The sequence below is a fragment of the Vibrio sp. 10N.286.52.F8 genome (genome assembly GCF_041468745.1).
Lineage (GTDB): Bacteria > Pseudomonadota > Gammaproteobacteria > Enterobacterales > Vibrionaceae > Vibrio > Vibrio crassostreae_C.
Genome location: NZ_JBFRJF010000007.1, coordinates 57,672 through 173,014 on the forward strand (window position 1 = coordinate 57,672; position 115,343 = coordinate 173,014).

The 115,343-nt window shown below is 44.7% G+C and carries 107 protein-coding genes, 2 pseudogenes, 1 riboswitch and 1 other annotated feature (2 of these 111 cut by a window edge); of the genes and pseudogenes, 39 read left to right on the forward strand and 70 right to left on the reverse strand.

The features are described 5' to 3' along the window. From AB4133_RS02515 to pspA, 6 genes are all read right to left on the reverse strand, one after another. Positions 1–1,844 carry the 5' portion of an efflux RND transporter permease subunit gene (locus AB4133_RS02515; protein WP_017065336.1) on the reverse strand. The gene continues 1,267 nt to the left of window position 1, outside the view, so only the first 1,844 of its 3,111 coding nucleotides appear in the window; its start codon is at positions 1,842–1,844; its stop codon lies off the left edge, out of view. Further along, complete coding sequence (locus AB4133_RS02520; RefSeq protein ID WP_372223902.1) at positions 1,837–2,922, reverse strand: efflux RND transporter periplasmic adaptor subunit; 1,086 nt, start codon at positions 2,920–2,922, stop codon at positions 1,837–1,839. The genes AB4133_RS02515 and AB4133_RS02520 overlap by 8 nt, the downstream gene beginning before the upstream one ends. Before the next feature lies 1 nt (position 2,923). Continuing rightward, positions 2,924–3,958, reverse strand: a complete 1,035-nt coding sequence (locus tag AB4133_RS02525) for an efflux RND transporter periplasmic adaptor subunit (protein WP_372148244.1) — start codon at positions 3,956–3,958, stop codon at positions 2,924–2,926. A gap of 157 nt (positions 3,959–4,115) precedes the next feature. Next, on the reverse strand, positions 4,116–4,502 hold the full coding sequence (gene pspC / locus AB4133_RS02530; protein ID WP_107898765.1) for an envelope stress response membrane protein PspC: 387 nt from the start codon (positions 4,500–4,502) through the stop codon (positions 4,116–4,118). After that, positions 4,495–4,728 (reverse strand): envelope stress response membrane protein PspB, encoded by a 234-nt coding sequence (gene pspB, locus AB4133_RS02535; protein WP_004734605.1) that lies wholly within the window; start codon positions 4,726–4,728, stop codon positions 4,495–4,497. Before pspB ends, pspC begins: the two co-directional genes overlap by 8 nt. Positions 4,729–4,742: 14 nt before the next feature. Then, positions 4,743–5,414: a phage shock protein PspA gene (pspA, locus tag AB4133_RS02540; protein ID WP_010440091.1), complete on the reverse strand. Its 672-nt coding sequence runs from the start codon at positions 5,412–5,414 to the stop codon at positions 4,743–4,745. Positions 5,415–5,687: 273 nt separating this feature from the next. On the opposite strand from pspA, the gene pspF reads away from it, so the two are divergent. The 7 genes from pspF to AB4133_RS02575 all read left to right on the forward strand — a co-directional run bounded on the left by pspF (position 5,688) and on the right by AB4133_RS02575 (position 12,867). Beyond that, positions 5,688–6,710, forward strand: a complete 1,023-nt coding sequence (gene pspF / locus AB4133_RS02545) for a phage shock protein operon transcriptional activator (RefSeq protein ID WP_017060309.1) — start codon at positions 5,688–5,690, stop codon at positions 6,708–6,710. A gap of 102 nt (positions 6,711–6,812) precedes the next feature. After that, a complete protein-coding gene (gene sapA, locus AB4133_RS02550; protein ID WP_136974652.1) occupies positions 6,813–8,435 on the forward strand; it encodes an ABC transporter substrate-binding protein SapA in 1,623 nt (540 codons plus the stop codon). Beyond that, positions 8,435–9,397, forward strand: coding sequence for an ABC transporter permease subunit (locus AB4133_RS02555; RefSeq protein WP_017060307.1), 963 nt, complete (start codon positions 8,435–8,437; stop codon positions 9,395–9,397). The genes sapA and AB4133_RS02555 overlap by 1 nt, the downstream gene beginning before the upstream one ends. Then, entirely contained in the window at positions 9,384–10,271 is an 888-nt protein-coding gene (gene sapC / locus AB4133_RS02560; protein WP_017065331.1) for a putrescine export ABC transporter permease SapC, read from the forward strand. The genes AB4133_RS02555 and sapC overlap by 14 nt, the downstream gene beginning before the upstream one ends. Continuing rightward, positions 10,271–11,272: an oligopeptide/dipeptide ABC transporter ATP-binding protein gene (locus AB4133_RS02565; protein ID WP_017060305.1), complete on the forward strand. Its 1,002-nt coding sequence runs from the start codon at positions 10,271–10,273 to the stop codon at positions 11,270–11,272. Before sapC ends, AB4133_RS02565 begins: the two co-directional genes overlap by 1 nt. Beyond that, the gene (locus AB4133_RS02570; RefSeq protein ID WP_017060304.1) at positions 11,269–12,051 is read left to right on the forward strand and encodes an ATP-binding cassette domain-containing protein; all 783 of its coding nucleotides are present in this window, start codon (positions 11,269–11,271) and stop codon (positions 12,049–12,051) included. The genes AB4133_RS02565 and AB4133_RS02570 overlap by 4 nt, the downstream gene beginning before the upstream one ends. Before the next feature lie 36 nt (positions 12,052–12,087). After that, on the forward strand, positions 12,088–12,867 hold the full coding sequence (locus tag AB4133_RS02575) for a DUF2927 domain-containing protein (RefSeq protein WP_029235328.1): 780 nt from the start codon (positions 12,088–12,090) through the stop codon (positions 12,865–12,867). Positions 12,868–12,965: 98 nt separating this feature from the next. Here the strand turns inward: AB4133_RS02575 and AB4133_RS02580 are convergent, their stop codons facing one another. Then, positions 12,966–13,355: a DUF2750 domain-containing protein gene (locus tag AB4133_RS02580; RefSeq protein ID WP_004734596.1), complete on the reverse strand. Its 390-nt coding sequence runs from the start codon at positions 13,353–13,355 to the stop codon at positions 12,966–12,968. A gap of 149 nt (positions 13,356–13,504) precedes the next feature. After that, entirely contained in the window at positions 13,505–14,410 is a 906-nt protein-coding gene (locus tag AB4133_RS02585; protein ID WP_017065328.1) for a manganese-dependent inorganic pyrophosphatase, read from the reverse strand. A 201-nt stretch (positions 14,411–14,611) separates the two neighbouring features. Between AB4133_RS02585 and AB4133_RS02590 the strand changes: the two genes are divergently transcribed. Continuing rightward, the gene (locus AB4133_RS02590; protein ID WP_372223904.1) at positions 14,612–15,826 is read left to right on the forward strand and encodes a putative manganese transporter; all 1,215 of its coding nucleotides are present in this window, start codon (positions 14,612–14,614) and stop codon (positions 15,824–15,826) included. Between the two features lie 294 nt (positions 15,827–16,120). Here the strand turns inward: AB4133_RS02590 and torA are convergent, their stop codons facing one another. The 3 genes from torA to torE are packed head-to-tail and all read right to left on the reverse strand — an operon-like array spanning position 16,121 to position 20,022. Then, a complete protein-coding gene (torA, locus tag AB4133_RS02595) occupies positions 16,121–18,583 on the reverse strand; it encodes a trimethylamine-N-oxide reductase TorA (protein WP_017067667.1) in 2,463 nt (820 codons plus the stop codon). Positions 18,584–18,607: 24 nt separating this feature from the next. Continuing rightward, on the reverse strand, positions 18,608–19,789 hold the full coding sequence (gene torC / locus AB4133_RS02600; RefSeq protein WP_372223905.1) for a pentaheme c-type cytochrome TorC: 1,182 nt from the start codon (positions 19,787–19,789) through the stop codon (positions 18,608–18,610). 50 nt (positions 19,790–19,839) lie between these two features. Beyond that, the gene (torE, locus tag AB4133_RS02605; protein ID WP_017060298.1) at positions 19,840–20,022 is read right to left on the reverse strand and encodes a trimethylamine N-oxide reductase system protein TorE; all 183 of its coding nucleotides are present in this window, start codon (positions 20,020–20,022) and stop codon (positions 19,840–19,842) included. Between the two features lie 437 nt (positions 20,023–20,459). Here torE and AB4133_RS02610 point away from each other — a divergent pair, with 437 nt between their 5' ends. Next, positions 20,460–21,254 (forward strand): ABC transporter permease, encoded by a 795-nt coding sequence (locus tag AB4133_RS02610; RefSeq protein ID WP_048609403.1) that lies wholly within the window; start codon positions 20,460–20,462, stop codon positions 21,252–21,254. Between the two features lie 354 nt (positions 21,255–21,608). Here AB4133_RS02610 and focA read toward each other — a convergent pair whose 3' ends face one another. Both focA and AB4133_RS02620 read right to left on the reverse strand, forming a co-directional pair. Further along, entirely contained in the window at positions 21,609–22,451 is an 843-nt protein-coding gene (focA, locus tag AB4133_RS02615; protein ID WP_017060282.1) for a formate transporter FocA, read from the reverse strand. A gap of 362 nt (positions 22,452–22,813) precedes the next feature. Next, positions 22,814–24,121, reverse strand: a complete 1,308-nt coding sequence (locus tag AB4133_RS02620) for an ATPase (RefSeq protein ID WP_372223906.1) — start codon at positions 24,119–24,121, stop codon at positions 22,814–22,816. 257 nt (positions 24,122–24,378) lie between these two features. Between AB4133_RS02620 and AB4133_RS02625 the strand changes: the two genes are divergently transcribed. The 3 genes from AB4133_RS02625 to AB4133_RS02635 all read left to right on the forward strand — a co-directional run bounded on the left by AB4133_RS02625 (position 24,379) and on the right by AB4133_RS02635 (position 26,236). Beyond that, a complete protein-coding gene (locus tag AB4133_RS02625; RefSeq protein WP_017060280.1) occupies positions 24,379–24,609 on the forward strand; it encodes a TIGR02647 family protein in 231 nt (76 codons plus the stop codon). A 114-nt stretch (positions 24,610–24,723) separates the two neighbouring features. Beyond that, complete coding sequence (locus tag AB4133_RS02630; protein ID WP_017060279.1) at positions 24,724–25,578, forward strand: NAD(P)H-binding protein; 855 nt, start codon at positions 24,724–24,726, stop codon at positions 25,576–25,578. After that, positions 25,571–26,236, forward strand: coding sequence for a YdcF family protein (locus tag AB4133_RS02635; RefSeq protein WP_032545711.1), 666 nt, complete (start codon positions 25,571–25,573; stop codon positions 26,234–26,236). Before AB4133_RS02630 ends, AB4133_RS02635 begins: the two co-directional genes overlap by 8 nt. Positions 26,237–26,385: 149 nt before the next feature. Here AB4133_RS02635 and AB4133_RS02640 read toward each other — a convergent pair whose 3' ends face one another. Together AB4133_RS02640 and cysS are read right to left on the reverse strand one after the other, a co-directional pair. After that, positions 26,386–26,964, reverse strand: coding sequence for a thymidine kinase (locus tag AB4133_RS02640; protein WP_017060277.1), 579 nt, complete (start codon positions 26,962–26,964; stop codon positions 26,386–26,388). Between the two features lie 98 nt (positions 26,965–27,062). Beyond that, complete coding sequence (gene cysS, locus AB4133_RS02645) at positions 27,063–28,448, reverse strand: cysteine--tRNA ligase (RefSeq protein WP_017060276.1); 1,386 nt, start codon at positions 28,446–28,448, stop codon at positions 27,063–27,065. 189 nt (positions 28,449–28,637) lie between these two features. On the opposite strand from cysS, the gene AB4133_RS02650 reads away from it, so the two are divergent. From AB4133_RS02650 to AB4133_RS02665, 4 genes are all read left to right on the forward strand, one after another. Beyond that, positions 28,638–29,132 (forward strand): peptidylprolyl isomerase, encoded by a 495-nt coding sequence (locus AB4133_RS02650; protein WP_017060275.1) that lies wholly within the window; start codon positions 28,638–28,640, stop codon positions 29,130–29,132. A gap of 77 nt (positions 29,133–29,209) precedes the next feature. Continuing rightward, positions 29,210–29,944 (forward strand): UDP-2,3-diacylglucosamine diphosphatase, encoded by a 735-nt coding sequence (gene lpxH, locus AB4133_RS02655; protein ID WP_017060274.1) that lies wholly within the window; start codon positions 29,210–29,212, stop codon positions 29,942–29,944. Between the two features lie 123 nt (positions 29,945–30,067). Then, on the forward strand, positions 30,068–31,285 hold the full coding sequence (locus tag AB4133_RS02660; RefSeq protein WP_029235542.1) for an EAL and HDOD domain-containing protein: 1,218 nt from the start codon (positions 30,068–30,070) through the stop codon (positions 31,283–31,285). A 136-nt stretch (positions 31,286–31,421) separates the two neighbouring features. Beyond that, positions 31,422–31,934, forward strand: a complete 513-nt coding sequence (locus tag AB4133_RS02665) for a YchJ family protein (protein ID WP_017060272.1) — start codon at positions 31,422–31,424, stop codon at positions 31,932–31,934. Between the two features lie 201 nt (positions 31,935–32,135). Here the strand turns inward: AB4133_RS02665 and hisIE are convergent, their stop codons facing one another. From hisIE to AB4133_RS02710, 9 genes are all read right to left on the reverse strand, one after another. Then, complete coding sequence (gene hisIE, locus AB4133_RS02670; protein WP_017060271.1) at positions 32,136–32,786, reverse strand: bifunctional phosphoribosyl-AMP cyclohydrolase/phosphoribosyl-ATP diphosphatase HisIE; 651 nt, start codon at positions 32,784–32,786, stop codon at positions 32,136–32,138. Beyond that, on the reverse strand, positions 32,783–33,556 hold the full coding sequence (hisF, locus tag AB4133_RS02675) for an imidazole glycerol phosphate synthase subunit HisF (protein ID WP_017060270.1): 774 nt from the start codon (positions 33,554–33,556) through the stop codon (positions 32,783–32,785). Before hisF ends, hisIE begins: the two co-directional genes overlap by 4 nt. Further along, positions 33,538–34,275, reverse strand: coding sequence for a 1-(5-phosphoribosyl)-5-[(5-phosphoribosylamino)methylideneamino]imidazole-4-carboxamide isomerase (gene hisA / locus AB4133_RS02680; protein ID WP_012604374.1), 738 nt, complete (start codon positions 34,273–34,275; stop codon positions 33,538–33,540). Before hisA ends, hisF begins: the two co-directional genes overlap by 19 nt. Before the next feature lie 43 nt (positions 34,276–34,318). Next, positions 34,319–34,933, reverse strand: coding sequence for an imidazole glycerol phosphate synthase subunit HisH (hisH, locus tag AB4133_RS02685; protein ID WP_017060268.1), 615 nt, complete (start codon positions 34,931–34,933; stop codon positions 34,319–34,321). 9 nt (positions 34,934–34,942) lie between these two features. Beyond that, positions 34,943–36,031 (reverse strand): bifunctional histidinol-phosphatase/imidazoleglycerol-phosphate dehydratase HisB, encoded by a 1,089-nt coding sequence (gene hisB / locus AB4133_RS02690; protein ID WP_017067390.1) that lies wholly within the window; start codon positions 36,029–36,031, stop codon positions 34,943–34,945. Between the two features lie 129 nt (positions 36,032–36,160). Next, positions 36,161–37,201, reverse strand: coding sequence for a histidinol-phosphate transaminase (gene hisC, locus AB4133_RS02695; RefSeq protein ID WP_017060266.1), 1,041 nt, complete (start codon positions 37,199–37,201; stop codon positions 36,161–36,163). Positions 37,202–37,210: 9 nt separating this feature from the next. Continuing rightward, on the reverse strand, positions 37,211–38,512 hold the full coding sequence (gene hisD / locus AB4133_RS02700) for a histidinol dehydrogenase (RefSeq protein WP_372223907.1): 1,302 nt from the start codon (positions 38,510–38,512) through the stop codon (positions 37,211–37,213). Beyond that, complete coding sequence (gene hisG / locus AB4133_RS02705) at positions 38,512–39,408, reverse strand: ATP phosphoribosyltransferase (protein ID WP_017060264.1); 897 nt, start codon at positions 39,406–39,408, stop codon at positions 38,512–38,514. The genes hisD and hisG overlap by 1 nt, the downstream gene beginning before the upstream one ends. A gap of 53 nt (positions 39,409–39,461) precedes the next feature. Beyond that, positions 39,462–39,597, reverse strand: a sequence feature (His leader region). 190 nt (positions 39,598–39,787) lie between these two features. Then, positions 39,788–41,380, reverse strand: a complete 1,593-nt coding sequence (locus AB4133_RS02710; protein WP_017060263.1) for a Na+/H+ antiporter NhaC family protein — start codon at positions 41,378–41,380, stop codon at positions 39,788–39,790. Positions 41,381–41,492: 112 nt separating this feature from the next. Next, positions 41,493–41,670: riboswitch (Lysine riboswitch) on the reverse strand. Between the two features lie 364 nt (positions 41,671–42,034). Here AB4133_RS02710 and AB4133_RS02715 point away from each other — a divergent pair. Continuing rightward, positions 42,035–42,445 (forward strand): H-NS family nucleoid-associated regulatory protein, encoded by a 411-nt coding sequence (locus AB4133_RS02715; protein WP_017060262.1) that lies wholly within the window; start codon positions 42,035–42,037, stop codon positions 42,443–42,445. Positions 42,446–42,639: 194 nt separating this feature from the next. On the opposite strand, the gene AB4133_RS02720 is transcribed toward AB4133_RS02715, so the two are convergent. Together AB4133_RS02720 and AB4133_RS02725 are read right to left on the reverse strand one after the other, a co-directional pair. Continuing rightward, positions 42,640–43,944: an inosine/guanosine kinase gene (locus tag AB4133_RS02720; RefSeq protein ID WP_017060261.1), complete on the reverse strand. Its 1,305-nt coding sequence runs from the start codon at positions 43,942–43,944 to the stop codon at positions 42,640–42,642. A gap of 102 nt (positions 43,945–44,046) precedes the next feature. Then, a complete protein-coding gene (locus tag AB4133_RS02725) occupies positions 44,047–44,316 on the reverse strand; it encodes a hypothetical protein (RefSeq protein ID WP_010439986.1) in 270 nt (89 codons plus the stop codon). A 204-nt stretch (positions 44,317–44,520) separates the two neighbouring features. On the opposite strand from AB4133_RS02725, the gene mnmA reads away from it, so the two are divergent. The 3 genes from mnmA to purB all read left to right on the forward strand — a co-directional run bounded on the left by mnmA (position 44,521) and on the right by purB (position 47,832). Continuing rightward, entirely contained in the window at positions 44,521–45,657 is a 1,137-nt protein-coding gene (gene mnmA, locus AB4133_RS02730; RefSeq protein ID WP_017060260.1) for a tRNA 2-thiouridine(34) synthase MnmA, read from the forward strand. Positions 45,658–45,700: 43 nt separating this feature from the next. Then, positions 45,701–46,318, forward strand: coding sequence for a high frequency lysogenization protein HflD (hflD, locus tag AB4133_RS02735; protein WP_017060259.1), 618 nt, complete (start codon positions 45,701–45,703; stop codon positions 46,316–46,318). A 143-nt stretch (positions 46,319–46,461) separates the two neighbouring features. Next, a complete protein-coding gene (gene purB, locus AB4133_RS02740) occupies positions 46,462–47,832 on the forward strand; it encodes an adenylosuccinate lyase (RefSeq protein ID WP_372223908.1) in 1,371 nt (456 codons plus the stop codon). Between the two features lie 293 nt (positions 47,833–48,125). Here purB and htpX read toward each other — a convergent pair whose 3' ends face one another. Continuing rightward, positions 48,126–48,989 (reverse strand): protease HtpX, encoded by an 864-nt coding sequence (htpX, locus tag AB4133_RS02745; protein ID WP_029235495.1) that lies wholly within the window; start codon positions 48,987–48,989, stop codon positions 48,126–48,128. A gap of 276 nt (positions 48,990–49,265) precedes the next feature. On the opposite strand from htpX, the gene AB4133_RS02750 reads away from it, so the two are divergent. Then, the gene (locus tag AB4133_RS02750) at positions 49,266–49,433 is read left to right on the forward strand and encodes a hypothetical protein (protein ID WP_017060256.1); all 168 of its coding nucleotides are present in this window, start codon (positions 49,266–49,268) and stop codon (positions 49,431–49,433) included. Positions 49,434–49,547: 114 nt separating this feature from the next. Here AB4133_RS02750 and bioD read toward each other — a convergent pair whose 3' ends face one another. From bioD to bioB, 4 genes are read right to left on the reverse strand one after another with little or no spacing between them, the layout of a single operon-like run. Beyond that, positions 49,548–50,231 carry a dethiobiotin synthase gene (bioD, locus tag AB4133_RS02755; protein ID WP_017060255.1) on the reverse strand — a complete coding sequence of 228 codons (684 nt, stop codon included), beginning with the start codon at positions 50,229–50,231 and terminating at the stop codon, positions 49,548–49,550. Continuing rightward, a complete protein-coding gene (gene bioC, locus AB4133_RS02760) occupies positions 50,228–51,031 on the reverse strand; it encodes a malonyl-ACP O-methyltransferase BioC (RefSeq protein WP_017060254.1) in 804 nt (267 codons plus the stop codon). Before bioC ends, bioD begins: the two co-directional genes overlap by 4 nt. Then, on the reverse strand, positions 51,032–52,243 hold the full coding sequence (gene bioF / locus AB4133_RS02765; protein WP_372223975.1) for an 8-amino-7-oxononanoate synthase: 1,212 nt from the start codon (positions 52,241–52,243) through the stop codon (positions 51,032–51,034). Further along, entirely contained in the window at positions 52,230–53,282 is a 1,053-nt protein-coding gene (bioB, locus tag AB4133_RS02770) for a biotin synthase BioB (protein ID WP_372223909.1), read from the reverse strand. Before bioB ends, bioF begins: the two co-directional genes overlap by 14 nt. Before the next feature lie 159 nt (positions 53,283–53,441). On the opposite strand from bioB, the gene bioA reads away from it, so the two are divergent. Further along, on the forward strand, positions 53,442–54,719 hold the full coding sequence (gene bioA / locus AB4133_RS02775) for an adenosylmethionine--8-amino-7-oxononanoate transaminase (protein WP_372058558.1): 1,278 nt from the start codon (positions 53,442–53,444) through the stop codon (positions 54,717–54,719). Positions 54,720–54,843: 124 nt separating this feature from the next. Here the strand turns inward: bioA and AB4133_RS02780 are convergent, their stop codons facing one another. The 6 genes from AB4133_RS02780 to lrp form a co-directional block, all read right to left on the reverse strand. Continuing rightward, positions 54,844–55,110: a DksA/TraR family C4-type zinc finger protein gene (locus AB4133_RS02780; protein ID WP_171732193.1), complete on the reverse strand. Its 267-nt coding sequence runs from the start codon at positions 55,108–55,110 to the stop codon at positions 54,844–54,846. 221 nt (positions 55,111–55,331) lie between these two features. Continuing rightward, positions 55,332–56,639 (reverse strand): serine--tRNA ligase, encoded by a 1,308-nt coding sequence (gene serS / locus AB4133_RS02785; RefSeq protein WP_017060250.1) that lies wholly within the window; start codon positions 56,637–56,639, stop codon positions 55,332–55,334. A 142-nt stretch (positions 56,640–56,781) separates the two neighbouring features. Continuing rightward, a complete protein-coding gene (locus AB4133_RS02790) occupies positions 56,782–58,137 on the reverse strand; it encodes a replication-associated recombination protein A (RefSeq protein ID WP_372083369.1) in 1,356 nt (451 codons plus the stop codon). A gap of 64 nt (positions 58,138–58,201) precedes the next feature. Beyond that, complete coding sequence (gene lolA, locus AB4133_RS02795) at positions 58,202–58,798, reverse strand: outer membrane lipoprotein chaperone LolA (protein ID WP_017060248.1); 597 nt, start codon at positions 58,796–58,798, stop codon at positions 58,202–58,204. Between the two features lie 75 nt (positions 58,799–58,873). Then, entirely contained in the window at positions 58,874–62,056 is a 3,183-nt protein-coding gene (locus tag AB4133_RS02800) for a DNA translocase FtsK 4TM domain-containing protein (protein WP_372106192.1), read from the reverse strand. Positions 62,057–62,219: 163 nt separating this feature from the next. Then, on the reverse strand, positions 62,220–62,714 hold the full coding sequence (gene lrp, locus AB4133_RS02805) for a leucine-responsive transcriptional regulator Lrp (RefSeq protein ID WP_004734558.1): 495 nt from the start codon (positions 62,712–62,714) through the stop codon (positions 62,220–62,222). A 156-nt stretch (positions 62,715–62,870) separates the two neighbouring features. On the opposite strand from lrp, the gene ald reads away from it, so the two are divergent. After that, positions 62,871–63,995: an alanine dehydrogenase gene (gene ald, locus AB4133_RS02810; protein ID WP_372223912.1), complete on the forward strand. Its 1,125-nt coding sequence runs from the start codon at positions 62,871–62,873 to the stop codon at positions 63,993–63,995. A gap of 149 nt (positions 63,996–64,144) precedes the next feature. On the opposite strand, the gene AB4133_RS02815 is transcribed toward ald, so the two are convergent. Continuing rightward, complete coding sequence (locus AB4133_RS02815) at positions 64,145–65,353, reverse strand: methyltransferase (protein WP_372223913.1); 1,209 nt, start codon at positions 65,351–65,353, stop codon at positions 64,145–64,147. Between the two features lie 140 nt (positions 65,354–65,493). Beyond that, a complete protein-coding gene (gene cysB / locus AB4133_RS02820) occupies positions 65,494–66,468 on the reverse strand; it encodes an HTH-type transcriptional regulator CysB (RefSeq protein WP_017060244.1) in 975 nt (324 codons plus the stop codon). A gap of 322 nt (positions 66,469–66,790) precedes the next feature. On the opposite strand from cysB, the gene AB4133_RS02825 reads away from it, so the two are divergent. Then, entirely contained in the window at positions 66,791–67,555 is a 765-nt protein-coding gene (locus tag AB4133_RS02825) for a hypothetical protein (RefSeq protein WP_017060243.1), read from the forward strand. A 143-nt stretch (positions 67,556–67,698) separates the two neighbouring features. Beyond that, a complete protein-coding gene (gene miaE, locus AB4133_RS02830; protein ID WP_017060242.1) occupies positions 67,699–68,454 on the forward strand; it encodes a tRNA isopentenyl-2-thiomethyl-A-37 hydroxylase MiaE in 756 nt (251 codons plus the stop codon). A 104-nt stretch (positions 68,455–68,558) separates the two neighbouring features. On the opposite strand, the gene pyrF is transcribed toward miaE, so the two are convergent. From pyrF to AB4133_RS02885, 11 genes are all read right to left on the reverse strand, one after another. Next, complete coding sequence (gene pyrF / locus AB4133_RS02835) at positions 68,559–69,254, reverse strand: orotidine-5'-phosphate decarboxylase (protein ID WP_017060241.1); 696 nt, start codon at positions 69,252–69,254, stop codon at positions 68,559–68,561. A 124-nt stretch (positions 69,255–69,378) separates the two neighbouring features. Then, positions 69,379–70,554: a lipopolysaccharide assembly protein LapB gene (gene lapB / locus AB4133_RS02840; RefSeq protein WP_017060240.1), complete on the reverse strand. Its 1,176-nt coding sequence runs from the start codon at positions 70,552–70,554 to the stop codon at positions 69,379–69,381. A gap of 12 nt (positions 70,555–70,566) precedes the next feature. Then, on the reverse strand, positions 70,567–70,839 hold the full coding sequence (locus AB4133_RS02845; RefSeq protein WP_017060239.1) for a LapA family protein: 273 nt from the start codon (positions 70,837–70,839) through the stop codon (positions 70,567–70,569). A gap of 129 nt (positions 70,840–70,968) precedes the next feature. Then, on the reverse strand, positions 70,969–71,253 hold the full coding sequence (gene ihfB / locus AB4133_RS02850; protein WP_017060238.1) for an integration host factor subunit beta: 285 nt from the start codon (positions 71,251–71,253) through the stop codon (positions 70,969–70,971). A gap of 121 nt (positions 71,254–71,374) precedes the next feature. Then, positions 71,375–73,045, reverse strand: coding sequence for a 30S ribosomal protein S1 (rpsA, locus tag AB4133_RS02855; RefSeq protein WP_010439921.1), 1,671 nt, complete (start codon positions 73,043–73,045; stop codon positions 71,375–71,377). 106 nt (positions 73,046–73,151) lie between these two features. Beyond that, the gene (gene cmk / locus AB4133_RS02860; RefSeq protein WP_017060237.1) at positions 73,152–73,832 is read right to left on the reverse strand and encodes a (d)CMP kinase; all 681 of its coding nucleotides are present in this window, start codon (positions 73,830–73,832) and stop codon (positions 73,152–73,154) included. A gap of 292 nt (positions 73,833–74,124) precedes the next feature. Further along, complete coding sequence (kdsB, locus tag AB4133_RS02865) at positions 74,125–74,871, reverse strand: 3-deoxy-manno-octulosonate cytidylyltransferase (protein ID WP_372223915.1); 747 nt, start codon at positions 74,869–74,871, stop codon at positions 74,125–74,127. Continuing rightward, entirely contained in the window at positions 74,871–75,050 is a 180-nt protein-coding gene (locus AB4133_RS02870; protein ID WP_004736429.1) for a Trm112 family protein, read from the reverse strand. Before AB4133_RS02870 ends, kdsB begins: the two co-directional genes overlap by 1 nt. Further along, positions 75,031–76,038: a tetraacyldisaccharide 4'-kinase gene (gene lpxK / locus AB4133_RS02875; protein WP_136974234.1), complete on the reverse strand. Its 1,008-nt coding sequence runs from the start codon at positions 76,036–76,038 to the stop codon at positions 75,031–75,033. The genes AB4133_RS02870 and lpxK overlap by 20 nt, the downstream gene beginning before the upstream one ends. 13 nt (positions 76,039–76,051) lie before the next feature. Continuing rightward, complete coding sequence (gene msbA, locus AB4133_RS02880) at positions 76,052–77,800, reverse strand: lipid A ABC transporter ATP-binding protein/permease MsbA (RefSeq protein ID WP_102321278.1); 1,749 nt, start codon at positions 77,798–77,800, stop codon at positions 76,052–76,054. Between the two features lie 31 nt (positions 77,801–77,831). Beyond that, positions 77,832–80,162 (reverse strand): DNA internalization-related competence protein ComEC/Rec2, encoded by a 2,331-nt coding sequence (locus AB4133_RS02885; protein ID WP_372223917.1) that lies wholly within the window; start codon positions 80,160–80,162, stop codon positions 77,832–77,834. A gap of 17 nt (positions 80,163–80,179) precedes the next feature. Between AB4133_RS02885 and AB4133_RS02890 the strand changes: the two genes are divergently transcribed. Then, positions 80,180–80,692, forward strand: coding sequence for a DUF2062 domain-containing protein (locus AB4133_RS02890; protein ID WP_017060232.1), 513 nt, complete (start codon positions 80,180–80,182; stop codon positions 80,690–80,692). A gap of 205 nt (positions 80,693–80,897) precedes the next feature. Here AB4133_RS02890 and lolE read toward each other — a convergent pair whose 3' ends face one another. From lolE to lolC, 3 genes are read right to left on the reverse strand one after another with little or no spacing between them, the layout of a single operon-like run. Continuing rightward, positions 80,898–82,142, reverse strand: coding sequence for a lipoprotein-releasing ABC transporter permease subunit LolE (lolE, locus tag AB4133_RS02895; RefSeq protein ID WP_017072111.1), 1,245 nt, complete (start codon positions 82,140–82,142; stop codon positions 80,898–80,900). Further along, the gene (lolD, locus tag AB4133_RS02900) at positions 82,143–82,835 is read right to left on the reverse strand and encodes a lipoprotein-releasing ABC transporter ATP-binding protein LolD (RefSeq protein WP_017060230.1); all 693 of its coding nucleotides are present in this window, start codon (positions 82,833–82,835) and stop codon (positions 82,143–82,145) included. It abuts the gene before it with no gap. Continuing rightward, a complete protein-coding gene (lolC, locus tag AB4133_RS02905) occupies positions 82,828–84,036 on the reverse strand; it encodes a lipoprotein-releasing ABC transporter permease subunit LolC (protein ID WP_372223919.1) in 1,209 nt (402 codons plus the stop codon). Before lolC ends, lolD begins: the two co-directional genes overlap by 8 nt. Positions 84,037–84,263: 227 nt before the next feature. Between lolC and AB4133_RS02910 the strand changes: the two genes are divergently transcribed. The 4 genes from AB4133_RS02910 (at position 84,264) to AB4133_RS02925 (ending at position 89,815) form a co-directional block, all read left to right on the forward strand. Next, positions 84,264–84,833 carry a PilZ domain-containing protein gene (locus AB4133_RS02910; protein WP_372223921.1) on the forward strand — a complete coding sequence of 190 codons (570 nt, stop codon included), beginning with the start codon at positions 84,264–84,266 and terminating at the stop codon, positions 84,831–84,833. Positions 84,834–84,839: 6 nt separating this feature from the next. Then, entirely contained in the window at positions 84,840–88,301 is a 3,462-nt protein-coding gene (gene mfd / locus AB4133_RS02915; protein WP_372223923.1) for a transcription-repair coupling factor, read from the forward strand. A 63-nt stretch (positions 88,302–88,364) separates the two neighbouring features. Further along, complete coding sequence (locus tag AB4133_RS02920) at positions 88,365–89,132, forward strand: peptidoglycan binding protein CsiV (RefSeq protein ID WP_065584352.1); 768 nt, start codon at positions 88,365–88,367, stop codon at positions 89,130–89,132. Between the two features lie 137 nt (positions 89,133–89,269). Next, complete coding sequence (locus AB4133_RS02925; RefSeq protein ID WP_372223925.1) at positions 89,270–89,815, forward strand: GNAT family N-acetyltransferase; 546 nt, start codon at positions 89,270–89,272, stop codon at positions 89,813–89,815. A gap of 111 nt (positions 89,816–89,926) precedes the next feature. On the opposite strand, the gene AB4133_RS02930 is transcribed toward AB4133_RS02925, so the two are convergent. The 7 genes from AB4133_RS02930 to hinT form a co-directional block, all read right to left on the reverse strand. Beyond that, positions 89,927–91,216 (reverse strand): NAD(P)/FAD-dependent oxidoreductase, encoded by a 1,290-nt coding sequence (locus AB4133_RS02930; protein ID WP_009847154.1) that lies wholly within the window; start codon positions 91,214–91,216, stop codon positions 89,927–89,929. Positions 91,217–91,728: 512 nt separating this feature from the next. Continuing rightward, positions 91,729–92,268, reverse strand: coding sequence for an alpha/beta hydrolase YcfP (gene ycfP / locus AB4133_RS02935; protein ID WP_009847155.1), 540 nt, complete (start codon positions 92,266–92,268; stop codon positions 91,729–91,731). 108 nt (positions 92,269–92,376) lie between these two features. Continuing rightward, complete coding sequence (locus AB4133_RS02940; protein ID WP_017060224.1) at positions 92,377–93,231, reverse strand: phosphotransferase; 855 nt, start codon at positions 93,229–93,231, stop codon at positions 92,377–92,379. A gap of 205 nt (positions 93,232–93,436) precedes the next feature. Next, positions 93,437–94,027, reverse strand: a complete 591-nt coding sequence (gene lpoB / locus AB4133_RS02945) for a penicillin-binding protein activator LpoB (protein ID WP_017060223.1) — start codon at positions 94,025–94,027, stop codon at positions 93,437–93,439. 86 nt (positions 94,028–94,113) lie between these two features. Further along, entirely contained in the window at positions 94,114–94,497 is a 384-nt protein-coding gene (locus AB4133_RS02950) for a YcfL family protein (RefSeq protein ID WP_017060222.1), read from the reverse strand. Next, positions 94,497–95,888: a COG3014 family protein gene (locus AB4133_RS02955; RefSeq protein ID WP_372223927.1), complete on the reverse strand. Its 1,392-nt coding sequence runs from the start codon at positions 95,886–95,888 to the stop codon at positions 94,497–94,499. Before AB4133_RS02955 ends, AB4133_RS02950 begins: the two co-directional genes overlap by 1 nt. 296 nt (positions 95,889–96,184) lie before the next feature. Beyond that, positions 96,185–96,535: a purine nucleoside phosphoramidase gene (hinT, locus tag AB4133_RS02960; protein ID WP_017060220.1), complete on the reverse strand. Its 351-nt coding sequence runs from the start codon at positions 96,533–96,535 to the stop codon at positions 96,185–96,187. 277 nt (positions 96,536–96,812) lie between these two features. Between hinT and AB4133_RS02965 the strand changes: the two genes are divergently transcribed. Next, entirely contained in the window at positions 96,813–98,804 is a 1,992-nt protein-coding gene (locus AB4133_RS02965) for a methyl-accepting chemotaxis protein (RefSeq protein WP_372223929.1), read from the forward strand. Positions 98,805–99,001: 197 nt separating this feature from the next. Beyond that, positions 99,002–100,168, forward strand: a complete 1,167-nt coding sequence (locus tag AB4133_RS02970) for a DUF1887 family protein (RefSeq protein WP_017065293.1) — start codon at positions 99,002–99,004, stop codon at positions 100,166–100,168. Positions 100,169–100,381: 213 nt separating this feature from the next. Here the strand turns inward: AB4133_RS02970 and udp are convergent, their stop codons facing one another. The 4 genes from udp to AB4133_RS02990 all read right to left on the reverse strand — a co-directional run bounded on the left by udp (position 100,382) and on the right by AB4133_RS02990 (position 105,993). Next, the gene (gene udp, locus AB4133_RS02975) at positions 100,382–101,140 is read right to left on the reverse strand and encodes a uridine phosphorylase (RefSeq protein ID WP_017065292.1); all 759 of its coding nucleotides are present in this window, start codon (positions 101,138–101,140) and stop codon (positions 100,382–100,384) included. A 282-nt stretch (positions 101,141–101,422) separates the two neighbouring features. Next, positions 101,423–103,780: a zinc/cadmium/mercury/lead-transporting ATPase gene (locus AB4133_RS02980; protein ID WP_372223931.1), complete on the reverse strand. Its 2,358-nt coding sequence runs from the start codon at positions 103,778–103,780 to the stop codon at positions 101,423–101,425. A 153-nt stretch (positions 103,781–103,933) separates the two neighbouring features. Beyond that, on the reverse strand, positions 103,934–105,397 hold the full coding sequence (locus tag AB4133_RS02985; RefSeq protein WP_371724662.1) for an MATE family efflux transporter: 1,464 nt from the start codon (positions 105,395–105,397) through the stop codon (positions 103,934–103,936). A 179-nt stretch (positions 105,398–105,576) separates the two neighbouring features. Beyond that, positions 105,577–105,993 carry a CBS domain-containing protein gene (locus tag AB4133_RS02990; RefSeq protein WP_017060213.1) on the reverse strand — a complete coding sequence of 139 codons (417 nt, stop codon included), beginning with the start codon at positions 105,991–105,993 and terminating at the stop codon, positions 105,577–105,579. A 302-nt stretch (positions 105,994–106,295) separates the two neighbouring features. Here AB4133_RS02990 and AB4133_RS02995 point away from each other — a divergent pair, with 302 nt between their 5' ends. Beyond that, positions 106,296–106,529: a hypothetical protein gene (locus tag AB4133_RS02995; RefSeq protein ID WP_372223933.1), complete on the forward strand. Its 234-nt coding sequence runs from the start codon at positions 106,296–106,298 to the stop codon at positions 106,527–106,529. A 167-nt stretch (positions 106,530–106,696) separates the two neighbouring features. Continuing rightward, positions 106,697–106,993 carry a hypothetical protein gene (locus tag AB4133_RS03000; RefSeq protein ID WP_029235295.1) on the forward strand — a complete coding sequence of 99 codons (297 nt, stop codon included), beginning with the start codon at positions 106,697–106,699 and terminating at the stop codon, positions 106,991–106,993. Positions 106,994–107,090: 97 nt separating this feature from the next. Here AB4133_RS03000 and AB4133_RS03005 read toward each other — a convergent pair whose 3' ends face one another. Continuing rightward, positions 107,091–108,077: a glycosyl transferase family protein gene (locus tag AB4133_RS03005; protein ID WP_081324522.1), complete on the reverse strand. Its 987-nt coding sequence runs from the start codon at positions 108,075–108,077 to the stop codon at positions 107,091–107,093. A 167-nt stretch (positions 108,078–108,244) separates the two neighbouring features. Here AB4133_RS03005 and AB4133_RS03010 point away from each other — a divergent pair, with 167 nt between their 5' ends. Together AB4133_RS03010 and AB4133_RS03015 are read left to right on the forward strand one after the other, a co-directional pair. Beyond that, on the forward strand, positions 108,245–108,853 hold the full coding sequence (locus tag AB4133_RS03010; RefSeq protein WP_017066785.1) for a TetR/AcrR family transcriptional regulator: 609 nt from the start codon (positions 108,245–108,247) through the stop codon (positions 108,851–108,853). A gap of 123 nt (positions 108,854–108,976) precedes the next feature. Next, on the forward strand, positions 108,977–109,471 hold the full coding sequence (locus AB4133_RS03015) for a peptidylprolyl isomerase (RefSeq protein ID WP_017060208.1): 495 nt from the start codon (positions 108,977–108,979) through the stop codon (positions 109,469–109,471). A gap of 130 nt (positions 109,472–109,601) precedes the next feature. Here AB4133_RS03015 and AB4133_RS03020 read toward each other — a convergent pair. Then, a pseudogene (locus AB4133_RS03020) lies at positions 109,602–109,718 on the reverse strand (cytochrome c); the annotation flags it as partial. Between AB4133_RS03020 and AB4133_RS03025 the strand changes: the two are divergent. Then, a pseudogene (locus AB4133_RS03025) lies at positions 109,716–109,841 on the forward strand (MarR family transcriptional regulator); the annotation flags it as partial. The pseudogenes AB4133_RS03020 and AB4133_RS03025 sit on opposite strands and share 3 nt — an antisense overlap. A 100-nt stretch (positions 109,842–109,941) precedes the next feature. Here the strand turns inward: AB4133_RS03025 and AB4133_RS03030 are convergent. The 4 genes from AB4133_RS03030 to AB4133_RS03045 all read right to left on the reverse strand — a co-directional run bounded on the left by AB4133_RS03030 (position 109,942) and on the right by AB4133_RS03045 (position 113,580). After that, the gene (locus tag AB4133_RS03030) at positions 109,942–110,808 is read right to left on the reverse strand and encodes a DMT family transporter (protein WP_017060207.1); all 867 of its coding nucleotides are present in this window, start codon (positions 110,806–110,808) and stop codon (positions 109,942–109,944) included. Between the two features lie 110 nt (positions 110,809–110,918). Next, on the reverse strand, positions 110,919–112,016 hold the full coding sequence (locus AB4133_RS03035) for an alkene reductase (protein WP_017060206.1): 1,098 nt from the start codon (positions 112,014–112,016) through the stop codon (positions 110,919–110,921). A 14-nt stretch (positions 112,017–112,030) separates the two neighbouring features. Beyond that, positions 112,031–112,408, reverse strand: coding sequence for a lactoylglutathione lyase (gene gloA, locus AB4133_RS03040; protein ID WP_017066787.1), 378 nt, complete (start codon positions 112,406–112,408; stop codon positions 112,031–112,033). Positions 112,409–112,644: 236 nt separating this feature from the next. Then, the gene (locus AB4133_RS03045; protein WP_372223934.1) at positions 112,645–113,580 is read right to left on the reverse strand and encodes a LysR family transcriptional regulator; all 936 of its coding nucleotides are present in this window, start codon (positions 113,578–113,580) and stop codon (positions 112,645–112,647) included. 773 nt (positions 113,581–114,353) lie between these two features. Between AB4133_RS03045 and AB4133_RS03050 the strand changes: the two genes are divergently transcribed. Next, positions 114,354–114,965 carry a hypothetical protein gene (locus tag AB4133_RS03050; RefSeq protein ID WP_017065282.1) on the forward strand — a complete coding sequence of 204 codons (612 nt, stop codon included), beginning with the start codon at positions 114,354–114,356 and terminating at the stop codon, positions 114,963–114,965. Continuing rightward, a protein-coding gene (locus AB4133_RS03055) for an HlyD family secretion protein (RefSeq protein WP_372223936.1) crosses the window boundary here: on the forward strand, positions 114,965–115,343 show its 5' portion. It continues 611 nt past the right edge of the window; only the first 379 of its 990 coding nucleotides appear in the window; the start codon lies at positions 114,965–114,967; its stop codon lies beyond the right edge, outside the window. Before AB4133_RS03050 ends, AB4133_RS03055 begins: the two co-directional genes overlap by 1 nt.

Consider the following 115,343-nt stretch of genomic DNA (forward strand, 5'->3'; position numbering starts at 1 on the left):
GTCGTGATATGTTCAACTTCGTCCTGCTCAGCTAGCCAACTCTCAAGCACTTTAAGCTTGGTATTGGTCGCTCGAATATCGGTACCTTCTGGCATCCACACATCCACTTGGAACATAGGTGTGGTTGAAGACGGGAAGAAGGCTTGCTTAACGAAACCAAAACCGTACACACTCGCGCCTAAACCAATAATCAGAACAAACATGGTTAACCAAGCACGCTTCATACAGAACTCAAGGAAGTTTTTGTAGATAACAAAAACCATCCCGTTGTATGGGTCCTTACCTTCGTTATCTGGATCGACCTTCTGACCTTTAAAGAACATGTCGGCAAAGAACGGCGTGAGCGAGATGGCAGTAAACCAACTCAGCATCAAGGAGATCAGTAGCACCGTGAACAAGGTGCCACAGTATTCGCCTGTTGAGTCTTCAGATAAACCAATTGGAGCAAACGCAGTCACCGCAATAACCGTCGCACCAAGCAGCGGCCATTTGGTTTGGGTTACGATATCGGTGGCGGCCTGCATCCGGGTTCGCCCCTTCTGCGTGCCGATCAATATCCCTTCCACCACCACAATGGCATTATCCACCAGCATCCCCAAGGCGATAACCAACGCGCCCAGTGAAATACGTTGTAGGTCGATCTTGAAGTACTGCATGAAAATGAATGTACCGAATACGGTCAATAGCAGTATCAAACCAATCAATAGGCCCGATCTTAGTCCCATGAAGAACAGTAACACCACGATTACGATCGCAACCGCCTGCCCTAAACTCACCACAAATCCGCTTACCGACTTGTCTACCTCTTTAGGTTGGTTATAAACCTCGGAGATGTCGATGCCGACGGGTTGTTGATACTTTAGCTCGGCCAATCTTCGATCAAACGCTTCACCAACCGCTACTACGTTCACGCCTTGCGCAAAAGAGACACCAAGGTTAAGTGCGAGCTTGCCGTTATAGCCAATGATGTTACTTGGCACTTCAACATAACCACGAGTTACATTCGCCACATCTTTTAAATAGATGAGACCTTGAGCACCACCTTCTGTCAGAATTAAATCGCCAAGCTGCTCAACATTCTGGAACTCACCCGTTGGATGAATTCGAATGTATTCGTCGCCAATTCTTACCGCACCCGCACTTGATACAATATTTTGAGTCGATAAAAGATTAAATACCGTGCTTGGAGACAGACCTAAGGAGCTTATCCGCTTCATCGATATCTCAATGAATACTTGCTCTTGTTGTTGACCAGAAACAGAGACCTTACTAACCCCATCAACCAACTCCAGCTCTCGCCTTAGATAATCAATGTAATCCAGCAGCTCTTTGTAGCTATAACCATCACCCGTCACCGCAAGCAAGATCCCGTAAACGTCACCGAAGTCATCAATGACTTGAGGATCATTGACCCCAGGTGGCAGTTCAACCTTAAGATCATTCACTTTTCGGCGAAGTTCATCCCAAATTTGCGGAAGATCGTCCGGACCATAGTTATTCTTCATCGTTACCGTTACCTGAGACAGGCCACGGCTTGAAATAGAGTTCACTTCGTCGACATAGGTAAGCTGTTGAATCGCTTTCTCTAGTGGGTAGGTAACTTCTTCTTCCACCTGCTGAGGCGTTGCCCCCGGGTATGAAGTCACGACCATTGCATCTTTGATGGTAAAGGCAGGATCTTCTAAACGCCCCAAACCGAAGAATGCTGAAACACCACCAATAAGAAAGATCAGAGATAGCATCCAGCTAATGACTTTGTTACGTATAAAGTAAGAAGCAACACCTGTGATCTGATCATCACCCTGTTGATCGTCATTTTGGGGCTTATTATTTACTTCACTCATTGTTCGTCTCCTGAGACAATACTTCCACTGTCATCCCATCTCGCAATCGCGATACGCCTGCAACAACGACATGCTGCCCCATTTCCAATCCTTTCACTACCTGCAATGTTTCCTGGTTTGCTTTTCCTAACACGACTTGTTGTTTCGAGACTGTCTTGTCGTCGTCAAGAACCCACACATAAGAGTTTTTACGATCCAGTTCATCACCGTCTGCATTGAATACCGCTTCGATCGGAATAAGTACACCAGCTTTTAGCTCCAAACCGATATCCCGCCCGTTTGAAGTCACATCAACGGCCATACCATCAAGAATCAAATCGTCTTCTGGCATCGGCAAAGCTAATGTAACCGTGAAGGTACCCGTACTTGGATCGGGTTCAGTGGTGAACTCTTTAATACCTGCGGTGTATTCATTACCGCTTGGCACTCTCACCACAGCTTCCACGTTCGAGAGGAGCGTTTCATTGGGTTGATTCACATAAATTTGGTCAGGGAGCTGAATCACAACTTCGACATCCTCAACACTGTGAATGTTCACAATCTGTTGGCCTACCTGAATATTTTCATATTGGTCGACACTGACTCGAGAAATAATCCCATCAACAGGCGCACGAAGCATAGTGAACGATAAGCGCAGTTTCGCCAGTTCCAACTCGGCATAAGCAATCTGGCGTTGAGCGGCAATTTCATCGAATTGCGACTTAGCCAATAAGCCTTTCTTCACTAGCGGACTCGAACGTCGGTATTGACTATTGATTACCGTGTAACGAGCTTGAGCATTGTCCACATCCAATTGATAATCGGTTGGGTCAAGCTCGGCAATGATGTCCCCTTTGGCAACTCGTTCACCTTCCTTCACATCTAGCTTGAAGATTTCACCCGCAACTCGGAAACTGAGGTGAGCCTTCTCAGCAGCGTTTGCTACCGCAGGGAAATAGAGTTTGTCGCTAAAATCGATGACTGAAATCTCGATAGCTTTAACCAAGGGCGTGTTATTCACTTCTACAGCTTGCTTATCTTCACAAGCCGTCAGTAAGGCTAAACACGACAGGCCAGCAGCCACTTTAAGTGTTTTCATGTTATAGCCCCCTTTCCTTGATCCACTCTCGAACTTTAATGCCCGACTCAAGACCATTGACGCCAGAAGTCACAATGCGATCGCCATCGTTCAATCCAGAGACGATATGGCGTTTTTCATCGATGACAATGGCAACATTTTCAACAATGCCGTCGCTATTCACACGCCATACAGAGACATCATCCCCATCGGTCATCATTGCTGACGTTGGTATTTTGGTGGCCGCCGCTAACGATGAAACGAGATTTACCGAGCCAGACATACCGGGCAAAATACCCACATCGGTTGGTCTTTCCATTACCATGGTGACTTTGTACGAACCTGTTTTCGGGTCAGCTTCGGTATCCACTTCTTGGAAGGTTAAAACGTAAGAGTTTTCAGGAAACGCATCAAAAACCATGGTTGCATCCATCTCGAACCCTGATGAAAAGCGCGTAATAAGTTGGTCGGGTAATAAGAAGACGACTTTAAGAATTTGATTGGTTTGAATATTCATCACGCCTTGTTTAGCCGCAATGTATTCATGGTTTTCAGCAGGAATGATGGAAATGGTTCCGTCATACGGCGCAACCAAAGTGGTGTAGCGAAGATTCGCGTTAGCTTGATTAAGCACCGCGCGAGCTGAATTGTGGTTCGCTTTCGCTTGGTCGAAATCTTGCTCTGATACCACACGATCTTTACGAAGTTTGATCGCACGTTGATATTGAACATCGGCTAGCTGAAAATTCGCTTTTGCTTGCTTCTCGAGTAGTTGATATTCATCGGGATTTAACTTAGCAAGCTCGTCGCCTTTAGACACGTGCTGCCCAGCGGTCACATCGATGCTCTGCAATAACCCAGGAACACGGAATGCGAGTACCGCTCTGTCACCAGCTTCTGTGGTAGCAGGGAAATTACGCTCAAAGGCATTATTACCGACGGAGACAGTGAAGAGTTTGGCGGGTCTGGACTCAGGTTCAGGCACGGGAGGAAGCTCCTTACCACACCCAGACAACCCAGCTAAGGCCGTCAATAGGACAACGGAGGCTCTATACATTGGTGTTCATCCATATCTATAAATATTTTTATAACATAGATTAATCACATGTAACTTGCCAGTTATCGTAAGATTTATTTAGAGAAAATTATTAAAAAAAATAACGGCTTGGGATAAATTTTCCTAAACCGTTATCTAATTTTTGGAGGTTTTAACACTAGATGTTCTTAAATGCGCGATCAACTTTGAAAGTGTCGGAGGTGACATAAGCTTCCATGTTGCGGACACTGGTCTCTAACTTCTGGAAATCCCCCTCTAAAGTGCCCAGCAAAGACTCTGCAGTCTGCCCTTTTTCCCAAGGCTTCTGCTTCAGCGTGTGCTCTTGCTTAGCTTTCATCTGATCGACATACTGAGGTGGTTGTTTTTCAAGCATAAATGTCAAAGCTAAATACGCTAACAAGACCAGAAAACTCCCCCCAAGCAGTGCTGCAGAGATAACTAAGATGCGAACCAGCCAAACTTCAAGGCCAAAGTAGTTCGCTAACCCCGCACACACACCAGACAATTTGCCGTTAATCGTGTCTCGATACAGTTCTCTACTCATAGTTGCGTCTCCAGTTAGGCGACTCCGCATCCAGTATTTTTTCTAGTGTCTTCACACGATCTTGCATAGATTCCGCTTGCGCTGAAAGCTTGTGCAGACGCTGAAGATCCGTTTCTGAAAGACCGTTACTGGATTTCTTCTTGCTGCGGTAATGTAAGAATAACCATAGCGGAGCCACGAAGATCAAGAAGACAATCAGTGGGCCTGCAATTAGAAATGTTGACATAGAAAACTCCTAAATTATTTATCGCGGTTTTCAACTTGTTGCTTCAGTTTCGCTAGCTCTTTTTCAATTTCGTCTTGAGCTTGTAGCTCGGCAAACTCTTGGTCTAAAGATTTTGCGTTGCCAGTCTTAGCGTAAACGTCCGCTTCAGCTTCTAATTCATCCACTTTACGCGAGAATTGCTCAAACTTCGCCATTGCTTCGTTGGTTTTGCTTGAGTGCAGGTGTTTTTGAACATCACGACGGTTGCTTGCCGCATTGTTACGAATCATTAATGCTTGTTGCTTTGCACGAGTTTCTGCGATCTTTGTTTCAAGTTTACCAATTTCACTCGTCAATTTTTCGATGGTTTCATGAACCAAGGTTTGTTCGGTGTGAAGGCTCTTGATGATGTCTTCCAGTTTTTGCTTTTCGATTAGCGCCGCTCTCGCCAAATCTTCGCGTTGTTTGGTCAGGGCAAGTGTCGCTTTATTTTGCCAATCTAGAATCTGTGTTTCGATAGCTTCTACTTTACGCGCTAGCTCTTTCTTGTCAGCAATTGCTTTTGCTGAGTTGGTACGAACTTCAACTAAGGTGTCTTCCATTTCTTGGATAATAAGACGAATCATCTTTTCTGGATCTTCAGCCTTATCTAATAGTGCACTGATGTTTGAATTTACAATGTCTGCAAAGCGAGAAAAAATACCCATGAGGAACTCCTTAATTACAATGATGGCAAATGCGTTTCAAATCGTTGTGCGACTTTATCAATCCACTTGCTCAAAAATTTACGTTTGTTGTTAAACCTACCATAAATAATCCAAGTAGCGTGCCAACTTTTAAGCCATTTATTATCAGTTACTTACAATAAAATGGTGATTAACTCGAACCATGCTATGATGAATTTAGCCAAGTATTGGTATTTTTCACCACTATGGCTCTTACATGACCTCTCCAGCGATTAATTCATACAAGGACCCGCTATGCAGCAGAACCTCATTGGTGAATCACCTAGCTTTCTCTCTGTGTTAGATAAAGTTTCCCAACTCGCACCAATAGAAAGACCCATTCTGATCATTGGCGAACGTGGCACAGGTAAAGAGTTGATCGCACAAAGACTGCATTACCTTTCAAGACGTTGGGATCAACCTTTGATCTCATTGAACTGCTCAACCTTAAGTGAAGGTTTGATTGATTCAGAACTGTTTGGTCATGAATCGGGATCCTTTACGGGTTCGAAAGGGCGTCATCAAGGTCGTTTTGAAAGAGCAGAAGGCGGAACGCTGTTTCTGGATGAGCTGGCGACCACTCCCCTTGCGGTTCAAGAGAAACTACTGCGCGTTATTGAATACGGGCAATATGAACGTGTCGGTGGGCAAAAGGCGCTAAGTGCCAATGTCAGACTGGTGTGTGCAACCAATGCCGACTTACCAGACATGGCATTAAAGGGCGAATTCCGAGCAGACCTATTAGATAGACTGGCGTTTGACGTCATTACTATCCCTCCTTTGCGTGAGCGAAAAGAAGACATCATGCTACTGGCAGAATATTACGCCATTAAGATGTGTCGTGAATTGGAATTGGAGTTGTTTGTTGGCTTTGCCCCCTCTGCCGTTGAATCGCTTTTGGATTATTCTTGGCCAGGGAATGTACGAGAACTCAAAAACGTCATTGAGCGAGCTATCTATCAGCACGGAAAAGATCCATATCCTATTGAATATTTGGTGTTTAACCCATTTAAACCCGCATGGAAAACAGAGCAAGATTCCTCTCCGGAAACTGGCAATGAGCCGTCTAACAGCCATACTTCATCAGAGAGCTTGTTTTCTTTGCCGCTTGATTACAAAGCATGGCAAGAACAACAAGACATCAAGCTACTCAACCAAGCCCTCAAACAGAGCAAATATAACCAGAAACAAGCCGCAGAATTACTTGGGTTAACCTACAACCAATTACGTGGAATGGTGAGGAAGTACGCGATTGTCGGACAAGCTAACGATAAATAGCTGTCCACGCTTGATTATTATTTGGAGCCGAATAAATAAAATGTTAAATTGTCCGGATCTTGAGGCTCCTCTAACGCCTCGTTTCGAAAAGTATTTCTTTTTATGAAAGCACTAATAAGACTATCACTGAGCATCTGCACGTTGAGCTTTCTCGCTGGATGTGGTGAGAGTGTGAATCACGAGCAAATCCGTGAAAAAGGCTTCATTTATTGCGGCCAAGGTAATCCTAGTACCTTCAATCCACAGCTGGTTGATAGTGGCATTACCGCAGAATCGCTGAGTCCTCAAATCTTCGATACACTGCTCACTCTTGATCCGATGACGTACCGACCAAAACAGAACTTAGCGACAAGTTGGTCTGTTGATAAATCAGGTACAGAATACACGTTCAAACTGCGCCCAAATGTTGCGTTCCAAACCACAAACTGGTTCACCCCAACTCGTAGCATGAATGCACAAGATGTGGTGTTTAGCTTTGAACGTGTCATTGATAGTTCAAACCCATTTCATTATGTGGGTGGCGGCCTATACCCATGGTTTGCCGGAATCGACTTCAAAAACCTGATTGTCGATATCACCGCAGTTGATGACCTAACGGTGAAATTCCAATTAAGTCGCCCAGACAATTCGTTTCTCAATAACATCGCCACCAGCTATGCAGTCATTCACTCTAAGGAGTATGCCAATCAGCTCATTGCAGCGGATGAGAAAAATCGAATCGATTCCAATCCAGTCGGCACTGGCCCTTTCTACTTGGATGAATACCAAATCAACGACCTAGTGCGCTTGAAAAAGAACAAGCACTACTGGAAGGGTGAAGTACAAATGGACCAAGTTGTGTTCGATACTTCGCAACGTGGAACAGGCACACTTGCCAAGCTTCTGCGTAGTGAGTGTGACGTGCTCAACTCACCAATTTCTAGCCAAATCCCTATTATTCAGGCTCATGAAGAGTTGAAGATTTCTGCTACTCCGGCGGTTAATGTCTCTTTCATCGCGCTGAATACTGAGCACCCTGCACTGCGTGACTCTCGAGTTCGTAAAGCGCTCAACTTAGCCATCAATCGTCAGAACATTCTTGATTCTGTGTATTACGGTACAGGAACCAAAGCCTACACCTTGCTTCCTCCGACTTCTTGGGCTCACCAAAAAGACAGCGTTCAAGTTCGCTACGACCGAAACTATGCGGTTGCGCTTCTCAAAGAAGCTGGCGTTGAACCTGGGTTAGAGCTTTCAATGTGGGTACCACTAGAGCCACGCGCATACAATCCAAGTCCAAGAAAAACGGCAGAACTTATCCAAGCAAACTTAGCCGATATTGGTATTGAATTGAAACTCTATACCGACGACCGATTTGACCGCACACAGTTGTCCTCTATTTCCTCAACAGACTTGTTGCTTACAGGCTGGATAGGCAATACCGGTGACCCGGACAACTTCTTACGTCCGCTGCTCTCATGCAGCTCTGAGCGTGCAGGGTTAAACGTCTCGATGTGGTGTAATTCAGACTTTGATTTCCTTCTCGACTTAGCATTAGAGATCAATCAACAAAGGCACCGTGTGAACTTGTACCGACAAGCCCAAAACATTCTCAATGAAGAAGTTCCTGTGATTCCTTTAGCTCATGGCGTGCAATTTCGCGTGCACGATCGTTCGCTAACAGGCTTTAAAGCAAGTCCTTTCAATGCCCAACCTTTTGATCAAGTCAGAAGAGAGGTGCAGTAATGTTTTGGTATACATTAAGACGTGTAAACTTATTCGTTATTACGCTAGGAATTCTGACCTTGGTAGGTTTTTCCCTGCTTCGATTAGACCAAACCTCACCTTGGGCAATTCAAGATTTTTGGCCCGGTTGGATTAGCTATATCACTGAATTATCGACGCTAAACTTTGGCCTAAGCAAACACGGTGTGCCTATCATCGATGAGTTGGTCCTGGTGTTCCCTGCAACGCTAGAGCTGTGCTTCTTTGCCTTTGTGTTGGCACTCATCATCGGTATCCCTTTCGGCACCATTGCTGGTATGAGACAAGGTAAATTTGTTGATACCACCATATCGTTCACCTCAATGGCCGGTTACTCTGCGCCTATATTTTGGGTCGCGTTGCTGATGATCATGGTGTTTTCACTGCACTTTGAAATGTTCCCAGTTGGTGGCCGATACGACCTACTTTACGAGATTGAACACGTGACTGGATTCGCGATGATTGACGCCTTTTTTGCCGAGGGTCGCTACCGTGCGCACGCACTACAAAGTGTTATCGAGCACATGGCGTTGCCTTGTCTTGTTTTAGCACTGGCGCCAACGACTCAGGTCATCCGATTGATGAGAGCGTCAGTGGCTGAAGTAATGACGCAAAACTACATCCGCGCTGCGCGAATTAAAGGTCTTTCCACTAGAGAGATCATCACGCAGCACGTGCTAAGAAACGCGATACCTCCGATTATTCCTAAGGTCGGTGTTCAGCTATCGAGTATGTTAACGCTTGCTATTGTTACCGAGTCTATCTTTAACTGGCCGGGCATTGGCCGCTGGTTATTGGATGCCTTATCGAATCAAGATTACGTTTCAATTCAAGCTGGTGTAATTGTGGTGGCTACCTTAGTTTTGACCGCTAATATTCTGTCCGATCTACTGGGCGCGATGATCAATCCACTGGTAAGGAAGGAATGGTATGCTAACAAATAACGTCTACCAAGAAGAACAGATTCCAACCCAGTTCGAACGTTTCTGGCGCAGCTTCCGCAGCAATAATCTAGCTATGTTTGGCTTGTGGTGTTTGGTGCTTATCATTCTGGTCACCGTCACTTCACCGTGGCTAGCCCCGCATGATGCACAAGAACAAACCGGTCACCTATTAACGCCGCCCTCTTGGGATCCTGCGGGAACGGTAGAATACTTTTTGGGTACGGATGACTTAGGCAGAGATATTCTCTCTCGCCTAATAATTGGCTCTCAGTTAACCTTCGGCGCCGCGGTGGTGATTACCTTTATCGCAGCCGTCATTGGTTGTCTGATTGGCGTACTTGCTGGTATGACGCGCGGTTTACTATCAAGCACGCTAAACCACCTGCTTGATACTGTTATGTCGATTCCATCTCTTCTGCTGGCGATTATCTTCGTGGCATTCCTTGGCTTTGGGGAGTTTAATATCTTGCTCGCCTTGTGCTTGGCACTGATCCCGCGCTTTATACGCTCGGTGTACATTGCCGTGCATGCTGAAGTAGAAAAAGACTATATTCTGGCTTCTCGCCTTGATGGTGCGAACGATTTTTACCTGCTATGGAACTCAATCCTTCCGAACATCCTTACCGTGATCGCTCTTGAAGTTACGCTGGCACTGTCAGTCGCAATTCTTGATATCACGGCTTTAGGTTTCCTAGGGCTTGGCGCTCAAGCACCGAGTACCGAATGGGGCTCCATCTTGGGTGATTCGGTCGAGTTGATTTACCTTGCGCCATGGACAGTTACCCTACCCGGCTTAGCTATTATGTTTACAGTTATCGTGATTAACCTCGTCGGTGAAGGTGTTCGCCAAGCGCTAAATGCAGGAATCGAATAATGCCGTTACTTGATATTCGACATCTAACCATCGAGATTGAGACCCCTCAAGGGATGGTTAAAGCCGTAGATCGAATGAGTATTACCCTCAATGAAGGGGAAATTCGTGGCTTAGTAGGTGAATCAGGCTCAGGTAAGAGTTTGGTTGCAAAAGCGATCGTCGGAGTATGTAAAGAAAACTGGAAGGTTTCTGCAGACCGAATGCGCTTAGGTAATATCGACCTACTGCAACTGACGCCGAAAGAAAGACGCCGAGTGATCGCCCGCGATATCGCAATGATCTTCCAAGAGCCATCAACGTGTCTTGACCCTTCTGAAAAAGTAGGTAACCAGCTCGTTGAAGCGATCCCTTCCCATTCGTTTGAAGGTCGTTGGTGGCAACGATTTAAGTGGCGTAAGAAGCAAGCGATCGCATTACTACACAAAGTCGGCATCAAAGACCACTCTCGCCTAATGGACAGTTACTCTTATGAGCTGACAGATGGTGAGTGTCAAAAAGTCATGATCGCAATGGCGATCGCTGCCAAGCCAAAAGTCTTGATTGCTGACGAGCCAACCAACGATTTAGACCCAATTACACAGTCTCAAATATTGCGTCTTTTGAGTCGTATGAACCAGATCAATAACACCACCATCGTGTTGATCGGCCATGACTTAACCACCATTACCCAATGGGCGACTCGCATTACCGTGATGTACTGTGGTCAATCGGTAGAATCCGCTGATACACCGAAGCTGTTGGATGCACCAAAGCACCCGTACACCGTTGCTTTGTTAAAAGCGATGCCAGACTTTAACGACTGGATTCCCCACAAGGAGAAGCTCCAGTCTTTGCCGGGGTCAATTCCACCGCTGCAACATCTTCCTATTGGTTGTCGATTAGGGCCTCGCTGCCCATACGCACAAAGGCAGTGTGTCGAGATCCCACATACGAAACGTATCAAGAACCATAAGTTCAACTGTCACTTCCCTCTGAATATGGAGAAGAAAAAGAAATCATGAGTGCATTATTAGAAGTCAGTGATTTGTCTAAAGACTTTACGACTCGCTCTGGTCTTTTCCGTAAAAAGATTCATCAGGCGGTGAAGCCAGTTAGCTTTTCTCTTGAAGCAGGCCAGACAATTGGTTTTATCGGCCAGAATGGTTCTGGCAAATCAACATTAGCCAGAATGCTCGCAGGCATGGTGGAGCCAACCGCAGGCGAGATCCGCGTGAATGGCGAAAAGCTAGAGCACAAAGACTACTCGACTCGTTGTAAGCTGATTCGAATGATCTTCCAAGATCCGAATACGTCACTTAACCCGCGCATTCAGATCGGTCGAATTCTTGAAGGTCCATTAAAGCGAAACACCAACATGCCTCCAGAAGCTCGTATGCGTCGTGTGAAAGACACACTACTGCGCGTAGGCCTTCTACCGGAACATGCGTATTTCTACCCTCAGATGCTTGCTGCAGGCCAGAAACAAAGGGTTTGTTTGGCTCGTGCCTTAATACTTCAGCCATCCATCATTGTTGCTGATGAAGCTTTAAATGGTTTGGACATGGCAATGCGCTCGCAAATCATCAATCTGTTCTTAGAGTTACAAGAAGAGATGGGCGTATCGTTCGTTTATGTATCTCAACACCTCGGTATTGTTAAGCACATTACCGACAAGATTATTGTCATGCATGAAGGCAATGTGGTTGAGAGTGGGGAAACAGATCAAGTGCTAACCAATCCAACTCACCAAATCACCCAAAGATTGGTTGAGAGCCATTTCTCCAAAGCGCCGAACCACTAACCTGGAATCACGCTACATTTAGCAGAGGGGAAAAGTATGTATCGAACAGCTTCAATGCTTCCCCTCTTGTTGGTGCTGTTGTCCTTTAACGCGACAAGCACACCGCTCACATGGCTAGATAGAAGCTTCGTCGAAACTGCCTTTTATAACGTCGCGCTTCAACACGAATACTCCCAAGGCAACAAACCGCTCGCCAAGTGGAAACAACCGATCAAGATTTGGATCGATCATCGAGTGGGCGATGAGGAACTGCATCAAGAGATCACAGAGCTTCATATCAAACACTTATCTGAAGTCACCCAACATCCAATAACAATCGTCAGTAAAGAGTCCGAAGCGAACGTTAAATGGATATACACAAGGCAGAGCCAGTGGGTATCTGAGGCGAAATCGGTGCTCAAGCTCAAATCAACTCAACATTTAAATAGCGCCATCTGCACGGCGGGCTATAGAACCAATTCTAAAGGCGAGATTGTATACGCTGGGATTGTAATCCCGGTTGATCAGGCAAGATCGCGAGGTAAGCTGGTCGCCTGTATCGTGGAAGAGATCACACAAGTTCTAGGCCTGCCGAATGATTCAGATAAAGCCTACCCTTCTATTTTCAACGACCACACGCCAGAAGACTTATTATCGCCATTAGACGTAGTGCTACTGCAATTGCTGTATGAACCAGAATTGAAAGCTGGAATGACAAAATCTGAAGTAAAACCTATCGTTCGAAAGATACTCAAGAGATACAGCAAAACAGGTGTGCTTCAGCAAGCTTCTAAAGCCGCACAGCAAGCGCCTTTGTATCAGTTGATTGGGTATTGACGAATATACGTTGGAAGTAACTTAGATGGGATAATTGAATGATAGCGCTGCCTAAGAAAGGCAACGCTGACTTACGATGTTACTGTATTACGAAAGAACTAGCGCTTAGCTGCCTGCTTTTTCAATTCGAAGTCGAACTCATCCGGGAACAAGATAACGCCTTCTTCTTGCTCGTTCGGGAATACTACAACAGCAAGTTCGTCGTCTTCTAGACCGTTCGTCCAGCGACTGTGCCATTTGTTCAACGAAATAGACTCAGCTTTACACTCAGACCAATCACCCGTTGCCCATGATTCTGCGAACTCTTGGTTTGGCCATACTGGAACACAATCTTCATCTTCTGTGTTCAGCATTACACAACCGTGTTCATCGGTTAAGATCCATACTTCACGGTTTGCTACGATTTCTTTCACACAGTATTTCAGGCGTTGCTCGCCCGTATACTTGTTGATTTCAGCGATTTTTTTATCGTCTAGCTGTGTAGTCATCTTAATTTCCTACTTTAGTCAGTAACTTTGCTCTTAAAGCTATTTTATGCCGAGTGTTGTTAACTTCAAACATTATCGATGAAGAAGAAAGTCTACTTCAAAGAAAAACGCCTGCTAAATAAGCAGGCGTTTAATATTAAGCGACTTGATTAAACAAGCTCACCTTGTAGCCAAGGCCAGCCTTGCTTCTTACGGCTTAGTGTATTTTCCATCATTAATACGCCGCCTTTCTCGTGCTTAACCAATTTCTCAGCCCACTCACCTTTGTATAGAAGACGAGTTTGAGCAGTAGTGATATCTGTTAGCATTACCGCAGCGAACGCTAGACCGTCTTTCTCACAACGCTCTTCAAGATCAGCTTCTAGCGCTTCGATCATGCCGTCTACTTGCTCAAGAGTCGCAAGTTCAACTTGACCAACAACAACATCACGACCGTTGAATGGGTAGCCTTTAAGGTCTTTTTCTACTAGCTGTGCAGCAGATAGGCCTTCGATGTTTGTTTTTGCGATTAGAAGCGCTTTGATGAATGCATCAACGTCAGTTACGCCAGCAATTTCAGCAAGCTCAGCAACCGCGTCTTTGTCTTTTTGAGTACATGTTGGAGAAGCGAAACCCACTGTGTCTGAAAGAATTGCAGACATCATTAGTTTAGCGATTTGTTGAGAGATTGCGTGACCTTCAATCTTGAACATGTTGAAAAGTACAGTGTTTGTACAACCAACAGGCCAGATCCAAGCTTCCATTGGGTTTACTGTCATCACGTCGCCTAGACGGTGGTGATCAACAATACCTACGATCTCTGCATCAGCAACATCATCTGGTGCTTGTGCTAGATCTGAGTAGTCTACTAGCCAGATTTTCTCACCAGCAACAGAAGTACGAAGCTCTGGCTTTTCAGCACCAGCGACTTCTAGAATGTGTTGAGTTTCGCGGTTGATCTCGCCTTGGCGAATTGGTGTCGCTTCCTCGCCACGAGCCTTAAGAAGCTCAGTTGCAACTAACGCACTACAAATACTGTCACTATCAGGGTTTTTGTGACCAACAACTAAAATCATGTTTCTTCCTATTACACTAACAATTATGACTCTACCTTTAGAGCCTCTCTTTATTAGCCATACTTTACCTCATTTTTTTAGATTGGTCATGTTTCGTGGGTTTAGCCAATAGTAACAATAGATAAAAAAACAACAAATGCAATTGATAATTATTATCATTCGTATATATTTATCTTAAGCCACTAATTTTGAGTAACACCTATGGATCGACTAATCTCTTTTTTGCCAAGCAGTAGTGCTGCGAAAACAACTCAGTTTTCACTGTCATTTAAGCGCCTGCTTTTGCCTGTCTCACTTGCAGCTTTGGTTGCAGCCCCAGCTACACGAGAGCTGACGGTGACTACTTTGTCAGACGCGTTTTGGGCAGTGTCTTGTTATGTTGCTTTAACCTTGGCTATTTACCACTGGTTAAGTCTGTACATAAACAAAGATAACGTCTTCAATAAGCTCGTCCATCAATCTCGTTCAAACCAAGTGGTATTCGCGGCTCTCATGGGCGCGTTGCCCGGCTGTGGCGGTGCGATAGTGGTAACCACACAATTTATCTCGGGAAAACTCGGATTTGGTGCGGTAGTTGCGGTGCTCGTCTCAACCATGGGTGACGCGGCGTTCCTGCTCATAGCGAGCGAGCCTAAGACAGGTTTAGCCATGATGGCGATGGGCGTGATCGTGGGTACTGCGTCAGGCCGAATCATTAACTTGTTTCACGCAGACGACTTCTTACGCCCAAAAAAAGCACAGAAAAATGAAGTGGTGAGCAGCTGTGCTTCTCAATCTCAAGACAAAGAATCGGTCTCTAAAAAAGCGATAAACCTGCAAGGTTACCTGTGGTCTGTACTGATTATTCCGGGTGCTGCCGTTGCCCTACTTGGCTCTTTTCAAGTCGATGTGAACGAGCTGCTCGCTTTGCCTGAAATGTCGATGGAATGGACGGGAACAATTTTACTGATTAGCTCAATGTTTCTATGGGGTCTCACTCGCGAAATTGAAGATTACAAATCAGCAGTAAGTGAAGATGAGAAATGTTTAGGCTTTCATCCACTGCAAAAAACCGCTCAAGACACCAACTTTGTCACAGCGTGGGTTGTGGTTGCCTTTCTCTTCTTCGAATTTGGCTCTGTGCTAGCAAATGTGGATTTTGCGACGCTATTCTCAAGCTGGGGCATTATGCTCCCCCTGGCAGGGGTCCTGATGGGCTTGCTACCGGGCTGTGGACCACAATTATTGGTGACTAGCCTTTACCTTTCAGGTGCGCTTCCACTTTCTGCTCAGGTAGGTAATGCAATTTCAAATGATGGAGATGCGCTATTCCCTGCGATTGCGATGGCACCGAAAGCAGCACTGGTCGCAACCTTGTATTCAAGTGTGCCCGCTTTAATCTGTGCTTATGGCTATTGGTTTATGTTTGAGATCTAACTTGATCAGAGTTAACTACATAGGCTTCTGTAAGGTCGGTACTTTGTATCGGCCTTTTTGTTTCCGTCTGCTTAAGTCTTTCCACAGGTTCTTTTTACATTCCCTTCCTGCTTCACTGCTTCTACCACCTCTCTCAAACAGCGCGTTACAGCCTGCTCAAAACACCCTCTATTAGCCCTGTTACAATGCTTATTTAGAAACACTAACACAGACATCTAAAATACAAAAAGCCCCTGTAAGAGTGCTTACAGGGGCTTTAATTCAAGCTTTAATCTTATCTTTTAAGCGAGATGCTTAAGAAACTTCGATTGGACCACCGAATGAAGTTACTGGAGGCAGTTTGCCTTGGAACTTCTCGAAATCAACCAAACATGTGTTTGCTGACGTTGCTTGAGCAAGTTCAGACGTACCGATATCTTGAGTCAGTGTGTTTGGATCGCCGTATGTATCTAGCGCGCCCACTTTCTCGTTGATCGGACCGTACCAAGCACCTTCTTCGATACGAACAACACCAGGAGCGTAGCTATCCATTAGAACAGCACCTGCTAGTAGTTGACCACGGTCGTTAAACACACGTACTACATCGCCATCTTTGATGCCTTTCTTCTTAGCATCTACTGGGTTGATGTAGATTGGCTCACGGCCTTGTACCGCGTAAGTCGCACGCCACTCTTCAGATTCACACATCTGAGAGTGAAGACGCTTGTCTGGGTGACAAGATTGTAGCCAGTACGGGTGCTTGTCAGAGCCTGGACCACCGTGTGAACGTTCAGATTTCTCGAACCACATTGGGTGTTCTTGACAGTGCTCGTAACCCATGTTGCCAACAGTACGGCTTGTGATTTCGATGAAACCAGAAGGCGTGCCTAGTGCGTTGATCTCTGGATCTTCACGGAATGAAGCGTGACGAGTCCATGGCTTACCTTTGCCGAAGTCTAGGAAACCTTTCTCCCAGAACTCAGCAAACTCAGGCATTTCGAAGCTACCTTCGTTTGATGCGCGACATTCGTCGTACAGAGATTTAACCCACTGCATTTCGTCCATACCACGCGTGTAATCGTCGTAACGACCCCAACGCTTAGTTAGGCTAGACATGATCTCGAAGTCAGTCTTAGACTGGAACAGAGGATCCACTAGCTTGTGCATTGCGATCAAACCACGGCCAGAGTACGCGCCGTAACCATCGATATCGTTACGTTCCCACTGAGTACAAGCTGGAAGAACAATATCAGAGTGACGACAAGTTGCAGTCCAAGCGAAATCAACAGCCACTACAGTTTGTAGGCTCTTGAATGCTTTACGCATCTTGTTGCGATCTTGGTGGTGGTGCCACGGGTTGTTACCACTGAATACCATCATCTTGATGTCAGGCAGTGTCACTGTTGCGCCGTTTGCTTTGATCTTCTTACCTGGCTCTAACAGGCTATCTACCCAACGAGCAACAGGGATTACGCGGCTGTAACCGTTGTAATCAGTGTTAGTGTGCTTAGGCGATTGACCTTTGTCGATGTTCAGCGGGAATGAACCCGGAGCAGCGAAGCCAGTTGAAGATACACCGATACCAGAGTAGTGGTGACCGTAAGAGATACCACCGCCCGGAAGACCAATTTGGCCAACCATTGCTGCGATAACTGCACACATCCAGTAAGGCTGTTCACCGTGCTCTTGACGTTGGATACTCCAACCAACAAGAATCTGTGTACGACCGTTAACCAGCATCTTAGCGAAGTCACGAATAGAGTCCGCGCTTGCGCCACAGATAGCAGAAGCCCATTCTGGCGTCTTCTCAACTCTGTCTTTCGTTTCACCTTGAACGTACTTGATGAAATCTTCAAAACCTAGACAGTAAGTTTCGATGAACTTCTTGTCGTATAGGCCTTCGTTGTAAAGAACGTGAGCAACACCAAGCATGAACGCCACATCAGTTTGTGGGTTGATGTACATTTGCTCGTTTTCTAGGTAACGACCTGTTTTGTTTTTAACAGGGTCAACAGAAACAACGTTGATCTCTTTCTTAGCAACTTTTTCTTTCAGCTGTTCTAGGTATGCGAACGACTCGTGAGTCTCACATGTCCAACCTACTTGAAGGTTTTTAACTGGATCGTTACCCCAAAGAACAATGTTGTCACTGTTTTCTAGGATAAGTTCCCAAGACGTACCTTGTGCGTAAACTTCAGTAGAACCTAACACGTAAGGCATGATCGTTTGACCAGCACCGGTTGAGTAGTCACCGATTTTCTTCACAGAGTAACCGTGAAGTGCCATTGCACGTTGCATGTGGTTAGTACAGCTGTGGAACTGACCTGTTTGTCTCCAACCAGTTTGACCTGTGTGAAGCGCCCATGGACCGTAATCTTTCTGTACGCGCTCTAGCTCGCGGTAAACAAGGTCTAGTGCCTCATCCCAAGTCACACGAATAAAACGGTTGTTACCACGCGTGTCTGCGCTGTACTTATGCTTCTTCAACCAATCTAGGCGAACCATTGGGTAACGCACACGTGATGGGCTGTAGATAATACCTTTAATACCTTTCAGCATCTCTGTTGGGTGCTGATCGATTTCTAGAGGTTTAATTTCTTGTACTTTACCCGCGTAAACGCGAGCTCGGAATGCACCCCAGTGAGAACCAGAGACTTTCCACGCGCCGTCTGTTTCTGCAGCAGATGCTGAAGCCGACGCCAATAAGCTTGGACCGATAACCGATGCCGCACTTGTCGTCGCGACACCTTTCAGAAAACTTCTTCTTGTAATTGCCATTGTGTTACTCCAATTGACGTCTTATTAGTGATGGCCTTCAGAAAAATCTGATGAGTGCTTCTGTAGATACTTAAGAACCAGTGCTTCTGTATCTGTATCGAAGTTAACGAACGCAATCATACCATCTAGCATGCCTACCCAACCGTTAGCGCTGAAGTGAGCTTCATCTGGCTGTGAGTGACACGTTGAACAGTTAGATTGGTACGCTTGACCAGCTGCGTTCCAGATTGGATCGAAGTTATCAACCATAGACTCCTTCTTCATCCAAAGTGCTAGGTTAACTTCTTCCCAAGGAAGGCCAGTTAGCTCATCTTCTTTCTTCTCACCAACAGTGATTACGTCACTTTGAGATACTTCTTTCGTCAAGATTGCAGTCGAGATGTTCATACCGAAGTCTTCTTGGATTACACGTCCGAAGCCTTTCGCTTTGCGCCAACCGTCGATTTGAATCTTGATCATGTCGCCTTTTTCGTCGATCACAGCAACTTTACTTGCAGGGCTTAATAGACCCGCTTCAACTTCAGCTGTTTCATCTGTGTACATTGGTAGGTGACGAATAGAGATCACGTCTGAACCATTTGCGTAAGATGTGCTGCTTGCTACGTTTTCTAGCTCGCCAACAATACCGCTCGCTGATGCCATATCTAATGGAAGGTTGTGAGCAATACCTTTGTGACAGTCAACACAGCTTTGATCACGCTCTGCCGCGTTCTTCATCTGGATACGCGCTGTTGGGCGCATGTTTTCGAAATCCATTGAATCGTAGTTGTGGCAGTTTTTACACTCTAGAGATTTGTTCGAAGAGAAGCGATCCCATTCGTGTTTAGCCAGTTCGATACGACGAGCTTCGAATTTCTCAGGCGTATCTAGGTCACCAAATACTTGAGCGAATACTTCTTTAGAAGCTTGCATCTTACGAGCGATTTTTGCTGTCCATTCATGTGGAACGTGACAGTCAGGACAAGTAGCACGTACACCAGAAGTGTTTTTCCAGTGAGCCGTTTCTTGTAGTTCTACGTATACGTTGTCACGCATGGTGTGACAGCTTACACAGAATTCTTCTGTATTTGTGTGCTCTAGAGCTGTGTTAAAACCGCCCCAGAAAATAACACCGGCGATAAAGCCACCCATAGTTAGTACACCAAGACTGATGTGTACTGCTGGGCGAGTCATTGTGCGCCATAATTTAACTAAAAATGATTTCATGTTTAGCTCTCTTAAATATTGATTTTAAAAAATGTTGTTACTAGAGGGCATTACATGCCGCCGTGAGCACCAGGAGGTCCGAATACAAACACTTGCAGTGCCCAAACTAGGAAGCCGTAACCGCCTACAAAAGCCACACTTAATATTGGGAAGAGAACCACCGCGATGAAGAGGAAAGACTTCCACTCCAGCGAATGTTTTTCGCTAGTTTCAATTTTATTAACATCACTCATACATTTTGCCTATTTTGTATTTAGTAATTTCGAGTAACCCATTCTATGGGGCTAAAGTTCTTAAGTATCTAACGACAAATTTTAGACCATACTCAAAGTAGGGTTCAATCAAATCTCCCGTTATAACCCTTGCTAATCAATACTTTTTTGAGCTCATCCAAAGTTGTTTTTAGTTAAACAAAGTTATTAAAAAGTATTAACAAATGTGAAGAATTAAGTATATTTCACAAATGTTAAATTCCAACACCTGCGTAACTGTATTGTAACCAATTTTAACGTTTTACCTACTAAGTAGTAGCCAAAAATGCCTCAAACAACCAATATTTTGTGGTTTGATTGTTAAATTATTGAGTATCTTTTGAAGCAACGGCTGAGAAGCTGAAATGCATCATTTGGCACTTTCATATATGATGGGGACCTACTTAAAAGGAAACATTATGCAAGACGTTATTGATATATCTTGGTGGCAGTTATTGTTCTTCAGCTCACTTCTCTTGCTACCCATTACCATCAACCACAAGTTAAAACTCGGCCTTGGCAAAGAAGCTTCTATCAGCATAATTCGTATGGTTATTCAGCTATTTCTGGTTGGACTTTACCTAGAATACTTGTTCACTTTGAATAGTTTGTGGGTCAATTTGCTGTGGTTATTTGCGATGATTATCGTCGGTGCAAGCTCGATTGTTGAAAAATCTAGACTGCCAAGAAACCTACTTTTGGCTCCTGTCGCCGTTAGCCTTGCGGTAACTTGTGTACCTATTGTCTTGTTCATCTGCTTTTTCATCATTAAACCGACACCGGTTTTTAACGCGCAGTACCTTATCCCGATCGCAGGGATGTTATTGGGTAATAGCTTAAGCAGTAATATAGTGGCATTGCAGAACCTGTTTGGTGCCTTTGAAACACAGAAATCAGAATATGAAGCCGCAATCGCGTTAGGCGCGTCTCCTACTTATGCTGCTGCGCCTTTTGTACGTAATGCGATACAGAAAGCGATGTCCCCTATCATGGCCTCTATGGCAACCACAGGCCTAGTAACGCTGCCGGGAATGATGACGGGACAAATCTTAGGTGGTGCTTCGCCGATGATCGCGATTAAGTATCAACTGATGATCATGCTGGCAATTTTCGTGATGATGAGCTGCTCTTTAGCACTTGCACTTCACCTCTCATTGAAGACATCTTTAACCAAAGAAGGGCGAGTTCTCGCTCAAATACAGCCTTCGAAATAACCTCCCTGCTCCACTTAGATCTGGTTACTCACTGAATTTGAGACAGGTTATCCACAGAAACTGTGGATAACCAAATCAATATAGATCCTTTTTTGTCCATTTCGACCCAAGGGAAGATCATCGCCTTTGATCTTTGGGTGATTTCAAAGACATATACACACATGGTAATCAGCGCTGTTGAATTTTCAGATGATCATTAGAGAGATGAAGAAGTAGGTTTTCCACAAATAAAAAACGGCCTGCAATGCAGACCGTCTTGTAAATGTCATAAGTCAGTTCAGTGTTTTCACTGCGCTTTAACTCATCTCGTCAACTGAGTTAGTCACGCCATCTTTGTCGATAGCGCCACCTTTATTAGTCACGTAGGTAGATCAACCAGTACCACATGCCAACAAAGATACCGCCGCCAATGATGTTACCGATGGTAACGGGCAGCAAGTTGTTCATCAAAAAGTCCGCCATGTTCAGATCAACATAGTCCGCTGGGTTAGCGCCTGTCATTGTCCAAAATTCAGCCGGAGCAAATGTTTTGATGCCGATAGCTAAAGGCACTTGGAACATATTCGCAATACAGTGCTCGAAACCAGCCGATACGAACATCGCAACAGGCAAAATCATTACCGCAATTTTGTCAGTCAGTGTGCGTCCACTAAACGTCATCCATACCGCGATACAAACCAATACATTACACATGATGCCGAGCGCGATAGCTTGGATAAAATCGTGGTGCATCTTATGTTGGGAGATCGCCATTGCATTCAAACCCACTTGACCGTGGTCGAACATGTACTGTTTGGTCAGTAACATACAAGCCACCAGCAGCAATGCGCCAATCAAGTTACCTACATAAACTGTAGCCCAGTTCTTAACGAGCGTGCGCCAACTAATCTTGCCACTTGCACGAGCAACCAGAGTCAGCACCGAACTGGTAAATAGCTCACCACCGGTAACAACAACGAGAATTAAGCCCAAGCTAAATGCAAGGCCACCTAATAGGCGAGTAATACCCCAAGGCAAATCACCAGCACCAGTCGTTACGATGGTGTAGAACACAAACGCAATACCGATGTGTATGCCAGCGGAAATCGCTAGGAGAAAAGATTTGATTGGATCTTTGGTTGCTTTACCTACGCCAATATCTGCAGCGCGCTCAGCCATTTGTGGCGGTAATAATGAGTCAAATTGGTTTAGATTCATGATGATTTACATTTTGAAACATGTCGTCGGGAGCGCGATAATCCTCTCTTTCATTTCTGAATTCAAGAGCTATTTTAGGCACAAAATAGCTCTAACAGCCTTGTTGAAAGCAAATAGTCCGAGTTATTCCAAATTCATACGACTTTAGTAGTAAAAAGAAAACTCTGCTGAATGATTAGTTATCAGCATAGAAAATAACACACCTATAAATATCAACAAGTTACGTTAAAACCAAAAGAATAACGTACACTAAAATGGCTCACAGAGCGCTTTTATTTCTAGATTTTGACATAGATCAACAGAACGTAAAAAAGCGCCCTAAGGCGCTTTTAACTCAATCACAAATAAAGAAATTAGTGATGCTAAACCGAAGGTTCAATCACTTCTTCTGATGATTGTTCTAGGGTTGAATCCTCTAGAGTAGATTCAACAGCCGGGGACATCACACCAGAGTCACTTTCGTTGGCAACTTTGCCACCTAAGCTTTTCAAACTATCCACTAACTCTTCTAAGCTTTTAATGTGAGCATCACTCTTGGTAATCTGCTCACCGAGCAACTCACTGTGCTTGGTTGCTTCAGACAGTTGCTGCGCTTGCTTCTGGTTTTCAGACTCCAGCTTAGCCAATTGCTCAGTCAAAGTTTCAATCTCTGACTTTAAAAGCCCTGTCATATCAGAGCTTTTTAACGCCTTAACACTCGCTACTATCTTCTGTGATTGCTGACGTAAACCAACATCACGGTAATCTTCATCATTAACGATTTGTGAAATGCTCAGTAGCTGGTTCTCGGCATTCAAAACCGACTGTTCGAACTGGTCGCCTTTTACGCTCGCCAGCACTTTGACTTCATGAGCGACACTGCGCACGTGGTTCAATTCAAACTCTGCAGCGTGAACCGCGTCTTCAATGATCGACTTTTCACGAGGGCTAGCTTTCACTTGGCTTTCGGCCAACGCAATTTGAGATGCTGCCTTAGCAAAGGTAAGCGGAGCAACGTCATCAAAATCTTCATCTTCCAAGAACTCTAATTCGTTCTTCAAAGGTTCGATGTATTTCTTATGCGCCACTTTAACTTCTAATAAGCGAGCATTGTTAAGAAATTCCACCTGAGCTTCTTGAGCGTCTTCAAGCTCATCGACCAGCACATACTCGAACAACTCGCTGTATTCTGAATACAAGCGTTTGTAGCTCGAGGTAAACATGGTATCTGCGCCCAAGAACTTCAGGTAATCCATTTGGACAATCGAATCAGCGAGTACTCGGTCAGCCTTCTTCTTTAACACTAAGATTGAGTCATAGTTTGATTTGATCAAAGCGATTTTTTCATCGAAGGCTTCAGCGTAAGTTAGGCTCGAAAAAATGGAGTAACTCTTGGTTATCCGAGTTTCGTCTTTCAGTAAGTCCGCATAAATGCTTTCAGCATCATCCCATGCGTCTAATAGTTCATTGTAATTCTCTGGTGCATAGAGAGACAATTGAGCATGGTCTTCAAGCTTAACTTCCCATTCGGAGTAAACGCTTTGGACAGACTGAAATGAACGGACCTCTATTGTCGATTCATTATTGTTGTTTGTGGCTTGGTTCGCGTCTGTCTGCTCTGAGGGTGTGCTTTGACAACCTGAGATAGCAAATAGCATACTGATCATTAATGCTACTTTGTTCGCTCTCACTTATGCATATCCTTTTTATACAATATTCGCTCAATGCAAATTATTTCTAGTCACAATATATTACAACCACTTAGCAATAAACATCATTGATGATTTAAGTGGGTGTAAATCACCCAATATAACCAAAATAAACTCATCACTCGATGATTAATCAATCAATTTGGTATCACTTATCAATTCTCTTTATTTGCTATTGCCTGAGCCGAGAATGCGCACTAAGGTGAAGGTAGAGAACGTTATGAATATATAGGTTAATTATGAAGTACAACGCTGAACATATTGCTGATTTAAACCTCCTTCTTCAATTTGATGTAAGTAGTGCAGCTACTGGAATTAAAGTTCATCAAGAGGCTGCTCAAGAAACTCAAGACGCTGTTAAGCGCCTATTCGAAAAAAACCTTTGTACTCAGCCAGACGGCGGTTACCTAACAGATGAAGGTATCGAGATGGCAGAGCGCGCAGACAAGCTTCTTCGCGTACTAAACTAAAGCTCCATTGTTCTAGTAAAAACTCCACTTGCTTCGGCCGTGGAGTTTTTTCATTTTTGGGCAAAGCTTTGTTAGGCTTATTGTAAATTCGTCATTTGCAGTTGTGAGGAACACATGGCTTCTATATTTATTGTCGGTGCAGGATGGGTAGGTGCACCTTTATCTGAACATTTAGAAAAACATGGTAACCGAGTAGTGGTCACGAAAACGACCCAAGCGGGAGCAGATGCCATTGGTAGCGAACAAATTCCATGTGAAGTGTTTAGCTTTGATTCATCCGATCCACAACAGACTATCGGGCGACTATATTCATTGTTACTCGAAAACAACACTGAAATTGTGATTGGCAGCTTCCCTCCTGGCTTTAGAAAAGGAGCAGGACAAGAGTATGCCGACTACTGGCAGCAACTCACCAATGCATGCCAAAAGGCCAACATTAAAAAGCTCATTATGGTTAGTTCAACTACGGTATACCCAACTAAGCCGGGTGTGCTGAACGAGCTGGATGCATCACTCCCCCTTTCGACCTCAGATAACGAGCACGCGTCTTTATTTTCCGATAACGCACGAATCATGCTGCAAGCTGAACAGTCAGTGATTGATTCCGGTATCGACTACACCATTCTTCGCTTTAGTGGCTTAATCGGCCCAAGCCGTCACCCATCACGCTTCGCAAGCAAGTTAAAACAAGTCAGCACTCAAGCTCCAGCCAACATGCTGCACCTTGATGATGCAATTGGTGCTGTCGATTTCGCTATCAGTCAACTGCACAATGAAATAGTTAACGTGACCACACCAAATACAGTCAGTAAGGCGGAGTTTTATGCCGCGGCACTGAAAAGCGCCAACAGCAGTGAGCCTCTGCCCGCTGTTGTTGATACCCCAGACAAGTTAATCTCTTCGAAGAAGATTCTCGACTTAGGTTATTCATTTAAATTCGAATCCACACTGGACGCACTTCATGACTGAACAATCTATTGCTAACAAAAATCCCAACATAAAACTGCATCGCTCAGTCGACACCCTTTGGAACTTTATGTCGATGGGTCACAAGGTTACGCCTTCCGACTGTATCTTTGTATTGTGTAGCAACGATACTCGCGTAGCTGAATATGCAGCCGAGCTTTATCACCAACAGATCGCGCCTTACATCGTTTTTTCTGGCGGTGTGGGGCGCTTTACCGAAAGAAGCTTTGAACGCTCAGAAGCAGAAACATTCGCTTCTATCGCACGAGATTGTGGCGTGCCTGACTCTGACATTATCATAGAGAAACACGCAACAAATACTGGGGAAAATGTACGATTCACTCATGAGTTGCTGACAGAAAAAGGGTTATCGCCGAAGAGGCTAACCTTAGTTCAGAAGCCCTTCATGGAGAAACGTACCTACGCAACCTTCAGTAAACAATGGCCTGACGAAACTTCCGAGATTACCGTGACGTCGCGATGGCAAACTTGGGATGATTACTTTAACGAAGAGTTGCCGTTAGATATGGTGTTAGGCGCATTAATTGCTGATTACGAGCGAATCAAATCCTACCCAGAGAAAGGCTTTCAGATTGAGATGCCGATCCCCGACGACGTTGACCACGCCTATCAAGCATTGAAGAAGCTCGGTTTCGAATAAACAAAAGTTAGACTTTGAACAAAGTAAAAGCTCGGCAGGAAATAAAACAAAAGCTCGGCTTGGAAGAAAGCAAAACACAGGCCCAATAAACAAAAACGGTGACACTTGGTCACCGTTTTTCGTTCTTTCGCGTTAGCAAATAGAGCTGCTTATTTACCTAACGCTTCTTTGTAGTGCAGACGGCAAACAGAAACGTATTTGTCGTTACCGCCAATAGCCACTTGGTCGCCCTCAGCAATCGCCACACCGTGCTCGTCGGTACGAATTACCATGTTCGCTTTACGGCCACAGTGACAAATTGTTTTAAGCTCAACAAGTTTATCTGCCCAAGACAGTAAGTAACGGCTACCTTCAAACAGTTCACCCAGGAAATCGGTACGTAGGCCGTAACAAAGTACAGGGATGTGCAGCTTATCAACCACTTCTGTTAATTGGTACACCTGCTCCTTCGATAAAAATTGGCACTCATCGATCAAAACACAATGACGCTTTTCTTCCTCATTGAGCTTTTTGATCGCATCAAACATGTTGGTGTCATTTTTAAACAGCTGAGCTTCAGATTGCAGACCAATTCGTGAGCTCACTTTACCGATACCATAGCGATCGTCCAAAGCTGCCGTAAAGATCACTGGCGTCATGCCACGTTCTTGGTAGTTGAATGAAGATTGAAGAAGCGTTGTTGATTTACCCGCATTCATTGCCGAGTAATAAAAATACATCTGAGCCACAGAAATATTCCTGTTAATTAAAAGTTGAAGATAGAAAAGGTGAAAATAGAGAATTCGTGCTAGAAAAAAGGGCTGAAAATCAGCCCTTTTTATAAGATTTACTTACGACGCCAAGTCGTGCCTTCTGGGCCATCTTCCAGAACAATACCCAACTCATTTAGCTTATCACGTGCAAGATCGGCGTTTGCCCAATCCTTTGAAGCACGAGAGTCGTTACGCAGTTTGATCAACGCTTCGATTTCAGCCACTTCGTCGTCGTTACCTGCCGCATCACCTTGTAGGAAGGCTTCTGGCTCTTGATGAAGAATACCGATGATGTCTGCTAGTTCACGCATCAATGCACCCAGTCCGCTTGCTTTTTCAATGCTTTCAGGCTTGATACGGTTGATTTCACGAGCCATTTCAAACAGTACTGAATAAGCTTCAGGTGTGTTGAAATCATCGTTCATCGCAGTAGAGAATCGAGTCACGTACTCTTCGCCACCAGCAGGAGCTGCTGTAAGGTCTAGGCCACGAAGTGACGTGTATAGACGCTCTAGTGATGCGCGAGCTTGGTTTAGGTTATCTTCGCTGTAGTTTAGCTGGCTACGGTAGTGACCAGACATTAGGAAGTAACGTACCGTTTCAGCATCGTAATGTGCTAGCACGTCACGGATAGTGAAGAAGTTACCTAGTGACTTAGACATCTTCTCTTTGTCTACCATCACCATACCACTGTGCATCCAAGTATTTACATACTGAGTGCCGTGCGCGCAGCAAGACTGTGCGATTTCGTTTTCGTGGTGAGGGAACTGCAGATCTGAACCACCACCGTGGATATCGAAGTGGTTACCAAGAATAGACGAGTTCATTGCTGAACATTCGATGTGCCAACCTGGACGACCCGGGCCCCATGGCGATTCCCATGTAGGTTCACCTGGCTTAGACATCTTCCAAAGAACGAAGTCTAGTGGGCTGCGTTTTGCAGATTCAACATCAACGCGAGCACCCGCTTGAAGCTGATCAAGGTCTTGCTTTGAAAGCTTACCGTATTCGTCGAATTTCTTTACTTCAAACATCACGTCGCCGTTGCTTGCAACGTATGCGAAACCACGTTCAATCAGCTTTTCAACAAGCTCGATGATTTCAGTGATGTATTCTGTCGCACGAGGCTCAACATCTGGACGCTTCATGTTCAATGCATCAAAGTCAGCGTGCATCTCACCGATTAAACGCTCAGTCAGAGAGTCACAAGACTCACCGTTTTCGTTAGCGCGTTTGATGATTTTGTCATCGATATCTGTGATGTTACGAACGAAATTCAAATCGTAACCAAGGTAACGAAGGTAACGAGTTACTACGTCGAAAGAAACGAACGTACGACCATGACCAATATGACAGAGATCGTATATGGTTACCCCACAGACATACATGCCGACTTTGCCAGCTGTAATTGGTTTGAATTCCTCTTTCTGTCTTGTGAGCGTGTTATATATCTTCAGCATGATCTCTATCTATTTTATGGATTAATCAAAATAAGCTCGCAGTATAACAAGTCATACCTTAATAGGTAATCCCCAAAAGCAGGAATTACCTCAAACATCCGAGTTAAGTTAATGATTTGGTGATTTGAAAGTCTGCCAACATGCGCTAGAATTCGAACTTCATATTAAAAAGACAGTAAGGTAACAATCATGATCATCCTTCACACAAATTTTGGTGATATCAAAGTTCAACTTAACGAAGAAAAAGCACCAGAAACAAGCGCAAACTTTCTACAGTATTGCCGTGACGGTTTCTACGACAACACACTATTCCACCGTGTTATCGATGGTTTCATGATTCAAGGCGGCGGCATGACTTCTGGCCTTAAAGAAAAGGCAACTCGTGCAACGATCAAGAACGAAGCAAACAACGGTCTAGCGAACAAAGTTGGTACGCTAGCAATGGCTCGTACTATGGAACCGCATTCAGCGAGCTCTCAGTTCTTCATCAACGTTAACGACAACTCTTTCCTAAACTTCCGTAGCGAAAGCCTAGACGGTTGGGGCTACTGTGTATTCGCAGAAGTTGTTGAAGGCATGGACATCGTAAACAAGATTAAAGGTGTTAGCACTGGTTCTATGGGTATGCACCAAGATGTACCTCTAGAAGAAGTGATCATCACTGGTACTACAATCGAAGCTTAATTCATCGCTTTCGGTTAGTATTGATGAGCCGATAAAATCAGGATATAGGGAGCGAATCGCTCCCTTTTTTTAGACCTATGAAAACATATTTTATATCAGATCTGCACCTTTCTCCGTCACGAGAAGACATCACAGACTGCTTCTTAACCTTTATGAAGAAAGAAGCCGTAGAAGCGGATGCACTTTACGTATTAGGTGACCTTTTCGAATTCTGGATTGGTGACGATGATAAGAGTGAATTCGCGACTTCTATCCGCCAAGCGTTTATCGACTTAGTGAAAACAGGCGTGCCTTGTTACTTTACTCAAGGGAACCGCGACTTCTTAGTCGGCAAAAAATTTGCTAAGCAAACGGGCGTACAACTTCTCGACGAAGTTTCTACGATCGATATCTACGGGCAAAAAGCGGTAGTATTGCATGGAGATACCCTATGTACTGAAGATGTAAAGTACCTCGCCTTTCGCGAAAAAGTGCATCAGCCATGGTTACAATGGGTCTTCAACCGAATTCCATTTTTCATCAAGAAGAAAATTGTTTCAAAGGTTCAATCAGATATCAAAGATGACAAGCAGACCAAGTCTCTCGACATCATGGATGTGACACAGCAAGAAGTCGAAGATGTGATGGAACGAAACAATGTCGATCTGATGATCCACGGCCATACTCACCGCCCAGACATCCATACATTCAATGCTAACAATTGCACTAAAACCCGTATCGTACTTGGCGATTGGTATACGCAAGGCTCAGTGCTGGTGTTCACGCCGCAAAGTTTTGAACTACAGAATCGAGCGTTTAGCAATAGCTTTTAACATCACGCTTAAACTTTCACTTTGATTATTATTGTCGGTCAGACTTTCTTAGAAAGTGTATGGTAATTTCTAGTGAATTAGCTATTATCTCTCTACCAGAAATAAACCGAACACAGTACCAAGTTGAAATATTCATACGTAGCGCGTCAACCAATACTCGACACAGGCAAGAAAACCATAGGTTACGAGTTGCTATTCAGGGATGGTCCTAAGAACACTTTCCCTGAAGTAGAGCCGGAGCTCGCTACTAGCCGTTTGCTTTCCGATCACTTCTTATCGACCCACTATAATACGTTGGGTGATAAGCTTGGGTTCGTGAACTTCCCATATGCAAGCCTAATCAACTTAGTCCCTACTCTGTTCCCCAAAGAAAGCCTCGTTGTTGAGGTTCTTGAAGACTGCGAACCAACAGACGAATTACTTGAAGCAATCAAAACCATCTTTGACGCGGGTTATACCATTGCGCTAGACGACTTTGTGCCAAGTAAAGCTTGGAAGCGCTTCTTACCCTACGTTTCAATTATCAAGTTCGATATCCGTTTGACGCCAATTGCCAAAGCAGCGATGTTTATGAACTCTCTCAAAGGGCTAGATATCAAGTTCCTTGCTGAGAAAGTAGAAACGTACGAAGAATACCAAGAAGCGAAAAAAGCAGGCTTCACCTACTTTCAAGGTTATTTCTTTAGCAAGCCAGAGATGATCCAAACGCGTGCGCTCAACCCGGCATTCCTGACGACCGTTCAGCTGTTAAAAGAGATTGCGCACGACCCTATCGACTTTGGTGAAGTAGAGCGTTTGATTACGCTCGATGTGACCATGTCGTATAAGCTACTTACCTACGTAAACTCCGCTGGCGGTTCACCAACAACGATTCGTTCATTCCGCCAAGCGCTTATTTACCTTGGTGAACAGAAACTGCGTAAGTTCGTTTCACTGGTGGCTATCGCATCCGCGAAAGAAGATAAGCCGGACTCACTTTATGGCTTAGCGGTAATACGCGCACGTCAGTGTGAACTCTTGGTTGAGAAGATGAATGTTAAGGTTGAGCCTGGACAAGCCTTTTTGACCGGTATGTTCTCTCTGTTGGACTCACTCTTTGACCAACCATTGAAACAAGTACTCGATTCAGTGCCGATCGACATCGAGATCAAACAAGCCTTGATTCAACGTAAAGGCGTGTTAGGTGCTGTATTGGCAATGGTGGTTGCGTATGAGCAAGCTCGTTGGGAAGAAGCGACTCGTATTCGCCAGCTTCTCAAACTGAGTGAAGCTCAACTTGGTCAAGCTTATGACGAAGCGACGACTTGGGCTCAAGAGCTATTGTCTCCAGCCTTGAAATAGTAAACTTCGCGCTAACACTTTGATAATTTCAATAACTTCAACAGAAACTAAACTTTGGTGAGCGATCGTTTCTTGGTAAACTCCCACGCATTCACTTATGGCCTCTTAATAGAGGCCATTTTTACAGGATCTGACTATGTCTTTATGCCCATGCGGTAGCAAAAATACTTACCAACAGTGCTGTGAATCAGCGCACCTTCACCACAGTGCTGTTGAAACGCCTGAACAGTTGATGCGCTCTCGTTATTCAGCGCACGTGTTGGGTTTAGTTGACTATGTTGTTGCGACTTACCACCCTAGCTGCAACGCAGAAGCGCAAAGAGAAGGTATTGCCGAATCTATCAACAGTGATTGGGCAGGACTAGAAGTCATCGATACTGCGGTAGGCTCGCACCAAGACGAAGGCTTTGTTGAGTTTAAAGCTTACTTCAATGAAGAAGGCGCACAATACTGCATGCAAGAACGCTCTCGCTTTATACGTGAAGACGGTCTTTGGTACTACATTGATGGTACCTTCCCAGAGCAGGAACAAACTACACAACCAGAAATTGACCCACGCTTAAATCAAACCGTTGAGAGCTTTAAAATCGGCCGTAATGATCCGTGTATTTGTGGCAGTGGTAAGAAATACAAGAAGTGCTGCGGGTAACTCGTTCGACTAAGAAGTCAGATTAAGAGAAGAGATTCCTGATGTCGCTTAGGCTCCTCGGAATGACGCAAAGTCAGAGGTTAGAAAAGTGACGTAGGGCTTAGAAATCTTGAAAATTAAAAAACTAAAAAGCCCCGTAAACATGTTTGTTTGCGGGGCTTTTGTCTGTCTTTTACGCGGTTCTATTAATCTAAAGAGAGCTTACTTATGACGCTCTTTCAGCTTGTTTACCACATCATCCATCGATAAGCCTTGGTCTTGAAGAAGAACCATTAGGTGGTAAATCAAATCTGCTGATTCACACACTAACTCCGCCTTATCGCCCGACGTCGCCGCAAGCGCGACTTCAACGCCTTCTTCGCCCACTTTTTGCGAAATACGCTTGGTGCCACGGGCATATAGACTGGCAGTATAAGAAGATTCAGGATCGGCGTCCTTGCGGGCAGCCAATAGCTGCTCAAGCTGATGAAGCCACACCATCTGAGACTCTTCTTGCTTGTCTCCATCCCAACACGTTGTTGTACCTGTGTGGCACGTTGGACCAATGGGATTAACTTTAACCAGTAAGGTGTCGCTGTCACAGTCCAAGGCGATGTTTTGCAGTTGCAATACATTGCCCGACGTTTCACCTTTCGTCCAAAGACGCTCTTTTGTGCGAGAGAAAAACGTCACATTGCCAGTTTCACCCGTTTTCTCAAGTGCGGCTGGGTTCATGTATCCCATCATTAGCACTTGGCTTGACTGGTAATCTTGAACAATCGCTGGCACTAAGCCATCTACTTTTTCCCAGTTAATACGCTCTGACAATGCGCCTACTTCTGTTTTTGATAAGCTTACGGGTTCAAAACTCATAGTCGCACCTCTACATCTTGTTGTTTTAAATACTGTTTAAGTTCACCAATATTGATGACTTGTTTGTGGAATACCGAAGCCGCAAGTGCTCCATCCACGTTGGTCTTTTTATAAGCTTCAGCAAAGTGCTCCATTGCACCAGCGCCACCAGAGGCAATCAATGGCACATTACACACTTCACGCACCATGTTTAACTGATCGATATCATAGCCGTTACGAACGCCATCTTGGTTCATCATGTTTAACACAATCTCACCTGCGCCACGCTTCTGTACTTCCTGCACCCAATCTTTGGTTTCCCATTTGGTTGCTTTAGTACGCGCTTCATCGCCTGTAAATTGGTAAACCTGATATTTACCGGTTTCTTTGTCGAAGTATGAATCGATACCGACAACGATACACTGAACGCCAAACTTATCAGCAAGGTCAGTAATCAGCTGTGGATTAGCCAATGCCGGTGAGTTGATTGACACTTTATCCGCACCAAACTCAAGGATGCGCGCTGCATCTTCTGCTGATTTAATACCACCAGCGACACAGAAAGGGATATCGATCACTTCAGCTACGCGTTTCACCCAGCTTTTATCGACCACACGGCCATCACTTGATGCGGTGATGTCATAAAATACCAATTCATCGGCGCCCTCTTCTGCATAGCGTTGTGCTAGCGGAACGATGTCACCAATAATTTCGTGGTTACGGAACTGAACGCCCTTAACCACTTGTCCGTCACGGACATCCAAACAAGGGATTATTCGCTTTGCCAACATGCAAATGCCTCCTCTGCGGTAAACTTGCCATCAAGTAGCGCACGACCCACAATCACACCCGCAACACCGCTGCCTTTAAGCGCTTCGATATCAGCTAGGCTGCCAATGCCGCCCGATGATTGGAATTGCACTTGTGGGTACTGCTTACAAAGATCAACATAGAGCTCTACGTTTGATCCTTCTAGCGTGCCGTCACGTGAAATATCGGTACACAGCACGTGTTTAAGGCCAACCGTGAGGTAGTCTTCAATCAGCGCTTCAATAGTCACACCTGAATCTTCTTGCCAACCTGAAATCGCCACTTTACGTGTGCCGCTTTCATCAATGTTGATGTCTAGAGCCAGCACGATTTTTTCCGCGCCATACTTCTCCATCCAACCTTTCACCAACTCAGGTTGCTTAACGGCTGTAGAACCAACCACAACGCGCTGTGCGCCAGCTTCTAGCAGATCAACGACATCTTGTTCGTTACGCACGCCACCACCAATCTGGATGTTCGCAGGCGTGCTAGCAAGGAGCTTAGCAATCAAGTCTAACTGACGAGCCGTTGTGTCTTTTGCGCCCGTTAAGTCAACAAGGTGCAGCCAGCCAGCGCCAGCTTGGTGGTACAGATTAAACTGCTCTGCTGGGTCTACTTTGTATTCTGTTACTTGCCCGTAGTCTCCTTGGAATAAGCGAACTACTTGGCCTTCAATTAAATCTAACGCGGGAATAATCATTTACATTCCTTATATGGCAACGTTAGCCGCTGCCTAATCCTTATTACAATTCCAAGAAGTTCTGAATCAGCTTAGAGCCAGCTTTCGAAGATCGCTCTGGGTGGAACTGAACACCATAATAATTGCCACTTTGAACCGCCGCAGTGAACGGATTACCGTAATCACATTGTGCGATTGTGTAGTCGCCCACTGGCATTGCGAAGCTATGAACAAAGTAGAAGTATTCGCCTTCTTCAATGTCTTTAAATAGCGGGTGATTAGGCGTTGCTGTTACTGTGTTCCAACCCATGTGTGGTAATGGTAAGTCGCCCGTTTCAAGTAAACGAACTTCGCCATCACACAAACCTAGGCATTCAACTAACTCATCAGCCTTTTGACCTTTCTCTTGAGACAGTTTGCCTAACAGCTGCATACCTAAACAGATACCCAGCAGAGGCTTCTCAACTTGCTTGACAAGGGTAACAAGGTCACGCTCTTGCAGGTTCTTCATTGCCTCACTTGCTGTACCTACACCGGGTAGGAATAGCTTGTCGGCAGCAAGAACAACTTCTGGTTCTTTTGAAATTTCAACTGCGTAGCCCAGACGTTCAATCGCAAACTTCACCGATGAAACGTTGGCACAACCAGTATCAATAATAACGACTTTTTGCTCTTTCATACCGAACCCTTACAGAACGCCTTTGCTGCTTGGTAACTCGTTACCTTCAACTTTGATTGCTTGGCGAAGAGTACGGCCAAACGCTTTGAACAGGCTCTCAATGATGTGGTGATCATTATTGCCATCAGAAGAAAGGTGTAGCGTACAAGCCAATGTATCAGTTAGAGAACGGAAGAAGTGAACCACCATCTCGGTTGAAAGATCACCCACTTGCTCACGGCTGAACTTAGCATCGAACTTCAGGTATGGACGACCAGAAAGGTCTAACGCACACTGAGCCAAACACTCATCCATTGGTAGGCTGAAACCAAAACGGCCAATACCACGTTTGTCGCCTAGTGCATCTTTCAATGCTTGGCCTAAAGCAAGAGCGGTATCTTCGACTGTGTGGTGATCATCGATGTGCAGATCGCCTTTCACAGTCAGGTTCATTTGGAAACCACCGTGTGTCGCGATTTGATCAAGCATGTGGTCGAAGAAACCCATGCCGGTATCGATCTTGTTGCCACCGGTTTCATCAAGGTTTACTGCAACCTTGATATCTGTTTCTTTAGTGGTACGAACTACTTCAGCAATACGCGCATTAACCGTCAGATCTTTAACGATTTGTGGCCAGTTAAGCGTGCCTTCAGTTTCCGCATCCGGGCTATATTGAATACCGCGGATTGCCATGTTCTCTGCCAGTTGAAGATCCGTCATTCGGTCGCCAATCACAACAGAGTGTTGGAAATCGACTTTACCGCCTTGTAGGTACTCTTTAACCATACCCAGTTTAGGCTTACGGCAAGAGCAGTTGTCTTCGTCAAAGTGAGGGCAAATAAGCACGTCGTCAAACTTAACGCCTTGAGATTCGAAGAACTCCATCATCATATTGTGTGGTGCATCGAAATCTTCTTGTGGGTAGCTATCGGTACCTAAACCATCTTGGTTAGTCACCATCACTAGACGGTAACCAGCATCTTGCAAAGCAAGCAGGCTAGGAATTACTCGCGGTTCGAATTTTAGCTTGTCTAAACGGTCTACTTGAAAGTCAACTGGCGGCTCAACAATTAAGGTGCCGTCACGGTCTATAAAAAGTATTTTCTGTTGTTTACTCACTTGAACTTCCTTTTAATTTTAAATCTGGTGGCCTAGCTAAAATCAAACGCTAACCCAAAATATTGGTTTCACTTGCCAGCCCAATTAATCAACTCAAACTGGCAAATGTTATTACTGGTAAGCCTTTCATTACTGATAAAAGTTACGAATGAATCCAAGTGTCTTTTCGCACTCTTCGCGGTTACCAATACTAATACGAACACAGTCTTCAATAGGTGAATTACGCAAAATAATGCCCGTATCCCAAGCCGCTTTAAATAACTCATCGCCGTTCGGGAATTTCACCAGTAAGTAGTTACCCCAGCCATCAAAAACCGTCACTTGAGGCATACCTAATAGACCCGCCTGCAAATACGCTCGGTTAGCACTTAAATCCAGAACTTGGAACTTAGCTCGCGCGAGTCCTTGCTCTGAAAGTGCTTGAACGGCAATGTCAGCAACAGGGATTGGCACTGGATAAGGAGCAATCACTTTCAACAGTACATCGATAAGCTCTTTGTTCGCTAGCGTAAAGCCACAACGTAAGCCCGCCAAAGCAAAGGCCTTCGACAAGGTGCGCAGAATCGCTAGGTTTGGATATTGCTCAAGCAAATCAACGGTTGACGCTTCTGGACAAAAATCGATATACGCTTCATCCATCACCACAATCGCTTTGTCTTGTGTCATTTCAAGCAACTTGATGATGTCTTTGCGATCAACCAAATTACCGGTTGGGTTATTTGGGCTACAAACAAACACCACTTTTACGTTGTCGAGCTGAGCTTCGATAGCTGGAAGATCCAATTGCCATTCAGAAGTCAGAGGCACAACCTTACGCTCAACACCAATCGTCTCTGCACTGATTGCGTACATACCGTAAGTGGGTGGGCAGTAAAGAATAGCGTCTTCGTTCGGCTCACAGAAAGCACGAATCAGTAATTCAATACCTTCGTCAGCACCACGCGTTGTCAGAGTTTGCTCTGATTTCACGCCTGCGTATTGAGCGTAAGCATCAATCAGCTCTTTTGGCTGACATTCGCTGTAACGGTTAAGACGAGACAAGTTCAGGTTGTACTCGTTATCAAACGGAGATTCGTTGGCGTTTAGCCATACATCACCAGTACCGCCTATGCGTCTTGCAGACAAGTAAGGTGTTAGAGCCTGAACTTGTTTTCTTGCTAACTTTTCCATGCCCTACCCTTATTTCGATTTATTTAACTTTTCAACTCGGATAGTCACAGCGCGTTTGTGTGCATCCAAACCTTCGGCTTCCGCCATTGTTACTACTGTTGGCGCTAGGCCTTTCAACCCATCGGCTGTTAGCTCCTGCACCGTCATTCGCTTAGAGAAATCAGCCAAACCTAGGCTTGAATACGTCTTGGTATAACCGTAAGTCGGAAGAACGTGGTTTGTGCCGGATGCGTAGTCACCTGCAGATTCTGGAGACCAGTCACCAAGGAAAATTGAGCCTGCATTATCTAGCAATGGCAGCAATTCACGTGGGTTCTTGGTTTGAACGATCAAGTGCTCAGGACCGTAGAAATTCGAAATCGCAATCGCTTGAGTGATCGATTCAGCAATGATGATTAAGCTTGAAGCCAATGCTTGCTGAGCGATGTTCGCACGAGACAGTTCTTTCAGTTGCTTTTGAACCGCTTCTGTTACTTGGTCTGCAACCACTGGAGATGGAGTTACCAATACTACTTGAGAGTCAGGCCCGTGTTCCGCTTGGCTCAACAAATCCGCTGCAATGAAGTCTGCATCAGCCGTTTCATCAGCAATCACTAACACTTCAGATGGGCCAGCTGGCATATCAATAGCTGCTCCGCGGAAGTCATTACTCACTTGGCGCTTTGCTTCCGTAACGTAGGCATTACCTGGGCCGAAGATCTTATCGACTTTAGCCACACTCTCGGTACCGTAAGCCATTGCTGCAACCGCTTGACCACCACCAACGTTGTAAACTTCGTCGATCTTACAAAGCTTAGCGACATACAAGATTTCATCAGCGATTGGCGGAGGTGAACAAAGCACAACCTTACGACAACCTGCGATTTGAGCAGGAACACCTAACATAAGAACCGTTGACGGTAGTGGCGCACTGCCACCGGGAATATAAAGGCCAACAGTATTAATCGCGCGCGTCACTTGCTCACACACAACACCAGGCTGTGTCTCAACCTTAATTGGCTGCGGCTTTTGAGCTTCGTGAAACTTAGCAATGTTGCTATAAGCTTGCTCTAACGCTTGCTTCATCTCTGGTGTTAGACGAGCACACGCCTCTTCGATCTCACCCGAACTGACTCGGATAGATTCTGGAGTTACACCATCAAACTTTGCAGTCAGCTTTTTAAGCGCGGCATCGCCTTCATTTCGTACTTTTGCAATAACATCAGAAACAGTCGCTGTGATGTTTGCACCTTCAGTAATAGCTGGACGCTCTAATACCGAGTCTTGCTGTGATTCACTTAAAGATTGCCAAACAACGGTTCTCATCGTCACTACCCCATCATTTTTTCGATTGGTAATACTAGAATCGAGCTTGCACCCAACTCTTTCAGCTGTTCCATTGTTTCCCAGAACAAGTTCTCTGTACTTACTAGGTGCACGGCAACTTTGTCTTTGTCTGTAGATAGAGGAAGAACCGTTGGATCTTCAGCACCAGGCAGTAGTGCTTTGATTTGCTCTAGTTGAGAGGTTGGCGCGTGAAGCATGATGTACTTCGACTCTTTCGCTTGTTGAACACCCTGCATACGAGTCAGTAGTTTTTCAATCAGTGCGGTCTTGTCTGCGTCGAAGTCGCCAACACGTTGAATCAGTGTTGCTTTCGATTGGAAGATAGCTTCTGCTTCTTTTAGGCCGTTCGCTTCAAGCGTTGCACCTGTAGAAACTAAATCAGCGATAGCGTCTGCAAGGCCAGCGCGAGGCGCGACTTCAACCGAACCTGTTAGCATACAAGTGCTGAACTCAACACCCTGCTCGTCCATGTAGGCTTTAAGTAGTTGTGGGTAGGTTGTCGCAATACGTTTGCCCGCTAAGTCTTGTGGGCCGTTGTATTCTTCGTCTTTATTAATAGCGATTGAAAGGCGGCAACCACCGAAGTCTAAACGACGTAGTGTGCGGAACTCTGAAGGCTCTTTAAGAGCAACACGATCTAGACGAACTTCTTCTAGTTCATTTTCACCGATGAAACCAAGGTCAACTACACCATCCATGATAAGACCTGGGATGTCGTCATCACGAACGAGCAACAAGTCGATTGGCATATTTAGTGAGTGAACCACTAGGCGCTCACCCATGATATTAAATTTAACACCACATTTTTTAAGTAGGTCTTGGCACTCTTTACTTAAGCGACCTTTCTTTTGAATTGCGATTCTTAGGCGTTGTGTCTGCATTGCTGTATCCCTGTGCAAATATTTGAATTTATTGATTATTTAAAAGCGCTAAAACTAAAAAACCCTCGGGGACTTTATCATCCCGAGGGTTTAAATCTAAATTCTTTTGACTTAACCTCCGGGAGTAATCTTGCTCCCGGGTATACGTAAATCTCCCCGAAAGACTAGATAGGGTGATGATGGTGATGAATGTTCATTACTAATTTACGCATACTTATCAGCTCTTAGGTTGTTTGCTGTCTTGTCTCCACACTAACTAAGCTGACATCCTTTTTCAACCATTTATTCGAACTTTTTTCACGAAACTTAAAATTAAATTAACAGGCACAAAAAAGGGAGGCAAACGCCTCCCTGATAGTTTACTGATTAACTTTCAATTTTAGCTTTTGCACGTCGCCATTTTGCAGCGAGAGAAGTAAGCCAATGCAAAACATACAGCAACAAACGTTAGAGACGCTGCGCCAAATGCGATGCCAATTGAAGATGTCATACCTAGAGTGATGAAACCAATGCACGATACGAACGCTACAGACAACGCGTATGGAAGCTGAGTCGAGACGTGGTCGATGTGGTTACAACGAGCACCAGTAGAAGACAGAATCGTCGTATCTGAGATTGGAGAACAGTGGTCACCAAATACTGCACCCGCTAGAACCGCACTTAGCATTGGAAGAATCAGTGCGATATCCGATGCTGCAGCCATATCACCCGCGATTGGTAGCATGATACCGAACGTACCCCAAGATGTACCTGTAGAGAACGCCATAACGCCCGCTAGAAGGAACAACATAACCGGTAACCAGTGGTAATCAATGCTGCCTGTTACTAGAGACGATAGGTAAGAACCCGTTTTCATGTCGCCGATAACAGAACCGATAGTCCATGCAAACACAAGAATCAGAATCGCGCCAAACATAGAGCTAGCACCGATCCACATTGTTCTTGCGATATCAGTCATAGATAGCTTTTGCTTGAATACTGTCGCTAGTGCTACTAGTAAGCCAATAACACCACCGTAAACAAGAGACTTACCTACATCCGTGTTTTCGAATGCGCCTAGAAGGTTGAATGCTTGGCCATCAGCAGCCAGCGCTTGGCCGCCTGTGTAAAGCATTGCAGCCACTGTCGCTACAATTAGCGATACGATTGGCATAACAAGATCAGAAACTGAACCGTTTTCGCTCTCTTCGATATCTAACTCTTCGTTTAGATCGTGAGCTTGCTTTTGATCGTTGTCACCTTCAAAGCCACGGCCTTGAGATGCTTCGATCTCATGCTCACGCATCTTACCAACGTCTAGACCGAACCATGCTACTGCGAACACCATTAGTAGTGCGAATACAGCGTAGAAGTTCATTGGGATAAGACGAACGTAAGCACCCAGTGCAGAATACTCTGTCACACCGTGTGTCACTAAGATGCCACCAATGATCGTGATGATGTAAGCACCCCAGCTAGAAGCAGGCATGATCACACACATAGGAGCCGCAGTTGAATCTAGGATATAAGCAAGCTTAGCGCGAGATACATAGAAGCGGTCTGTTACAGGACGAGAGATAGCACCAACCGCTAGGCTGTTAAAGTAGTCATCAACAAAGATGAATACACCTAAGAAAGCAGCAAGTAGTTTTGAACCACGTTTACTCTTAACGCGAGACTGTGCCCACTCCGCGAATGCGCGAGTACCGCCAGACAGTGTTAATAATGCCGTTGTCATTCCAAGAATAATTAGGAATGCAATGATGCTCATGTTCCAAGTGTTGATGCCACCATCTTCGATGAAAACACCAGATGCTTTAGTAAACACGTAGCTAGCTGCGTTACCTACTGAGTAATCAGCAAGTAGAATCGCACCCATGATGATACCGACACCCAAAGAAACCAATACACGGCGGGTAACAATAGCAAGGCTCAAAGCCACAAGGGGCGGAAGCAAAGATAAAGGTGATGTTGCAAAATCTATTAAATTCATGATCTTCAAAAACCAGTTTTTTATTTGGCTAGAGATCTACTGCAGACAAACTTGATACGGCTGACCAAGCTCATGTTGAACTAAGCGAAAGGGAAGTGAACACTTCACCCAACCCTACAGTAGCGCTCCATAGTTTAAAATTAAGACTATGGCAGTGTTGTACCTATTGAGCACAACCCCAGCAAATTGCTTAGATATACAATTTACTTCGGCAATTACACCTTTCATTCCCGTTCATTGGCATCACCCCAACGGAAGTTACTTTTTATAATTGCACCTCTACGTGCGATAACATTATTAACCGTGTAAACCAGAGTTTAACAACAAATTAACCAACACCTCGCATCAGGTAGCCGCAATTGTACTCACCAAGAGCAACAATGCAACATATCATTCCGAGAAAAATAGCTTTTTGTTAATGAACTAATCAATAGAAGAATAGTCTACATAAGTTGACTACTCCACCTGTCACATATCATTTTTTAAGATATTCTTAATAATTATTATAAATTCAATAGAAATACTGCTCTGAATTTTCAACTATTCATCTCACTTTTATATTTAAATATGTAATAGAAGAAATACTATTTGTTTTATTCCTAGGCTCTGTTTATTATTAGGAAGATTATTTAGTTTACCTTGATGGAAAATATCATGTCTGAATTAACAAAAACTCTATTAAATATCCGCAGCCTTCGTGCGTTCTCACGTGAATTAACTCTTGAGCAACTTGAAGAAGCGCTAGACAAGCTGACTATTGTTGTACAAGAGCGTCAAGAGTCTGAAGCTGAAGAGCGTGCTGCTAAAGCAGAGCAAGAAGCTAAGCTTTCTGCTATTGCTGAACAAATTGCAAAAGATGGAATTGATGTTGCCGATCTTATTGCTGCACTTTCTGGTGAAGCAAAATCTAAAACAACAAAAGCTAAACGCGCTCCTCGCCCAGCGAAATACAAATACGTAGACGCAAACGGCGACGAGAAGACTTGGACAGGTCAAGGCCGTACGCCTTCAGCTATCCAAGAACAGCTAGATGCTGGTAAATCTCTAGAAGAGTTTGCTATCTAAACATTTAGTTTACTTAGTGAGTAATCAATTACACGCTAAGCGATAGAATTAATATTTAAGTCGACCAAAGTATTATTTACGACTTCAATATATTCAGAAACAAAAAAGGCTCCTTTCGGAGCCTTTTTTATATTTGTACTATCAGTATTAGAAACCAACTGATACTGATAGTACTACTGATTAAAGAAAGTAACTTATCTTTCCCAGTACGCTTCTTCTAGGCTATCTTCTCTTTCAGGAAGGCCACGAGATAAACGTGGAGAGTGTTGAACCAACACTTCATAGCTAGCACGGTTAGAATATTTACAAACTTGTGAGAACGAAGAGTACGTCAAGAATGAATGTTGGTGTTTACTTGAGTTTGGCACGTTTTCTTTGTGGTACTTATTAGCAGCCATATCATGTAATAAAGCTGATAACGCAGCATCACCTGCACCATTGGTATTTTTGATCTTTTCTGGTCCACCCATGTATGGCGCAATGTGCGAATACACTTTAGTTGGGTTTTCACATAAATCTTTATGCGCAGGACGGCTAAATTCAAAACGGTTGAATTCCGCAATTGAACCTGGAAGTAAAGGCAGTGACGTTTCACGCTTAGCTGCATCTTCTGTATAACCAGCCATAAATAGGCCAACAGGTCCCGCAGTACATAGAACAAGGTCTACCCAGTCTAGCGCTTTATCTGATGCAGCCAGTGGATCGCTTTCACCCGTTAACGCTTCAGCTTCGTCTTCATTCATTGCAACAACCGTTACGTGTTGCTCAAGGAAATCTTTCCAGAATTCTGGATCATCTTGAATAACGAACTTAGTACCTAGTGTAAGAACGACTGGCACATCGTATTTCTTCGCGTATTCGATCGCTTTCATTGTTGCTTCAGGCATCGGGTCGCCTGGCTTACAGCGAACTAAATAAGCCGTTAAAACTAAAGCAGAAGCACTTTTGAAGATTTTTTCAGGAATGCTTTCTGGTTTTAATTGGTTCATTTGTCCTTCGCTAATTGCGAAAGTACGTTCACCGTCTTCTGTAATTAATGCAAAGCAGCGACCAATTGCGCCATCTACCCCTTGTAAATGGTTCAGATCCATTCTGCTTGATGTATTACATAAATAGCGATAACCGTAACTACCAATCTTAATATCTTGGCTCATTACACCTAACAGTGTAGAACGGTCATCCGCTAGCACTGAATAGTTGTGTAATGTGTTACCAATTGTGCCACCAGCGTATTCATTGGTAATCAGGCACTGCTCTTTTAATTCTTGATACAAAGATTCAGCGGCTGCGTCGCCAATAACCAGTGAATGTCCCTTGCTCAAACCATACTTCTCAATAAGTTCAGAACTCACCTTTGCTTCAATATCCACCAATGTTTGGTCAATACCGATAATATGAGTGCGTGACATTCTTTTACTGCTTTGAGCTTGGCTCACTAGAGGATCACGAGCGTGAACCGGAAAGTAGTGCTTTGATTTACGTTGTCCAGGGAATTTCATAGGGCTAGTCTAAGTCAAGGGGAAATAGGTGGCGGATTCTACCGCGCTATATTTAACGCGGCAATCTTTCAAACTATAGCAAACGTTTGCTGAAGGTTTTTTTTATTCGCCTTCCATAAAGCTTAAATCAGGCAGCATGCCCAAATGCTCTGCGTAACGTTTTTGATTAAACTCCGCGCCGTTTTTCATAACGTCAAATACTTCAATTGCCAGTGCACATGCCATAGCCGCAATTGCTTCTTCACGTGGAGTGCCTGTCATCATTAAACGCATCAACGTCTCTTTCACTTTCACTGGTTCGCCATCTTCAAGCTGGTTCTCGATGATCTCAATCAGCTCTTCTTCTTGCATAAATTCATTTTGTTCAGACATTTTTTTATCTCAGGTCTTGGATTTCGAGCGACTATGCCACATATACTTCTGACATCCTAGCGACTCACCTCGCTCTCATGCGATTCTCTAACAAAGTCAGCGCACTATTTGTGCAAATGAAACTGTGATTCCGGTCTCGGATCTGTCACGGCGTTTCTCTTTCTGTTAGAATCTGCGACCAAGTAATAGTAACGGTGTTTAGACATGTCAGATATCAGCTCTGGAAACAGCGAAAAGAAAGTAATTGTCGGTATGTCCGGCGGTGTAGATTCGTCAGTATCGGCGTATCTTCTTCAGCAACAAGGCTATCAGGTAGAAGGCCTTTTCATGAAAAACTGGGAAGAAGACGATAACGAAGAATACTGCACGGCAGCTGAAGATCTTGCTGATGCTCAAGCGGTATGTGACAAACTAGGTATCCACCTTCACACTATCAACTTTGCTGCAGAATACTGGGACAACGTATTCGAATACTTCCTTGAAGAGTACAAAGCAGGTCGTACACCTAACCCAGATATTCTTTGTAACAAAGAAATCAAATTTAAAGCATTCTTAGAGTTTGCGGATGAAGTGCTAGACGCAGACTACATTGCGATGGGTCACTACGTTCGTCGTACTTTCCCAACTCAAGAAGAGCTTGATGCTGGCGTAAAACCAGAAATGCTACGCGGTCTAGACAGCAACAAAGACCAAAGTTATTTCCTATACACGCTAAGCTCAGATCAAGTGGCACGCAGCCTATTCCCTGTCGGTGAATTAGAGAAGCCAGAAGTGCGACGTATTGCTGAAGAGCAAGACTTGATCACAGCTAAGAAGAAAGATTCAACAGGCATCTGCTTTATCGGTGAGCGCAAGTTCACTGAGTTCCTAGGCAAATACCTACCAGCACAACCGGGTAACATCGAAACACCTGAAGGCCAAGTGATTGGTCAACACCAAGGTTTGATGTACCACACGCTAGGTCAGCGTAAAGGCCTTCATATTGGCGGCACTAAAGGTGGTGGCGGTAACGAAGAACCATGGTTTGTTGGTGAAAAAGACCTTAAGCGTAATGTACTTATCGCAGTACAAGGTAAAGACCACCCTCTTCTGAAATCAGAAGGCTTGATCGCATCTCAACTTCATTGGGTAAATCGCACACCAATTACTGAAGTTATGACATGCACGGTAAAAACACGTTACCGTCAAACAGATATTCCTTGTACAATCATCCCAATTGATGATGAGAACATTAAGGTTATTTTTGATGAGCCACAAATCGCAGTGACCCCAGGTCAATCTGCAGTGTTCTACCAAGGCGAAGTATGTCTTGGTGGTGGTATCATCGAAAAGCGCATCTAATCAATCAAACGACAAACGATAGAAGACAACTAGGAGTTACTACGTGGCTAATACACTTTATGACCGTACTATTGCTTTCGCCGGAATTTGCCAAGCTGTGGCTTTGGTTCAACAAGTAGCGAAAGACGGCCATTGTGATAAAGATGCCTTTGAAGCTTCACTCAGTGCCATTTTAAATACCAACCCATCGAATACCGTGGGCGTATTTGGACGTGAAGCGAACCTAAAGCTTGGCCTTGAGTGCTTAGTAAAAGGTATCGATAGTACTCCAGCAGGTAGCGATATCACGCGTTACATCATCAGCTTGATGGCGCTTGAGCGTAAGCTGTCTTCTCGCAACGACTCTATGTCTCAGCTTGGTGACCGCATTCAAACTGCAGAGCGCCAAACTGAACACTTTGATCTGTTTGACGAGCAAATGATCAGCAACCTTGCAAGTATCTACCTTGATGTCGTCAGCCCTATCGGCCCTCGCATTCAGGTTTCTGGTACTCCGTCTGTACTTCAGCAGACATCGAGCCAACATAAGGTTCGCGCACTGCTTCTATCAGGGATTCGAAGCGCTGTGTTATGGCGTCAAGTTGGCGGTAAACGTCGCCACCTTATCTTCGGTCGTAAGAAGATGATCGAGCAGGCTCAAATCCTACTAGCTCGAATGTAGTTTATTAGCTCGCGCCTCGTCGCGAGCTTGTTTTTTGTATCAACACAACTCTCACGCAAACGATTGCGCAATGTGCGTGACAATTGAGATTGTTACTGGTATAAACCTCTCAAAATTTAGAAAACTCAATTCAGGAGAACACCATGGAACTGTCAGCATTGACTGCTGTTTCACCAGTAGACGGCCGTTACGGAAGTAAGACTATTGCATTACGCAGCATCTTTAGTGAGTTTGGACTACTAAAGTACCGCTCTATCGTTGAAATTCGTTGGTTACAAAAGCTTGCAGCAACTGATGCAATCAAAGAAGTACCAGCGTTCAGTGCAGAAGCTAACCAGTTTCTTGATGAACTAGCCGCTAACTTCAGCGAAGAAGATGCTCTACGTATCAAAGAGATCGAGCGCACGACTAACCACGACGTTAAAGCGGTTGAGTACTTCTTGAAAGAGAAAGTTGCTGGCGTTCCTGAACTTCACGCTGTAAACGAATTTATTCACTTTGCATGTACTTCTGAAGACATCAACAACACCTCTCACGCGCTTATGCTTAAAGAAGCTCGTGACACAGTGATTCTTCCAGAAATTCGTAACGTAATCGATGCTATCAAAGCACTTGCGAACGAGTACCGTGATATTCCTCTTCTTTCTCGTACACACGGTCAGCCAGCTTCTCCTTCGACTATGGGTAAAGAGATGGCGAACGTTGCGTACCGTATGGAACGTCAATTCAAGCAAATCGAAAACGTTGAGATCCTAGCGAAAATCAACGGTGCTGTAGGTAACTACAACGCACACCTTTCTGCATACCCAGAAGTTGAATGGCACCAGTTTAGCGAAGAGTTCATCACTGAATCTCTTGGCGTAACTTGGAACCCGTACACAACTCAAATCGAACCTCACGATTACATCGCTGAGCTATTCGATGCAATTACTCGTTTCAACACTATCCTTCTAGACTTCGACCGTGACGTTTGGGGCTACATCGCTCTTGGTCACTTCAAGCAGAAGACTATTGCTGGCGAAATCGGTTCTTCGACAATGCCGCATAAAGTTAACCCAATTGACTTCGAAAACTCTGAAGGCAACCTTGGTCTAGCGAACGCAGTATTCAGCCACCTTGCACAAAAACTTCCAGTTTCTCGCTGGCAGCGTGACCTTACTGACTCTACGGTTCTTCGTAACCTAGGTGTGGGTGTTGGCTACGCAATCATTGCATACACTTCGACTCTGAAAGGTATTAGCAAGCTTGAAGTTAACCGCGCTGCGCTACTTGCTGAACTAGACAAGAACTGGGAAGTATTGGCTGAACCAGTACAAACAGTAATGCGTCGTTACGGCATCGAAAAACCATACGAGAAGCTAAAAGAGCTAACTCGTGGTAAACGTGTAGATGGCGAAGGCATGCGTGCATTCATCGATGGTCTTGAGATTCCTGCAGACGAGAAAGTTCGTCTGAAAGAGATGACTCCAGCAAACTACATCGGTCAAGCAATCGAGCTAACTGACAAGCTGTAATATTCGAATTTCGAATCGCAGAATAGACTAAGGCTTCCCATGTGGAAGCCTTTTTATTGCGTGGAACTAAATCTATCGCCACAAGAATCGTCAACATAAGAACACCAAGCCTTCTCCAATTGATCGACTCGTCTCCTACTGATTCAATTTAATCACCTAGCGACAACTGCACCTCATATCTCATACTTCATGTCTCAACACTTGTTATCTTAAACGCCAAGATCAAAAAAGACCTCCCGAAGGAAGCCTTTCAAATGTATCTTGTCGATTAGCGACTGAAGAATACGTAGCGATTACATGTTACGTAGAGAAGCAATACGCTTGTCTAGCGGCGGGTGGCTCATTAGAAGCTCTGTTAGAGACTTCTTACCGTTGATACCAAATGCCATCATAGAACCTTCTAGTTGTGGCTCATGGCTCACCTTTAGGCGCTCTAGCGCTGCAATCATCTTCTCTTTACCTACTAGGTTCGCTGCACCTGCATCGGCATGGAATTCACGATGACGGCTGTACCACATCGTAATGAAGCTTGCTAAGAAACCAAATACCAATTCCAACACCATAGACACACCGAAGTACACCATCATGTTGCTGCCACCCTCTTCTTCGTTGTCATTCGACGCAACAATGTTGGCGATGAAACGAGATAGGAAGATAACGAACGTGTTCACTACACCTTGCATTAACGTCATGGTCACCATATCACCGTTCGCGATGTGGCTCACTTCATGCGCTAATACTGCTTCAGCTTCATCACGCGTCATGTTGTGCAGCAGGCCTGTTGATACTGCTACCAATGAATCGTCACGCTTAGCACCTGTCGCGAATGCGTTGATGTCTGGCGAGTCGTAGATCGCCACTGTTGGCATACCAATACCAACTTGTTGAGATTGACGGCTTACCGTCTCCATCAACCAATGTTCTGTTTCGTTACGTGGGCTTTCAATGACCATGCCGCCTACCGAGCGTAGCGCCATTTTCTTCGACATCATTAATGAAATGAATGAGCCGCCAAAACCAAATACCGCAGCCATCACCAATAAACCTGAGAGGCTACCGGGTTGCATACCTGTAACTGCGTATACAACATTAAGAACAACACTTAGTACCAATACAACCGCTAGGTTAGTTGCAAGGAACAACATTACTCGCTTCATTACTTATCTCCGCATGAAAGCTGTTTTTATAAAACTTATTGTTATAGACAAGGCAGACAGCAATAGTTTCAACCTTGAAGACTTATACTTACTTATACATATAGTCTTAGATTAAGAAAACAAGGTTAAGCATTAAATTGCAACATTTGATTACGAGACCATATCCGAATTAAATCCACTCTATTAGACCTAAGTCGTATGGTGTCGATATAACAATCCGTTTACAGTGACTTCAGATGATTTATTGGCTAGTCCATGTACAAAAAGGAAAGGATCATGGTTGAAGGTACTAACACTCAAATGGCTATCGATTTACTGTGCTGTCACCTAGGGATTACTGAAGAAGAAGCGAAAAAGCAGGTTGGAATCCTAACACCGCAAACGGCACAGACAAAAATCACAGAAACTCAGCAAGCTTTAATGGGACTGACTAAAGAACATTAGTTCTAAGCTTGTTTATTAAAAGACCGGTTGTTTATCAACTCAAGGTCTAAAGGCTTAAAATAGCAAAAGGGCTGCAATCGCAGCCCTTTTCTTATTTAGTACATAACGTGGTAATTAAAGCGCAAGCAAAGGCTGCACATCAATGTACTTACCAATGTTTTTAGACTTCGCTTTTGGGACGTAAGGGATTTCACCTAACTTAGGTGCACCTAACTTATCTTCAAGCATCGCAATAATATCTGCGTAGTGCTCAGTACCTGGATTGATACGGTTTGCGACCCAACCTACTAGGTTTAGGCCATCAGCACGAATCGCTTCTGCCGTTAATAGAGCGTGGCTCAAACAACCAAGTTTAATACCCACAGTCAGTACCACTGGCAGTTGCTCTTTTTTAACCCAGCTAGAAAGATATTCATCGTCTGAAACCGGGACTCGCCAACCACCAGCACCTTCAACTAACACGATGTCAGAGTTTTTCTTATGCTCTTCTAGCTTCGCTGATAATACCGCCTCATCAATTACAACACCATCATGCTTAGCAGCGATGTGAGGCGATGATGGTAGCAACAACGCGTATGGATTGACGTCTTCGTAAGCAATATCTTGCGTCGCCGCTTCTTGAAGATGCAGTGCATCACTATTACGTAGTCCTTCAGGGGATTTTTCACTCCCTGCAGCAACTGGCTTGTAACCAATTGTTGATAAATCTTGTGCGGCCAAAGCTTGAAGAATCGCTTTTGAAACCACAGTTTTTCCCACTTCGGTATCCGTACCTGCAATGAATAATGCATCAATCATAATTGAATAACCCCTAAACAAACTTGATATGTTGCTGGTAAGAAACCTTGATGGTTCTTAAACTCTCGATATTCCCGATCAACAAGCTGCAACATGCGACGACTTGTTAAACCTTGTGAGCGACCACTTACGTGATTAGCGCCGATACCTTTAAGGTCGCGCATCAGTTCAAACGCAGTGTCGTACCAAACGGTGATGGTGGGCAAGTCTAGTTGATGAACGGTACAGCTAGATTGCGCTAACGCAATTTTTACCTTATTGATTGTAATAAAATGGTTAACGTGTTGATGTGCGTCAATTTTGGACCACGACTTTTTCAGTTCAAACAGCGACCCATCAAGCAAAGTTGAGAAAATAACACGCCCACCAGCCGCTGTAACACGCTTCATCTCTCTCAAAGGCGACGACAAATCGTCACACCATTGCAACGCAAGGCTAGAGAAAACGATGTCAAAGCACCCATCTTCAAACGGCAATTGTTCGGCATCGGCTTGTTGATATAAAGATACAGATGCACCACACCGCTTCTCTGCTGTTGCTAGCATTCCAACAGAAAGATCAGCGCAAACCACTTCGGCGCCTCGTTTTACAAGTTGCTCGGAGAAATAGCCAGTACCACAACCTAGATCCAGCACCTTAAAGCCTGACAGATCGCTGGGTAATTTATCCAGTAATCGGTGGCCAACATCGCGTTGAAATTCAGCGTGTTTGTCATAGGTTGTTGCCGCTTTACCAAAGGCTTCGGCAATCGCACTCTTATCTTGACCAACGTAATTATGCACTACTGCTTCTTGTGACATTTACTGAGCCTCTTTATTTGATTCAAAGCTTGGATGGATACCCGGTTCAGTGCTTAAGTCGATGTTTCGTTCAATGGCTTGATGCAACGACCTGGTTAACTGGAGAATCTGTTTTGGGCTATGGTTAGCTGTTAACGTGATTCGTAATCGAGCAGTTCCAGCAGGTATGGCTGGCGGCCTTATTGCGGTCACCCAAACTTGGTTTTGCTTTAACTCTTCAGCTATTGATAATGCCGCTTGTGCTTCACCTATCACAAATGGCTTAATCGGAGTCTGAGTATCCACAAAGCCTTTCAAGCCGCTCACCTGCTCTGCATAGAGAGACCCTAACTCAGTCAGCTTTTCTCGGCGCCACTCTTGAGTTTGAGTCATCTTACAGGCATGAGATAAAGCCACCGCTTGTGAAGGTGGCATCGCCGTCGAGTACACATGATGACGAGCAAACTGAGTTAAGTAATCACCCACTTCTGACGAACAAAGAATCGCAGCACCAGAAACGCCAAATGCTTTGCCAAAGGTCACCACCAAAATATCGGGGGAGATTTGTGCTGCACTGCAACTCCCAGCTCCTTTATCACCTAATACGCCGATACCGTGGGCATCATCAACCGCCAACCAACTGTCGTATTGATGAGTCAGGTTAGATATCTGGCTGAGAGGCGCTTGATCGCCGTCCATGCTGAATACGCCCTCAGTGACGACCAAGGATTGTAGAGATCGGCTTAATAGAGACTCTAGATGCTGCGTATCGTTGTGCTTAAAGCGTTTCATGGTTGCAGGACAAAGCATCCCCGCTTCCATCAAAGAGGCGTGGTTAAGTTTGTCTTGCAGCAGAGAGTCGTCTTTTTCGAGCAGAGAAAACAACAAGGCTTGGTTGGCGCTGAAACCAGAACTAAAGAGAATGGCACGTTCAAAGCCCAACCATTCACAGAGTTGAGCTTCTAAATTTCGATGAGCAGGACTAAAACCCGTGACCAATGGCGATGCCGCACTGCCAGCACCATAAAGGGAAAGCCCCGTTTGCCACGCCTCTACCAATTCAGGGTCGTTCGCCAAGCCTAGGTAATCATTACTCGAAAAATTAATAAAGCGAGAACCTTCGCAATTAAGCAAAGGACCATTACTGTTTTCGAGCACTTTAAGTTGACGAGTTAGCCCCTGCTCACGGCGTTGAACAAGGGCATCTTTGATACGGGATTTAAACAGTGGCATCGTAGAACATGTCATCTTTCGTTGGACGAGCAGCAACGCGCTCCACTACTTGATCTAACAGTTCGTTTTCTTGAATTTCATCAGGCTTCTGAGCCACTTGTTGGCTGTTGATGCCTAACTTCTTAAACAGCTGCATGTCCGTGTCTTCATCTGGGTTTGGCGTAGTCAGTAGCTTACAACCGTAGAAGATAGAGTTCGCGCCAGCCATGAAGCACATCGCCTGCATCTGTTCATTCATATTCTCGCGACCTGCAGATAGACGAACCGCTGACATTGGCATCATGATACGAGCAATCGCAATCAACTTAATGAAGTCAAAAGATTCAACATCATCGACGTTTTCCATCGGTGTGCCTTTCACTTTCACGAGCATGTTGATTGGCACACTCTCAGGGTGTACCGGAAGGTTCGCTAGCTCTACCAGCAGGCCTGCACGGTCATTGGTACTTTCGCCCATACCAATAATGCCACCAGAACAGATCTTCATACCGGCATCACGTACGTGAGATAGCGTATCTAAACGATCTTGGTAAGTACGAGTGGTGATGATGCTGCCGTAAAACTCGGGAGACGTATCAAGGTTATGGTTGTAGTAATCCAAGCCTGCCTCCGCTAACTCGCCAGCTTGATCAGGGGTTAACATGCCTAGTGTCATACAGGTTTCTAGACCCATACCTTTCACACCTTTGATCATATCAGTCAAGTGAGGCATATCGCGTTCTTTCGGGTTTTTCCACGCCGCGCCCATACAGAAACGAGTCGAGCCCGCGTTCTTGGCTTTTTGCGCCGCATCCAAAACACGCTCGACTTCCATTAAGCGTTCTTTGTCGACATCCGTTCGGTAGTGAGCACTTTGAGGGCAGTACTTACAATCTTCAGGACAAGCACCCGTCTTTATCGATAGAAGCGTACTCACTTGCACGTGGTTGTGCTCTTGGTACCGTCTATGAACGACTTGAGCTTCAAACATTAAATCCATAAACGGTTTTTCAAGCAGTGCTGTTACTTCAGCGACTGTCCAGTCATGACGAACTTCCACGTGTCGATCCTTTTTTATTATTTGATGTTTCATCTCTATCAATAGAGATTGCATTTATGCTTGGCTAGTCTACCGACAAGCTTTAGACTGTCAACACATTGATAATATCAAAAGTTTACATTTGGTTATTTTTTAATCACACCAAGAATGGAAGTTACTATGGATCTCGCCTTTGATCGCCAGCATATCTGGCATCCCTACACATCAACGTTAACACCTCTGACCTGCTACCCAGTCACCAACGCAGACGGTGTTCACCTAGAATTAGAAGGCGGAAAACGAATTATTGATGGTATGTCATCTTGGTGGTCAACCATCCACGGCTACAATCACCCTGAGCTAAATGCTGCGGCTCACAGTCAAATCGATAAGGTTTCACACGTTATGTTTGGTGGTATCACCCACCAGCCCGCTATCGATCTATGTAAGAAGCTTTTGAATCTCGCGCCAAGTAATCTTGAGCATGTATTTTTGGCCGATTCAGGTTCAGTAGCCGTAGAAGTTAGCCTAAAAATGGCACTGCAATATTGGCACGCTAAAGGACAACCTCGTTCAAAGTTCCTCACACTAAGAGATGGCTACCACGGTGATACCTTTGCGGCGATGTCAGTGACCGACCCTGACAACTCGATGCACAGCCTCTACAAAGGCTTTTTACCGGAACATATTTTCGCTGATTCACCAAAAACAGGCTTTTGGGATGAGTGGAACTCAAGTGACATCGATAGTTTTAAAGAAAAGCTGGCAGCACACCATCAAGAAGTCGCAGCGGTGATCTTAGAGCCAATCGTTCAAGGGGCTGGTGGCATGCGCATCTACCACCCTGAGTTCCTAAAACAAGTTCGCTTACTGTGTGATGAATTCAACGTATTGCTGATCTTGGATGAGATTGCGACCGGGTTTGGCCGTACAGGGAAACTATTCGCTTGTGAGCATGCCGATGTTCAACCGGACATCTTATGCGTAGGCAAGGCTTTAACTGGTGGTTATATGACATTGTCAGCGACGCTGGCGAGTAAAGAAGTTGCTGACACGGTATGTGGCGGTGAAGCGGGCTGCTTTATGCACGGGCCAACATTCATGGGTAACCCATTAGCTTGCGCAGTCGGTGCGGCAAGTTTATCCATCATCGAGCAAGGTCATTGGAAAAATCAAACTCAACAGATCGAACAGCTTTTCTCTGAGTTGCTACCACCGTTGCGAGAGCATGATCTTGTCAAAGACGTTCGCTGGTTGGGCGCGATTGGCGTCGTTGAAACCCACACACCTGTCGATATGGAAACCATCCAAGCTCACTTTGTAGAGCAAGGCGTTTGGATCCGTCCGTTTGGTAAGCTAATTTATATGATGCCTCCGTTTATTATCAAACCACAACATATTGAGCAATTGGTCGCTGCTATCGACACTGCATTACAAAATACTCATTGCTTTAAATAAGGCGTTTATTGCTCTAAACAAGAGCGACGATTATTTCTATATATCTTCATTAATAAATCATTTAATTAAACTAAAAGGCCTTACATAAAAGTAAGGCCTTAACTGCTTGAAGGTAACCGTCAGTTTAACGTAATTGGCTATCTTTACTTGCTCGACGGTTAAACAATGAATGTCGATGTGCGTCATGCTCTAATATTGACTGACATTCTATACACAAACGAACGCCTTTGATCGCGCGTCGTCTTTGTTCCGGAATCTCATCACCACACTCATCACAATAACGCAAACCCTCACCACCTCGAAGGTTTCCTCTTACACGAGAGAGCTCATCATCAATGGTATTTTGTATTTGCTGGCTGACACTATCGTCACCTGCCCATCCTACGGCCATAAGCCCTCCTCAGTATTTGAACGAGAAAATCTATACCTACCGCGGTAAGAGCATATTATAGCCACATTTAAGGATTGTAATAATTATCAAAATCAATAAAACACTATTACACATAGGTAACAAAAATTATTTATTTCTCGCCACTGCACTATTCTATAGGCAATAAAAAACCCAGCCTGTTGGCTGGGTTTTATAAGTAACCTAATGCTTAATCAATCTAATTAACCGATGTGCGTTACGCCGCCCATGTATGGTTGAAGTACTTCTGGGATAGCAATACGGCCATCTGCTTCTTGGTTGTTCTCAAGGATAGCAACCATAGTACGACCAACAGCAAGACCAGAACCGTTTAGTGTGTGTACAAGTTCAGGTTTTTTCTCGCCTTTACGACGGAAACGAGCTTGCATACGACGCGCTTGGAAATCCCACATGTTTGAACAAGAAGAAATCTCACGGTAAGTCTCTTGTGCTGGAACCCATACTTCTAAGTCGTAAGTTTTCGCAGAACCGAAGCCCATGTCACCTGTACATAGAATCACTTTACGGTAAGGAAGCTCTAGAAGTTGAAGTACTTTCTCAGCGTGGCCAGTTAGCTCTTCAAGCGCTGCCATTGAGTCTTCTGGCTTAGTGATTTGTACTAATTCAACTTTATCGAATTGGTGCATACGGATAAGACCACGAGTGTCACGACCATAAGAACCCGCTTCAGAACGGAAACACGGCGTGTGAGCTGTCATCTTAAGTGGCAGTTCAGCTTCATCAGTGATCGTGTCACGAACCATGTTCGTTACCGGTACTTCCGCAGTAGGGATAAGCGATAGAGTCTTAAGAGGTACGTCACTTACTTGCTCAGTTAGCGGGCTTGTGTGGAACAAGTCTTCGCCGAACTTAGGAAGTTGACCAGTACCGTAAAGGCTATCGTGGTTCACTAGATACGGTACGTACATTTCTGTGTAGCCGTGCTCATCAGTGTGAAGGTCCAGCATGAACTGAGCAATAGCACGGTGTAGACGTGCAAATTTGCCTTTCATCACGATGAAACGAGAACCCGAGATTTTAACTGCGCTAGCAAAATCAAGACCGCCAGACATTTCGCCAAGATCGACGTGATCTTTCACTTCAAAGTCGTAAGTCTTAGGTTGACCCCAACGAGAAACTTCTACGTTATCGTCTTCATCTTTACCATCTGGCACTTCAGCATCAGGTAGGTTAGGAATAGACATTGTGATCGTTTCTAGCTCAGATTGAAGATCAGCCAATGCTACTTTAGCTTGGTCTAGTTCTGCGCCTAAGTTGCCTACTTCTGCAAGGATACGCTCAGCTTCTTCATGGTCGCCTTTTGCTTTCGCTTGACCAATGGACTTCGATCGAGAGTTACGTAACGCTTGTAGCTCTTCAGTTTTCATCTGAAGGGACTTACGTTTTTCTTCAAGTTCACGAATTGTCTCTACATCAAGGGTGAAGCCTCGACGTGCTAATTTTGCCGCTGTTTCATCCAGCTCAGCTCGAAGTAATTTAGAATCCAGCATTGCTAATCCTATGCTTTAGTTATTTGAATATTCAGTAGCTTGCTACTGAATCACTGCTAAACCCCTAAAACTGGTGTTATTTCGACCAATTTATAACGATTTAATTGAAATTTTATGACTAGGTAACGATATCCAAAAAAGACTACTTTTCATAGCGTTTTTGTGGGCTTTTTGCGTCCAAATCCGCCAGATAATCTAGCTTCTCGCCAATTTTGGTCTCTAAGCCTCGTTTTGTTGGGAAATAGTATTGCTTCTCTCCCATTTCAGGAGGCAGATACTTTTCACCAGCGGCGTAGGCTCCTGGTTCGTCATGAGCATAACGGTATTCTTGCCCGTAGCCCATGTCCTTCATCAAAGTTGTCGGTGCATTTCGCAAATGATGCGGCACTTCATATTCAGGAAGATTGTGAGCATCTGTTAACGCTTGCTTCCACGCGGTGTAAACGGCGTTACTCTTTGGTGCACATGCGAGATAAACAACCGCCTGCGCAATCGCACGCTCCCCTTCAGCAGGGCCAATGCGCGTGAAGCAATCCCAAGCCGACATCGCTACCTGCATGGCGCGAGGATCAGCGTTACCGATATCTTCAGAAGCAATCGCCAGCAAGCGTCTAACGATATACAAAGGATCACAACCCGCAGCAATCATTCGTGCTGACCAGTACAAGGCCGCATCAGGGTTTGAGCCACGAATTGACTTATGAACCGCGGAGATTAGGTCGTACCAAATATCACCCTTGTTATCGAAACGAGCGACTTTCTCACCAGCCACTTCAGCCAACAACTGCAAGGTTATCGCTTTCTCGCCTTTATCGTTGTCTTCTGCCATGTCATACAGCAGTTCAAGGTAGTTAAGCGACATACGCGCGTCGCCGTTAACCAGTTCTGCAAGGCGATCTAAAACATTATCAGCAAAATCAACAGGCACATCACCGAACCCACGTTGCTTATCTTCAATCGCTTGGCGAATGACAAGAGAAATATCATCTGTGTTCAGGGACGTCAGTTTGTAGACACGCGCACGTGACAACAAAGCGTTGTTCAGTTCAAAAGATGGGTTTTCTGTCGTCGCACCAATAAAGGTCACGGTGCCATCTTCGATATGAGGCAGAAAAGCATCTTGCTGACTTTTGTTAAAGCGATGGACTTCGTCCACAAACAGGATGGTTCTGCGCCCTGCTTGCTTGTTCTCGCGCGCTTTTTCAATTGCAATACGAATGTCTTTTACGCCCGAGGTTACCGCCGATACGCGTTCCACTTCAGCATTCGCATAGTTTGCTGCAACTTCGGCTAACGTCGTTTTACCGGTGCCCGGAGGCCCCCACAAAATCATCGAGTGGATATGGCCCGCTTCCAACGCTCTGCGAAGTGGTTTACCTGGGCCTAATATATGCTGCTGACCGATGTACTGTTCGACAGTTTCCGGTCTCATACGAGCAGCAAGGGGACGAAAATCTTCGTCCCCCGCAAAATCTAAGCTGTAATTACTCAATTGCAATCTCTTGATTCGTTGATGGCATTAATGCCTATCGACGTACTACCAAACGATCTGCTTGTTTAGATCAGTTTCTTTGGTCGTCGACCTCGACACCTTCCGGTGCCACAAAAGTAAAGCGGTCTGCTGCAGGTTTACCCAAATCAACATTGCTAAAGGTAAACTCACCTTTTTGACCGTCTTGTTCAATCACATTAAAGCCCTGAACAATGCCCTTTTCGGTGATATTAATCTGGAAGTCGCCCTGATTAGAATCGACAGCAGTTGGCGTTAGCGTGAATTGGTTACCCGTTTGCGCCACATTATAGTTATCCCAATCACTTTCTTGGTTACGTGTAAGCAGGACAAAAGGTGTCTGTGATGTCGCTTGCTCTTGCCAATAAATGCTCACTTGCTCAATGAACGGGCTGTAGTACCACAAGCTTTGGCCATCAGATACCAACAAGTTTTCATCAGGGAACGTGGTCTCCCAGCGGAACAGGCTTGGGCGTGCAATCTCTACCGTGCCCTCACCTTCCATAACAACATCACCATCAGGGCTGGTCACGACTTGTTTAAAGTCAGCGCTGAAGCCTGCGTTTAATGCCAAGCGGCTACTCAACTCTTCTTTCGGAGAAGCAAACACTGAGAAGCTCATAAATAAAAGTGCGAATACTTTTTTCATCAATAATCCTGTTAGAACATAAGTCGGTCATATTTTCGATTTGACCGACTGAATAGTTATGAGTTCCTACCGGAACTAATCTTTTGGTGGCGCTGGTGCTAAGACTTCTCGGTTACCGTTATGACCTGGAGCACTTACGATACCTTGAGCTTCAAGTTGCTCGACAATACGTGCAGCACGGTTGTAGCCAATCTTGAATCGACGCTGTACGCCTGAAACTGAGCCACGACGTGAATGAACAACGTGTTCTACCACTTGATCAAACAGAGGATCGACCTCTTCATCACCTTCCATCTTCTCACCCGGAAGCAAGGTTTCTGGGGTTTGTTCGCCGTTGGTGATTTCATCAATATAGTTTGGCTTACCACGCGCTTTCCAGTTATTCACGACTGCGTGTACATCGTCATCAGATGCAAAGGCACCGTGAACACGAGTTGTATGGCTAGAACCAGGAGGCAAGTAAAGCATATCACCCATGCCCAATAGTGATTCCGCACCACCTTGGTCAAGGATAGTTCGTGAATCCGTTTTAGTTGATACCGTAAAGGCCACACGGGTTGGAATGTTCGCTTTAATAAGACCAGTAATAACATCCACTGATGGACGTTGCGTCGCTAGGATCAAGTGAACACCCGCCGCACGTGCTTTTTGTGCCAAACGTGCAATCAGTTCTTCAACCTTCTTACCAACCACCATGATTAGGTCGGCAAATTCATCAACGATAACCACAATGTAAGGCAGTTTCTCAAGCAATGGCGCTTCTGGGTCCATGCTGTCGCCCGGCTTCCACAGTGGATCGTGAATTGGGTGACCCGCTTCCGCTGCCATCTTAAGCTTATCGTTGTAACCTTTAATGTTACGAACGCCTAATGCTGACATCAGCTTATAACGTCGTTCCATCTCGCCAACACACCAACGAAGGGCGTTCGACGCATCTTTCATGTCGGTTACCACTTCAGACAATAGATGAGGAATACCCTCATAAACCGATAGCTCAAGCATTTTCGGGTCGATCATGATGAAGCGAACATCTTCCGGTGATGCTTTGTAAAGCATACTCAGAATCATTACGTTCACACCTACCGACTTACCAGAACCGGTTGTACCTGCAACCAGAACGTGAGGCATTTTCGATAGATCAGCAATAACGGCTTCACCAGCGATGTCTTGTCCTAGAACCACTGTCGTTGGCGATTTCGCTTCTTGGAACTGAGGGCTAGCAACCACGTCTGAGAAGAATACCGTTTGGCGACTCATATTCGGCAGTTCTAAGCCAACATAAGGTTTACCCGGAATCACTTCTACGACACGTACTGCCAATGCAGAGAGCGAACGCGCTAAGTCCATAGAAAGGCCAGAAATACGGCTTACTTTCACGCCCGGAGCCAGATCGAGTTCAAATCGAGTGATTACTGGACCTGGGAAAATGTCGACAACGTCTGCTTTGATCTTGTAGTCCGCTAGCTTAGATTCAACAAGACGAGCAATTGCCTCTAGCGCATCACGGTCAATAAAGGTTTCACGCTTTTCAGGGTGGAATAACAATTCAAGCGTGGGTAATGGCTCAGCAGGCTTAGGTAAATTAACATCTTGTTGAACCAAGAACGGATTCTGCGCCGCTGCCATATTCGCTTGGGCTTCAGAAACAATGCTTTGGAATGCGGCGACATCTTGATCTTGATCTTGATCTTGATGCGCAGGTTCTTCTTCCGTTACTTCTTCCCAAGGAAGATCAACAGTTGGCTCTAGGTTTTGTGCTGTTGGCTGTTCAGGTTCTGAATGTTCTTCTTGATAAGGGAAAGGTTCAAACTGTTCTTCGATTAATGCTGCGTCAGCTAATTCAGCTTCAGCCTGTTCTGATTCAAGCTCTGAGCCCTGTTGGTAGCTTTGCTCTTCCGTAACATCAAACGGTGAAGGTTGTGCAGAGAAATCGTCTTCCACGGTTGCTTCTGGCTCGCCCATAGGTGAAGCGTATAAAGATTCAGGTTGAACATCTTCAGAACCAAATTCGCCATTTACTTGTGGTGAGCTATCTAATTCTGGTTCAGCACTTCTAAGGTCAGCATGAGCAGGGCCAACTTCTGGTTGTTCGTTCTGCATGTATTGTTGGTAAGCAACCTGAGAATCATGCGCGTCAACCTGATCTTGTTCTGCTAGGTCATCTTCATACATGGCCGCATTTTCTAGCTGCTCTATCGTTGCATTCAACTGTTTAGAGCGCTCAATACCTTCTTCTAGCGGTTCTTCTGGCGCTTGGTAAACAGCTGCTGCAGGGATCGTTTGCTCTGACTCAATTACCGCTTGAGGCTGAACCTGAGGTTCTTCATGAACAGGAGCTTCTTGTTTCGCAGGAGCATCGACAGGCATATGAATATTGTAATGACGCTTCGGCGATGCAGCATTGTCTCGCGCATTTGTCGCCACGTCTGCCGACTCATTGGTCGCAGAAAAACTCATCGCAGGATCTAGCGGATCATGCTCTGTTGATTCTTTGTTGCCTTCTATAGCAGGAACATCGCGGTAAGTTGGCGCTTGATGCTGCTGATGACGTTCTTCGATTAAATCGCGGTCTGCTGATTCTCTTAATTGAGGCTCAAGCAGCTCTTGGTCTTGGCCACGAGCCTTATTAACAGTAGACGTGAAAAATTTGATGGCACATTCACCCAACCATTCCACAATGCTTAGCCAAGAGATACCGGTTAATAGAGTGAAACCAGCACCCCATAAGAAAAGAAGAACCAGCGTACTACCAAGAACATTCAACGTTGGAAGTGCAAGGCTTGTTAAAACGTCACCTACCACGCCACCGGATGAAAAGTACCAGATGTCGTCAAAGTTGATATCCGCTAAACCACAACTCGTAAGAATTAGGATAGTCAGGCCAAGTAAGCGAGTGCCCCACAGCATGAAGTCGATCTGCTCGTCTTCATTACGTTTGCGGAATAAAACCCACGCAGCAACCGTCACTAAGATAGGCAGAGGGTAAGCCAAAGAGCCAAATACGAAGAAAAGCGTATCCGCCAACCAAGCACCTAGGTAGCCACCCGCATTTTGAATGTCACCACCCCACGCCGTTTGCGACCATGATGGGTCTGCAGGACTAAAAGTTAATAACGCAACGGCAAGTAGAATAGAGAAGAGAACACCGAGAATCAGACTGCACTCTTTGAGACGTTGAGAACCACTCAAACGAGGAGACTGAGGCTCTTCACTCGTTTTAATGATTGTTTCTACTTTATTACTGCTCTGCTTGAACATAAACCAACTTAATAATTAAACGGGATAAAAACATCTCGAGCGGCCAAAGCCGCTCGTTTCAATGAAACTACTGTTGATTTAACCATATCAAACAGAAAAACCCAATTCCAGAAAGCAAGAAAGCGGAACAAATGTCCGCTTTCTTTCATTTCACCAATTGTGACTAACGAGTTTTAATCACAAGTTGATTGGTTTGTTTCACTTCTTCCATTACTACGTAAGTTCGAGTGTCGTTTACGCCCGGTAGACGAAGTAACGTATCACCCAGTAGCTTACGGTAAGCACCCATATCAGATACACGTGTTTTTAGAAGATAGTCAAAATCACCCGACACTAAATGACACTCTTGGATGTCATCCAGTTTCTGCACAGCGGTGTTGAATTGTTCGAACACATCTGGCGCACCACGGTTCAACGTAATTTCAACAAACACTAAAAGTGAAGCATCAAGGTACTGTGGGTTCAGCAACGCTGTGTACCCAGTAATGTAACCTTGACGTTCTAAACGACGAACACGTTCAAGACATGGAGTTGGAGAAAGTCCTACTCGTTTTGAGAGTTCAACGTTTGAGATACGACCGTCTTTTTGCAACTCATTAAGAATGTTGCGGTCAATACGATCTAGTTCCTTGGACGGCTTCTTATAATTGTCTGCCATTTTTTATTCCACCTTATTACTTCCTTGCAAAAAAATATACTACAACTTTTTAATATTCAGTATCAAATTTTATCTAAACCTATCTATACTAGATATTAATTCGACAGAATTACCCTACACATAGATAAAACAACCAAAATAAAATGAGGAGTCAGGATGATCATTGGCGTACCTAAGGAAATCAAGAACCACGAATACCGCGTTGGTATGACCCCAGCTAGCGTGAGAGAACTAATCTCACACGGCCACCAAGTTTTTGTAGAAACCAATGCCGGTACTGGTATCGGTTTTTCAGACGATGATTACATCGCTGTAGGCGCATCCATTCTTCCTACTGCTGCTGACGTTTTCGCGAAAGCAGAGATGATTGTAAAGGTTAAAGAACCTCAAGCTGTCGAGCGAGCTATGCTTCGCGAAGGGCAAATATTATTTACCTATTTACACCTTGCACCAGATTTTCCACAAACTGAAGAGCTTATCAAGAGCAAAGCTGTCTGCGTAGCCTATGAGACTGTAACAGATAATATGGGTCGCTTGCCACTATTAGCACCAATGTCTGAAGTCGCTGGTCGCATGTCTATTCAAGCAGGTGCACAAACATTAGAGAAATCTAACGGTGGTTGTGGTCTTCTTCTTGGTGGCGTTCCAGGTGTTGAACCAGCAAAAGTTGTTGTTGTTGGTGGCGGTGTTGTAGGTGCTAACGCAGCACGTATGGCTGTAGGCCTTCGCGCTGATGTTACAATTCTTGACCGTAACGTAGATACATTGCGTCGTCTTGATGAAGAATTCCAAGGTCGCGCAAAAGTGGTTTATTCTACTGAAGACGCCATTGAGAAGCATGTTCTAGAAGCAGACCTAGTGATTGGTGCTGTACTAATCCCTGGTGCGGCAGCGCCAAAACTGGTTACAAAAGAGCACATCGCTAAGATGAAACCAGGTTCAGCAGTTGTTGACGTTGCAATCGACCAAGGCGGTTGTTTCCAGACTTCTCACGCAACCACTCACGCAGACCCAACTTACATTGTTGATGACGTAGTTCACTACTGTGTTGCAAACATGCCTGGCGCTGTTGCTCGCACTTCAACTTACGCACTAAACAATGCAACACTTCCTTACATTGTTAAGCTAGCGAACAAGGGCTATCGCGAAGCACTTCTATCTGATGAAGGCTTCCTAGAAGGTCTAAACGTTATTCACGGTAAAGTAACTTGTAAAGAAGTTGCAGAGAGCTTTGACCTTGAATACGTAGACCCAGCAGAAGCAATCGCAATGTTTAATTAATGATGTAGTGGTTAATTGAACGCTATAATCTTCACGTTGAAGCGTTCAGTTAACTCATACACATTAAACAAAAAGCCAGTACGACATAATGTCGCGCTGGCTTTTTTGCATTAATGGATTTAGTTCGTAAAAACACGTAACAGGACGGTTTACCACTCGCGCTCGATTTTAACCCCATGAATCAACAGGTTTCTTGGCGTAATACTGCGTTCGCAGAACTCTACAATCGAAGCTTCATAACCTTGTTCTTGAAGGTAGATAGCGCGATCTAAAGCCAGCCATATCTCTAAAGGTCTTCTAAAGACTTGTTGAACCAAACTCAGCTTTTCCATTTCCCAGAAAAGCGCTTCGCCTTGAACTAAATAAGAGTCAAAATCAATCTCTGAACCCAGCGATAGCTCTTTCACTTCAGATGCCCAGCGGCAGAAGGATTCAAAACCCTCAGCTAACTCTGATTTTTTGATGCTCGGTACAGGGATGTATTCGTCAATATGGAGTTCAGCCTTAAGCAGTTGGCTAAAACCCAAACGGTAACTCATCTCTAGTTGACGATGTCTCTTTACTCTTTCACCACCAGTGACGGTTTCTTGAAGCGGGATTCTTAAATCGCTCTTACTTAACGTTAATACTGATTTTTTCGCGACAGAAGACATCGCTTGGTAGTTTTCGTCTCGAATAAGATGATAACAACAAGGGGAAATCGTGACCGCGGGTAGCCCGTGTGACACTGACTTTTTAACTAACTCAACATGAAGATCGCCACAAGCATGAAGGGCTACGGCATGTTGGTTTGAGTTAAACACATCATCGGCCTTGTCTGAAAACGCATCTCCTTGAACAAAATTCATCGCTAACTTTTGGTCATCCGCAATCTTTTGTCCGCTTTCGCATAACGATTGCTGCCATTCAAAGCTAGTGACTTTTTGATCCGATTGCTGAGATAGGATTCGACCAAGAAAGCCTTTACCAGAACACCATTCGAGCCACTCTTTGCCATGGTGATGGCCTAATGCAGCCTCGCCCATTGCGACAATTTGATGTAGCTTTCGACCAGGAATACCATCAGCAGTACCACGTGGGAGGTCTAAACCAACCAAAGCAGTGTTATCGAACTGGATGTTTTGGGTAGCAGTTTCTAATTCAGGTAGGAAACGAGTCAGTTCCTCAATCAAAAGCTGAGGCTGCTCTTTTAAGGTTTGAATGCTTTCATTATCTAAGCTTTCTAACCAATCAACGAGTGGACGATTGACCTCTTTCCACGGCTGCTGTTGAGTTTGGCATAGGTGAAAAGGCTCTGAACGCCAGTAAATCTGGTGCTCTAGCAAAAATGAATCGAGTATTTTAAATCGTGAATGCATGCTTCCCCCTATGATGCGTGGATTGTAGGGGTAAGAGGTCGAAATGGAAAGGCTCGATAAAGAAAACGAAAACTAAAAGCCCAAAAGAAAAACGGCCTGCAAATACAGGCCGAATAAGAATCTAGATTTACACGACGAGATTAACGAACTGGCAGCTCGATATCTTTAAACATCTCTTCGATCTCTTCATTCGATTTCAAAGAAATAGCTTGCTCAACCACAGGGCGAGTTAAGTGCGGTGCAAAACGCTCCATGAAATCAAACATGTAAGAACGCAAGAAGGTGCCTTTTCTAAAACCAATGCTGGTTGTGCTCGCACCAAATAGATGGCTCGCATCAATCGCAACCAAATCAGTATCTTGCTCGTGGTCAATAGCCATACTTGCAATTACACCAACACCAATGCCCATACGAACGTAGGTTTTGATTACGTCTGCATCGGTCGCAGTAAACACAACACGCGGTGTTAAACCTACTTTGTTAAACGCGGTATCAAGCTCAGAACGGCCAGTGAAACCAAATACATAAGTCACGAGAGAGTAAGCCGCAAGATCTTCGATCGTGATATTACGCTTCTGTGCCAGGGGATGATCTTTGGTCACGACGATCGAACGGTTCCAGTGGTAACAAGGCAGCATAATCGCATCTTGGTAAAGGTGTAGCGCTTCCGTTGCAATCGCAAAATTCGCTGTACCTTTAGCGACGGCTTCTGACATTTGGCTTGGCGTACCTTGGTGCATGTGAAGCGATACTTTTGGATAGCGCGCCGTGAAACCTTTAATCACATCAGGCAGTGCATAACGAGCTTGAGTATGAGTCGTTGAAATATTCAATGTACCCATCTCTGGATGTGTGTGTTCACCCGCTACCGCTTTAATGCTTTCAACGCGCGCCAAAATCTCTTGAGAGATACGAATGATATCCTCACCCGCTTGGGTAACCTGCGTTAGATGCTTGCCGCTACGCTCAAAAATCTGAATGCCTAGTTCGTCTTCAAGTAATCTAACTTGCTTACTAATGCCAGGCTGAGATGTGTACAAACTCTCTGCTGTAGCTGAAACATTTAGGTTATGGTTTACAACCTCAACAATGTACTTCAGTTGCTGTAACTTCATATCTAACCTCGTAATCCTTTACTCATTTCTGTGCTAACTTATTTGCAAAGAGAGCGTTATAGTCGCGTGTAATATAATTAATAGTTATAACGCTTCGAACACAAAAATGACAGGAAAATTGAGTTTTTCTAGCTTAACAAACAAAAACATCACTAACGCTTTGCAACCCAACCCTCATTCTCATACATTAGTTGGTAAGTTTTGATTGCCGATTTCGCTCAACAAGAGATAATCAGAAATTGCAATTTACGAGTGCCGATACACAATGGAATCGTGTATCCTCTCCAGTTAGCTATAGAAAATAATAAGCAGACTCAAATATATGAATATTGGTTTAATAATCGTCTTAGTAGCCGTTCTTTTGGTGTTAGTTTTAGGCTACAACATCATGCTTCAATATAAAGTTAAGGTAGAAACAGCGAAGAAACAGGAAGCTTCTCGTTATCTAACCATTATTGACGGTACAGAAGAACTGATTGGCAACGCTCATCACATGCCGTTTAGCCAAGATCTTCTTGTATGCTTAAACAATCGAATTCTTGATGCATTAGAAAACATGTATCAACTCGATCCAAAAAATAAGCAGCTTGCCCAACGCATTGAAAGCGTAAAACAACAAATCACTCAGCTAAAAGAGAACTACAAAGGTGGCGAGAGTACCGCTTTCCGCGTACCAAGTAGTGACAAGCAAGCGATCATGATGCTTAAGTTAGTTAAACGCCTGCGTGATACGGTGCGCAACGAGCACAATAAAGGCCGTTTCGAGACTCAAGCTTATGTGGTTGAAAATGCTCGCCTAGAAACAATTCAAATCCGTATTAACATTGAAAATGTTATCAAACGTGCAAACGATTCGATTTCTCGCGGACAACCGGGAACAGCGATTCAGCTATTACGCAAAGGTATTGATGCTTTGGCGACTAAGAACGACTCGTACTCTAATCAAGCCAAAGAAAAGCTTCAACAGATGCTTAACGAGCTTGACCAGAAACGCCAAGACAAAAACGCTCAAGATTTGCAGCAGATGGAATCTAAAGAACGAGAAGACGATATGGATGCCCTCTTCGGTCAGAAGAAGAAATGGTAACAGTCTAACTCAACACTTAAAGGCCGCCTTATTTACATTAAATAGGCGGCCTTTTTTGTAGCTGTTGAATTTCCTTTCTCTGTATAGGGAGATCTCTTGAGCTGTGATAAAATCCCCGCATTATCAACAAACTTTCCCTGACCATGTATCAAGAATTACTCGCTCCAATCCACTCTTTTCTTAAAGCCGAAACGCCAGATTCATGGATAGATGAAGCCAAAAAGCCAGAAAATCTTCACATCATTCTACGCGATCACATGCTGTGTGAACTTAAGGCGGCACAGAGTGCTTTATTCCTTATTCGCAAGTACGCCGTCGATAAAGAAAGCGCGAAGCAACTGAATGAATGGATTTTGCCATACGAGCAATTTGCTTACCGTCGTATCGGAGACTTAGAGTCTCTGCGTGGTAAAAGCAACGTATCCAAGCAAATCACAGCGAAAGAAGGCTGTAATTACGGTGCTGACCTAATCGATAAGATGGTTTTACTGATCAAAGAAGAGCTGCATCACTTCTACCAAGTCATGGAGTTGATGGAGAAGAAAGGCGTGACTTACCAGCCAATCGAGGCGGGTCGTTACGCTAAGGGCTTGATCAAACAAGTTAAGACTTACGAGCCTGATGCTCTGGTTGATAAGCTTATCATCGGTGCGTTTATTGAAGCTCGCTCTTGTGAGCGCTTCGCTAAATTGGCTCCTTTCTTGGAAGAAGACATGGAGAAGTTTTACGTGTCTCTACTTCGTTCAGAAGCTCGCCACTACCAAGATTACCTTGAGCTAGCAGAACAGATCGCAGGGAAAGATATTTCAGAGCGTATTTCGCATTTTGCTCAAGTAGAAGCTGATCTTATCACTTCAGAAGACAGCGACTTCAAATTCCATAGTGGTGCTCCGGTTTAGGCTCCACACAGAACATTCAGTCCAGTTTAGACTAATCCAGACTAAAAAATTAAGGCCAGCAATTTGCTGGCCTTCTTTATTTATATCTCAATCCAAATATAGACTTAAGCAAGCGTACCGTTGATCTCTGCAAGTACAGCAGCAGGGTCTATAGCTTGCGTAATCGGACGACCAATAACAAGGTAGTCTGAACCTGATTCAATCGCTTTAGAAGGCGTCATGATGCGCTTCTGGTCACCAACATCTGCGCCGACAGGACGAATACCTGGAGTAACTAGCTTGAACTCTTGACCAAGTGCACCTTTAAGCAAAGAAGCCTCTTGTGCAGAACATACAACACCGTCTAAGCCAGAGTTTTTCGTTAGAGAAGCCAAGCGCATCACGTGTTGTTGTGGTTCAAGATCCAGACCGATACCCGCTAAGTCAGATTGCTCCATACTGGTGAGTACCGTTACACCGATTAACAGTGGACGATCTTTGCCATAAGGTTCTAAGATTTCGCGAGAAGCCGTCATCATACGCTCACCGCCACTTGCGTGTACGTTCACCATCCAAACACCCAGTTCAGCGGCAGCACGGACTGCTTTTGAACATGTGTTCGGGATGTCGTGGAATTTAAGGTCTAAAAATACTGAGAAACCACGCTTATGTAATTCACGAACAAATTCAGGGCCAAACAGGGTAAACATCTCTTTGCCCACTTTTAGGCGGCAAGATGCTGGGTCAATTCGATCGACAAAGGCTAACGCATCCGCTTGATTATCATAATCCAAGGCTACAATGATTTTTTGGTCGTTCATTTCATCTCCTAACGCAGTTAACTTTCTAAAAATTTCTAATCACCTAAGCAGGTGATAAATAACAGTCATAAAAATGCAGCCCGAAAGCTGCAATTAATAATTTGGTCTTAAAGTGACCACAAATCTATTCACCATCAAGCCCACGAATAGGCTTGATCGTCCCCCACCCTTTACATGAAGGGCAGTGCCAATACAAAGAGTGTGTCGAGAAACCACACTGACGACAACGGTAATGAGGCTTAACCTTAAGCTGTTCACCAACCATAGATTGAAGTGTGGTTAAGCTGTCTTTTGCTCGGCCTTCTTCTGCTTCCGCTAGGTGGTAATCGATTAATCGATAAAAACCTTTCATGGTTGGATTTTTAACAAGCTGCTTTGTCAGTAACTCTTGAGCAGAGCCTACATCTTCATGGTGAGCAACCAATTGCGCCAGCATCAGTTCGGCAGATACACCGGCTTTCTTCTGAATACACGCTTTGAGGAACTCGACCAATTGAGCTTCTTGTCCAAGCTTGTGGTAACACTCAGCAAGGGTTGGCAACACCTCACTGATAAAATCGATATCTTGTTCAAGTACCGATTCAAGACAATCAATTGTCTTTTGGTAATCTTCGTTCGCTAAGTGGAACTTCCCTAGTGCGATACTTGCGCGAACACATTTAGGGTCTTCAGAAAGCGCCTTCTTAAAATGCTGAAGCGCTTTAGAACGATTACCATCGGCTTGTTCTTGCATTGCAAGCTCACACCAGAAATGCGCGACTGTGGCACGCATCTTCATTTTTTTCTTGCCGAGCTTAACTAAGATATTTCCGTAATGGATAGCCTTGTTCCACTCACGGGTCTGCTGATAAATAGCCACCAACTGCTGTAAAGCGCCCTCTTTATGGTCAGGTTCTTCTACAAGTTGTTCAAAGATTTTTTCAGCGCGATCAAGGAAGCCAGAGACCATGTAGTCTTTAGCTAATTGTTGCAGTGCGAGATTTTTCTGATCGAGGGTAAGCCCCGAACGAGAGATGAGATTTTGGTGAATACGAATAGCGCGGTCGACTTCGCCTCTTGAGCGGAACAAGTTGCCCAAAGCCAAGTGAGTATCGATGGTTTCATTGTCTACTTGAAGCAGTTCAATAAAGTGATCAACCGCTTTGTCAGATTGATCTGACAGTAATAGGTTCAAACCCGTCACGTATTGACGGGAGATCTGGTGTGATTGCTTTTGTTTTTCTTGCTGAGCGTTACGATTACCCATATACCAGCCATAAGCGGCTGCGATGGGCAAAAGTAAGAACAGTAACTCTAACATCAAATATAGCCTTTAAGCTTTAGTATCAGCAGGGACCTGCTTTGATTGCTTATTGAGTTGCTTCTTCAAGCGATGAATTTTTAGCTGAGACCGCATGTGCATATTACCAAAGACTAACCAAGCAAGGGCGAAGCCTGAAACGAATACAACACCTAATAAACTTGATAGGTGGAAGTCACCTTGCGCTAGCAGATAGTTGAAATTCACAGTTGTTTGGTTTTGAGAGCCTAAAGCCAGTGCAATTAGGAAAAGTGCGATAACGGCGACTATTTTTATAATTTTCATAGTTCATCACTCATTGGTTGGTTAGCTGTACGATTATGCAGGAAAATTACTAATCAGACCACCATATTATGGTCATAAAAAAGCGGCATACATTATAGTATGCCGCTTTTCTTAATTCCGATAAGTAGGCTACATTCCTGAGTTTACTCGTTCACGCAGCTCTTTACCTGGTTTGAAGTGAGGAACGTATTTACCTTCTAACTCAACCTTGTCACCAGTCTTTGGGTTACGTCCAACACGAGGCTCACGATAATGCAGAGAAAAGCTGCCAAAACCGCGAATTTCGATTCGATCACCACTTTCTAGTGTTGAAGCCATATGCTCTAAAATGTCTTTTACAGCGTCTTCAATTTCTTTTGCAGAAAGATGCGTTTGCTCAGCGCACAGTCTCTCAATCAATTCAGACTTAGTCATAGTTACCCTCGTTGGTTTTCTTTTTAGAAATTATAGACCTATCGGAAAAATAAGCAAAAAAAAAGGAGCCTTACGGCTCCTTTCTTGGCTAGATAGCTATAATTCTCTTAATGAGAAGCTATTATTCGCCTTTAGCAGCTTTGAATGCGTCTGCCATTGCGTTACCGAACGCGCCTTCTTCAGACTTGTTCAGTGAAGCCATTGCTTCTTGCTCATCAGCTTCATCTTTAGCTTTGATAGATAGGTTGATTACGCGGTTCTTACGGTCTACACCAGTGAACTTCGCTTCAACGCTGTCGCCAACGCTTAGGATTAGAGATGCATCTTCGATACGGTCGCGAGAAACTTCAGAAGCGCGGATGTAACCTTCAACGCCTTCGATTAGCTCGATAGTAGCGCCTTTCGCGTCAACTGCAGTAACAGTACCGTTTACAAGAACACCTTTCTTGTTGTCAGCAACGTATGCGTTGAACGGGTCGTTTTCCATTTGCTTAACGCCAAGAGAAATACGCTCACGCTCTGCATCTACTGCTAGAACAACAGCAGAGATTTCGTCGCCTTTCTTGTATTCACGTACAGCTTCTTCGCCGGCAGCGTTCCAAGAAATGTCAGATAGGTGTACAAGACCGTCGATACCGCCTTCTAGACCGATGAAGATACCAAAGTCAGTGATAGACTTGATCTTACCAGTAACTTTGTCGCCCTTAGCTTGCATTTCTGCAAATGACTGCCATGGGTTAGCTTTACACTGTTTCAGACCTAGAGAGATACGACGACGTTCTTCGTCGATATCAAGAACCATAACCTCAACTTCGTCGCCAACATTAACAACTTTAGAAGGGTGGATGTTCTTGTTAGTCCAATCCATTTCAGAAACGTGTACTAGACCTTCAACGCCTTCTTCGATTTCAACGAAGCAGCCGTAGTCAGTTAGGTTTGTAACACGACCAGAAAGCTTGTGACCTTCTGGGTAACGCTTAGCGATTGCTACCCATGGATCTTCGCCTAGTTGCTTAAGACCTAGTGAAACACGAGTGCGCTCACGATCGAACTTAAGAACTTTAACTAGGATTTCGTCACCAACGTTAACGATCTCTGATGGGTGCTTAACGCGCTTCCAAGCCATATCTGTGATATGTAGAAGACCGTCAACACCGCCAAGGTCAACGAATGCACCGTAGTCAGTAAGGTTCTTAACGATACCTTTAACTTCAGTACCTTCTTGTAGAGTTTCAAGAAGTTCGTCACGCTCAACACTGTTTTCAGATTCGATAACAGCACGACGAGAAACAACAACGTTGTTACGCTTCTGGTCTAGCTTGATTACTTTGAACTCTAGCTCTTTGTTTTCTAGGTGAGCAGTGTCACGGATAGGACGTACGTCTACTAGAGAACCAGGAAGGAAAGCACGGATACCGTTAAGTTCAACAGTGAAACCGCCTTTAACTTTACCGTTGATGATACCAACAACAGTTTCAGCTTCTTCGCAAGCTTTCTCAAGTACGATCCAAGCTTCGTGACGCTTAGCTTTCTCACGAGAAAGTTGAGTTTCACCGAAACCATCTTCAACAGCGTCTAGAGCTACGTCTACTTCAGCACCAACTTCAACTTCAAGTTCGCCAGCAGCGTTCTTGAATTGTTCAGCAGGGATAGCAGATTCAGACTTAAGACCAGCGTCTACAAGAACGAAACCGTTCTCGATAGCTACTACAGTACCTTTAACGATGCTGCCTTGTTGGAATTCAGTTTCAGATAGAAACTCTTCAAAGAGTTGAGCAAAAGATTCAGTCATTATTTAATCTTCAATAATTAAACGTCCATGGGTATCCTACCGCATGGGGTTGATAAATTCGCCGGTCATCATCCTTGCGACCAACGTTCGTACTAGCTCGGCGAAATTACCCAGCCAGTTTCGATTCAATATAGTGTAGTGCTTTTTCTACTACCTGCTCAATATTCATTGAGGTGGAATCAAGCACTAGAGCATCCTCTGCAGGGCGAAGTGGCGCCACTGGGCGATTACGATCTCGGTCGTCTCGCTCTTGGATCTCGCTCAAAAGGTCGTCAAATTTAACATCTAACCCCTTCTGTTGCAACTGTTTAAGGCGGCGACTCGCACGCTCTTCAGCACTTGCATCTAAAAATATTTTCGCTTCAGCTTCAGGAAACACAACCGTTCCCATGTCACGACCATCTGCAACCAAACCAGGCGCAGCGCTGAATGCACGTTGACGACGAAGCAGTGCTTCGCGAACGCGAGGTAAAGCAGCAACTTTTGAAGCCGCCATGCCTGTCTCTTCTTTACGAAGTTCACCAGACACATCTTCACCTTCTAGGATAACCTTAACTAAGTCGCCTTCAGCAATAAACTGCACGTCTAAGTGTGTAGCAAGCGGTACTAAAGCATCCTCTGATTCAGTATCCACACCATGGTGAATTGCCGCTAAAGCCAATACGCGATAGATCGCGCCTGAGTCTAGAAGATGAAAGCCTAGCTTATCTGCTAGCAACATACACAGGGTACCTTTACCTGCACCACTTGGTCCATCAACCGTAATCACTGGGCTTTGAGAAGGCATCTTTTACTCCACGTTTTGTCGTAAGTTTTATTCTGTACTAGCGATTCGCCACTACTTTATAGGCGGCATATTATAGAGAAAAATTGGAACTCGAGCGAGGTAAATCTCAGATAATTCCGTGTTGATGATGCATAAACCAATGCAACTATCCCAATATCCGTTTGCTTAGGTCAATAAGACACACACGCGCTTTTCGATAGCGCACTTTTCGGTAGATAGAAAAAAGCCTCGCAATAAGCAAGGCTCATGATTTTTCATTTTGTAGAGCAAAGAAGAACTCGCTCAAAGAAGCTTAGCCAATAATAGCTCGAACCGCTTCTAGGTCTTCAGGCGTATCAACACCAGCAGCCGGTGCTTCCGCCGCAACGTCTACGTGGATTTTTTCACCGTACCAAAGTACTCGTAATTGCTCTAGGCACTCAATACGTTCAAGAGTGCTTGGTTCCCAATTAATGTAGGTATTGATAAAACCCGCTCGGTAAGCATAGATACCAATATGACGAAGCAAAGGAGATTCCGCGGCAGTACCGTTGTTCGCGTAAGCATCGCGATCCCAAGGGATGGTTGCTCGGCTAAAATACAAGGCGTAACCTTCTTTATCGGTTACAACTTTAACGGCATTAGGGTTAAACACTTCATCAGCATGAGTAATTTCCACACCTAACGTTGCCATCGGGGCTGTACTGTTAGCAAGATTGTTGGCAACCTGATTAATGATTGAAGGTGGGATAAGTGGCTCATCACCTTGAACATTCACGATAATATGATCATCAGGAATATTCATAACTTCAATCACTTCAGCTAGGCGTTCAGTGCCCGATTCGTGATTCGGTGATGTCATACAAACGGTCGCGCCAAATGCTTTAGCCGCTTTTTCAACTCGAGCGTCGTCGGTAGCGATAATAACGTTATCGGCACCCGCTTTCATTGACTGTTCGTATACCCATTGAATCATCGGCTTTCCACCAATGTCAGCAAGTGGCTTCCCTGGTAAACGGCTCGATTGGTATCTTGCAGGTATAACAACCGTATAAGACATTACTTACCCTCATCCATAGAAACGGTGCGAGCTTCAGGTTCTAAAAGAACAGGAATACCCTCTTTAATTGGGTAAGCAAGGCGATCAATTTTACAAACAAGCTCTTGCTTATCCTTGTCAAAAGTTAGTTTACCTTTACATACAGGGCAAGCAACGATCTCAAGTAGACGGTGATCCATAGTATTCCATAACCTCTTTTATTCTTTTTAAAATTTGCTGTTGCGAATCTTCATCAAACTGCGCAGAAACTGGAAGATACCACCAGTTATCTTGCGCATATTCTTCGCATTTTACAGCGTCTTTTTCTGTCATAATCAGATTCATACCTTTATTAGCTAAGGCATGAAGTTCATCTTTATCAAAATCTTGATGGTCGGAGAAGCCCTGTGTGAAAACCACATCACCATCAAGATCTTCCAATGTTTTAAAAAAGCGCGGTGGGTGGCCAATACCGGCAAAAGCCACCAGCTTGTGTAATTTTGCCACAGACCTTTTCTGACCAGTCTTTAGGTTAACTGCTTGGCTTGGAAGCAAAGACATCGAGAACTCTCGACCGTGCGCTTTACCGCCATTGTTTACCAAAAAGTCGACTTCATCTAAACGAGAAACCGGCTCTCGTAATGGACCTAAAGGAATCAAACTCTCACTACCAAAGCGTCTTGCGCCGTCGATAACTGCAAATTCAATGTCGCGTTCAAGCGCGTAATGCTGAAGGCCATCGTCAGTGATAATCACATCAACGCCTTTGCTCAGCAATGCTTTCACTGCGTTAGCTCGCACAGGGTCGACTGCGACTGGCGCACCAGTTCGCTTACGAATCAAGCGAGGTTCATCACCCGAATGCTCAGCTGGGGTATTTTCATCCAACACCAACGGATAGCTTGGTGCTTTTGCACCGTAGCCACGAGATACGACTCCGGGTTTAAAGCCGTGAGCCTGAAGCATCTCAACTAACCAAATCACAACCGGTGTTTTACCATTTCCACCAGCAGTAATATTGCCCACAACAATAACAGGTAAAGGCGGGCGGTAGGTCTCTTTATTCCCTGAGAGATAAGCGTCACGACGCCGACTACTGATCATTTTGAACAGCAGACTCAGTGGCCACAAAAGCGGCCAGAGAAGATATTTCAACGGGTGATTGTTAAACCAAATCTTTTCGATCACAACAAGACCTAATTTATCCGCTGAACTGAATTCGGTGTAATTGTGCATAAGCACCATCATGCGCGATTAGCTCAGCATGTGCGCCCCTTTCTACAATATGTCCATCATCAACCACTAGAATTTCATCAGCTTGCTCGATGGTAGAGAGTCTGTGTGCGATAACTAATACTGTTTTGTCTTTCTGCAGTTCTTCTAGTGCAGATTGAATAGCTCTCTCTGACTCTGTATCCAGTGCAGACGTTGCCTCATCAAGAATCAAAACCGGTGCATCTCTCAATAGCGCTCGTGCAATCGCAATACGCTGTCTTTGACCACCAGATAGACTCGCGCCATTCTCGCCCACAACCGTATCAATGCCATTTTCCATACCATCGATAAACTCACTTGCATGAGCAAGCTTAGCCGCGTATTCGATCTGTTCACGTGAATACTGTTCTTCTGCTGCGTAAGCGATGTTGTTAGCCACCGTATCGTTAAACAGATGTACATTTTGAGAAACGAGCGCAAAGTGCTCACGCAGATTTCTCAATTCGTAATCACGAATGTCGTGGCCATCAAGCTCAATTGAACCAGAGTCTACGTCATAAAAACGAGTAAATAGGTTGGCAATGGTACTCTTACCCGAACCCGATCGCCCAACAAGCGCAACCGTTTTACCTTTCGGTATATTAAAGCTGACCTTATCAAGTGCTGGTTTTTCTGCACCGTCATAAGTAAACGTGACATCTTTTACTGCAACTTCACCCGTTACAGTTTCAGGTTTCAACGTTCCTTTGTTTTGCTCGGTATCTAGATCCATCAAGCCAAATAGAGTCGTACTCGCAGCCATACCACGTTGGAATTCAGACGTTACGTTAGTTAACGCCTTTAGCGGACGTAATAGACCAAACATTGCAGAGAAGACAACGGTAAACGTACCAGGAGTAAGCTCGGCTTTAATAGAATCGACACTAGCAAGGAATAGAACAACAACAATCGCAACTGATGCGATCATTTGAATAATCGGGTTAGCGGCCGCTTGAGCAGTGATTAACTTCATGCTTTGTTGGCGCATTTGGTTACTAACTTTATCAAAGCGGTGTTTTTCTAGATCTTGACCACCGTAAGTTAGAACCACTTTATGCCCTTTCAGCATTTGTTCAGCTGAAGAAGCAACGTGACCCATGCTAGTTTGCATGTTCTTAGAGATCTTTCTGAATCGCTTCGATACGATACTGATCGCCCACGCAACCAAAGGCGCTACAGCAAATAACACCAAAGATAACTGCCAACTATTCCAGAACATCAGCGTCAACAAGCCAATAATACTTGCACCTTCACGGACAATACTGACTAACGCTTTACTGGTTGCTGCAGACACTTGCTCTGAATCGTAAGTAATTCGAGATAGCAATGCGCCTGTCTGTTCTTTATCGAAGAAAGAAACAGGCATGTGCATGAAATGGCTGAAAATCTTACGACGAATTTCCATCACCACATTGCCAGAGACCCAACTCAAGCAATAGGTTGAAACAAAGCCACTGACGCCACGAACGAACATCATGGCAAAGATAATAAGTGGAAGTGTACGTAAAAAGTCAGATTCAGCATTACCAAAGCCTTCATCAAGTAACGGTTTTAGTAAGGAAATCATATAGGTATCAGAAACGGCATTTATAATAAGCGCAATTACCGCAACACCTAGGCCGGCCTTATATAATCGAATATAAGTCCAAAGTCTTTTAAATGTGACCCAGGTAGTTTCATCTGTTTGTGTTGACATAGAATCGCTTAATTTTCTCACAATAATCTATCTATTCTACTCCCTTACGGAGCATCTGCCTATACCACTGCCCGCCTTGTTGTTCTCTAATCGCATGATATTGCCAACCTTCTTTGCTAAGAGTGATGGTTATTTGTCCGCTTTCTCCAGTATCTAGCCAAGTACTCCCCGCTTCCTGATAACGTTCAATAACAAACTCACTCGGCATTCCCCACTGGTTGCCTTTGGCAAGAGAAGCTATCGCCAGCTGAGGAGACACCGCCTCAATAAACGACTTAATCGATGACGAATCGCTGCCATGATGCGGAACCAACATAACATCACTCCTTAGCTGTTCTCCTTCACGAGCAAGTAACCACTCACTTACCAGTTCAATATCACCAGTGAGCAACATTGAGAAATCAGCACTATGATCTGAGATCTTGACCACACACGAATGTGGGTTATACGCCCTCTTTACTTGCTTAGGCGGCCACAACACCTCAAAAACAACATCTTGCCAGTTCCAAACCTCTCCAATAGTACATGTTTGAATATTAGACGGGGCTTGAGTGATAGATTGGCGTTCTTGAATAATGTTCTGACTGGTTCTTATCCACTTTGGCGTATAGTTCTCAAGTAATGCCGGATAACCACCAGCATGGTCAGAATCGAAATGACTCACAATCACGCCTTCTAATTCATAAATCCCCCGCTGATTCAAAGTAGGAATCAACAAAGACTCAACAACCGAGCCTCCTGGCCACGCATTGCCAAGATCATAAACAACAATCTGATTGTTCTTTTCCAAGACCAAAGACAACCCATGCCCAACATCCAAGATATCAATAGTTAGTTTGTCTTGCTGGGGTTTGCTGAACTCCCACCACAGCACAAACACTGCAGTTACCAATATCGATAATGTTCGCTTGAAATACCGACTAACAAAGCTCAAAAACAAGATAAGGAATACTGATAATGCAATCGTCTGATTATCGACTTGGATCCAAAATCGCTCAGAGAAAGGAAGACTAAATACGAGAGGCTCAAGCGATAAGTCGACTAACTTCCACAGCTGACTGACCAAATCATTGTCTAGCGCTGTTATACCAACCACGCCAGACACTGACTCCGATATTAAGCTTAGAAACATTGCCAGAAACAACAGCGGGATCGTCACCATCGATACCCAAGGCAAAAGGAACAAGTTGTAGAAAACAGAGACTAAACTGACTCCTTTGAAAAACAACATCGAGGAAGGCGCGATAAGGAATGTCAGCATCAGTTGAAGCTTAATAAGTTGGAGTGCGTAGTCGATAAATGTAAAGCTTGAAGCTGAGCGCTGAGTATTACAGGCGATATAGAAAACAGCGCCCAATGCACCAAAGGACAACCAAAAACTGCTCGACAAAGCTGAAAACGGCCAAATCAGCAGAACCACGCACACACTTAAAGTAACATACCGAAGCAAACTGATATTTTGCCCACGCCACAAGAAATAACTCGCGATAACGCACATCACCAAAGCTCTCAAAGTTGGCAGCGTGAATCCAGCAAACCAACTATAGAAATACGCCAAGCCGAGCCCGAATATTGTAGGTAACCAAAGAAATGAAGGGGAAAGTAACCTTAGTATCTTGCCAATCTGATAGCCGATACCAAAGGCAATCCCAATATGCAGCCCCGAAATAGCCATCAAGTGAATCAGGCCACTGCTTTTAAGCATATCCCACCGCTGAGGCGGAATAAGGTCTCGATATCCAAAACTCAAAGCGATAATGAGATCTTGATTTGCCAGCAGACTTAACCTTTCAAGGCTGGCTTCAAACCATTGGGCGCGTAAGTTGGTGCTAGAATGAATTCGGTACTTGGTATCTGCTCTGTAAGTTGCATTGGCAACCACGCCAGCACTAAACAAGTACTTTTCTCGGTCAAAGCCGGCTTCGTTGAGTTTGCCCCATATCGGCTTTATTGAGGCCGATAAATAGACATCATCTCCAAGCGTTAGCTTGAAAGGAGTAAACAAACGCAATTTTATCAATTGAGGAAAGATTAATTTTTCTCCGCCAATTGATCTGACTACTATTACGCTTTCAAAACCGTGGCTATTTTCACTAAAAAGGCTAACAACCGACGCATTTATGGTAGTATTCTGCCCTGATTGGAATAAGCGACTCGTTTGTATTTCAATCGCATTCCCTAGGCAGATAACTAGTATCAATGCTGTTACTGGACCTCTTGCACTCCGGAAAACGCTATACTTTGTTGGTGCTAGCTGTAACAACAGCATCAATGGTGCCCAAACCCAATGTGGCATCACAGGCCAGAAGCTGGCAGACACAACTGTCGCAGCAAATGAAATCAAGAACCAAGTGTTAAACAAGAGAGTAGCTTCCTCCTATGCCAAGAAAGTTTATCAAACGATTTATGCCTGACCATGATCTAATCAAGCGTCAGAAAGCATTGAAAGTTTTTGGCAATGTTTTGTACAACCCCAACTTATGGTGCCTTAATCGTCGCTCTGCGGCTGGCGCGTTTGCTGTTGGGTTATTCATGGCGTTTGTCCCTCTACCAAGTCAAATGATTATGTCTGCAGGCCTTGCTGTCGCATGTGGCGTTAACCTGCCTTTAGCTGTCGCACTTGTTTGGATCAGTAACCCGGTTACCATGCCTGTCCTCTTCTACTTTGCTTATAAAGTCGGGGCGTTTGTTATGCATGTGCCACCGCAAGCCTTCCATTTCGAATTGTCTTGGGACTTCATATTGGCGCAAATGAGCACTATAGGGCCTCCGTTCTTATTGGGTTGTCTGATTTGTGGCGTGGTTTCAGCAATGATTGGCTACTTTGGTATTCGCGGTTTATGGCGCTACTCAGTAGTAAGAAGTTGGAAGAAGCGACAAGCAAGGCACTGAACGCCATTTCTTGTTATTCAATCTAACCTTGTATGCGCTTCACTTAAAACGTACACAAGTTAAAATCGGATGAGCTACTTACCTCTGCAAGATTGGCATGTAACGAAAGTCGTAAAGAACACGAATTGAATTCAATAAAAAAGGATCCCACTGGGATCCTTTTTTGTATCGACTGAAAACTGACGGCCTGTTATTTAGGCGAATGCTATTTAGAACTCAGCACTGAGGCTGGATTCAACTTCGCCGCGCGTGATGCTGGGTACCATGTCGCCAGTAAACTCAGCACAATCGCAGTGCCGGAAACCACAACAACATCCGTCATATCAAGTTGTGATGGCAAGAAGTCGACAAAATAGATATCACCGGACAAGAACTGGTGATCGACCAACTTTTCAAGTCCTTTGATTAGTGTCGTGAGATTAAGAGCGACTAGCACACCTATTGCACTGCCCACTAAACTGCCTAACACGCCTGAGAATACGCCCTGCCAAACAAAGATGCGCTTCACAAGGCCGTCTGATGCACCCATGGTTCTTAAAATCGCGATCTCTGATGCTCTGTCTTTTACTGCCATCATTAGCGTCGAGACAATATTGAAACAAGCCACACCAATAACCAGTACCATCACCAGATACATGATGGTACGAACGAGTTGGATATCTCGATACAAGAAACCAAACTTCTGCTGCCAGCTTCGTAGATACACATACACATCAAGCTGATTGCCCACTTCACGCACAATAGAGTTCGCGTTCAGCACATCGGTCACTTTTAAAGAGACTCCAGTTACCGCCTCACCTAAGTTGGCGTAGACCTGAGCATCACCAATCGGAATCAGAGCCAAGCTGTGGTCAATCTGGCCATTAAGCGTCAGCAAGCCAACCACTTTCACTCGAACACGCTTTGGCGCCTGAACCTTCACAGAACCGTTTACCGTTGGAATCATCAAAGTCAGGTAATCACCCACTTTCGCACCCAACACATTCGCTACACCAGAGCCCAGAATGATCTGTTGTTGTCCTGCCTTAAACTCGCTCCAAGCTTGTTTATCGATAAAACTCGATAGACTTGATACCTGTTGTTCAAGTTGTGGATCAACACCGCGAACTTCAATTGCTTTGAGCTCTTTGCCCTTTTCAGCAAGCGCTGTAATTTTTACATAAGGCGCAGCAGCAACGACTTTATCGTGCTTAACCGACTCCTCAATCACGTGCTCCCAACGAGTCACAGGCTCATTCACGCCTTCAAATTCACCATGAGGAATGACAGAAAGTACTCGTGATTGAAGCTCTCGCTCAAAGCCATTCATCGCAGATAAGCCGATAATGATCACCGCGACACCAACCGCAATACCAATCGTCGAAGACAATGAGATGAACGACACCATCTTGTCTCGTTGTTTCGCACGGCTAAATCGGCCGCCTATCAATAGAGATAAAGAGGAAAACACTTAGCTCTCCTCTTTTTCTACGTTGACCAGTAAACCATCTTGCATGTGAAGTTGGCGATCCATCTTACCGGCAAGTTCACCATCGTGAGTCACGACCAAAAAGGCAGTATCGTATTCACGGTTCAGTTCACGCATTAAGTCGTAAATAGACAGTGCGGTGTTATGGTCAAGGTTACCGGTTGGTTCATCCGCCAGCACTAGCGCAGGCTTATTCACCAATGCACGAGCAATCGCCACACGTTGCCTCTCGCCACCAGAAAGCTCTGAAGGTCGGTGGTCCACGCGGTGACTCAATCCAACTTTGTCCAACAAACGTTGTGCTTCTTGCTTTGCTTTAGCGGGCTTTTCGCCGCCAATCAATAACGGCATCGCCACGTTTTCTAAAGCTGAAAAGTCAGATAGAAGATGATGGAACTGATACACAAAGCCAAGATGCTGGTTGCGAAGCTTCGCCTGCTTATTCGAACTCAAAGATGCTAAATCTTGACCAAGAAAACTCACACTGCCCGCAGAAGCATCGTCTAATGCGCCTAAGATATGCAGTAAGGTACTTTTGCCCGAGCCAGAGGTACCGATGATTGCTACTAGCTCACCCTTTTCGATGTCAAAGCTGACTCCCTTGAGCACCTCAGTATCTAACGAGCCTTCACGGTACGTTTTACGGATATCATTACATTGAAGAAAATTACTCATAACGAAGGGCCTCAGCAGGTTTCACAGACGATGCACGATAAGAAGGGAATACAGTGGCAATCAGGCTAAGTGCAATAGCCAGAACCACAACAACAGCGATTTGAATTGGGTTAATCAAAATAGGTAACTGACCACCAAACGAGAATAGAGCAACACCCATCGCTTCTAAAATCGGGTTAAGGTTCATTGCCAGAACAACACCTAGTGCGCCGCCGGATAGTGCGCCAATCACGCCACTACTCGCGCCCTGAACCATAAAGATGCCCATCACTTGGCCGTCAGTCATGCCCTGAGTTTTAAGTATCGCGACCTCAGATTGTTTCTCCATCACCACCATAATCAGCGCAGAGATAATATTAAATGCAGCAACCCCGATGATCAGACCAAGCATTAGGCCCATCATGTTTTTCTCCATACGAACCGCTTGGAACAGCTCGCCACGTTGGTCACGCCAATCGCTCCACAACCATCCATCAGGTAAGGGTTGGTTCGATAGTTCCGCGACTTCAAATGGGTCTTCAAAAAACAGTCGCCAACCTGAAATGGTGTCTGACTTATAACGCATCAAACGCCCAGCAGCTTGGATATCCGTCACCATAAGTTGGGCATCAATATCCGAGCCCGTATTAAAGATACCAGCTACGGTGAAATTACGTTGGCTTGGAATACGACCTAACGGGGTGTACTGGCTCGCGCTGGTCACCATCAGGCGAACTTTGTCACCCATAGATACCTTCAAATTTCTCGCCAAGGTGTGACCAAGAAATAGCTGATACTGGCCCGCTTTAAGTGAAGACAATCTGCCCGCAATCAAGTGGTTTTGAAGAGGGTCATCTGAATTAGGTTCAATACCGATTAATAGCCCCGCAGATAACTGAGCCGGACTCTGAATCACCGCCTCACTGCGGACAATCGGTTCAACGTGACCATTAAGCGAGATTTGCTCTGCAAAATTAGGCGCTTGGGCAGAAAGAGAGGTGGTGCCACCTTGCTCATAAACCACCGCTTGAGGAAGAACACCAAGAATTCGATCTTTTAACTGCGCTTCGAATCCATTCATTACCGATAAAACAGTAACCAAAGACAGCACACCAATGGTGATACCTGCCGTCGACATATAAGAAACAAAACGGCTAAAGCGATCACCTGAACGGCCTTTCAAATAGCGTAGGCCAACAAACAACGAAATAGGATGAAACATACTTTGAACCATCTAAAGGGGATGCGGGTTAATGTAACGGGTATTGCTGTTACTGTGTAGGGGTTAATTGAAAATATAGAGTGAATTAACTCAATTAGTTAGGCTTGAAAAACAGAACCTTGTCAAATAGCCAAATTTCAAACAACTATTTGAGACTTTCAATTAACTGACCTTGATTACTGCGGCCACATAGCGATAATCAATAGATCACTTCAAGGAACTAACGCATGACAGAACAAGAGTTTTTCACCGTTCACCATAGCCTTACCGCTAATATTGAACCAATGGACAGCGGCTTCACTTTACCTTCTCAAATTCAATTCGAATCTGAGATCCCAGCACCATTTGTGGTGGCAAGTGAATTTAGCCAATTGGATCTGTTAGCTGACAGCGCTCGAGCGGAACTGAAAAACAGCGACTTGAAGAATGTCACCAGTTTATTGGATGCACAAAACTCAAAATTAAACCTCTTGTTGAGCTTTATGTTATCGCAGCAAGATGATGAGAAATTTCGCACTCACACCTATTCATTTGGTGCGAGTCAGTTTTCCTGCTTTTCAAAAGCAGACATCGAACCGGGTCGCTTAGTAAAAGCCAAACTTTTTCTAGAGCACCCAGCTGCAGCCATTTATTGCTACGCGGAAGTCTTCGCTAGTGAACCTAAAGATTCAGGTTTCGAAATCAAATTCAAATATGCTCATCTTCGTGATACTGACCAAGACTTGTTGATCAAAGCTGCGCTTCATCAACAACAAAAGCTCTTACGTCAACGCTCTCTAGAACGAGATAACAAGTAAATAGACATGACAAAACAATCCATTTTTACACTACCTAAGCTCAAAGGTGCCGGTGATAAAAAACACATCGGTAACCTAGTTGGTTCATCTCTCGCGCTTGCTATCGCTAGACTTGCGGAGCAGCATAACAGCCATACTTTACTTGCAGTGCCCGATCCTCAAATCGCACTCAAGCTTCAATCAGAAATTGAACAGTTTACGTCACATGAAGTGGCACTATTCCCTGATTGGGAGACTCTGCCATACGATAGCTTCTCACCGCACCAAGAGATCATTTCTGACCGTATCGCTCGCCTTTATGCATTGCCAACGTTAAAAGATGGCATCACGATCGTTCCGATCAGCACGCTACTACAACGTCAGTCGCCACGTGACTTCTTGTTGCAGCACACCTTAATGGTGAAAACGGGTGATCTGTACTCGCTTGAGAAGCTGCGTCTTCAACTTGAAAAGTCTGGCTATCGTTATGTAGACCAAGTGTTTGGCCCAGGTGAGTATGCGAGTCGAGGTTCAATTCTCGACTTGTTCCCAATGGGCAGCAAAGACCCGTATCGTATCGACTTCTTCGATGACGAGATCGACACCATCCGTACTTTCGATCCTGAAAATCAGCGCTCTATTGAAGACATCTCTGAGATCCGTTTGCTGCCAGCTCACGAGTTCCCAACCTCTGAAAGTGCTATTGAAGATTTCCGAATTCGCTGGCGCCAACAGTTTGATGCGCGCCGTGAACCAGAATCGGTTTATATGCAGGTTTCAAAAGGCACTTGGCCCGCAGGTATTGAATACTGGCAGCCGCTATTCTTCGACCATACTGAAACCTTGTTTGATTATGTTGCCGATGAAGCGCAAATCCTCGTTCTAGGTGATGTCGAGACCGCGGTAGATTCATTCCTAACAGACGTTTCTCATCGATACGAACAACGCGGTGTTGACCCGTTACGACCACTGCTGAAACCTGAACAACTTTGGCTACAAAAAGACGAACTGTTCGCACATTTCAAACAAAAACCACAGGTCAATCTGAGCTTAGATTCAATTGAAGAAAAAGCCGGACGTACCAACCTTCCGGTTGTGTCTCTGCCTGATCTCAGCGTTCAACATCAGAATAAAGAACCACTCGCAAACCTAAGAAAGTTCACTGAAGCCTTCGAAGGAAAAGTGGTCTTTTCGGTTGAATCAGAAGGTCGTCGTGAAGCGCTGAGTGAACTGCTTCGTGGTATTAAAGTACGACCAAGCGAAGTTGAAAACCTCGATGCCTCAATTAAAGGCAAAGACAAGTTCAGCCTCATCCTTGGCTCTGCTGAACACGGTTTTATCCATGAAGAGCAAAACATCGCCCTTATCTGTGAAAGCGACCTGTTGGGTGATCGCGTTGTTCAGCGCCGTAAGAAAGACAAAAAAAGTGTTAACAGCGACACTGTCATTCGTCACTTAGCCGAACTTAAACCAGGTCAGCCTGTTGTACACATTGACCATGGTATAGGTCGCTACATCGGCCTACAGACTCTCGAAGCCGGTGGTATGAAAACCGAATACGTAACCCTTGAGTATCAAAACGATGCCAAGTTGTACGTACCCGTTGCGTCTTTGAACCTTATTGGACGTTACTCTGGTGGCGCCGAAGAGTCTGCACCGCTACACAAACTAGGTGGTGAGGCGTGGCAAAAAGCGCGTAAGCGTGCCGCTGAAAAAGTACGTGACGTTGCTGCAGAGCTGCTGGATGTTTACGCCAAGCGTGAGCTTAAACCTGGCTATAAATTTGTTTTAGATCGCGGGCAATACGCAACCTTCAAATCTGGCTTCCCATTTGAAGAAACGGATGACCAAGCAATGGCCATCAATGCCGTTATGTCGGATATGTGCCAAGCAAAAGCCATGGACCGCTTAGTGTGTGGTGATGTTGGTTTTGGTAAAACAGAAGTCGCAATGCGCGCAGCATTCGTTTGTACGGATAACAGTAAACAAGTGGCGGTGTTAGTTCCTACTACCCTACTTGCTCAGCAACACTTCGAGAACTTCCGTGACCGTTTCGCCAACTTGCCGATTCGTGTTGAGGTTCTATCCCGATTCAAATCAGCTAAAGAGCAGAAGTTGATCATGCAAGATGTCGCCGACGGTAAGGTCGATATCTTAGTGGGTACTCACAAGCTACTTTCGAGTGATATTAAGTTTAAAGACCTTGGCTTGCTGGTTGTCGATGAAGAACACAGATTTGGTGTGCGTCAGAAAGAGAAAGTGAAAGCGATGCGTGCCGATGTCGATATTCTAACGCTTACTGCGACACCGATCCCGCGAACGCTGAACATGGCAATGAGTGGCATGCGTGACCTTTCGATCATCGCTACACCACCCGCACGACGCTTGGCAATTAAAACCTTCGTTCGCGAGAGTGATGATGCCATCGTCAGAGAAGCGGTGCTGCGTGAAATCATGCGTGGTGGCCAGGTTTACTTCCTACACAACCAAGTCGACACGATTGAGAAAACAGCAGAGTCATTGCAAAAGCTGATTCCAGAGGCGCGCGTGACTGTAGCTCATGGCCAGATGCGAGAGCGCGAACTGGAACGCATCATGAATGACTTCTACCACCAGCGCTTCAACTTACTGGTGTGTACAACCATCATTGAAACCGGTATCGACGTACCAACGGCAAATACCATCTTGATGGACAGAGCCGATAACCTTGGTTTAGCACAGCTGCACCAATTACGTGGTCGTGTAGGTCGTTCGCACCACCAAGCTTATGCTTACTTGTTAACGCCACACCCTAAAGCAATGACCAAAGATGCGATCAAGCGATTGGATGCGATTGCTTCGCTCGAAGACTTGGGCGCAGGCTTTACCCTAGCAACTCACGATTTAGAGATTCGTGGTGCGGGTGAGCTGTTGGGTGATGAACAGAGTGGTCAAATCCAGTCGGTTGGTTTCACCTTGTACATGGAGATGCTTGAACAAGCGGTTGAAGCGTTGAAGGAAGGTCGAGAGCCTTCGCTTGATGATCTATTGCGTGAACAAACTGAAATTGAGATGCGTCTGCCAGCACTATTGCCAGACGACTATATTCCAGACATCAACACGCGTTTATCAACATACAAACGTATTGCGAGTGTGAGTGACACCGACGAATTGGCAGAGTTGAAAGTCGAGCTGATTGATCGCTTCGGCCTTCTGCCTGATGCAACCAAGAACTTGTTGTCAGTTTCTGAGCTAAAATTAGCCGCAGCGTCTATCAAAGCCAAGAAAATTGAAGCCCACGATAAGGGTGGATTCTTAGAATTCTACCCGGATGCTGACATAAACCCGGCCTACCTTGTTAAACTGTTGCAATCTCAACCGCAAAAGTTTTCAATGGAAGGACCAACAAAGTTCAAGTTTACGATACCATTGGTCGACAGACGGAAACGAATTCAATTTGTTAGTGATTTATTGGGCGAATTCAGACAAAACTTGCTGCCTTCAGCATAAGACCCAATCCACTTGCACATATAAATTATCCAGCCGGTAATTCGGCTGGAAGACGGAGTAAAAATGAAAAGACTGATCCCACTGCTACTATTGTTCGTCTCGCTGCCAAGTTTGGCGCAGAGACAATTTGATATAGAAGTGATCATTTTTAAGCGCGCTGTTGATGCAGAAAAGGTGAACGAATCTTGGCCAAATACACAGCCTAAGATTTCACTTGAGCGCGTTGGTTCATTTCAAGATACCCAATACCGAGCAAAGAAAGGCGTTCAAATGCTACCTTACTCGGAATACAAGTTAACGCCTCAGAAAGACAAGCTACGTAAACACGCTGGCTTTGAAGTTCTGATGCATACCGCTTGGCGTCAAGGCGACCAAGGTAAGAGCTCTGCCCCTGTTTTCCATATTCAAGCAGGTAAAGATTTCTCTAAACAATTTAATGCTGATGGATCTGAAAAAGGCACAATCACTGCAGGCAGCGCTGATGGGTTCCAAGAAGAGACCATTGATAAGCCACTATACGAATTAGACGGCAAGCTGCAAATCTACGTTCAGCACTACCTATACGCTGAAACGACCTTGGACTTAAAAGCGCCAAGCGTTCGTGAAGTGACTCTACAAGAGCAACAAATTGAGCTAGATTCACCAGTAAGTGGCGCAGAAAGCAACGTCCAAGTGGGCAACCTAACTGAAATTTCTCCGACGGTTGAAGTCCAAGAGTTCCTTAAGAGCTACCGCATGGACCAAAAACGTCGTATGCGTAGTACAGAAACTCACTACCTTGACCACCCACTTCTTGGAATGGTGATTCAAGTTAGACGTGTAGCGCAGTAAGTTACTTGCCGATTCGGCTATAATTATACAAATAATTCAATCCGCCCTCCAAGTGAGGGCGTTTTATTAAGTGCTATCTATCTTTATTCTGTACTGACTCTCTTTGTTCAGTACTTACACGTTACTTGGTACGTCCTATGAGCCCTGAATTTCAGATCAATACACAAAATCTTAGCCTTAAAATCATTGAGGCCTCAGATGCTCAAGAATTTTCTCAGCTGGTTAAGTCCTCCCCTAGCTTGTTGCCATGGGTCGACTGGTGTCATAGCGAGTTTTCTATCGTCGAAGCCGAGAAATTTATTCTGGCGACTCGCTTAAACTGGGTCAAAGCCGATGCGTTTGGCTTTGGCATCTTTGAACGAAAAAGCGATAAGTTAGTCGGTATGGTTGCCATTAATGAGCTTTACCACACCTTTAATATGGCGAGTTTAGGTTATTGGGTCGGTGATGACTTTCAAAGGAGAGGGATCGCCAAAGAAGCAATGCTCGCCCTATTTGAATTTTGTTTCGCGCAACTCAAGTTAACGCGTTTGGAGATTGTCTGCGATACCGAGAACCTACCCAGCCAAAAGTTGATCGAGAAGTGTGGCGCTGAGCGAGAAACCATTGCCCAGAATCGATTTCTGTTTAACGGTAAGCCGAAAGATGGCGTGGTTTATTCTGTGCTACCTCCAACGTCTTAACAGCAGAAATGAGTTCAACACCTGCGATAATCCATAATCGACACGATCAAAAAAGAGCTCCGAAGAGCTCTTTTTTATTATCAGCGTAATGCTCTGAGAAGGCTTACCTGATTAGTGAAGCTTTAGGTTTGGACGAAGTACACGGTTAATACGACCAACCAGCATCATCAGTGATGTTTTGATTAAGCCGTGAAGCGCCATCTGGTGCATGCGGTACAAAGAGATGTAAACCACACGAGCAATACGACCTTCGACCATCATCGAGCCTTTCGTCAGGTTACCCATCAAGCTACCTACCGTAGAGAAACGGCTAAGTGAAACTAGCGAGCCTTTGTCTTTGTAGATGTAGTCTTTCAGGTCACGACCGTTCAACTTAGCAATGATGTTGCTGAATGCACAGCTTGCCATTTGGTGAGCCGCTTGTGCACGTGGCGGAACGAATGAACCGTCTGCTTGTGTACATTGCGCCAAGTCACCGATTGCAAAGATGTTGTCATCCAGTGTTGTTTGCAGCGTGTTCTTCACAACCAACTGGTTGATACGGTTGGTTTCAAGACCACCGATATCTTTCATGAAATCTGGTGCTTTGATACCTGCTGCCCATACCATGATTTGAGCTGGGATCTTGTCACCATCTTTGGTTGTTAGGCCGTCAGAATCCGCCTGAGTCACCATCGTATTCGTACGAACGTTCACACCAAGCTTGGTTAGCTCAGAGTGTGCTGCACTTGAAATACGAGGAGGTAGAGCTGGAAGAATACGCTCACCCGCTTCAACTAGGTTTACGTTCAGCTTGCTTGAATCTAGGTCGCCGAAGCCGTAAGTACGAAGTTCTTTAACGGCGTTGTGTAGCTCTGCAGAAAGCTCTACACCAGTTGCACCAGCACCAACAATCGCGATGTCTACCGTGCCTTGACCGTTCTTAGCGTGAAGCTTTAAGAACTGATTGTTCATTTCTGTACGGAAACGGTGTGCTTGCTCTGGGCTATCAAGGAAAATACAGTTGTCACGAACGCCTGGAGTGTTGAAGTCGTTTGACGTTGAGCCTAGCGCCATCACTAGAATATCGTATTCAAGTTCACGGCTTGGCATCAGCAGTTCACCGTGCTCGTCTGTAAGCTCGCTTAGTGCAATCACTTTACGCTCACGATCGATGTCGTTCAGGCTGCCCATTTGGAAATCGAAGTAATGGTTTTTTGCGTGCGCACGGTAGCTTAATGCATCAACACCTTCATCCAGTGAGCCCGTTGCTACTTCATGAAGTAATGGTTTCCATAGGTGGCTTGCTTTACGGTCTACCAGAGTAATCTGGGCACGTTTCTTACGACCTAAAGTGCGGCCTAGCTTAGTTGCTAGTTCTAAACCACCAGCACCGCCGCCTACTACGATAATTTTTGTCACAATGACAATCCTCTACAAAATGAATAAATGGGGTTCGGCTCGATTACTCCAACCGATAAATTCTATGTATCTACTCGGCCTTGAATGCGAAGGCTGTTACAAATTGGGTTACCGCGAAAAAGAATAACGACAGCTCACCGAGTAGTTAGAGGGGTTACAAACAACAAATAATGGTTTGTTGCTTTGCTCACGTGGATAAAAAAGGTGACTACCTGAGAGGCAGAACACAAATTATGGGCAAGTTTTTTCACTCGCTCTCAATTTTTTTTGATATTTGTCAAAATATTTTGCTTGGGAACATTATATATAGCAAAAAGATGACCGCAACAAAAAAATCCTTACCCTCAATGAGGATTCGCGACTAATTAGTTAACGTTTGCGCAAACTGATCTATAAATGCACAAACCGACCGATAAAACATATACAACTACTTTATCAATACCAATCTCTAAGATTCAGATGTGAAAAAGCAGCACTCATTGAGCACTGCTTTTATAAAACATCTGGATTGATTAAGCGTTTTTGAACGCTTTCATTGCTTGAAGATGTTGAGAGATCTTTTTGAATTTATGACTCTCTTTCTCATCCCAGATTACATCATAGTAATCTTCTAGCGCGGCAGCTGTTTTGGTATTGTCGTGAATTTCATCTTCACGAGAAAGCACCACTAAACAGCGTCCTTTGTTTTTCATACGGTACTGAGCAACACATTTAGTTGCGATGTCTTCGTACTCTTCTGGACGGTCAATTCGACCTACCATGTTGTTCTCAGGGTGCAGATTAGGGTTGAACACCACCTGCTTAATCCCACATAAGAAACCAATACGCTCAGACCAAAAACCACCTAAACCTACACCACAAATAATGGGATGCGGATCATCGGATTGCTCTATCACCTTATGCACTTCTTTTAGCAGATGCTGCATATCGTGTTTTGGATGCAAAGTACTGTAGTTGATGAAACGAACGTCATCATCAATGAATTGCAACTGCAGTATTTTTTCGTGATTGCCCGGGCTTGTTGAGTCGAAGCCATGTAGATAGATAATCATTGTACCTCCCCCGTTGAATATTGGTACGTTTTGATCAATCTAACACGAAAAACAAGGTTTTAAAGGTAACAGCTGAGAAATTATATTTTTCACTTCCTAAACGTGATCCTAGCTACATAAAGTGTGACTCAGAGCCTCCGCTTCACGCAGATAACTTTCATCGCCCCAAAGCTGATGAGCAAGTAAATACCATAGCATCGCCATCATCTGGCTTCTTGGTAACCATGCTTCTACACCATCAAGCCAAGGCTGAACATCATGGATTCCTCGCAGCTGACAGTACTTCTCAACCGCTTCTGTGACTGGCGCGCCAGCAACCGCAATGGTTAATGTTAAATCGAGCCTAGGGTCTGCGAGCGCAGCGTATTCCCAATCAATAATCTTAATGCAGTCACTGTTTCTCACTAGGTTATAACCACCTAAGTCAAAATGGCACAAAGACAGGTCAACATTGGTAATACTCGGAGCCACGCGCCACTCTTGATAAATCTTAGTGCAGGCTTCGGTCTTATGAATCGCATCAAGCTGCAGCCAGTAATGGTCGACTCGCGCCGTGAAACTGAATGGTTGCAGTGGTAATCGCGCAGTATTAACCAGATGAACAGAGATCAGCGTTTTCAACAGGTCATCGAGTTCTAGATCTTCGTAAAGTGTCTCACCCGCAATCCACTCAACCAGTAACCCCTGCTCATTCACTACCATTGGGCTTGGCCCGATACCGAGTCGCTCAATGGCAGACAGCACTTGGTACTCTTCATGGCGAGAAATGAAGAACGCTTTGGTGATAGGTGTGGTTGGCCGCCAAACATACGCAGTACCATCGGCATCGACCAACTTCCAACATCGATTGGTCAAACCGCCTGTTAATGTCTGTGCTCTAACTGGAGGCTCAGAAAAGTAACCGTCAAGCGAACTCAAACTGGTATCAAGAAGCTTAGCCTCAGACCAAGAAAAAATTGCCATATTTACTCCCTATAAACGTCTTAACTGCCCTATAAACGTCTTCATTCCCTACAAAAAAGACACTGACCAAAAGCCAGTGTCTCTTCATAAACAGCACATCATGCACTGCATTGGCGTGTGACCAAGCTATACGCTGTCAAGATTAAGCGCCGCCAATACTAGACATTGTCAAATCCGGCTGCGCATAGTTGGCAAGTAAGCGAAATTAAAGGCCTAGTAGGCTCTTAGATTGTTGCTTACGGATTTCAGTCTCGTCAGCCCACTCAATCAAGCCAGACTCAAGATCCATTAGACGCATCGTCATTTTGTAGTACACGTCTTCATCGCTACCCGCTTTCTTAACGATGCTTGATAGGTTGCCGTACAGCATGTACTGAGCACCAACCATTTTACCGAATTGAATTGCTGAGCTTTGGTTTACAAGCTCATCGTTGTTTTGGAAGTTCAGTTGGTCACGAACAGACTCTACACGGTCCATATCAACGAAACGGAACTTACCAGAGTTCAGCATCTTAGTACTGATAGTGTCAGTGATTGACTCAGTATCGATGTGCTCACTTGTTTTGTTCTTGATTCGCTCTACAAACACGATTGGACGCTGTTCACGAGTAATGTAAGACACAGAACCAGACGCCATCATGCTATCGACCATTTCACCCGCAATCGTTTGAAGGTCAGTTGAACCGAAATCGATTGTCGTGGTTTCTACTGCTTGTGCATCACCGTAGCTTACCTTGTTTGAACAACCGCCTAAAATAACCGCTAAACCTAGTAGCGCAATGACACTCTTTTTCATTTTGTTTCCTCAACTTATCACTGAGCGGGGTTACCCACACTCTTAAATTCTTGTATTTACGAATCATGAGACCCGTTTAATCTAACTTACTGCTCTCGGAACTGGACTCTGAACTGAGTCGCTTTCGGGTTTACCGACACTTCCGACAACGAAATACTTTCAAAACCACGAACAATCGCTTGCTTCCAAGGACCTTGTTTAAGGTTGACCTCAAGCCCGGCATCGTCGTACCAGTAAAAACGATAAAGAATATGTTGATCGCCTTTATAGTTACTGTTTAAACGAACGATTCCTCGCGTATGACCGTCGACCAGATCGGTGCGAATATCTTCAACCTGTAAACGGCTGCCCAATACCTTGTCACCAAAGAAAACGTTCTGAGTCAGACTATCGACCCTTACGCCAGCTGTATTATCAGCACAACCAGCCAGAGCCATAACCGCTGCTAAGCTCACTAACCACTTTTTCATTACAGCCTCCCTAGCTGTTTATGCCACATTGTTGCATTGTTTCCTTGTCGAGAAATCCACACCAAAGTGGTCTGCCCTTCTCGAATATCAAAGTCGTACGTTTTAGCGCCCGCTTCCAACGTATATTGACCGCTATTTGCTACAAACGTACTGCTCTTAATCTCTGCAGGTAATGATTGCCAACTGCGAGTGTCTGGTTGCTCTGTCAGTGTGTTCCACACGTTGAACAGAATATTACCGACATCATCGCCTTTGGTTGCTTCTTTTCGAATGCGATCTTTCGCGACTACACGTAGCGCTTGGCGAATAACAATGCTTGTCATACGTTCCGATAGATCGTTCTGCGCCATCGCGTTTACATTAGTGATCAAATGTTCTTGTAGCGGCTGTCCGCTGATTCGCAAGGCAGAAAAACGCTCTACGTTTTGACTTGGGTAATATGGCAGCGCAAGAGAGTATATTGCCCCCTGATCGCGACTGTCATAAACAGGCAAATCCAGTCGCCAACTGTCCATAGCTTGCACAGCGCTCTGCTCTTGAAGAACAATCACTCGCCCTTCACCTGCACTAAGTTTAGAAGATTGCTTATAGCGTTTTTCTAATGTTGCTAAATCTTGTCGCATCCCTAAACGAGCGGCTGTTGCCATGGTTCTATCGATGATTTCTTGGTTATCTGGCATCACAGCCAAAGCACGACGATAGTCAACGTAGGCGCTGTTTAAATCATTTGACGCTTCATAAAGCAGACCAGACAAGAACATCAGATACGCATTCTGTACTGACTGCAGTTTCTTACCCGCATCAGGGTAATTGGCAAGGATGCTACCCACATTGGCAGACAAGCCTTGCTTCTTCGCATCGCTGGCTGCTTTGTCTAACTCAGCCTCGCGTTGCTTCTTCGCTTGTTCTTGAACTTGGTTGGCGCGACGCATTTCGATCACCGCACCTTCTAAATCGTTTTTCTTGAGGTAATTTAAACCGAGATACAGATGAAGAAAGCCCAACTCGTAATCGGCTGGCACATACTCGGTAATATTGTCATTCACAGCCAACGCACCCACACTGGTTGCACTGTCTGAGATTGAGATCACGGCTTTGCGTTGCTGCTCAGTAACCGCCTGATCAGCCACTTCAAACGAAGCCTTACTCTCAGGGTATTTTTGATCCAGCAGATTAATTCTGCCTCTTTCAAAGTTATCAAGGATGTCGCCTGCCGCGTAATCTGGTAGCTCTTGCTGAGCCTCTGAATAATCTCCAGATTTAACGGCTTGGTAGATCGCTTTGTTTTGTGCGCTGTAATGACTGAACAGGCTTCCTGCAGACATACTCGCACAACCTACGGTCAACGCCGATAACAGGGCAATGGAAGCGAATCTAAACTGTTGCTTCACTTATCGTCTCCGTGCATGTTTAAAATGCCTACTTTATTAGGGTCTGCTGACCTTTAATGGTCTCATTATCAAAACGAAACGCGTTGTAAAAAGGATCTCAAGCCAGTTGAAACCCTACTGATTTAGCCTCTGCCTAGGCGATGCCGATGTTCAGACAACAGATAGAACTTAAAGTTGGCATACAAACTACAAATTTTCCAACTAACTACTTGTGTTAACCCACTAATGAGCGCGTTTAAACTAGCTCATTAGCTTTCATTAACTCGTTAGCTTTTCATTAGCTCATTAACTTTTTATTAGCTCATTAATAGGGGGCCAAGTGGACGGCCGCCAACCAAGTGCATGTGAATATGATAAACCTCTTGGCCACCGTGAGAGTTACAGTTCACGATAAGACGATAGCCATCTTCTGCAATGCCCTCTTCTTTTGCTAACTTGCGAGCAACAGTAAACATGCGCCCCATCATCGCTTCATCTTGGACTTCAACATCGTTAGTTGTCGGAATCAGCTTGTTTGGGATGATTAGGATATGGCTTGGCGCGCGAGGGTTAATATCGCGAAATGCGGTTACTAAATCGTCTTGGTATAGTAGATCTGCTGGGATTTCTTTGTTGATGATCTTAGTAAAAATGGTTTCTTCAGCCATGTTTCTCTCCGATAAAACATTTATTTTTTAATGCTTTGAGTATGCGCTATGCCGCATCAAACCACAATAAATCTGCTTTAAAGCATAATAAAAAACACCGTTCAAATCAAAGAAAACGAGCCTTAGCTCTCAAGAATGGCATGTTGGTTATAACTGAGCGCTATTTTTGACGTGTGCGTCATAAAATGCGTAAGCCGAGCTCAATAGAATGCTGATAATTTTGTTAGTTTTACTTTGACCTGACATTAGGTCTGCATTTTTATTTAGGGAGAAAGCCATGAAGGGATCTGTGATCAAGCGTATGTACGCTGGTTTCGCACTGATCATCATCATGTTCGCAGTCACGATAACCATCATGATGAACAGCATGAATCAGATACACAGCAATTTTGAGAGTGTCTCAGAAACCTCATTACCACTTGTCGCGCTTTCAAATCAAACGAGTGTTCAATTGCTTTCTGCTGATAAGTCATTCAAAGATTTCTTAACCACACAAAACACTGAACGCATGTCTGCAATGCGTACAGAATTTGCTGCATCACAAAACTCGTTTTCAGAAGTTCTCGGTAGTTTAGAAGCGGCAAGCCAAAACAATGCTTCACTTGTTGAACGTATCGCGCAATTAAGAGCAATGGAAGAACGCTACTTCGCCGAAGCTGACGAAGCGATGAACAACTACGTCGCGATGTTCGAAGCACAAGAACAAGTACAAAAAGCGTCTCGTGACTTCCAACGCTTACATTCAGAATTAACCGTTGGTATGAAAGAGTACGTTGCCGACCAAAAAAGCATCTCTGTAAAAGTGATGGCAAAGAGCTACTTCATCAAACTGCAAGACGCAGAAGTTATTACCTCTGATGCACTTGCTAGCTCTGATGTTGCCTTCGTTCAAAAAGCCGTTAACCAAAACAAAAAGGCCGTTACTCATCTTAACTACGCTTATCGAGGTCTATCAACACAACTACCAGCACTTAAAAATGTCTTCGATGAGTCGGTTCAGAAGTTCACCAAAGACGTTGGTCAGAAAGGTGGCGTACTAGACAAACACAACAACTACCTACAAGCCAAACAAGCGTTGTACGTGAACATCGCTAACCTAGCTCTAGAAGTTGACCAAGCGATGGCTGTTTTGGACTCATTCAACGTGACCGCTGAAGAGCAACTTAACTCATCACTCGCTGACGCAAGCAGCATCTACGACAAAGGCCTATTCAACGCGATTGCCATTGGCATTGTTGTGACTGTGTTCGCTGCTGCGATTGGTTACCACATTGCACACAGCGTACGAGAGCCATTGACTCGCATCCTCGGTACATTAGAAGGTCTAACTGAAGGTGATATGACTCAGCGTATCGATATTCGCTACGACAACGAATTCAGCCGCGTGAGCCGTCACATCAACACCTTGGCTGACAACCTGCACAATATCCTTGTGAAGTTGAATGATGCTTCAGATGACTTAACTAAGACTGCAAGCGTCAACCAGAAGACGTCATCTGAAACGCAGGCTCAATTGAACAGCCAACGTGAGCAAACCGCGACTGTTGCGACCGCAATGACAGAGATGTCTCATTCTGTACAAGAAGTGGCGAACAGCGCGCAAAGCTCACTCACCATGGTTCAACAAGTAGAATCGGCTTCTGAGTCTGGTCGTCAGATCATGAACACCAACATCAGCACCATTAATCAGCTTGAAGTTCGCCTTACTGAATCAGTGGGCGCTGTAGGCGAGCTACAACAGATGAGTAGCCAGATTGGTTCAATCCTTGACGTTATTCGTGGTATTGCTGAACAGACCAACCTACTTGCACTTAATGCGGCAATCGAAGCAGCGCGTGCAGGTGAACAAGGTCGTGGTTTTGCAGTCGTTGCCGATGAAGTACGAGTGCTAGCACAGAAGACCACTCAATCAACCTCTGAAATCGAGACTATGATCAGCAATCTGCAATCAAGCTCGAAAACTGCAAGTAACGTAATTGAAAGCTGTATGAGCGATATGGACATGTCGGTTCAACAAGCTTCAAGTGCAAACAGTGCGATGGAAGAGATCCAAGCCTTGATTCTAGAGATCAGCCACATGAGTACACACATCTCTCAAGCAGCCGCTGAGCAGAGTGAAACGTCTGGTGATATTGCACGCAACATCGAAGACATCAACCACATCGCAGATAAGAGTTACCAAGCGATGTCTTCAATTGCGGAGGCAAGCCAAAACCTAACAATTTTGGCGAATCAGCAAGGTGATTTAGTACATCAATTCAAACTATAGATAAATGAAGAATCGATAGATATTTAGTGAGATTGTTGAGACTTCTTACCCAATAGTGGTGACTAATTGAGCTAGGGCAACTTTTATCAAGGGTTGCCCTTGTTTTTTATGAGCTTTGTCATTATATGATTATTAAGGCTTGCTGCTTCCCGTTTTTTCTTTCACCTTTATGAGCGAGCCGCTATTAAGGAATTTATATGGCTGTTCATGTTGGCATTATCGATCAAGACCCCATTCGCTTGCTCACCCCATTACTTGATAACCGAACGGTCAGCACTCACATCGTGTTTATCGGTGACAAAAATCAAGTCAGTATGTACAAACGTTTAGACAGCGTTTTGCACAAGCGCGACATTACGAGTGAGTTTTTCGAAATTCCGACCATCGTAAATACATCTGTCATTAAAGAATCTATCCAAACCCTTGCCGAAGACCTCAAAGCACGCGGTCAAGAAGTGAAGCTCAACGCAAGTTGTGGCCTCCGTCACCGCCTACTTTCTGTGTACGAAGTATTCCGTACTTACCACTGGCCAATCTTCGTGGTTGAACCAAATAGCGACAAGCTTTGCTGGTTGTACCCTAATGGTAAAGAAGACGCACAAGTTCAAGACCGCATCACTATCGACGACTACCTAACTGTGTTCGGTGCTCGCGGTGAATTCAGCGATGTTCAGCTGTCTCCGCAACTGGATCAGAAACTTTATGAACTGGGTGAACGTTGGGCAAGTAACGCACTCGAACTAGGCCCTGGCCTTGCGACATTGAACTACCTAGCAACGACCTGCCGTAAAGAACAAAAACTTGATGTAGGCCTATCTGAGAAGCAACAAGGCTATCGCGAGCTCAACATGCTGCTGAGCGATTTGGTTGAAGCTAAAATTGCGACTTACGACAATGGTATTTTGACCTTTGCCAACGAAGACGCGCGCCGCTTCTCAAACGGTGAATGGCTTGAAACATTGGTTCACAGCACAGTTAAGCAGATCCAAGATGACATGCCGACCATTCAAGACCGTTCTTTGAATGTTCAGGTATACCGTCAACTGGGTGAACGTGAGGTTCGTAACGAGCTTGATGTTGCCTCTGTGGTGAACAATAAGCTGCACATCATCGAATGTAAGACCAAAGGCATGCGTGATGATGGTGATGACACCTTGTACAAACTGGAATCGCTTAGAGACCTGCTAGGTGGCCTACAAGCACGTGCAATGTTAGTGAGCTTCCGCCCTCTTCGCCATAACGACATCACACGAGCTGAAGATCTTGGCCTTGCATTGATTGGCCCTGACGAATTGAAAGATCTTAAAACACACCTAACGGCATGGTTTACAGCTGCGGGTGGCAGTGAAGATCTAGAGTACTAAAAACCAATAAGCTCATGAGAGCTCAATGCTCTTAAGCAGATTGTTAAAAAGGCGAATGACGATTAAGTCACTCGCCTTTTTTGTTGTCTGTTTTCTCTATTGATTACTTTCAGACGGCACAAAAAAATGGCCGCATCATACGATGCGGCCATTTTCAAAATTTAATGTCACTTGAAGACTTAATGCTCTCTAAAACTCAGAGCACTTTAAGACTTAAAGCATTTTACGAGCGGCTTCTACAACCACTTTGATTGAACGTGCTTCTGTTACTTTTAGAGTGTCGTGATCAGGCGTCTCTTTTTGAGTACGGTTGATGATTACACCAGCAACACAACCTGCTTTCAGACCAGAACTTGCACACATAGTTAGCAGTGTTGCAGATTCCATCTCGAAGTTTAGAACGCCCATGTCTTGCCATTCTTGCATAGAGCCTTGGAAGCGCTTAACAACGCGACCAGAGAACGTGTCGTAACGCTCTTGACCTGGGTAGAACGTATCGCTTGAGGCCGTTACGCCCATGTGAACTGTTGCACCTGATTCATCAACTGCCGCTTTCATTGCTGTTGCAACTTCAAAGTCAGCCACTGCTGGGAACTCCATAGGAGCAAAGTGTAGGCTAGCGCCGTCTAGACGAACAGAACCTGTAGAAACAATCATGTCACCCACGTTTACGTGAGGTTGGATAGCACCAGTCGTACCAACACGTAGGAAAGTGCGAACACCAAGTTGAGCAAGCTCTTCAACTGCGATAGAAGTCGATGGACCACCAATGCCTGTTGAACATACAACAACTGGTTTGCCGTCTAGCTCTGCGCGGTAAAGCGTGTATTCACGGTGACTAGCAAGGAATACTGGGTTCTCCATCTCTTCTGCAATTTTTTGCACACGAGCAGGATCACCAGGGATGATCGCAAGAGTAGCACCGTTAAGATCTGCTTCAGTAACACCTAAGTGGAAAACAGCTTGAGACATAGTTCGCTCCTTTTGGCTTATTGGGCTTTTTACCCTTATTTAAGCTCATAGTAAATTCGTGGGGTACGAACACACTCTAACCAAGCTCATCACAAAATGAAGTGACACATGTCACATGAATGATCGCAACAATAATTCAAGTTTCACAAAAAACCGATTGGCATCACAAAAATAAGCAATCCGCACGCCTATGTTGCATACTAATGAGACAAAAAGCGCCTTTAACGTATTACCGCTAAAGGCGCTTTTATATTAAGAATGCTCTATGTCGGTGAGCTCGATTTAGTCCGCTTTAGATTTAAATCGAAGCAGACGCAATGCGTTCAATGTCACCAATGCAGTTGCACCACTATCCGCTAAAACTGCCACCCACAAACCGGTAATACCTAACAAGCTTGTCACCAAGAATACGACCTTCAAACCAAGCGCAAGGGCTACGTTTTGACGGATGTTGTTCATGGTCGCTTGCGACAGTTCAATCATCGCTGGCAGCTCAGTTAAACGGTTATGAGTCAGTGCTGAATCCGCCGTTTCCAAAGCGACATCCGTACCACCACCCATTGCGATGCCGACATTCGCCGTTTTCATTGCTGGTGCATCATTAATGCCATCACCGACCATCGCCACGTGCGACTGTTGAGATAACTCCTCAACGTAAGATACCTTGTCGCTTGGCAATAGGCTTGCCTTGTACTGCATACCAATCTTGCTACTGATCGCTGCTGCACTGCGCGGATTATCGCCGGTCAACATGATAGATTGAATACCTAATTCATTAAGTCGTTCAATCGCAAGCTTAGCGTCACTGCGTAACGTATCTTGCCAAGCAATCAGACCAATCACCGTCGTAGCTTGCTCTGTTGATTCTTCTTGATCTTTAACCTCAAGAGCAACCACAACCGTCTTGCCCTCACCTTCTAATGCTTCTACCTGAGAAACCACATCGGCACCAAGTTCGAACGTGACTTTAGACGGTGACAGAACCTGATACTTAACACCATCAACATCCCCTTCAACACCACTACCAATCAACGCTTTCTTGTTGTGTGATTCAGGAATCTCAATATTCAGGTCTTTTACTTTAGCGACAAGTGACTGCGCCAACGGGTGAGTAGAGCCAACTTCAATCGCCCCAACCACACGCAGCATCGCGTCTTGTTGCAACCCCGATAGAGGTTGAATATCCGTAACCTGAGGCTTACCTTCGGTCAGTGTGCCTGTCTTATCGAAGGCGATGGTTTGGATTTTACCAAGCTGCTCTAGCGCTGCGCCGCCTTTAATGAGCGCGCCACGTTTCGCTGCTGCTGCTAAGCCAGAGGTAATCGCTGCAGGAGTCGAGATAACCAAGGCACACGGACAAGCAATCAACAATAGCGCTAGGCCACGGTAAACCCATGTTTCCCATGGCTGCGCAAACAACAATGGTGGTGTGATGATGACCAACAGAGCCACTACCATCATTAACGGTGTGTACCAACGGCTGAACTTATCGAGGAATCGCTCTAGTGGTGCTTTACGAGACTCTGCTTCTTCAATCAGATGAAGAATGCGATCGATCGCGTTCTCACCCTGTTTTGAAGTGATGGTGATACGAACCACTTTATCCACCACCACAGCGCCAGCCATGATGCTGTTGCCTTCGATATGTTCAACAGGAACAGATTCCCCCGTTAATGCACTTTCATCGAAGCTTGCAGCGTCGGTAATCAGTTGGCCATCAGCAGGTAAACGTGAGCCCGCCGCCACTTCAATCACATCACCGGGAATCAGTTCACTGACTGCAACTTCGACACGTTCGCCGTTGATGATCTTGGTGGCGTTTTCTGGTACCAATGCCATTAGCGCTTGAACGCCACTTCTTGCTCTTGATGAAGCAAACGCTTCTAAGCGCTCACCAATCAAGAACAACAATAGAACCATCGCTGCTTCCGCAGTTTCGCCAAGGTACAAAGCACCCAGCGCGGCAACACTCATTAAGGTTTCAATAGCAAACGGTGTACCTGAACGCGCCAGCTGAACCGCTTTCTTCGCCACCGGATATAAACCAAGCAGACAAGTTACCGTAAACAAGCCTTCACTTAATTGAGGTGAGGTGATTTTTACAAGCGCCGCAAACAGCATTGCCGCTGCAATCGCGATAATCTGTAAATTAGGTTGGATATAAGCTTGCCAAAAAGTCTCAGGTTGTTGTTTTTCTTTCTTTGAACCGACTTCCGTAAGAGGGAAACCCGTTTTGATAGAGACCTGTTCAATGGTGTCAGCAAGGCTTTCATTATCGAATTTCACAACCAGCTTTTCGGTAGCAAAGAGAACCTTCGCTTGAATAACACCGTCAATATTGCTGATCGCGTTTTCTATTTTTCTTGCACAAGCTGGGCAGTCCATTCCGGCAACCAGCCAACTTTTCGAAAATTTGGCATCGAGAGATAAAGTTGAGGACTGACTGTCTTCTTCTCCACTATCCGACGAACTACAACAATCATCTCCAGACGATGACGAAGCAGCAGAAGAGCTACAACAACCAGATGAAGTACCTGCTGCTGTGATGCTTGAAATTTTAGGGCTAGAGCAACTTGCTCCTGCCGCTTGAGGTTGAACGTCCACTTTTGCTGAGCGGCACGCTGCATGTTTTGCGCACATAATGTATCTCCTTAATACTCAAAAGCCTTGAGGTTGTTGCTAACTTACGAGCAACAGAACCTTAAGTTCATCAAAAGTATAAACCTTGGAGGCTACTCCAAGGTCAAGAAGAAGTTTTCAAGAAAACAAAAATATTATGCCAGCGCCGATGGCTTACTGAGATTTAAGCTCCGCACACTCTTCACGGTTAGCGGATACATCATCAATAAGAACCGCATCGTGTGAACAGAATGGCTGAGTGTTCAAGCTGACAATCGACACATCATCTTCCACTGGATCAACTTGAGATCCTTGCATCAGTTCAGCGATATGATGTCGAAGCACCAAGATACCTAAAATTCCGAACAAAACATTACCCAAAGCTTGACCATAGAGAACACCCAAAGCGCCATACCACTCCGAACCTAGATAGACGAACGGCAGAGTACCTAACGTCGCTTTACCCAAATTCAATGCTGTCGAGTAAAGCGGTTTACCTAGGTTGTTGAAAGACGTGTTGGCAACAAATAGTGCACCGTTAAAGGTGAAGGTTAACGCCACATAGGTACAGAAAGCCGCCACAATGATTGCTGCATCACCTTGTAAGCTAAAGCCTTGAATGACATAACCTTGAACGAAGTACAACAGAATACAAACAGCGATGGTGTATGCCGTAGTAACCAGCAATGAGTTATTGAGTGTTTCTTTTACTCGGTCCATGCGTTCAGCACCAAAGTTCTGACCAATGATTGGCCCCACAGCGCCAGACAAGGCAAAGATAACCGCAAAACAAACTGGCGTCAGACGACCTATCACGGCAAAGCCCGCGACAAAATCCTCACCATATTGTGCGATACCCGTTGTTACAATCGCATTACCGATAGGCGTTGCGGTATTGGTGATAATCGCAGGCAGCGCAATCGCCAATATTGGTCGAATATTAATGCGCCATTGCACAAAAGAAGGCGGAGCTACCAGCTGATGGCTGCGAATAAGAGGATAAAGCGAAAAGAATAGCACCGAGAAACGAGCGACAACCGAAGCGATAGCCGCCCCTTCGATGTTCCAACCAAAACCAAAAATAAACAGAGGATCGAGAATCGCGTTAACAATGCCGCCAGACAAAGTTGCCCACATCGAACGCTTAGCATCACCTGCCGCTCTTAAGCCCGCACCCGCTGCCATCGCTAACGCCAAAAATGGACCACTAGGTAGCAAAATCTGTAGGTAAGCTTGAGCGCGTTCGGCTGCAATGCCTTTGGCGCCTATCGCGGCTAGCAGCTCTGGAATATAAGCGAACATGATTGCAGTTATGGTCGAACTGATAACAAACGCAGTCAGCATGATACTGGTGCTTAGGTTTCGAGCGTGCTCTTGATTCTTGGAGCCGATGGCTTTGGACACTAATGCGCCCATGGCAATGGAAGTACCGATAGAAACGGAGGTAGAAAAGAAAGTCAGCGTACCTGCAAAGCCTACCGCAGCAGCCAATTCAACCTGTCCGAGCATACTGATAAACAGCATGTCGAGCAGATCGACCACAAATAACGCCATCAAACCGACAGAGCCAGCCCCCGACATCACCAATATGTGGCGCATCGTTGAACCTTCAACAAACTTTGCCGTTTGATTTGACATGAAACCTCCAAAAGTTGGAATACCCAAGAGCTAAAGCCTAATCAGCTGTTCAACTGTTCAACTGGCTAGGGATCCAAAAAGAAAGGATCGACCAAGAAAAGCGCTATACAGAAAAAAGGCGCTAGTGCGCCTTTTTTCAATTGAGAGTATTGAGAAAAATAATCGTTCTTAACACGCTACTATACCTGATGTTTGAAGCATTCTTCCAAGTTCTTGCCAATTGCTCTCAAAACATCAGTTCTGGTGATAATACCCACCAGTTTTCGATTATCGATCACAGGGTATGCTTTAGGTTTTCCAACCTGCATCATGTCCGCCAATTCAATAATGGATAAGTCAGGTGACACCGACAGCACTTCTTGGTACATACAGTCACCCACAAGGTGTGTGTCTTGGCAGAAGTAACTGACCTTCACAAGTTTCTCGAGTAAATCCTGCTCTGAAAGGAAGCCAATCACTTGTTCGTTATCATCGATTACGGGCCCACCCATATGGTGGCTACGCATCACTTTGTCTAACGCTAGACTTAACGGCATATCAGGAGTAAATGTCACAACCTGCTGCGTCATGTAATCTTTCACTTTAATAGAATGCATTGCGTTCTCCCTAAATACTTTGCGTCATATATTTTCTATCTTGTTAAGTTAATTGTTGTCTAAAATCTTGATTTTACTAAATGGATTTCAACAATTTTATTGATAGGCAAAACCTAACAAGACAAAAAAGTGAGACAAACAAAGGGTTGAGCACGTTTTCGAACGCCAGAAAAAAGAAAAAAAAGAGCCCTTACAAAGCCTTACTTTCCCTTGCTTAACCTTACTTAGCCGAGCTAGCCTGCGTAAATAAACCCTGTAATCTTCACCTCACTAATAATTAGAAATCCCGTTTTAGGAAGTTTATGCAACACGACAACAACATGTACGCGTATATTTACGCAGGTAACGACGGCACAGAAAACACACTCATCGCCACTATCGATAATCAAGAAAAACCGCTGATATCAAGCTGCGTTGATGAGATAAAACGCATGTCATGCTTAGCCATTGATTTAGCAGAAAAACACGACCTAAAAGTGAAGCTGGTGAAATATCAAAGAGAACAAGAGATCGACTTCGGCCTATTCGTTAAATAGTGAATCCGACACTGATTTGGTTAATCTCTAACTGGCAGCCATAGTAGCATTAGCAAGCGCAATAGCCGTGAATGGCTGCCGAATTCGACCTGACAAGCCTAACGGTTAAAGGCTATAATGATCAGACGGCGCCCTTGCCGATTTTCATTGTCCAAATACGGTTTACTATGTCTTCCCAAACCCCACCTAAAACGTATCTAACGAATTCCTTATCTAAGTTAAAAAGCTACTTTAGTGAGTTATTGGATTTCCAATCACGCATTTGGGTGGTTCATATCTTTGAAGACTCTATTACCGATCAGTCGTTTGTGATTAATGAAGATGGCTTTAAAGAACCGCTAGAGTGGATGAAAAAACGTGATTACCAAGCGAGAATGCTTGATCGTGTTGATAAGATGAAAATCTCACAGGTGATTGAGATTCAGTTCGAAGACAAAATGCATCGCTTGATGCGAGTGAAGTAGCTTTATTGTTTGGGCGTTCACGAAAAGCCCTTGCTAGAAATCAAGTATAAAAAGGCCAGCGCTCGCTGACCTTCTCTCATTGATTACAAACCACCATCTAACGCGCACAATACTCATGCCACAGGCGCACCGCTTTCTGGTATGCCTCAGTTTTATCGTGCGTTTCTGCAAAGAGAATGGCTGTCATGCTGTCGACAACGGTATTCGCCATTAGCGCCATATCTTCAGCCGATGTGCCAAGTACACATTGACTAGGAAGTGGCAGCTCTAGGTTCATCATCTCTTCCCAGTAGAACGATTCGACTTTGTCAGGAGAGCTCATCCATACCGTTTGGCTAACTTTAGGATTATATTCCGACTCACCGTTCATCCCTTTGAATGAAATCACCGAGTGGGATTTATTTCCGATAACATGCTCAACTTCCGCATGAAGTTGTGGAAAGCCAGGATGGAAACTGCCACGCAGACCTAAACGGCCACCACCAGGATTCAATGCTCGAACTACCGTGTTAATTGGTGTTCTCAAACCGTAGCGGTGTTTCCAACCAATCATGGTTTGTGCTTCGGGCGCAAAGTTAGCTAGCGGTAAATAAGCAATGCCGTCTTGTTCAAGAATCGACTTAGCATGTTCAGGGCTCTCAGCACTTTGCACACCGACATCTTGCAAATGGCTTTCAACGTGCGTCCTACCGCTCGGCTTATCCATATAGCCATGCATTAACACTTTATAGCCATTGTCAGCTAAGATTTTTGCCGCCAACAAGTTCCAAGGCTTGCCACTGGCGTTATCGTTACGCTTACCTGCATAACACGGCCAATCAATATCAGCGCCTAAATCTGGCACTCGAGATTGAAACGCTTTTACAAAGCCAGCGATCTCTTCATTGGTTTCATTCTGCACACGAATCAACATCAGTAGCATAGCCATTTGGTCGTCACCGACTTCTCCGCTTAAATACTCATCCATGATGCGGTAGGCTTGTTCGAACGATAAAGGCTTACGCCCTCTTTCTCCTCGTCCAACTGTACGAATACACTCTAAAATACTACTCATTGATTGTTTATTCTCTTCCGTTGATATCAATAAAATTCGAATACACTTTCGATTCTATGATACCCACCGTGCATTGCAAAGCGATTCAGTTGCTCTCGACCGAATTACCAATACGCGGATTGGTGTTCTAAAAGTAAACTTACTGGTGTAAAATTAGCGTATGTAATGCTAACCGCGACATATTGAGTAGTATCCCGATGACTGTAAAAAAAACGCTGAGCCAAAGAAAACGTGAATCGATCGTTGCCGCTGCTATCGCAGAGTTTACTGAGCATGGCTACAAGGCCACCAGCATGGATAAAATATCGAGTCGCGCAGAAGTATCAAAGCGCACCGTATACAATCACTTTGCCAGCAAAGAACTGCTTTTAGATGAGATTCTAGACAGCATTTGGAGCAAAACTCTGGCCGCAACGCATTTCCCATATCAAGCAGAACTGCCACTTGAAGAACAGCTTTCCTCGATAGCCAATCAAGAGCTTGAGTTACTTGAGTCTGAAGGCTTCATCGACCTGTCACGCGTTTTGTTCTCAGAGTATTTCCATAACGCAGAACTGGCGCATCAAGCGATGGAAAAATATTCCCAAGCAGAAAGTGGACTTACAACCTGGATTAAAGCCGCGTTGGCAGACGGTCGTTTAGTAGAACTAGACCCACAATTCGCCTCCACGCAGTTCATTGGTCTGCTTAAGTCTTTTGCGTTTTGGCCGCAAATCATTGGTCATGTGCCGTCACCGGATGCTGCACACAAGCAAGTGCTCATTACTTCAAGTGTCGAGATGTTCCTTAAACAATATCAGGCGTGATTTTGGTGGTTGACGAGAATTCAACCACAATAAAACCATCACTGGTATCCGCTGTTATTTTCCCTATACTGCAACCCACTTTCGTCATTACGACTCAGTAAAACTTCAACTTTAGGTAGCCCTATGATTACTTTCACCACCAACTTTGGCGATATCGAGATTGAACTGAACCTTGAAAAAGCGCCAGTAACGTCGAAAAACTTCCTTAAATACTGCCAAGACGGTTTCTACGAAGGCACGACATTTCACCGTGTTATTGAAGGTTTCATGATTCAAGGTGGTGGTCACACTATCGACATGACAGAAAAACCAACTCGCGCCCCAATCGTCAACGAAGCAAACCGTGGTTTGAAGAATGTGATTGGTTCTGTGGCAATGGCTCGGACTGATGCACCACATTCTGCAACGGCGCAGTTCTTCATCAACCTTGATGACAACGATTTCCTAGATCACACCTCAACAACCAATGCTGGCTGGGGTTACGCGGTATTCGGTAAGGTTTCAGCAGGTATGGATGTGGTAAACAAAATTGCGAAAGCACCAACAACCATTCGCTGGGGACACGAAGATGTGCCTTGCGAAGATATTGTGATTACAAAAGTCACTATTCGCGACTAATTCATTCACGTCCTTTCCCGCCCCTAGTGCATTCGAATTGATGGCATAAAGAAAAGAAGGCTGTGCGATAGGACTATGGTGGTAAGGGTTCGACTTTACCACCTGTATTTAAAGCTCGTTGTTAGAATAGTTACCAGCGAGAACGATAAGTACGGTGACACCCTTTGCACGTCTTATTTGCAGAATTTAACCCTTGCTCTGCACTCGACAAGTCTTGTTCAACAGTCGCCTGATAAGGCTCAGAAAAGCACTTAAAGAACAACTCGTTCCTATCCCCGTTCGTTTAAACAAAGAGTTGATGAACGAGTTAGATGCTGAAGAGCAACAACAAATGCTCAAGCTACTTCAGAAAGTAGTCGCGGCAATCTGATCTTACCGCGTTCACTGCTTAGCAAGCTTAGTGCTTAGAAATTATTACACTCTGAACGTGTATTGAAAAACAACCCACACTCGGCCTTGCGCCGAGTGTTTTATTTTCGTCTCGACCATTTGATATAGCAAAATAGTGAAGCAATGATCACCGCCCCACCGAGCAGCTTCTGCATCTCTACACTTTCGCCAAGCACACTCACACTTAACAGCAGCGTCCACACAGGCTCAAGAATCATGATCAATGCCGCCACTTCCATGTTCACGGAGTGCTGACCGACCGTTTGTAGCAAGTAACGAATAGACGTTGCGATCACCGCAGAGACAATAAACCAGAAGACTAAGGTTTTGGTGATTTCGAACTCCGGCTGAGCTGTCATAGAAGCAAAGGCTAAACCACTCACACCCACCACAAACAGTTGCACACAGATTGATGCGATAGGCTTGATATTGGTAATCACACGCTTGTTCATCACAAAGTGAACAGACAACAACATCGATGCTAGTAAGAAATAAATCTGACTCTGCTCAACATGCCAGCCGTTACCCAAAGTCAGCAACAGCATGCCAATAATCGCGATCGGGAAAGACATCCAAAACGCGCGATTAGGCTTAACTCGAAACAAAATCCAAGACACAAACGGTGCAATGATCATGGCTAAGCTCATGATGAATGCCCCTTCCGACAAGCTTTCAGTCACCGAAACTGCAAACACCCATACCTGCAATGAGGCAGACAACAACAAACCCACGCCGCAAAGAGACAGAATCTGCTTAAACGAAAGCTTACGAATATGGTGAATACAAAATGGCAGAAGAATAAGACTCGCGACGAGGAATCGCACACCAATGAACACTGGCCCAGGCATTTCTAATACCACCAGCTTAGATGCAATCCATCCCACCCCAGCTAGCAGGGTGGCAAATAGAAGGTAAAGCTCTCCGCGCATCGCTTTCACGTTCATCATTTTACTTAGTCCAATAACAAAAAAAGCAACCCGACTCTGCAAGGTTGCTTTTTATAAACATTCAACAGGATCAAGATACTATCTCAATACTCTGTTTCAGGCAGCTGTTTTTAGCCTGCGTATTCTGGGTAATCCGTTAAACCTTTTTCAGCACCGCCGAACAATGTGTTTGGATCGTGCGCTGCAAGTGGGTAACCATTTTGAATACGAGCTGGTAAATCTGGGTTCGCAACGAATGGACGACCAAAACCAACCATGTCAGTTACGCCTTCAGCAACGGCTTTTTCGCCACGCTCGCTATCGTATTTACCCGCATAAATAAGGACACCCTCGTAGGCTTCACGAACTGCCGCTTTAAATGCTTTTGGCGTTTCAGGTGCATCGTCCCAATCAACTTCTGCAATGTGTAGGTAAACAATTTTGTATAGGTTAAGTCGTGCTGCCGCCGCTGTGTAAGTCTCTACTGGTGTAGCGTCAACCGTACCATTCAACGATGTGAACGGAGCAAGGCGGACACCAACACGGTCAGCACCAATCGCTTCAACCATAGCTTCAACCACTTCGCCTAGGAAACGTAAACGGTTTTCAATTGAACCACCGTATTCGTCAGTGCGGTTGTTTGCTTCAGAATCGATGAATTGGTTGATTAAGTAACCATTCGCTGCGTGAAGTTCGATACCATCAAAGCCTGCTTCAACCGCATTCAAAGCCGCTTGGCGATACTGTTCAACCACCTCTTTGATGTCTTGTTTCGTCATTTCACGAGGTTCAACCACATCAACAAAGCCCGGTTCATCAGTACCGTTATCGATGAATACCTTTACGTTTTGTGCTTTAAGTGCAGAAGACGAGATTGGCTGTTCACCACCAATGTTGTCTGGGTGTGTTACACGGCCTACATGCCAAAGTTGAGCGAAGATAACGCCCTCTTTTTCATGTACGGCATCAGTCACTTTTTTCCAACCAGCGATCTGCTCATCAGAATAGATACCCGGAGTCCAAGCATAGCCTTGACCCATAGGTGAAATTTGTGTGCCTTCAGCAATAATCAAACCTGCAGAAGCACGCTGAGCGTAGTAAGCCGCCATCATATCGTTTGCTGAATTACCAGGTTGCGTTGCGCGAGAACGCGTCATCGGTGGCATAACAATACGGTTTTTAAGCTCGATATTACCAAGTTGAATTGGTTGAAATAGTGCGTTTGTCATTGTTATATCCTCGATTAACCTAGTTGAATCAGTTCGATTTGGTAGCCGTCTGGGTCAGTAATAAAAGCGATATGAGTTGAGCCGCCTTTCACTGGACCCGCTTCGCGAGTGACGTTGCCACCTAGCGATTTGATTTTGTCACATGCTGCGTAAATATCTTCTACACCCAATGCCAGATGACCAAACGCGCTGCCCATCTCGTACTCATTCGTATCCCAGTTGTACGTTAGCTCGATAGTCGTGCCGCCTTGCTCATAGCCAACAAAAACCAATGTGTAGCGGTACTCTTTGTTTTCGTGGCGTTCAAGTTCCTTCATTCCCAATACCTTGGTGTAGAACTCGATAGACTTGTCTAAATCAGTAACTCGGATCATTGTGTGTAGGAATTTCATATTTCGCCCTTGATACTTTAATCTCAGCCTCGTTCAGAAGCTAAGTAATGTTCGTTTAGGTTGACCTTGAGGCCACCTACTTCTCTGTTGCTAGGTATATTACTGAACACACACAAATCAGTGAAATTATTAAATATTCTCATTTTAATAATTTTTTGTTATTAACATATTGTCTAGTACCAACTAAGCGACACAAAAAAGGGAAGCCAATACTCCCCTTAGATTTAGACTCTCAATTAAAATCGCAACCGCCTATCTTTAAGCGCCTTCGACATTGAATCTGATGTATTGATGACTTGTTCTCTGAACCATTTATGAGCGGGGTCGCTGTTCTGCTTCTTCAACCAAATCAGGTAATGAGATATCGGCTGATATTCAAAGGGCGGCTTGAACAGCTGCAAACTTAACTTTTCTTGGAACTGCACGGCCATAGATAAAGGCACGACAGTGATGTAATCGGATTGGCTACACAGCAAAATATTACTGAACAGCGAGCGCCCGTGAAACACGATTTTACGCTGGGACAGATCCAAAGAAGTGTAGTGATTCAAACTGCGAACTTTACGTCGTGTTCTGTCTAATACAGCATGCTTTTCACTTAGGAACTGAGCTTCGCTGATTTCACCTTGAATCCGTGGATGATCAGCTCGACACACGATCACAAACTCGCCTTCATAAAGTGTTTCACTGACGATACTTGGGTGTTCAGGCACCACAATATCGATCATCGCATCGAACTCTTGAGTCAAAAGATCTTCATAAATGCGCTCATCACTGTCTGGTTGATCAAAGACTTCCAGCGACAAGTTTTGATTAGGAGGCGCCGCGAAACTATTGAGAAGTACCCACTGTAAGTGCTCAGGTGCAGAAATAACAAACTTACGCTCAGAGGATTGCTCATCAAAATTAGCCATCGACTGAAACACGCCATTGAGTTCATTGATCGGCGCTTTAATTTGTTCATACAAGCTTTGCGCATAAGACGTAGGCGCAACACCTCTTCCTTTGCGAACAAAAAGCTCTTGGCCAATCTCTTTCTTTAGACGAGTTAACGCGGTGCTGATGGTCGATTGATTGGTACTGAGTTGATCCGCAGCTTTACTCAAACTGCCCTGCTCCATCACCGCTGAAAACACAGCCAATAAGTTAAAATTCGGAATGTCATTACTCATGATTCAGTGCTCATTTGGCGATAGATTTAATTATCTTATCGTAAAAGCGATAGAATGAAACAACGGATGCTCATTGAGAAAACAAAACTGAGAAGGAAGCATCATATGGTAAAGAGCAAAAATGTCAGAACAACTCACTCTTTCGAATAGCTGCCACATTCGCCAGATTGGAATCTAAATCTCTTCGCTGTGCCAGTAACGCTTAATCCACCCAAACTCACCCTAGACTGGTCGGAGTATTCAATATTTCCGTCCTGCCTTATTGATACTTTTATAGCCACTTCTATGATCCAGGCTAATTAAATAGACATATTTTATAAGCCGAGTTTGAGCCTGTTCAAATAAACCCACCTCACGTTTAAGCAACCACTCAATTCATCGTAATTACGATAATTCAATATCGCAATAATGCGTAGATAGCACCAGTTACACTTCCTATTATTTCGCCAACAAATCAATTCTTAACCTAAACAGAAAACCTAAAAATGTGTAGATGATGGTGTTGCACACATCACGGAAGACGGCCTTAAAACCCAATGCAGCAAACGAACCTATCAATGGTAGACGTTACTTAAGAATGATTTCGCCAGGTGTTTTTAACACTCTATTCGCGAGAATGCGTTGTCTACGTGGTCAAAGCGATTTTTAATTGTCATCTAGTACTTTTGACTCAGTAGGTCTATACGGTTACGTGAGTTCAACACCTCTTTCAGATGTCTTCTAAAAGTCTTGTACCAAGGCTGCACTTTCTCTCTCCTTATTTAGGTTGAGATATGAACTTTATAAAAATCGTTTTCCAGAAAATCTGGGCCGTTGTGATGGTCTTGATTAAATTCTGCCTGTTTATGGCAGTGATGTTTGCGGGAGCATGGGCTCTTGCACCATTAGGCACAATCCATTCTAAAGACATCGACATGTCTCAATTCAACAATCATCCCAATGAAATGATGATGAACTTCTTCCAGATGGAGTCCTTCTCTGGTTACTTGTTCTCAGTGACCATTGCTGTGGTTTTAGCCGGTGTTTACGGCATGTGGCAGTTGCATGAACTGGGTGTGCATAAAGCAAAAGAGCACAAAAGCGCTCACGTTCAAATCGTGTTTGCACTGTCACTTTGCGGACTCTTCATCAGCAAAACATTCTGGGTTATCGCATTGGTTATCGCATTGGCGAACTGGAAACATATTGGTCAATCACTGAGTGATGTGATTCGCCGTGGTGTTCAGCCTAAACAAGACGCAACCAATACAGAGACAGCCGCAGTCCACGTATCACCTGAACAACCGGTAACAGAGCCGTCTTCAGTAGAGCAATCTTCAAAAGAACAGGCTTCAGAAGAAAAGACTCCAACAACACCATCCGCTACAGAAAAAGAGGTCGCATAATGAAAGAGATGATGATTCCATACATCCTAATTGTATGGTCACTGTTCGCGACAGGCGCACTTAAGAAGAACTTCAAGAACTACACATGGGCTGCCATTGGCGGCGTAACGATTCTTGCGGTATTAGCGGTTATCTCTCGCTTGTGGGCACCCGTTGATCTAACCAACTCAACCACAGTGAAAGCACCACACGCGGTAATGTCACCGATCTTTGGCCAGCAGATCGACCAAGTGCTTGTTGAACACAACCAAATGGTTAAAGAAGGCGACGTAATTTACACACTCGTCGACATTGACTCAGCCGCAGACAAAGCAAAGATCGAATCTTCAATTGTTCAGAAAGAAGAAGAGATCAAGCAAATGAATCGCGACTTAGAGC

Coding starts and splice junctions, on each gene's coding strand:
- torC (WP_372223905.1), bottom strand. CDS start 19,789: ATGAAATCATTTTTAGTTAAATTATGGCGCACAATGACTCGCCCAGCA.
- AB4133_RS02720 (WP_017060261.1), bottom strand. CDS start 43,944: ATGAAATTCCCTGGACAACGTAAATCAAAGCACTACTTTCCGGTTCAC.
- lrp (WP_004734558.1), bottom strand. CDS start 62,714: ATGGCAGACAATTATAAGAAGCCGTCCAAGGAACTAGATCGTATTGAC.
- htpX (WP_029235495.1), bottom strand. CDS start 48,989: ATGAAGCGAGTAATGTTGTTCCTTGCAACTAACCTAGCGGTTGTATTG.
- AB4133_RS02585 (WP_017065328.1), bottom strand. CDS start 14,410: ATGATTTTAGTTGTTGGTCACAAAAACCCTGATAGTGACAGTATTTGT.
- hisIE (WP_017060271.1), bottom strand. CDS start 32,786: ATGAGTTTTGAACCCGTAAGCTTATCAAAAACAGAAGTAGGCGCATTG.
- AB4133_RS02845 (WP_017060239.1), bottom strand. CDS start 70,839: ATGAAAATTATAAAAATAGTCGCCGTTATCGCACTTTTCCTAATTGCA.
- AB4133_RS02890 (WP_017060232.1), top strand. CDS start 80,180: ATGCCAAGAAAGTTTATCAAACGATTTATGCCTGACCATGATCTAATC.
- ycfP (WP_009847155.1), bottom strand. CDS start 92,268: ATGATTATCTATCTACATGGCTTCGACTCAACAAGCCCGGGCAATCAC.
- lapB (WP_017060240.1), bottom strand. CDS start 70,554: ATGTTAGAGTTACTGTTCTTACTTTTGCCCATCGCAGCCGCTTATGGC.
- lpoB (WP_017060223.1), bottom strand. CDS start 94,027: ATGAAAAAGAGTGTCATTGCGCTACTAGGTTTAGCGGTTATTTTAGGC.
- bioD (WP_017060255.1), bottom strand. CDS start 50,231: ATGATTGATGCATTATTCATTGCAGGTACGGATACCGAAGTGGGAAAA.
- pspB (WP_004734605.1), bottom strand. CDS start 4,728: ATGTCAACATTTCTAATTGCAGGCCCACTGATTGTCTTCTTGATCTTC.
- AB4133_RS03010 (WP_017066785.1), top strand. CDS start 108,245: ATGACTGTAAAAAAAACGCTGAGCCAAAGAAAACGTGAATCGATCGTT.
- hisG (WP_017060264.1), bottom strand. CDS start 39,408: ATGCAGACACAACGCCTAAGAATCGCAATTCAAAAGAAAGGTCGCTTA.
- focA (WP_017060282.1), bottom strand. CDS start 22,451: ATGAATCTAAACCAATTTGACTCATTATTACCGCCACAAATGGCTGAG.
- AB4133_RS03000 (WP_029235295.1), top strand. CDS start 106,697: ATGTCTTCCCAAACCCCACCTAAAACGTATCTAACGAATTCCTTATCT.
- AB4133_RS02575 (WP_029235328.1), top strand. CDS start 12,088: ATGTATCGAACAGCTTCAATGCTTCCCCTCTTGTTGGTGCTGTTGTCC.
- gloA (WP_017066787.1), bottom strand. CDS start 112,408: ATGAAATTCCTACACACAATGATCCGAGTTACTGATTTAGACAAGTCT.
- lpxH (WP_017060274.1), top strand. CDS start 29,210: ATGAAAACATATTTTATATCAGATCTGCACCTTTCTCCGTCACGAGAA.
- AB4133_RS02965 (WP_372223929.1), top strand. CDS start 96,813: ATGAAGGGATCTGTGATCAAGCGTATGTACGCTGGTTTCGCACTGATC.
- AB4133_RS02780 (WP_171732193.1), bottom strand. CDS start 55,110: ATGGCCGTAGGATGGGCAGGTGACGATAGTGTCAGCCAGCAAATACAA.
- lolA (WP_017060248.1), bottom strand. CDS start 58,798: ATGAAAAAAGTATTCGCACTTTTATTTATGAGCTTCTCAGTGTTTGCT.
- AB4133_RS02555 (WP_017060307.1), top strand. CDS start 8,435: ATGTTTTGGTATACATTAAGACGTGTAAACTTATTCGTTATTACGCTA.
- udp (WP_017065292.1), bottom strand. CDS start 101,140: ATGTCTCAAGCTGTTTTCCACTTAGGTGTTACTGAAGCAGATCTTAAC.
- hisF (WP_017060270.1), bottom strand. CDS start 33,556: ATGTTGGCAAAGCGAATAATCCCTTGTTTGGATGTCCGTGACGGACAA.
- AB4133_RS02570 (WP_017060304.1), top strand. CDS start 11,269: ATGAGTGCATTATTAGAAGTCAGTGATTTGTCTAAAGACTTTACGACT.
- AB4133_RS02940 (WP_017060224.1), bottom strand. CDS start 93,231: ATGGCAATTTTTTCTTGGTCTGAGGCTAAGCTTCTTGATACCAGTTTG.
- AB4133_RS02815 (WP_372223913.1), bottom strand. CDS start 65,353: ATGCATTCACGATTTAAAATACTCGATTCATTTTTGCTAGAGCACCAG.
- AB4133_RS02750 (WP_017060256.1), top strand. CDS start 49,266: ATGGTTGAAGGTACTAACACTCAAATGGCTATCGATTTACTGTGCTGT.
- AB4133_RS03015 (WP_017060208.1), top strand. CDS start 108,977: ATGATTACTTTCACCACCAACTTTGGCGATATCGAGATTGAACTGAAC.
- AB4133_RS03050 (WP_017065282.1), top strand. CDS start 114,354: ATGAACTTTATAAAAATCGTTTTCCAGAAAATCTGGGCCGTTGTGATG.
- AB4133_RS02825 (WP_017060243.1), top strand. CDS start 66,791: ATGAATATTGGTTTAATAATCGTCTTAGTAGCCGTTCTTTTGGTGTTA.
- torA (WP_017067667.1), bottom strand. CDS start 18,583: ATGGCAATTACAAGAAGAAGTTTTCTGAAAGGTGTCGCGACGACAAGT.
- mfd (WP_372223923.1), top strand. CDS start 84,840: ATGACAAAACAATCCATTTTTACACTACCTAAGCTCAAAGGTGCCGGT.
- AB4133_RS02995 (WP_372223933.1), top strand. CDS start 106,296: ATGCAACACGACAACAACATGTACGCGTATATTTACGCAGGTAACGAC.
- AB4133_RS02990 (WP_017060213.1), bottom strand. CDS start 105,993: ATGCATTCTATTAAAGTGAAAGATTACATGACGCAGCAGGTTGTGACA.
- mnmA (WP_017060260.1), top strand. CDS start 44,521: ATGTCAGATATCAGCTCTGGAAACAGCGAAAAGAAAGTAATTGTCGGT.
- hisH (WP_017060268.1), bottom strand. CDS start 34,933: ATGAAAGAGCAAAAAGTCGTTATTATTGATACTGGTTGTGCCAACGTT.
- miaE (WP_017060242.1), top strand. CDS start 67,699: ATGTATCAAGAATTACTCGCTCCAATCCACTCTTTTCTTAAAGCCGAA.
- bioF (WP_372223975.1), bottom strand. CDS start 52,243: ATGCCACTGTTTAAATCCCGTATCAAAGATGCCCTTGTTCAACGCCGT.
- AB4133_RS02665 (WP_017060272.1), top strand. CDS start 31,422: ATGTCTTTATGCCCATGCGGTAGCAAAAATACTTACCAACAGTGCTGT.
- AB4133_RS03045 (WP_372223934.1), bottom strand. CDS start 113,580: ATGAGTAATGACATTCCGAATTTTAACTTATTGGCTGTGTTTTCAGCG.
- lolC (WP_372223919.1), bottom strand. CDS start 84,036: ATGTTTCATCCTATTTCGTTGTTTGTTGGCCTACGCTATTTGAAAGGC.
- AB4133_RS02870 (WP_004736429.1), bottom strand. CDS start 75,050: ATGGATCACCGTCTACTTGAGATCGTTGCTTGCCCTGTATGTAAAGGT.
- AB4133_RS02630 (WP_017060279.1), top strand. CDS start 24,724: ATGGCTTCTATATTTATTGTCGGTGCAGGATGGGTAGGTGCACCTTTA.
- pspA (WP_010440091.1), bottom strand. CDS start 5,414: ATGGGTATTTTTTCTCGCTTTGCAGACATTGTAAATTCAAACATCAGT.
- AB4133_RS02610 (WP_048609403.1), top strand. CDS start 20,460: ATGCAAGACGTTATTGATATATCTTGGTGGCAGTTATTGTTCTTCAGC.
- bioC (WP_017060254.1), bottom strand. CDS start 51,031: ATGTCACAAGAAGCAGTAGTGCATAATTACGTTGGTCAAGATAAGAGT.
- purB (WP_372223908.1), top strand. CDS start 46,462: ATGGAACTGTCAGCATTGACTGCTGTTTCACCAGTAGACGGCCGTTAC.
- AB4133_RS02635 (WP_032545711.1), top strand. CDS start 25,571: ATGACTGAACAATCTATTGCTAACAAAAATCCCAACATAAAACTGCAT.
- AB4133_RS02980 (WP_372223931.1), bottom strand. CDS start 103,780: ATGTGCGCAAAACATGCAGCGTGCCGCTCAGCAAAAGTGGACGTTCAA.
- rpsA (WP_010439921.1), bottom strand. CDS start 73,045: ATGACTGAATCTTTTGCTCAACTCTTTGAAGAGTTTCTATCTGAAACT.
- AB4133_RS02565 (WP_017060305.1), top strand. CDS start 10,271: ATGCCGTTACTTGATATTCGACATCTAACCATCGAGATTGAGACCCCT.
- AB4133_RS02970 (WP_017065293.1), top strand. CDS start 99,002: ATGGCTGTTCATGTTGGCATTATCGATCAAGACCCCATTCGCTTGCTC.
- AB4133_RS02910 (WP_372223921.1), top strand. CDS start 84,264: ATGACAGAACAAGAGTTTTTCACCGTTCACCATAGCCTTACCGCTAAT.
- AB4133_RS02525 (WP_372148244.1), bottom strand. CDS start 3,958: ATGTATAGAGCCTCCGTTGTCCTATTGACGGCCTTAGCTGGGTTGTCT.
- AB4133_RS02590 (WP_372223904.1), top strand. CDS start 14,612: ATGGATCGACTAATCTCTTTTTTGCCAAGCAGTAGTGCTGCGAAAACA.
- AB4133_RS02580 (WP_004734596.1), bottom strand. CDS start 13,355: ATGACTACACAGCTAGACGATAAAAAAATCGCTGAAATCAACAAGTAT.
- hinT (WP_017060220.1), bottom strand. CDS start 96,535: ATGGCTGAAGAAACCATTTTTACTAAGATCATCAACAAAGAAATCCCA.
- hisA (WP_012604374.1), bottom strand. CDS start 34,275: ATGATTATTCCCGCGTTAGATTTAATTGAAGGCCAAGTAGTTCGCTTA.
- torE (WP_017060298.1), bottom strand. CDS start 20,022: ATGAGTGATGTTAATAAAATTGAAACTAGCGAAAAACATTCGCTGGAG.
- serS (WP_017060250.1), bottom strand. CDS start 56,639: ATGCTGGATTCTAAATTACTTCGAGCTGAGCTGGATGAAACAGCGGCA.
- AB4133_RS02650 (WP_017060275.1), top strand. CDS start 28,638: ATGATCATCCTTCACACAAATTTTGGTGATATCAAAGTTCAACTTAAC.
- AB4133_RS03035 (WP_017060206.1), bottom strand. CDS start 112,016: ATGACAAACGCACTATTTCAACCAATTCAACTTGGTAATATCGAGCTT.
- AB4133_RS03030 (WP_017060207.1), bottom strand. CDS start 110,808: ATGATGAACGTGAAAGCGATGCGCGGAGAGCTTTACCTTCTATTTGCC.
- msbA (WP_102321278.1), bottom strand. CDS start 77,800: ATGTCAACACAAACAGATGAAACTACCTGGGTCACATTTAAAAGACTT.
- hisC (WP_017060266.1), bottom strand. CDS start 37,201: ATGGAAAAGTTAGCAAGAAAACAAGTTCAGGCTCTAACACCTTACTTG.
- cmk (WP_017060237.1), bottom strand. CDS start 73,832: ATGCCTTCTCAAAGCCCAGTGATTACGGTTGATGGACCAAGTGGTGCA.
- AB4133_RS02800 (WP_372106192.1), bottom strand. CDS start 62,056: ATGTTCAAGCAGAGCAGTAATAAAGTAGAAACAATCATTAAAACGAGT.
- sapA (WP_136974652.1), top strand. CDS start 6,813: ATGAAAGCACTAATAAGACTATCACTGAGCATCTGCACGTTGAGCTTT.
- sapC (WP_017065331.1), top strand. CDS start 9,384: ATGCTAACAAATAACGTCTACCAAGAAGAACAGATTCCAACCCAGTTC.
- AB4133_RS02625 (WP_017060280.1), top strand. CDS start 24,379: ATGAAGTACAACGCTGAACATATTGCTGATTTAAACCTCCTTCTTCAA.
- AB4133_RS02985 (WP_371724662.1), bottom strand. CDS start 105,397: ATGTCAAATCAAACGGCAAAGTTTGTTGAAGGTTCAACGATGCGCCAC.
- bioA (WP_372058558.1), top strand. CDS start 53,442: ATGGATCTCGCCTTTGATCGCCAGCATATCTGGCATCCCTACACATCA.
- lolD (WP_017060230.1), bottom strand. CDS start 82,835: ATGAGTAATTTTCTTCAATGTAATGATATCCGTAAAACGTACCGTGAA.
- AB4133_RS02520 (WP_372223902.1), bottom strand. CDS start 2,922: ATGAAAACACTTAAAGTGGCTGCTGGCCTGTCGTGTTTAGCCTTACTG.
- AB4133_RS02950 (WP_017060222.1), bottom strand. CDS start 94,497: ATGAAAAAGTGGTTAGTGAGCTTAGCAGCGGTTATGGCTCTGGCTGGT.
- cysB (WP_017060244.1), bottom strand. CDS start 66,468: ATGAAGTTACAGCAACTGAAGTACATTGTTGAGGTTGTAAACCATAAC.
- pspC (WP_107898765.1), bottom strand. CDS start 4,502: ATGAGTAGAGAACTGTATCGAGACACGATTAACGGCAAATTGTCTGGT.
- AB4133_RS02725 (WP_010439986.1), bottom strand. CDS start 44,316: ATGTCTGAACAAAATGAATTTATGCAAGAAGAAGAGCTGATTGAGATC.
- kdsB (WP_372223915.1), bottom strand. CDS start 74,871: ATGTCTTATACGGTTGTTATACCTGCAAGATACCAATCGAGCCGTTTA.
- ihfB (WP_017060238.1), bottom strand. CDS start 71,253: ATGACTAAGTCTGAATTGATTGAGAGACTGTGCGCTGAGCAAACGCAT.
- pyrF (WP_017060241.1), bottom strand. CDS start 69,254: ATGAACGACCAAAAAATCATTGTAGCCTTGGATTATGATAATCAAGCG.
- AB4133_RS02920 (WP_065584352.1), top strand. CDS start 88,365: ATGAAAAGACTGATCCCACTGCTACTATTGTTCGTCTCGCTGCCAAGT.
- AB4133_RS02715 (WP_017060262.1), top strand. CDS start 42,035: ATGTCTGAATTAACAAAAACTCTATTAAATATCCGCAGCCTTCGTGCG.
- ald (WP_372223912.1), top strand. CDS start 62,871: ATGATCATTGGCGTACCTAAGGAAATCAAGAACCACGAATACCGCGTT.
- pspF (WP_017060309.1), top strand. CDS start 5,688: ATGCAGCAGAACCTCATTGGTGAATCACCTAGCTTTCTCTCTGTGTTA.
- AB4133_RS02925 (WP_372223925.1), top strand. CDS start 89,270: ATGAGCCCTGAATTTCAGATCAATACACAAAATCTTAGCCTTAAAATC.
- AB4133_RS02710 (WP_017060263.1), bottom strand. CDS start 41,380: ATGAATTTAATAGATTTTGCAACATCACCTTTATCTTTGCTTCCGCCC.
- cysS (WP_017060276.1), bottom strand. CDS start 28,448: ATGCTGAAGATATATAACACGCTCACAAGACAGAAAGAGGAATTCAAA.